The 93,906-nt window shown below is 66.9% G+C and carries 90 protein-coding genes, 1 tRNA gene and 1 pseudogene (1 of these 92 running past the window's edge); 19 read left to right on the plus strand and 73 right to left on the minus strand.

Features of this window, described 5'->3' with window-relative positions; translation table 11 throughout:
• From MMG85_RS02260 to MMG85_RS02340, 17 genes are all read right to left on the minus strand, one after another.
• Window positions 1-836, minus strand: partial view of a lipase gene (locus MMG85_RS02260; protein WP_241044493.1) — the 5' portion only. It extends 388 nt beyond the left edge of the window; the window shows 836 of its 1,224 coding nt (coding positions 1-836); its start codon is at window positions 834-836; the stop codon falls past the left edge of the window.
• 2 nt (window positions 837-838) lie between these two features.
• Window positions 839-1,483 carry a hypothetical protein gene (locus MMG85_RS02265; RefSeq protein WP_241044494.1) on the minus strand — a complete coding sequence of 215 codons (645 nt, stop codon included), beginning with the start codon at window positions 1,481-1,483 and terminating at the stop codon, window positions 839-841.
• A gap of 163 nt (window positions 1,484-1,646) precedes the next feature.
• Window positions 1,647-3,482 carry a peptidoglycan-binding protein gene (locus tag MMG85_RS02270; RefSeq protein WP_241044495.1) on the minus strand — a complete coding sequence of 612 codons (1,836 nt, stop codon included), beginning with the start codon at window positions 3,480-3,482 and terminating at the stop codon, window positions 1,647-1,649.
• A gap of 96 nt (window positions 3,483-3,578) precedes the next feature.
• Window positions 3,579-4,448, minus strand: coding sequence for a hypothetical protein (locus MMG85_RS02275; RefSeq protein ID WP_241044496.1), 870 nt, complete (start codon window positions 4,446-4,448; stop codon window positions 3,579-3,581).
• A 328-nt stretch (window positions 4,449-4,776) separates the two neighbouring features.
• Window positions 4,777-5,280, minus strand: a complete 504-nt coding sequence (locus MMG85_RS02280) for a DUF4189 domain-containing protein (protein ID WP_241044497.1) — start codon at window positions 5,278-5,280, stop codon at window positions 4,777-4,779.
• 1,469 nt (window positions 5,281-6,749) lie between these two features.
• Window positions 6,750-7,817: a type IV secretion system protein gene (locus MMG85_RS02285; protein WP_241044498.1), complete on the minus strand. Its 1,068-nt coding sequence runs from the start codon at window positions 7,815-7,817 to the stop codon at window positions 6,750-6,752.
• 66 nt (window positions 7,818-7,883) lie between these two features.
• A complete protein-coding gene (locus tag MMG85_RS02290) occupies window positions 7,884-8,654 on the minus strand; it encodes a type IV secretion system protein (protein ID WP_241044500.1) in 771 nt (256 codons plus the stop codon).
• Window positions 8,655-8,723: 69 nt separating this feature from the next.
• Window positions 8,724-11,198: a VirB4 family type IV secretion/conjugal transfer ATPase gene (locus MMG85_RS02295; protein WP_241044502.1), complete on the minus strand. Its 2,475-nt coding sequence runs from the start codon at window positions 11,196-11,198 to the stop codon at window positions 8,724-8,726.
• Between the two features lie 4 nt (window positions 11,199-11,202).
• Window positions 11,203-11,517: a VirB3 family type IV secretion system protein gene (locus MMG85_RS02300; RefSeq protein WP_055936952.1), complete on the minus strand. Its 315-nt coding sequence runs from the start codon at window positions 11,515-11,517 to the stop codon at window positions 11,203-11,205.
• Window positions 11,510-11,884, minus strand: a complete 375-nt coding sequence (locus MMG85_RS02305; RefSeq protein WP_241044503.1) for a TrbC/VirB2 family protein — start codon at window positions 11,882-11,884, stop codon at window positions 11,510-11,512. The genes MMG85_RS02300 and MMG85_RS02305 overlap by 8 nt, the downstream gene beginning before the upstream one ends.
• 74 nt (window positions 11,885-11,958) lie before the next feature.
• Window positions 11,959-12,765, minus strand: coding sequence for a lytic transglycosylase domain-containing protein (locus MMG85_RS02310; protein ID WP_241044504.1), 807 nt, complete (start codon window positions 12,763-12,765; stop codon window positions 11,959-11,961).
• Between the two features lie 77 nt (window positions 12,766-12,842).
• A complete protein-coding gene (gene virB11, locus MMG85_RS02315) occupies window positions 12,843-13,883 on the minus strand; it encodes a P-type DNA transfer ATPase VirB11 (protein ID WP_055936958.1) in 1,041 nt (346 codons plus the stop codon).
• A 13-nt stretch (window positions 13,884-13,896) separates the two neighbouring features.
• The gene (locus tag MMG85_RS18520) at window positions 13,897-14,586 is read right to left on the minus strand and encodes a TrbI/VirB10 family protein (RefSeq protein ID WP_345778830.1); all 690 of its coding nucleotides are present in this window, start codon (window positions 14,584-14,586) and stop codon (window positions 13,897-13,899) included.
• 512 nt (window positions 14,587-15,098) lie between these two features.
• Window positions 15,099-15,866, minus strand: a complete 768-nt coding sequence (locus MMG85_RS02325; RefSeq protein WP_241044506.1) for a TrbG/VirB9 family P-type conjugative transfer protein — start codon at window positions 15,864-15,866, stop codon at window positions 15,099-15,101.
• Window positions 15,863-16,789, minus strand: coding sequence for a type IV secretion system protein (locus MMG85_RS02330; protein WP_241044507.1), 927 nt, complete (start codon window positions 16,787-16,789; stop codon window positions 15,863-15,865). The genes MMG85_RS02325 and MMG85_RS02330 overlap by 4 nt, the downstream gene beginning before the upstream one ends.
• Window positions 16,790-16,805: 16 nt before the next feature.
• A complete protein-coding gene (locus MMG85_RS02335) occupies window positions 16,806-17,225 on the minus strand; it encodes a TcpQ domain-containing protein (protein ID WP_241044508.1) in 420 nt (139 codons plus the stop codon).
• Between the two features lie 453 nt (window positions 17,226-17,678).
• Window positions 17,679-17,897: a hypothetical protein gene (locus MMG85_RS02340; RefSeq protein WP_241044509.1), complete on the minus strand. Its 219-nt coding sequence runs from the start codon at window positions 17,895-17,897 to the stop codon at window positions 17,679-17,681.
• 18 nt (window positions 17,898-17,915) lie between these two features.
• Here MMG85_RS02340 and MMG85_RS02345 point away from each other — a divergent pair, with 18 nt between their 5' ends.
• The 5 genes and pseudogenes from MMG85_RS02345 to MMG85_RS02365 all read left to right on the plus strand — a co-directional run bounded on the left by MMG85_RS02345 (window position 17,916) and on the right by MMG85_RS02365 (window position 23,228).
• On the plus strand, window positions 17,916-18,506 hold the full coding sequence (locus MMG85_RS02345; protein WP_241044510.1) for a hypothetical protein: 591 nt from the start codon (window positions 17,916-17,918) through the stop codon (window positions 18,504-18,506).
• A gap of 44 nt (window positions 18,507-18,550) precedes the next feature.
• Window positions 18,551-20,239, plus strand: a pseudogene (locus MMG85_RS02350) (type IV secretory system conjugative DNA transfer family protein); the annotation flags it as partial.
• Window positions 20,240-20,364: 125 nt separating this feature from the next.
• Entirely contained in the window at window positions 20,365-21,324 is a 960-nt protein-coding gene (locus tag MMG85_RS02355) for a hypothetical protein (RefSeq protein WP_241044616.1), read from the plus strand.
• A 13-nt stretch (window positions 21,325-21,337) separates the two neighbouring features.
• Window positions 21,338-22,747, plus strand: coding sequence for a hypothetical protein (locus tag MMG85_RS02360; RefSeq protein WP_241044512.1), 1,410 nt, complete (start codon window positions 21,338-21,340; stop codon window positions 22,745-22,747).
• Window positions 22,748-22,853: 106 nt separating this feature from the next.
• Window positions 22,854-23,228: a zf-TFIIB domain-containing protein gene (locus MMG85_RS02365; RefSeq protein WP_277399696.1), complete on the plus strand. Its 375-nt coding sequence runs from the start codon at window positions 22,854-22,856 to the stop codon at window positions 23,226-23,228.
• A 102-nt stretch (window positions 23,229-23,330) separates the two neighbouring features.
• Here the strand turns inward: MMG85_RS02365 and MMG85_RS02370 are convergent, their stop codons facing one another.
• The 11 genes from MMG85_RS02370 to MMG85_RS02420 form a co-directional block, all read right to left on the minus strand.
• Window positions 23,331-24,050: an HAD-IB family phosphatase gene (locus MMG85_RS02370; protein WP_241044516.1), complete on the minus strand. Its 720-nt coding sequence runs from the start codon at window positions 24,048-24,050 to the stop codon at window positions 23,331-23,333.
• Window positions 24,047-24,841: an indole-3-glycerol phosphate synthase TrpC gene (trpC, locus tag MMG85_RS02375; protein WP_241044518.1), complete on the minus strand. Its 795-nt coding sequence runs from the start codon at window positions 24,839-24,841 to the stop codon at window positions 24,047-24,049. Before trpC ends, MMG85_RS02370 begins: the two co-directional genes overlap by 4 nt.
• A 160-nt stretch (window positions 24,842-25,001) precedes the next feature.
• Window positions 25,002-25,352, minus strand: coding sequence for an antibiotic biosynthesis monooxygenase (locus MMG85_RS02380; RefSeq protein ID WP_241044520.1), 351 nt, complete (start codon window positions 25,350-25,352; stop codon window positions 25,002-25,004).
• A gap of 1 nt (window position 25,353) precedes the next feature.
• On the minus strand, window positions 25,354-26,400 hold the full coding sequence (gene trpD / locus MMG85_RS02385; RefSeq protein ID WP_241044521.1) for an anthranilate phosphoribosyltransferase: 1,047 nt from the start codon (window positions 26,398-26,400) through the stop codon (window positions 25,354-25,356).
• A 65-nt stretch (window positions 26,401-26,465) separates the two neighbouring features.
• Complete coding sequence (locus tag MMG85_RS02390) at window positions 26,466-27,044, minus strand: aminodeoxychorismate/anthranilate synthase component II (RefSeq protein ID WP_055936984.1); 579 nt, start codon at window positions 27,042-27,044, stop codon at window positions 26,466-26,468.
• Between the two features lie 10 nt (window positions 27,045-27,054).
• Complete coding sequence (locus MMG85_RS02395; RefSeq protein ID WP_241044618.1) at window positions 27,055-27,834, minus strand: SIMPL domain-containing protein; 780 nt, start codon at window positions 27,832-27,834, stop codon at window positions 27,055-27,057.
• Window positions 27,835-27,963: 129 nt separating this feature from the next.
• Complete coding sequence (locus MMG85_RS02400; RefSeq protein ID WP_241044523.1) at window positions 27,964-29,046, minus strand: aminotransferase class I/II-fold pyridoxal phosphate-dependent enzyme; 1,083 nt, start codon at window positions 29,044-29,046, stop codon at window positions 27,964-27,966.
• A complete protein-coding gene (gene trpE, locus MMG85_RS02405) occupies window positions 29,046-30,518 on the minus strand; it encodes an anthranilate synthase component I (RefSeq protein WP_241044525.1) in 1,473 nt (490 codons plus the stop codon). Before trpE ends, MMG85_RS02400 begins: the two co-directional genes overlap by 1 nt.
• 289 nt (window positions 30,519-30,807) lie before the next feature.
• Window positions 30,808-31,740 carry a lipid kinase YegS gene (gene yegS / locus MMG85_RS02410; protein ID WP_241044528.1) on the minus strand — a complete coding sequence of 311 codons (933 nt, stop codon included), beginning with the start codon at window positions 31,738-31,740 and terminating at the stop codon, window positions 30,808-30,810.
• Between the two features lie 361 nt (window positions 31,741-32,101).
• Window positions 32,102-32,776, minus strand: coding sequence for a ribulose-phosphate 3-epimerase (gene rpe, locus MMG85_RS02415; protein ID WP_241044530.1), 675 nt, complete (start codon window positions 32,774-32,776; stop codon window positions 32,102-32,104).
• Between the two features lie 8 nt (window positions 32,777-32,784).
• Window positions 32,785-33,114, minus strand: a complete 330-nt coding sequence (locus MMG85_RS02420; protein WP_241044532.1) for a DnaJ domain-containing protein — start codon at window positions 33,112-33,114, stop codon at window positions 32,785-32,787.
• Between the two features lie 197 nt (window positions 33,115-33,311).
• Here MMG85_RS02420 and MMG85_RS02425 point away from each other — a divergent pair, with 197 nt between their 5' ends.
• Complete coding sequence (locus MMG85_RS02425) at window positions 33,312-34,238, plus strand: phosphoribosylaminoimidazolesuccinocarboxamide synthase (RefSeq protein ID WP_241044534.1); 927 nt, start codon at window positions 33,312-33,314, stop codon at window positions 34,236-34,238.
• A 31-nt stretch (window positions 34,239-34,269) separates the two neighbouring features.
• Here the strand turns inward: MMG85_RS02425 and MMG85_RS02430 are convergent, their stop codons facing one another.
• Window positions 34,270-35,190: an IS110 family transposase gene (locus MMG85_RS02430; protein ID WP_241044535.1), complete on the minus strand. Its 921-nt coding sequence runs from the start codon at window positions 35,188-35,190 to the stop codon at window positions 34,270-34,272.
• Between the two features lie 361 nt (window positions 35,191-35,551).
• On the opposite strand from MMG85_RS02430, the gene MMG85_RS02435 reads away from it, so the two are divergent.
• Window positions 35,552-36,031, plus strand: a complete 480-nt coding sequence (locus tag MMG85_RS02435) for an Mpo1-like protein (RefSeq protein WP_055937003.1) — start codon at window positions 35,552-35,554, stop codon at window positions 36,029-36,031.
• A gap of 78 nt (window positions 36,032-36,109) precedes the next feature.
• On the opposite strand, the gene MMG85_RS02440 is transcribed toward MMG85_RS02435, so the two are convergent.
• The 9 genes from MMG85_RS02440 to MMG85_RS02480 all read right to left on the minus strand — a co-directional run bounded on the left by MMG85_RS02440 (window position 36,110) and on the right by MMG85_RS02480 (window position 44,693).
• The gene (locus MMG85_RS02440) at window positions 36,110-36,967 is read right to left on the minus strand and encodes an NAD-dependent epimerase/dehydratase family protein (protein ID WP_241044536.1); all 858 of its coding nucleotides are present in this window, start codon (window positions 36,965-36,967) and stop codon (window positions 36,110-36,112) included.
• A 6-nt stretch (window positions 36,968-36,973) separates the two neighbouring features.
• A complete protein-coding gene (locus tag MMG85_RS02445; RefSeq protein WP_241044537.1) occupies window positions 36,974-37,345 on the minus strand; it encodes a Na+/H+ antiporter subunit G in 372 nt (123 codons plus the stop codon).
• Window positions 37,342-37,626 carry a K+/H+ antiporter subunit F gene (locus tag MMG85_RS02450; RefSeq protein WP_241044538.1) on the minus strand — a complete coding sequence of 95 codons (285 nt, stop codon included), beginning with the start codon at window positions 37,624-37,626 and terminating at the stop codon, window positions 37,342-37,344. The genes MMG85_RS02445 and MMG85_RS02450 overlap by 4 nt, the downstream gene beginning before the upstream one ends.
• Window positions 37,623-38,123, minus strand: coding sequence for a Na+/H+ antiporter subunit E (locus MMG85_RS02455; protein WP_241044539.1), 501 nt, complete (start codon window positions 38,121-38,123; stop codon window positions 37,623-37,625). The genes MMG85_RS02450 and MMG85_RS02455 overlap by 4 nt, the downstream gene beginning before the upstream one ends.
• Before the next feature lie 2 nt (window positions 38,124-38,125).
• Window positions 38,126-39,691 carry a monovalent cation/H+ antiporter subunit D gene (locus tag MMG85_RS02460; RefSeq protein ID WP_241044540.1) on the minus strand — a complete coding sequence of 522 codons (1,566 nt, stop codon included), beginning with the start codon at window positions 39,689-39,691 and terminating at the stop codon, window positions 38,126-38,128.
• A complete protein-coding gene (locus tag MMG85_RS02465; RefSeq protein ID WP_241044542.1) occupies window positions 39,688-40,110 on the minus strand; it encodes a Na+/H+ antiporter subunit C in 423 nt (140 codons plus the stop codon). Before MMG85_RS02465 ends, MMG85_RS02460 begins: the two co-directional genes overlap by 4 nt.
• Before the next feature lie 13 nt (window positions 40,111-40,123).
• A complete protein-coding gene (locus tag MMG85_RS02470) occupies window positions 40,124-42,955 on the minus strand; it encodes a monovalent cation/H+ antiporter subunit A (RefSeq protein ID WP_241044543.1) in 2,832 nt (943 codons plus the stop codon).
• 92 nt (window positions 42,956-43,047) lie between these two features.
• Window positions 43,048-43,998 carry a calcium/sodium antiporter gene (locus MMG85_RS02475; protein ID WP_241044545.1) on the minus strand — a complete coding sequence of 317 codons (951 nt, stop codon included), beginning with the start codon at window positions 43,996-43,998 and terminating at the stop codon, window positions 43,048-43,050.
• Window positions 43,999-44,072: 74 nt separating this feature from the next.
• Window positions 44,073-44,693, minus strand: a complete 621-nt coding sequence (locus MMG85_RS02480) for a lectin (protein WP_235578456.1) — start codon at window positions 44,691-44,693, stop codon at window positions 44,073-44,075.
• A 128-nt stretch (window positions 44,694-44,821) separates the two neighbouring features.
• Between MMG85_RS02480 and MMG85_RS02485 the strand changes: the two genes are divergently transcribed.
• The gene (locus MMG85_RS02485) at window positions 44,822-45,370 is read left to right on the plus strand and encodes a hypothetical protein (RefSeq protein WP_241044547.1); all 549 of its coding nucleotides are present in this window, start codon (window positions 44,822-44,824) and stop codon (window positions 45,368-45,370) included.
• A 7-nt stretch (window positions 45,371-45,377) separates the two neighbouring features.
• Here the strand turns inward: MMG85_RS02485 and hmgA are convergent, their stop codons facing one another.
• From hmgA to hppD, 3 genes are all read right to left on the minus strand, one after another.
• Complete coding sequence (hmgA, locus tag MMG85_RS02490) at window positions 45,378-46,688, minus strand: homogentisate 1,2-dioxygenase (protein ID WP_345778831.1); 1,311 nt, start codon at window positions 46,686-46,688, stop codon at window positions 45,378-45,380.
• Window positions 46,689-46,698: 10 nt separating this feature from the next.
• Complete coding sequence (locus MMG85_RS02495; RefSeq protein WP_241044550.1) at window positions 46,699-47,088, minus strand: endonuclease domain-containing protein; 390 nt, start codon at window positions 47,086-47,088, stop codon at window positions 46,699-46,701.
• 109 nt (window positions 47,089-47,197) lie between these two features.
• On the minus strand, window positions 47,198-48,295 hold the full coding sequence (gene hppD / locus MMG85_RS02500; RefSeq protein WP_241044551.1) for a 4-hydroxyphenylpyruvate dioxygenase: 1,098 nt from the start codon (window positions 48,293-48,295) through the stop codon (window positions 47,198-47,200).
• Between the two features lie 78 nt (window positions 48,296-48,373).
• Here hppD and MMG85_RS02505 point away from each other — a divergent pair, with 78 nt between their 5' ends.
• Window positions 48,374-48,847 (plus strand): MarR family transcriptional regulator, encoded by a 474-nt coding sequence (locus MMG85_RS02505; protein WP_241044552.1) that lies wholly within the window; start codon window positions 48,374-48,376, stop codon window positions 48,845-48,847.
• A 284-nt stretch (window positions 48,848-49,131) separates the two neighbouring features.
• On the opposite strand, the gene MMG85_RS02510 is transcribed toward MMG85_RS02505, so the two are convergent.
• From MMG85_RS02510 to MMG85_RS02520, 3 genes are all read right to left on the minus strand, one after another.
• Window positions 49,132-50,664 carry an oligopeptide:H+ symporter gene (locus MMG85_RS02510; RefSeq protein ID WP_241044553.1) on the minus strand — a complete coding sequence of 511 codons (1,533 nt, stop codon included), beginning with the start codon at window positions 50,662-50,664 and terminating at the stop codon, window positions 49,132-49,134.
• A 185-nt stretch (window positions 50,665-50,849) separates the two neighbouring features.
• Window positions 50,850-52,427 (minus strand): AbgT family transporter, encoded by a 1,578-nt coding sequence (locus MMG85_RS02515; RefSeq protein ID WP_241044554.1) that lies wholly within the window; start codon window positions 52,425-52,427, stop codon window positions 50,850-50,852.
• Window positions 52,428-52,549: 122 nt separating this feature from the next.
• Window positions 52,550-53,410, minus strand: a complete 861-nt coding sequence (locus tag MMG85_RS02520) for a tryptophan 2,3-dioxygenase family protein (RefSeq protein ID WP_241044555.1) — start codon at window positions 53,408-53,410, stop codon at window positions 52,550-52,552.
• Between the two features lie 238 nt (window positions 53,411-53,648).
• Between MMG85_RS02520 and MMG85_RS02525 the strand changes: the two genes are divergently transcribed.
• The 6 genes from MMG85_RS02525 (at window position 53,649) to MMG85_RS02550 (ending at window position 61,603) form a co-directional block, all read left to right on the plus strand.
• On the plus strand, window positions 53,649-56,864 hold the full coding sequence (locus MMG85_RS02525; protein ID WP_241044557.1) for a lamin tail domain-containing protein: 3,216 nt from the start codon (window positions 53,649-53,651) through the stop codon (window positions 56,862-56,864).
• Window positions 56,865-57,137: 273 nt separating this feature from the next.
• The gene (gene pdhA / locus MMG85_RS02530; protein ID WP_241044559.1) at window positions 57,138-58,223 is read left to right on the plus strand and encodes a pyruvate dehydrogenase (acetyl-transferring) E1 component subunit alpha; all 1,086 of its coding nucleotides are present in this window, start codon (window positions 57,138-57,140) and stop codon (window positions 58,221-58,223) included.
• A complete protein-coding gene (locus MMG85_RS02535) occupies window positions 58,220-59,275 on the plus strand; it encodes an alpha-ketoacid dehydrogenase subunit beta (RefSeq protein ID WP_241044560.1) in 1,056 nt (351 codons plus the stop codon). Before pdhA ends, MMG85_RS02535 begins: the two co-directional genes overlap by 4 nt.
• Window positions 59,275-59,649, plus strand: coding sequence for an SH3 domain-containing protein (locus MMG85_RS02540; protein ID WP_241044561.1), 375 nt, complete (start codon window positions 59,275-59,277; stop codon window positions 59,647-59,649). Before MMG85_RS02535 ends, MMG85_RS02540 begins: the two co-directional genes overlap by 1 nt.
• Window positions 59,646-61,082 (plus strand): dihydrolipoamide acetyltransferase family protein, encoded by a 1,437-nt coding sequence (locus MMG85_RS02545; RefSeq protein WP_241044562.1) that lies wholly within the window; start codon window positions 59,646-59,648, stop codon window positions 61,080-61,082. The genes MMG85_RS02540 and MMG85_RS02545 overlap by 4 nt, the downstream gene beginning before the upstream one ends.
• Before the next feature lie 134 nt (window positions 61,083-61,216).
• Window positions 61,217-61,603 carry a VOC family protein gene (locus tag MMG85_RS02550; protein WP_241044563.1) on the plus strand — a complete coding sequence of 129 codons (387 nt, stop codon included), beginning with the start codon at window positions 61,217-61,219 and terminating at the stop codon, window positions 61,601-61,603.
• 6 nt (window positions 61,604-61,609) lie between these two features.
• On the opposite strand, the gene MMG85_RS02555 is transcribed toward MMG85_RS02550, so the two are convergent.
• The 5 genes from MMG85_RS02555 to MMG85_RS02575 form a co-directional block, all read right to left on the minus strand.
• Window positions 61,610-62,044: a BLUF domain-containing protein gene (locus tag MMG85_RS02555; protein WP_082563087.1), complete on the minus strand. Its 435-nt coding sequence runs from the start codon at window positions 62,042-62,044 to the stop codon at window positions 61,610-61,612.
• 72 nt (window positions 62,045-62,116) lie between these two features.
• On the minus strand, window positions 62,117-63,763 hold the full coding sequence (locus MMG85_RS02560) for a M28 family metallopeptidase (RefSeq protein ID WP_241044564.1): 1,647 nt from the start codon (window positions 63,761-63,763) through the stop codon (window positions 62,117-62,119).
• A 195-nt stretch (window positions 63,764-63,958) separates the two neighbouring features.
• Entirely contained in the window at window positions 63,959-64,888 is a 930-nt protein-coding gene (locus MMG85_RS02565; RefSeq protein ID WP_241044565.1) for an MBL fold metallo-hydrolase, read from the minus strand.
• A gap of 100 nt (window positions 64,889-64,988) precedes the next feature.
• Complete coding sequence (locus tag MMG85_RS02570; RefSeq protein WP_241044566.1) at window positions 64,989-65,288, minus strand: hypothetical protein; 300 nt, start codon at window positions 65,286-65,288, stop codon at window positions 64,989-64,991.
• A 3-nt stretch (window positions 65,289-65,291) separates the two neighbouring features.
• On the minus strand, window positions 65,292-66,587 hold the full coding sequence (locus MMG85_RS02575) for a tryptophan--tRNA ligase (protein ID WP_241044568.1): 1,296 nt from the start codon (window positions 66,585-66,587) through the stop codon (window positions 65,292-65,294).
• A gap of 192 nt (window positions 66,588-66,779) precedes the next feature.
• On the opposite strand from MMG85_RS02575, the gene MMG85_RS02580 reads away from it, so the two are divergent.
• Window positions 66,780-67,586: a hypothetical protein gene (locus MMG85_RS02580; RefSeq protein WP_241044570.1), complete on the plus strand. Its 807-nt coding sequence runs from the start codon at window positions 66,780-66,782 to the stop codon at window positions 67,584-67,586.
• A gap of 63 nt (window positions 67,587-67,649) precedes the next feature.
• On the opposite strand, the gene MMG85_RS02585 is transcribed toward MMG85_RS02580, so the two are convergent.
• The 14 genes from MMG85_RS02585 to MMG85_RS02650 form a co-directional block, all read right to left on the minus strand.
• A complete protein-coding gene (locus tag MMG85_RS02585; protein ID WP_055937072.1) occupies window positions 67,650-67,871 on the minus strand; it encodes a CsbD family protein in 222 nt (73 codons plus the stop codon).
• A gap of 237 nt (window positions 67,872-68,108) precedes the next feature.
• On the minus strand, window positions 68,109-68,243 hold the full coding sequence (locus MMG85_RS02590) for an entericidin A/B family lipoprotein (protein WP_055937075.1): 135 nt from the start codon (window positions 68,241-68,243) through the stop codon (window positions 68,109-68,111).
• A gap of 196 nt (window positions 68,244-68,439) precedes the next feature.
• The gene (locus MMG85_RS02595; protein WP_055937078.1) at window positions 68,440-68,592 is read right to left on the minus strand and encodes an entericidin A/B family lipoprotein; all 153 of its coding nucleotides are present in this window, start codon (window positions 68,590-68,592) and stop codon (window positions 68,440-68,442) included.
• 150 nt (window positions 68,593-68,742) lie between these two features.
• Complete coding sequence (gene rocF, locus MMG85_RS02600; protein WP_241044572.1) at window positions 68,743-69,666, minus strand: arginase; 924 nt, start codon at window positions 69,664-69,666, stop codon at window positions 68,743-68,745.
• Between the two features lie 659 nt (window positions 69,667-70,325).
• Window positions 70,326-70,694, minus strand: coding sequence for a GFA family protein (locus MMG85_RS02605; protein ID WP_241044574.1), 369 nt, complete (start codon window positions 70,692-70,694; stop codon window positions 70,326-70,328).
• A 167-nt stretch (window positions 70,695-70,861) separates the two neighbouring features.
• Window positions 70,862-72,388, minus strand: coding sequence for a UvrD-helicase domain-containing protein (locus MMG85_RS02610; RefSeq protein WP_241044577.1), 1,527 nt, complete (start codon window positions 72,386-72,388; stop codon window positions 70,862-70,864).
• Window positions 72,385-74,064 carry an ATP-binding protein gene (locus MMG85_RS02615; RefSeq protein WP_241044579.1) on the minus strand — a complete coding sequence of 560 codons (1,680 nt, stop codon included), beginning with the start codon at window positions 74,062-74,064 and terminating at the stop codon, window positions 72,385-72,387. The genes MMG85_RS02610 and MMG85_RS02615 overlap by 4 nt, the downstream gene beginning before the upstream one ends.
• A 165-nt stretch (window positions 74,065-74,229) precedes the next feature.
• Complete coding sequence (locus MMG85_RS02620; RefSeq protein WP_241044580.1) at window positions 74,230-75,042, minus strand: restriction endonuclease; 813 nt, start codon at window positions 75,040-75,042, stop codon at window positions 74,230-74,232.
• Window positions 75,043-75,481: 439 nt separating this feature from the next.
• Window positions 75,482-75,557 (minus strand) — tRNA-Thr (locus MMG85_RS02625).
• 13 nt (window positions 75,558-75,570) lie between these two features.
• Window positions 75,571-76,230 carry an SPOR domain-containing protein gene (locus MMG85_RS02630; protein WP_241044582.1) on the minus strand — a complete coding sequence of 220 codons (660 nt, stop codon included), beginning with the start codon at window positions 76,228-76,230 and terminating at the stop codon, window positions 75,571-75,573.
• Window positions 76,231-76,249: 19 nt separating this feature from the next.
• Entirely contained in the window at window positions 76,250-76,999 is a 750-nt protein-coding gene (locus MMG85_RS02635; protein WP_241044584.1) for a type III pantothenate kinase, read from the minus strand.
• Complete coding sequence (gene birA / locus MMG85_RS02640; RefSeq protein ID WP_241044586.1) at window positions 76,996-77,964, minus strand: bifunctional biotin--[acetyl-CoA-carboxylase] ligase/biotin operon repressor BirA; 969 nt, start codon at window positions 77,962-77,964, stop codon at window positions 76,996-76,998. Before birA ends, MMG85_RS02635 begins: the two co-directional genes overlap by 4 nt.
• Window positions 77,961-78,587 carry a glycerol-3-phosphate 1-O-acyltransferase PlsY gene (gene plsY, locus MMG85_RS02645; RefSeq protein WP_241044588.1) on the minus strand — a complete coding sequence of 209 codons (627 nt, stop codon included), beginning with the start codon at window positions 78,585-78,587 and terminating at the stop codon, window positions 77,961-77,963. Before plsY ends, birA begins: the two co-directional genes overlap by 4 nt.
• A 30-nt stretch (window positions 78,588-78,617) precedes the next feature.
• Window positions 78,618-80,432 carry a DegV family protein gene (locus MMG85_RS02650; RefSeq protein WP_241044589.1) on the minus strand — a complete coding sequence of 605 codons (1,815 nt, stop codon included), beginning with the start codon at window positions 80,430-80,432 and terminating at the stop codon, window positions 78,618-78,620.
• A gap of 192 nt (window positions 80,433-80,624) precedes the next feature.
• On the opposite strand from MMG85_RS02650, the gene MMG85_RS02655 reads away from it, so the two are divergent.
• Window positions 80,625-80,948: a hypothetical protein gene (locus tag MMG85_RS02655; protein ID WP_241044591.1), complete on the plus strand. Its 324-nt coding sequence runs from the start codon at window positions 80,625-80,627 to the stop codon at window positions 80,946-80,948.
• 84 nt (window positions 80,949-81,032) lie between these two features.
• On the plus strand, window positions 81,033-81,728 hold the full coding sequence (locus MMG85_RS02660) for a M90 family metallopeptidase (protein WP_241044593.1): 696 nt from the start codon (window positions 81,033-81,035) through the stop codon (window positions 81,726-81,728).
• Window position 81,729: 1 nt separating this feature from the next.
• Here MMG85_RS02660 and MMG85_RS02665 read toward each other — a convergent pair whose 3' ends face one another.
• The 3 genes from MMG85_RS02665 to MMG85_RS02675 form a co-directional block, all read right to left on the minus strand.
• On the minus strand, window positions 81,730-83,184 hold the full coding sequence (locus tag MMG85_RS02665) for a sensor histidine kinase (RefSeq protein ID WP_082563091.1): 1,455 nt from the start codon (window positions 83,182-83,184) through the stop codon (window positions 81,730-81,732).
• 28 nt (window positions 83,185-83,212) lie between these two features.
• Entirely contained in the window at window positions 83,213-83,899 is a 687-nt protein-coding gene (locus tag MMG85_RS02670) for a response regulator transcription factor (RefSeq protein WP_055937106.1), read from the minus strand.
• Between the two features lie 76 nt (window positions 83,900-83,975).
• Window positions 83,976-84,221: a hypothetical protein gene (locus tag MMG85_RS02675; RefSeq protein WP_241044595.1), complete on the minus strand. Its 246-nt coding sequence runs from the start codon at window positions 84,219-84,221 to the stop codon at window positions 83,976-83,978.
• A 9-nt stretch (window positions 84,222-84,230) separates the two neighbouring features.
• Between MMG85_RS02675 and MMG85_RS02680 the strand changes: the two genes are divergently transcribed.
• Entirely contained in the window at window positions 84,231-84,413 is a 183-nt protein-coding gene (locus tag MMG85_RS02680; RefSeq protein WP_241044596.1) for a hypothetical protein, read from the plus strand.
• A 117-nt stretch (window positions 84,414-84,530) separates the two neighbouring features.
• On the opposite strand, the gene MMG85_RS02685 is transcribed toward MMG85_RS02680, so the two are convergent.
• The 7 genes from MMG85_RS02685 to MMG85_RS02715 all read right to left on the minus strand — a co-directional run bounded on the left by MMG85_RS02685 (window position 84,531) and on the right by MMG85_RS02715 (window position 92,860).
• Window positions 84,531-85,454: an arginine deiminase-related protein gene (locus MMG85_RS02685; RefSeq protein WP_241044597.1), complete on the minus strand. Its 924-nt coding sequence runs from the start codon at window positions 85,452-85,454 to the stop codon at window positions 84,531-84,533.
• Between the two features lie 2 nt (window positions 85,455-85,456).
• Window positions 85,457-86,455: a tRNA dihydrouridine(20/20a) synthase DusA gene (dusA, locus tag MMG85_RS02690; protein ID WP_241044599.1), complete on the minus strand. Its 999-nt coding sequence runs from the start codon at window positions 86,453-86,455 to the stop codon at window positions 85,457-85,459.
• Between the two features lie 166 nt (window positions 86,456-86,621).
• Entirely contained in the window at window positions 86,622-87,185 is a 564-nt protein-coding gene (locus tag MMG85_RS02695; RefSeq protein WP_241044601.1) for a hypothetical protein, read from the minus strand.
• Between the two features lie 15 nt (window positions 87,186-87,200).
• Window positions 87,201-88,592, minus strand: a complete 1,392-nt coding sequence (locus MMG85_RS02700) for a hypothetical protein (protein ID WP_241044602.1) — start codon at window positions 88,590-88,592, stop codon at window positions 87,201-87,203.
• A complete protein-coding gene (locus MMG85_RS02705) occupies window positions 88,558-89,217 on the minus strand; it encodes a lysozyme inhibitor LprI family protein (protein ID WP_241044603.1) in 660 nt (219 codons plus the stop codon). Before MMG85_RS02705 ends, MMG85_RS02700 begins: the two co-directional genes overlap by 35 nt.
• 278 nt (window positions 89,218-89,495) lie before the next feature.
• On the minus strand, window positions 89,496-90,221 hold the full coding sequence (locus tag MMG85_RS02710; protein ID WP_241044604.1) for a response regulator transcription factor: 726 nt from the start codon (window positions 90,219-90,221) through the stop codon (window positions 89,496-89,498).
• Window positions 90,218-92,860 carry a sensor histidine kinase KdpD gene (locus tag MMG85_RS02715; protein ID WP_241044605.1) on the minus strand — a complete coding sequence of 881 codons (2,643 nt, stop codon included), beginning with the start codon at window positions 92,858-92,860 and terminating at the stop codon, window positions 90,218-90,220. Before MMG85_RS02715 ends, MMG85_RS02710 begins: the two co-directional genes overlap by 4 nt.
• Window positions 92,861-93,906 lie beyond the last annotated feature (1,046 nt).

Consider the following 93,906-nt stretch of genomic DNA (forward strand, 5'->3'; position numbering starts at 1 on the left):
CCGCGGCGCAGATCGCCCACGTCGTCCCGATAGTCGGCGATGATGCCGCGATGCTCATCGGCGAGCCGCCGTGCCCGCGGGTCGTCCAGCGCCGAGCGGTCGGCGCGGCCCTCGTCATCGACCGGCAAGAAGTTGTGCATGCTGTGCGAGTCGGCAGACACCACCGACGCGGTCAACGGCATGTCCCGCTGGAGCAAGTCCCGCAGCATGTTGTCGTGATAACCGGTGCGGTGGAGGGTTTCGATCTCCTGCGCGGTGGCGTAGACACGCACCTCCCCGTAATGGGGACTGGCGGAGCTGACGGCGTCGACCGCCATCACGTGGTTGGTCACGCGGTCGCCACCCTCCGGAATGCGCCGGTCCAGGCTGGCCGCGCCATAGGCGTTGAAAGTCTGGCCGCGCAGGTCGAAGTGGTGCGCAGACACTTGGGCCAGCGTGCCGCCGAGGGAGTGCCCGGTCACGGTCACTTCGGGCGCCGTGCGACCTGGCTCGCGCCCCTGCCGTTCCGCGAACTCGACCGCACGACGGGTCAGTTCCACCGCATCGCCGGCCTGACTGTTGGTGCGCGCGAACACCATGCCGCCATCGGCAACCACGCCGTCGCGGAACGCCTCCCGCCCGAACTCGGTGCCGCGATGGGCCGCGACCACCGCGCCACTGGCCTCATGCTGGTAGATGGTGCCCTGGTAACCGGTGCGCGGATTGTCCACATGGTCGATCACGCGGTAACGCTCGCCGCCGATCATCACGTCCTTGTTGAGCAGGTCCTGCACCTGCCCGCCACGGTCGTAGCTGTGGTCCGCAAGGTAGGCATACTGCTGCGGGGTGAGTCCCATGGTCAGGCCACCCCGGCGGTCAATACGATGCCGAAGAACTCGTCACGTTGGTCGGCCGGCACCTTCTGAAGGTCCGGCTGGCCGTAGTCGCGGTAACTGTCCGTGCCCGGCTCGTGCGGATAGCGCGCCTTCCAGTAATGGATCGCCTTGGGCGTGCCCTGCGGAAGCTCGTCGCCATTGAGCTTGGCCACGAAACGGGTATCGCCCTCCGCACCCGGCGCACGCAGCTGCACCTGGGCTTGAACCAGCTGCCAGCGGCATACGCCGCGTCCGTGGTAATCCGCGTCCACCATGCCGTCGACATGGAACACGCCGGCGTACTCGCTGTCGGAGACGCGCTCCAGACGCAGCGGGATATCGTGCGTCGGCACCGGCGACGTATGTCCTCCCGGGTTGTCCTTCGGCGGCGGCAGACACTTGGGATTCACCACGTCGTACTGAGCCGCACCCGACACCACCTCCAGTGGTCCTGGGGCACCTTCTATGCGGAGCGTCAGTCGGTACGCCTGGCGAGGAGCGGGATTCTCTTTGAAGGACGGGGTGTTGGTCTGACTGTTCATGGCACCACTGCAGGCTGTGTGGGAAACAAGAAGGAGAATGAAGGCCGTGGTCAGCGCCTTGCTTCGCCCATTCGGTACGTGATCCATCTTCGTTCTCCTTGACTCGCATCGACGGCTGGCGCCGTCGTCGGGATTCCGGCTGCTGGGACGCTCGACAAAGGGACCGCGCTCCGCGCACGCGTTGACGATCGATGATCGCGCTGGACGAGAGGAGCGCCGGGCATCGACGCTGCCCGGCGCCCCGCGCGACTCAGCGGGCTGGACCCGTCGGGTCGCGGCCCGTGACGGACGGTTCGATGGTCGGCGCTTCCTTCCGCCATGATTCGCCTGCAGGCGTCTTGAGATAATCGTCCAGTGCCTGGCGCATGCCTCGGTCGTCGCCACCATGCATCGCCGCGAACATGCGATCCACGAACGAGCGCTGTGCGTCCTCGTTGCGTGCCTGCGGTACGGCGCCGGTCGCGGCCGGATCGCGTGCGCTGTCGCGCGTGGCCGCGACCAGGGCCTCGCGGGAGCGATCGCCATACTCGCCATCCACCTTCAGCCCGCGATCGGCCTGGAAGGCGCGCAGCGCGTGCTCGGTCTGAGGCCCGAACATGCCCGACGCCGTTTCCAGCGGCTTGCCATCGGCGCCCCGATACCCCAGCTGGTTGAGTTGCTGCTGCAACTCGCGCACCGGAGCGCCCGATGCGCCGTCCCGCAACACCTCGGGCGTTGCCGCGCGGGCCGGCACCGCCGCATCCCGCTCGGCAACGCGCAGATGGGGCATCGGATCGACCTGGCGGCCATCGCGCCACATCTCGAAGTGCAGGTGCGTGTCGCCCTGTGCCGGCGTGTTGCCGGTCCGCCCCATGGTGCCGATCTGCTGCCCGGCCTCCACGCGCTGGCCGTTGCGCACGCTGAATTCATCCAGATGGAAGTACTTGGTGAGCGACCCGTCGTCGTGCCGCACGTGCACCGTATTGCCTGCCGCGCCATTGTTCGGGCGCACCACCACCGTCCCGCCGGCCACCGCCACCACCGGATCGCCGACATCGCCCTGGATGTCGATGCCGCCATGCCGCCGGCCACCGCTGCGCGCCGTACCGAATTCGCCCCGGCCTTCGCGCGGCTTGTCGGCCTCGTTGATGTCGCGATTGCCCGGCGTCGGCCACGCCAGTCCGCCTTCGCGCGGCTGCGCTTCCCCAGGCTGGGCGAGGTTGCGCTCCTGTTCGGGCAACGCGAGCTGCTGCGCGATGGCGTCGCGCGTGCGCGCGTCGGCGCTGCCGGTGGCTTCCAGCTGATTCGCTGTCTGGAAAGCGCGGACGGCGTCCTGCGTCCTGCCGCCGTAGATGCCCGAGCGCGTCTCCAGCTCCGCGCCCTGGCCATCGCGAAACCCGAGCTGGTTCAGCGACGTCTGCAGGGCGCGCACCTCTTCGCCCCGCTCGCCGCTCTGCAGCACGCCATCGGCCAGCGGTGAAGTGCGCTCGCGCACGGCCCCATCGGGCTGGCTGGCCTGGATGCCGCGATCGGGAATGCTGATGGCGGCGTACTTGGTGTTCCAGTATTCGGAGAACGTGGTCGCCAACGCTCGATCGTCGAGTCCACGCAGTTCGTCAGCCGAATGGCCGGTCAGACGCTCGACATCGCGCGCACTGATGTTGTTGAGGATGTTGCGTCGCGTGTCGTCGCGGGTGAACTCGCCGTTGGCCATCGCGCTCTGGATGGATGCATAGCCTGCGGCACCCTGCTGGTGAGCGAGATACAGATCCAGACCGCTGGGGGTTTCCTGCCCGGAGAGGAAATCATGTCCGCTACGCGACTGTCGGCGGGCGATGTCTGCGAGATTGTCGCCATAGAGTTCAGCGGCGGCACGCGTGCTGGCCGCCGGATCGAACTCGCGCCCGGCGATGCCGTACTGCTCGGCCGTCCTCGGCATGAACTGGAAAAGTCCCTTCGCACCGCTAGGGTTGCTGGCATCGGGATTGAAGCGTCCACCGGTCTCGATGTACGCAAACCGCAGGAAATCCTCGCGGGGAATGCCGCTGGCCTGCGCCTGGCGTTCGATGATGTCGAGGATCTGGTCACGCGTGTACTCACTGGCCATCGTTGGCTCCTTTGCTGATGTACGCGACCCGTGGGTCGCAGGACGTCAACCGGGCCCCTCCATGGGCCTGATGCAAGTCGGTCAACTGGAAAAGGTTTACTGGCGGTAGTGCTCGCTCGCTTCGTCGAAGGTGTAGGTCACCGCATCGGCGGCCGTCATCTCGCGGACCTTGCCCGGAGACGCGATGGTGGTCCCCTTGGACGACACTTTCAGTCTGGGTAGACCCTCGCCGGCAGGCTCGAACGTCAGGCTGCCGGTACTGGCGACGCACGGCATCACCTGACTGTCGTCGCACGCAGCGCTGTTCTCCCTGCTGACGGGGACGCTTCCCACGTATCCCCATTGCCGGAAACGCAGCTTGTCGACGTTGTCGGGATCGAACAGGAACAGCGCAAACGACTGCACCTCCTCGCCATTCATGAAATCTCGCGTGGGAACAGCCAGCACGTAGCGACCATCGGCCGTTGCGTACCCTTGCGCCTTGCGTGACGTATCGACCTCGTCCGCGCGCCCCAATCGTCCGAACTCACCAACGTAGCCATCGGTATCCGGCTTCGACCACTCCACTTTGCCGTCCTTCTCGACGCGCGTGAACGTCGCTTGAGAGATGGCGACATGCTCAGGATCATCCATCATCCCGTTCTCGCCCTCTGGACCTTCGCCCTCGCTTTTGCTGCCGAAGCCAGCGAAATAATGCTTCCCGTTCAGATCGAACGCATGGCCGTACCAGTAGCTGACGGTGGCACCGCCGTCGACCCTGTAGCTGACTGCACCATCGCCGTCGCGCTGATAGATGAAATACAGCACGCTGTCCGCCGAGGGCGGTTTCAGCTCCGACATGTCTTCTTCCTTCTTTTCTGGGGGAACTTCCTGATTAGCGGTATCCGCGACGCGTGCGGTCTGCGTATCGCAACCGCCGCCGAGCAGCGCTATCGCGACCAGGAAAAAGTGGAGGACGTGCTTCATAGATTGCGACCTCGTATGCGATGCCTCGGCATCGGCGGCTGAATTGACCATACTCAAACCTTCACCATGTACGTGCCTGGCAGGAGCGCGGCAGCTTTATCTAGGAGCGAGCTTGTATGCGACATCCTACTTCGGAAGACACAGCGGCAACCGATCACCTACTCCTCGTGCGCATTGGCCACCGTAACTCGACTCCTATTGGTGCATCCTAACAAGCAACCAACTGTAGGGCTCCACTAGAACACGACGCACGATTTTTTCGCATAACCGTGGAACCCATGATGCGACCTAAAACAAGCAAGCCTGCCGGCGATGTCACCCATCCGTATCACTCGTAGATCAAGATGGGAGCCGTACAGTTCGTATAGTTCACTTGGCACGCCGTTCCTGCATTCTTGCTTGAGCAAACCTCAAGAGCCACCTTGGAAGCCTCCTCGATAGTCGCTCCGGTCTGATAGGCAACTATCGGCGACTTGAGGACTTCAACCACTTCAGCCACCGCCGCGCAACTGTTCTTGTAGGTGAAGATGAACTTGCATTCCGAGCCCCCCATGGATTTGCACTTTGCAACCGCTTCGCGGGTGGCATGCCTTCGACTGAACTGACCCGTCGAGGTGCCCACGTTCCCCGTGATCGCGTCGGCTGCCAAAGCTCCCCATGTCGCCTTCCAGCGCGTGTAGACCTTTCCTGCCGGAAGATCCCACCCGCCGCCTCCGCCTCCACCGGGGCCGCAGCGCGGATCGCCCGGGCCTACGCCCTGCGGACACGCGGTCTGCGCGTAAGAGGCCATCGAGAACACGAACAGGACTACAAAGACAGTTGTGCGCATCATGAATGATCCATCCTTAGCTGTACCGTTTATGTGTTGGATAAGAAGGAGCATTGCCATGCGATTGCGTAGGCGTCGATGACTGCTCGCCACTGCTTACAACGGCATAGCAACGCCGTGCCTACCGCCGTCATACAAGCTTCATTACGACTCTCACTCAGTCAAAGTAAGAAACAGGATCAGTGCACTTCGAATAGACGACCCGGCAACTCCCGTCGTGATTACAAGTACTTAACGCCACCCTTTCCGCTTCATCCGCAGTAGCGGCGCTCGCGTATGCAGGTCTCGCTCTTTCGCTACCCGGCCACGCCACCGCCGCACATTGATTTTTGTACGTGATCTTGATCACACAGTCCTTCCCGCCCCAACTCTGACATCGACGCAAAGCTTCCCGCTCCGCCTTTCTCTTCGAGAACTCGCCTGTTACTGCACCCAGCTCCCCAGTACTTGAGAGCGCTACTGCTCCCCACGTAAGTTTCCAGCGCATCCAATGCGTCTGTTGAGATGGTGCGACTGCATTTGCTCCTGCAGCTGTCCCGCAACGTGGATCACCGGGGCCTACGCCCTGCGGACACGCAGTCTGCGCGTAAGTGGCCATCGAGAACATTAGCAAGACGACAAAGACCGTCGCGGGCATCATGAATGATCCATGCTTAGCTGTACCGTCTATGCGTTGGATAAGAGAAGGAGCACTGCCAAGCGTTTGCGTAGGCGCCGGTGACTGCTCGCCAATGCTTACACCCGCATAGCTCGGCTGACACGGTGCGCCGGGCTTTTGCGACGACTGAAAAGCACTGTAAGGCGTCAACTTGCAAGCGCTCCCTCGTACAACATCGCGGCCATAGAAGGAGCTTTCACGATGAGTGTGGTCAGGATGAGTTCCAACCAGCCCAGCCGCACCGCTGTGTCGGCGACATTTTCGCTGCCGAGTAGGGACGACCGGCTACAACTCCCATTATCGATACTCCAACACGGGAGCTGTGCAGTTGGAGTAAACGATCTTGCACTTGTGACCATTGTTATCACGAGCACAAGCTTCAAGCACAGGCCTGCTTGCCTCCTCTACGCTGGGACCGCTCCCTTGAACTGAGGCGATCAGTTGGAGGTCCTCGACAGTCTCGGCAACCACGGCACATTGATTCTCATACGTCAGCGTGACTTTGCAATTTCTCCCACCCAAAGAGGCACATCTTGCCATCGCCGCCTTGCTAGCGGCTCGGCGACTGAGCTGACCCGTTGAAGTCCCAATCACAGACTGCGCCGCATCTGATGCAAATGCACCCCATGTCAGCTTCCAGCGCTGTGTCGGCGCCGACGGTGGAGGTGCGACCCACCCTCCACCACTTGGACCGCAAGCAGGGCTGCCTGGCGCCACACCCTGGGGGCAGGCTGTTTGCGCATTTGCTGCCGCCGCCCCGCCAAGCAGAAGAAAGAACAGTACTTCTTTTGACTTCATGGCAAACCTCACAGAGTCAGCCGATGGTATTTCTATGGCTATAAACGTTCGTTGGAGTCTGCTGGACAGAGCTATTCAGTGCCGGTGCCGGTGCCGGTGCCGGTGCCGGTGCCGACGCGTATGTTGAGTATCCCGGCTGACCCGGTGCACCGGGCTGTTGCGACGGCTGGAAAGCACTGTAAGGCGTGAACTGGCCGAGCGTTCCCTGGAACAGCATGGCAGCCATTGGCGGCGCACTGACGATGAGGGCGGTCAGGATGAGGCCCAAGCCTCCCTGCTGCATCGCCATGCTGGTAACGTCCTCGCCCCCGAATCCGAGCGTGCTCGTCACCCAGAATGCCATGCCTACCGCAATCACCATATCGAGCGCCAATGTGACCATGACAGTCAGCAACGCCATGGAGAACAGCGTGCCGATCCCGTACATCAACCATTTCTGAAAAAGGGGCTTTGTCTGCTCGAAAAGAAGACACAGGATGAAGACTGGCCCCATGGCTACCACCAGGCCTATGGCGACCTTGTTTAGCATCATCGCGACCGCAGCCATGATCGCAGGCGCGCCCAATCCGACACCTGTGAACATCAAGGCGCGATCCTTTCTTTTCTCGGTAACTACGTCGTAGTTACTGTCGACGGTATCGATGGCCGCCAGCGCAACCTGCATGATTGCGAGGGTCCTGTCGATGTCTTCGTAGGCCCCTCCGCCATCCGCATCCCCCGTCATCGTCTCGTTGACCGTTCGGGTGAGCCCATCCGTCAGGGTCTGATAGATCGGCCCCCATGAAACCGCCACGCCCAGTGCTATCCCAACGATGAACGTCGCACGCAACGAACTGACAACGAGCGCCATCATCGACTCACGGGATTGACCCGTAACGATTCGATAGCCTTGGATCATGATCCACAACGTGAGCAGTATCGTGCCAAGCCCGCCCAGCACGCGCATGACGCGTCTGCCCAAGTTTGGCAGGTACTCATTAATGAGTTCATCATCGATGAAGTCATTGATCTCATGAAAGAAGATCATGTTCGGGAGCGATGCATGGAGTGGAACTCCACTCAAGACCGCATCCATCATCGGCATCAAACTGCAATCCATCGTCGGTTATCCGGGCAGAGAGAGATCTGAGGGACCCTTAAACAGCATCACTCAGCGGTCGCGAGTCCGTGCCACTTCGAGCGCCGTCTTCAATGCGCCATATTGGACGACGCTATCGATCAGTCCAGCTCGTTTCCCCTTGAAGGCCGATTGTCCCAGCCAGACTTGCTCTGCGTTGAGCGATTTCAGGCTTGAATCGTAGGCGCCAAGAAGTGTCGAGGCATTCTGCATGTCAAGCTCCATGTAGGACTCGAGCTGCGCTATGTTCGCCTTCACCCTTTCCAAGGCGCCAGGCTGGTCAGCAGGCACTGCTGCCGCCTGACGTTTCAGTTCCTCCATCTGCTTGTCTCGCACATCAAGATTACTGAGCACCCTGACCATTACGTTGTAACGCCGGTTCTCGGTCTGGATGATCGATACACAGTTGATGAATTGCCGCGCGGCAACCTCCTTGATCTCCGATGGACCCGCACGAAGCTTCGCTCCGTCCCCACAGCGTTCGGCGACGTAGTCATTCAGGCCTCGCTCCACGAGTTGCTCCCTGTAACCTAGTGAGCCATTGAATGACGGACCGTTAACATACTTCTGCTCGAGTTCGCGAATCTGCGTACGGTACTGATCCATCTGACGCTGCAATTCCTGATGCATCTGCCGGTACTGCTCAACCCATGCGAATTTGTTGATGCCGATATGCGCGCCGTCGACTACGGGAACTCCTGAAGCATGCGTTCCGCTCCATGGCATGAGCAGAATCAGCGCCATCGCTGAAACTAGGCGACGCTTCGACGCGGTGGGACGCTTGGTTGAGCGGACATCGGACATAACCATCTCTCCTTTCATCGAGGGAGGTCACCGTGACCTCGCCTGTCGGCACATTTCGAAATTTGCCTTCTACGTGTAAACGCGCTTGCCTTTCCCGCTTTCTTCGTGGGGCGATCGAGATGGCCGCGCGCGACCCGAGCCCTTCCGCTCCTCTTGGAAGCGCGGTAGCCACTGCTCGGGCAGGAGGTCGGCCTTGTCGATACCGAGGCGCTCGGCCTCTTCGTCGACGATTCGATGCATGATCTCGATGTTGTCGGTGCTGGCCGAGATGACCGCCAGCGCGTCGTCCATGCCGCGCAGGTTGAGCTGGCACACGGTCGATGCGTGGCCCTGCTTGACCAGGAAGCAGCGCGAGCGCTCGTCCAGGCTCTTGATTACCTGGAACTCCGCGTCGGTCAGCTTCAGGCCCTCGATGTAGTCCTCGCGTGCGGCGTTAGGATTGGGTAACAGGATCAACGTGGCGGTCTGCTCGATCAACGCCGCCGAGATGTCGCTGGCCAGCGCGTCCTCCGGGCTCTGGGTGGCGAAGATGCCCAGGCCGTTCTGCTTGCGGATGGTCTTCTGCTTGTTCTTGGCGAAATCCTTGAGCGCGCCACCGCCGTCGAGGATCTTCCAGAACTCGTCCATCACGTAGATCAGCGGCCGGCCGTCGATCAGTTCCTCCAGCCGGTGCAACAGGTAATTGATCACCGGTACGCGGATCTCGGCGTTCTCGATGACGTCGGTGTAGTCGAAGCCGATGATGCTGGCCCGGCCCAGATCGATGGTGTCCACCGGGTTGTCGAAGACCCAGCCCAGCGCGTTGCCGGCGGTCCACTTGCGCAGGCGCGCATACAGGCCGTCGTCGCCCATGTTGGGCAGGCTCTTCTGGAAATTGGTCATCGACCGCAGGTGCATCGGCATGTCGAGCATGGATCCCACCGCACGGAAGATGTCCTCGTCCTCGCGCGCGGTGTAATGGGTCTTCGCCGCCAGCACCTTGATCAGCCCGGCGAGGAACTGCACGTTGCCGTCCGTGCGCTCGCACTGGAACGGGTTGAAGCCGGTGGGCTGCCCGTTCTCCAGCGCCAGGTAGTTGCCGCCGCAGGCGCGCACGAAGATCTCCGCGCCGCGGTCCTTGTCGAAGAAGAAGATGGTCGGTACCGGATCGAACTTCTGTACCTGGCTGAGCAGGAAGTTGATCAGCGCCGTCTTGCCGGTGCCGGACTTGCCGATCACCATGGTGTTGGCGATGGCCTTCTCGCCCAGCGAGTTCTCGGCCGGGTGCGTGGCGTGGAAGTTGAAGTAGTAGGGCTGGCCATTGGTGGTCTGCAGCACCGTGACGCTGTCGCCCCAGGGATTGTTGTCGCGCTTGCCGGTGGCGAAGTTGTGCAGCGGCGACAGGCCCAGGAAGTTCAGCGAGCTGACATTGGCCAGCCGTGTCCGGTAGCGCCAGTTCGCCGGCAGCTGGGAATAGAACGACGAGCAGACGGCCAGGTCTTCCTTGGCGGACACGAAGCCGGCGTTGGACAGCTCCGCCCTGGCCACCGCCACGTTCTGCGAAAGGCGCTGCTGATCTTCCGCGTACAGGGTCATGATGAAGTGGTACTCGCCCAGCACGAAGTTGCCCGAAGCGACTTGGTCCATGGCGCCGTCGAGCTCGACGATCTGGCTGACCGCCTTGTCGCCGGACGAAATCATCATGCCCTTGGTGCGGTCCAGCACCTTGAGCGCGTCCTGGCGGCCCATCGGACTGAACGAATGGGTGATGACGTACTCGAAGTCGAGGTACTTCAGTCCGTTGAGGATGCCGGGCCAGGTGCCGTCGGTGTATTCCTTGATGTTGAGGATGGCGCCGAAGTGGTTCTTTCCGTCCGGCGTGCTGACCACGAAGTCGCCGGTCTTGGACGAGAACATGTGCCGGCTCACCGCGAGGTAGTCGTAGAGCGGCGCGCGCAGCACCGGCACCGGCTCGGAGATCCGGTTGAGCACGAAGCCGAAGAACTCCAGCGTTTCGGAAAACACCCCGCCGGCGTCCGACTCGTACATCCCCAGCCGGACCGGCGCGTAGTCCTTCAGCACCGCTTCCACGTTGCCGGCCAGTTCCATCAGCTTGTCCACCGCCTGTTCCTGCTCGGCCTGCAGGCGGGGCACGTTGGCGGACTTCTCGACGAACTTCTTCCCCATCACGATGGGCCGGTAGATCATGGTCAGGTACAGCTCGTTCTGCATGATCTTCTGCGCGGTCAGCGCATCGAAGTACTCGTCCGACAGCGTCTGGTTGAAGGACTGGGCGAACCGCGCGCCGGAGCGGATCCGCCCGCGACGGCGCAGGTCGTGCACCCAGAACGCCACGTTGACGAAATCCGGCGCGCGCAGCGTCTGCAGCATGCGGTTGAAGCTGTTGTGGCGATGCTCAAGTTCCCATTCCTCGCGCCCGACGAAGGGCAGCCCGTCCAGCCGCCACGTCAGCAGGAAGTCGCCACCCGTCGTCTTGATCACGTGCGGCGACACGTGGGCGGACAGGGGAATGAACTCGGCGATGGACAGGTCGGGCGCGAGCATGGGGTCAGTCCGGAATCGAGTCGTCGAAGCGCTTGCGGTACGTATTGGGCGTGAAAACCCACATGCCTTCGTGATGGCGAAGGTTCCGGACGCGGGTCCGGAACTGCCACCGCAGCCCGAGCAGCCGGAAGATCATCTCGTCACGGCGCGCCATCTGCCGCATGATGAAGATGACCACCGGCAGCAGGGCCAGGAAGAACATGTTGAAGTAGAACGTGAGCAGCAGGCAGCCACCCGCCGCGATCGTGAAGGGCACGTACGGCACCCCCATGAACATCGGCGGGCGCGTGCACCCCCTGAATAGCACGTTCTTATGCATAGTTGACCAGCATCTGGACGACCATGCCGGTCGCGGACGTCGGGTTGTCGGGAATCAGCATCTTCGCGATCTGGGCCGCCGCACCGATCAGGAAGCCACCGATAAGCACCGGCGCCACGTCACCGACGCGCTTGTGGTTGAAGGCGATCTGGTAGCCGGCGAAGATGACGGCGATCGTGACGATCGCGATCGAGGCCACGTTCAGAAGACTGTTGATGTTGGTGAAGAACTTGGTAACGCTGGTCGTGGCACCCGACCCGTCCTGGGCGAACGCCAGTTCCGGAAACGCCAGTGCGGCGACGGCGATGGCCGCGATGGCCAGGGCGGTGAAGACCTGCTTTGCGTGGATGACGTGCGTGTTGTTCATGGTAGACCCCAAGTGGTGATTGCAACGGTGGTTGGCACTTTCGCGTGCCGTTGAGCCATCCCTGGCGGGTGCTGCTAGAAGACGAAAGCGTCATCCCTCCCGGATGTCTGCACGACCTGCGGCGCTTGCGGCGCCGAGGTGGTGTTCTGGTGATAAGCCTGCACCGTGACCGGCGCCTCGGCGGATGCCTGGGCGATGGCGGGCGTGACCACGGGCGCAGCGGGTGCCGGCATCGCGCGCACCGCTGCTGGCGCCGGCTGAACCTCGGCCGCCGCGAGACTGGCCGTGCGCTGCGCGCTGGCCCGTGCGGCCTTCGCCTCTTCGATACGGCGCGCCACGAGGGACGACGCTGCGCCGGTGGCCGCAGCGCGCACGGCCGAAGGACGCCGCTTGGCCGTGCCATACCGGTCGATCACCGGAATGGCCGCCGCCGTGTCGCTGCTGGCCTGCCGCTGCCAGGACGCGAACACCTTCTGGACGTAGCCATGCCGGTAACCGGTGGTGAAATTGCCGGAGTAATAGCAACTGAAGGCCTTGCCCCAGTCGCTGCCGGAACGCGAGTAGCACTCCGCCAGGATGCGCGAGCCCGCCTGCAGGTTAGGGCAGACAGCGAATGCCTTCTCGTAGCTGTCCAACCCCTGCCGTGCCAGGTTGTGGCGATTCACCTGCGCCAGCCCCAGCGAGAAGTTGTAGCCGCGCTCCTCCAGCATGCGCGCGGTAGACAGTGCTTCGGGCAGATTGCGCGGCTGCCGGGCAAGCCGCCCGCCCACCACACCGATCGCGTAGGGATTGAACGAGGACTCGACCTTCACGACGTGCTCCATCACCGTCGGCGGAACCGCCAGTCCGGTGCAGCCCATCAGTTCCATGCCGGGCAGCATCAGCAGATCCTCCCCGAACGAGGAGATGTGCGATGGCCCTGCGATGAGTACGTGAGGTTCATGTGTTTCTCTCCCTGTCAGGACGCGAGCGCGCGCGCGGGATCGAAATCTATGCCGGTGATGTAACGACGCCCCGCATGCGCCTTGATATGCACGACGATGTCGATGGTCATCTTCAGCAGCCGCTTGATGACTTCGAATTCCAGCCCCGCGCCTTCGGCTGAGGCCTTCACCATCAGCGCCAGCTGGTCCCAGGTCTGTGCCGTGCTGCCGGCATGGCAACTGGTGATGGAGCCGGGATGGCCGGAGGCGCAGTTGCGGATGAAATAGAACGACTCGTCGCCGCGCAGCTCGGCCAGGATGATGCGGTCCGGCTTCATGCGCAGGCAGGCTTCCATGCAGTTCTTCGCGGTGATGTTGCTGGCGCTCTGGCCGCCCTTGGAATACAGCAGGTGCACGACATTGGGCTGGCGGATGAACAGCTCGCGGGCATCCTCGATCGTCACCAGGCGCTCCTGGTCGGGGATGTGGTTGACCAGTGACTTCATGAAGGTGGTCTTGCCGCTGCCCGTTGCACCAGCCACCACGATGTTCTTGTGATAGTGCACCGCCTTGCGGAAGAACTCGGCGTAGTTGCGGCTGCGGCGCAGTTCCAGCAGCTCCTGGTCGTGGTCGCCGAGCACCTGCTGCTGCTCGAGGATCTCGTCGAAGAATCCATCCTGCTCGTACTGTTCCAGCGACTTGCTGAATTTCGCCGGCAGCCGGATGGTGATGGACACCTTGCCGGCATCGCAGGCCGGCGGGATCACGAACTGGGCGCGCTGGCCGGTGGGAAAGGTCAGCGAGACCATCGGGTCGATGTCGGTGATGCGCTGCCCGGTATTGCTCTCGTTGACCACCGAGGTGCAGAACTGCCGGGCGCGCTCGAAGGTGAGCGACGGCACGTCGGCCTTCAACCAGCCTTCGCGCGCCGTTTCGAGATAGAGCTCGCCCGGGCGGTTGATGCAGATCTCGGTGACCTCCGAGGAGTGCATGTGCTCGCCGATCCCGAGCACCTGGTACTGGTAGTCCAGGAACTCGTTGGAGACGCGGGCAAGGGGCTCGTTCTGCGTGTCCATGCCTGCCCGCCTGTCAGCGCATCACCGCGGAAAAGTCGACATCGCGTGCGACATAGACGTTGACGATGGTGCCCTGGTTGATCGTCACCGTCGGCGGCCGCGCCATGTTGCGATCCAGCGCCATGTTGGCCAGACGCTCCATGGTGCGTGCGGTATTGCTCTCGTAGGGATTCTGGTAGATGGCGCCATTGACGATGGCCGTCTCCTGCGGACCGTTCTTCGCACCTGCGTACTTGAACGCGTCGCTCAGCATGCTGATCAGCAGCGCCGAGGAGATGCGCTGGGCCCAGTGCGCGGAGTAGTGCCCCGGATTGCCGGCCGCTCCGAGCATGTCGGTGCCGGGGCTGCGCATGTTGACGTCCATGCCCGTGGGCGTGGTGATGCGGTCCCACACGATGGCGGCGCGCTCGCCGACGATGGCGTCGGAGGTGTAGCTGCCCATGACCTTCGAGCCCCGTGGCAGCAACAGCCGCTTGCCGTTGACCGAATAGACCGGCTCGGTCACCACGCAGGAGGTGTACCCCGGCACGTCGGTGATCACGCGCGATTCCAGCACGCAGCGGATGTAGGTGCCGCGCAGCAGCAGCGTGTTGGGGTTGTAGAGCGGCTTGGCGCTGGTCAGGCCCTCGTCTTTAGGAGGAGACGCTGCCTCAGGGGTCGTACCGGCCTGCATCATCAGGCGGGAGTACTCGTCTGGCGACATTACTCCAGGCATGGTCGAAGATTGCCCTGATCCTCCTGCCCCCATCCCTGACACATCCATGATCCGCCGCTCGCGCAACGTGGGCAGGTTCGATGTCGCGCCCCCCATTTCCGGAATCGCCAAACTGGTAGGAGGTGGCGGTGTATCGTCGATGACAGGCAAGGGAGGAAGACTTGGCTCCGCAACGACGGCTGGCTGCTCTGGCGGCAAGTCCGGCAAGTCCTTGGGCGCAGCTGGAATCACGACCTGTTCGCCGGGTGGCTTCCTGGCCGCCCCATCCTCAGGGTCTGATACCACGCTGTTGAATATCCAGAATGCAGTCAGCAACAAAAGCAGTACGATGCCGCCAAGGAAGATCAGCGCCTTGCGATTCAACCGCTGCACATCAGCAGACCGCAGGTAAGGCGCATTCGCGTCTAGATCCGGATCCGCCTGCGGACGCGATGTCTGATAAGGACTCCGCGGAGCCGCTTGCTCGGAACCCATTTCAGGATGATCGTGTGGCGTCTGGCTCATTGCTCCGGGCTCCTGCGCAAACCCACCACGTTGTCGCCGTGGCGGATGACCAAGTAGGGATAGGTGCCATGCACCACGATGGTGTCGTCCTGCACCGTCGAGTTGACGACGAATTCGTCCCCGTCCTCGCTATCCCGCGCGAACACCACCGGGAAGTTGCCGCTGGGGAAGCGCGTGCGGTCGCCCATGCGGATGTAGGTGAAGCGGCGGTCGTCGTAGACCGTCGCCGGCACCAGCCAGGTCGGGCCACGCTTGCGCTGGGCGTATTCGTAGTTGAAGTGGTACGCCCGCCCCGGCTCGACCTCGGTGCTCAGCTCGGACGCGACTTCCTGCGGTGCGCTGGCGGTGGCGCCGGCGAAACTGGTGTCGCCGGGATAGGCGAAGGTGATGCGGTACTGCACGCCGGCCGCACGCGCCTGGTCGAGCACGCGCCAGTCCGTGGCGACGACCTTCAGCTCGAAGATGTACGAGTGCGCGGCGGTGCGTACCAGCAGGTTGGTATCCACGTCGACATTGCGGGGCTTCAGGTAGAAGACGTTGCCGCGACGGCTGATGTCCCAGCCGCCACTGAAGCCGGTGCTGAAGTCCAGGATCTCCTCGTGCGGCGACAGCTCGATCTGGGTGGTGATGCCAAGGCCGGTGCGTACCGGATACACCTTGTCCGGCGCGTAGGTGTACTCCTCGATCACCTGCGCGAACGCAGGCAGTGTCATGAGCAGCAAGCCAAGGGCAGCCAAACGCAGCAGGGTGTCCTTCAACCTCATTGTTGCGGCACTCCAGGTCGAGTCTCTGTTTCCGATTGCTCCGCCGGCAGCGGCGCTGTCGATACTTCGTTGTCGCCGGGCACGCTCGCCGGCGCTGCTGCCGCTGCCGATGCGGGATCCACCGCCTGCGGTGCCGCCGGCGACGTTGCGGGACCCGGCGCGGCCGGCGGCGCGGGGAATTCGCGCTCCGGCAAGGCGGCCGCCGCGAAGTCGTCGTCCACGCGGTAGTTGGTCACGCGGAATCCGAGCGGATTGAGCAGCCGGTCCTCCTCGCCCAGGCGAAGGTCGGGGTTGTAGGTGAACTCCATCGTCGCGATCTTGCTGTCCAGCGCCTGCGAGCTGCCGCGTCCCTTGTCGTACACGCTGCGCTGGAAGCGCACGGTCGCGCCGGTCGGGCGCTGCCCACCCGTTCCCCCGATCAGCACGATGCTGAGGATGCGGACGCGGACCGCGCGACCGCCGCCATACAGGCGGAACGGCCGATCCGGATTGCTCTCGGAATGGAGCGCGGTATAGGCCGGCGCCACCGCAGGGCCGGCCATCGACAGCGTGGTGCGCCAGTTGCGCTGACCGATCAGGCCGGAGTCGTAGGACTCGCGGGCAAGGACGAACTGCGCCACGTTGCTCTTGTTGATGGCTTCCTCGGTGGTGACATCGCGGTCCTGGAAGTTGCCCGACAGGCGCGCCACGCTGGCGGTGCCGGTGTAGGGATCGGCCATGACCAGGTACGGCACCTTCTCCTTCAGCGGCAGGAAGAGGAAGTAGCCGCCCGCCAGGATCAGCGACATCACGATGGCCGACCACGCGACCAGCCAGGCGCGCCGTTCGCTCTTGCGCGCGCGCTCGGCCAGCGTCAGCTCGAAGCTCACGCCCTGCGCCACGGCGCGATCGATATCGGGGGAAGAGGTCTTTTTCCTGAACATGCGCGGGCCGTCGCCTTCAGTCGCCCAGCGGCGCGGTCGGCGCCACGTCCGCCGACGGCGGCAACGCCTGGCTCACGATGATCCGCGGGCGCTCGACGGACACCTGCACGCCCTGCTCCGCATACGCCGCCGAAAGCGCGGCGGCGGCATCCTCCAGGCTTCCCGTACGGATGTTCGCGATGGGCGCGTGCAGCGTGTAGTCGTTCGGGTGCAGGTACGCCAGCGTGAGCCGGGCGTCCTTGGCCCAGCGGCCCAGCATGGTCTTGAGCGTGCCGTCCGCGGGAGAGGCCTGGTAGATGTAGGCCTGCTGCAACGGAATGGCCTGCGGCGCTTCCGCGAACCGGTTCACCGGCCGCCAGCGCCCGTTGATATCGGCAGCCTGTGGCGTGGCGCATCCCGCGACCACCACCGGCACCATCACGACACACGACAACATCATCTTGCGAAGAACGACGTTCCGGATCACGAATCCACCTTTCTGCAATCGCCAGCAACACACGTCCGATGCGCATTCACGTTGGAATGCGTCACGGCACTGATGAATGTCAGCGGGTGGCAATGCACGCCTGCGCGCCGGGATCCACGACAATCCCGCGGCTATCGCCTCGCGCAGGCTACCTTCCTGCGCACTGCCCCCTGTATTCGCATCCATGCGTCAACGCTCCTTCGACTCTCGTGCGACCTTCAAGCTTTAACGCGCGTCGCACGTTCCATTCGCGTACTGCATCACGACAGTCGAGCCGAACATATCCACGCGCTTTTGCGGCGTCAACAGAAATGAAAAAGTAAACATGTGTACGTCGATCTTCAGCTACATCAAGAAACCTTGCGAAACCCTATAAAACAAGGGACTTGTTGCAATAGGATTAAATCGACACAGCAGGTTCGATCAGGAATGTGAAGGCGCGCGTGAAAACACGAACGACGTCACATCGAATGTGAAAGCAATCTTCACTGCGATGAACGAGGTTGCCTGCACACGTATGCGAGCGCGCGAAGAATCTTCGCTCTGTAGGAAATTTCCTACCCGACCATCCAAACCGATCGCCATCGCTTGAATGAAAAACATCTGTTGCATCATGCTGGTATGGAAGTGGCGATCACGCATGGCGTGACAAGGAGCGATATGGAACCGTCGAAGATGGAGGAGTTCGTCGCCAACGCGGCATTGCTGGCGGCGCACCTGACAGACCAGTGCAACAAGGCCGCCGCAACACAGCAGGCGGCAGCGGAGGAACTGCAGGCGTCGGCCATCGCGGTCGGCAAGACCATCGACGATGGCAAGCGCGAGATCGGTGAGCAGACACGTGGCGCCATCCACGACGCGCTGGCACAGGAGATACCCGCCGCCACCCACAGCATCGGCGAGACGGCAGCGCGATTACGCCAGGTCGCCGATCACCTGCAACAGGAGCAGGCGCGGCTCACGCAGCGCGCGCGCTTCCTAGGCTGGAAATCGCTGGGCGTGCTGTCCGTCGCCTGCCTGCTGCTGGTGGCAGGCAGCGGTTACGCGGCACGGCACAACCTGCAACGCGCGGCGCAGGCGAAGGTGGATGCGGAAGTGCTGGAAGCGCTGCAGCAGGTCACCATCACCTCCTGCAGCGGGCAGCCGTGCATCCGGCTGCAGGAGGGACTTCCCCGCTGGCAGAAGAACGACCAGTACGTACTGATCGATACGTCGGGCGAACAGGAAGCGCGCGGCAACAGCGGACGCTGAGATCGCGAGCATCGTCATGGAACAAGCGTCCGCGGGTGGCGGACATGGAAACAGGGGGCAACGTGGGCAGTACGCGCATTCTGATCATCCTGGCACTGGCGGCCCTGGCGGCCATCGGTGCGCTTTATCTCTCCGGCTATCTGGCCCTGCTGTTCCTGGGCCTGGATGGGGGCCTGGTCGGGCTGGGCACCTACGTCGACTACCTCAGGCACCTCGACCACCCCCGCGTGCAAGCGTACGCATGGCGCATCAAGACGGCGGGCGCGCTCGGCGGCGGCATCATGCTGCTGGTCTGGGCCGCACTGTCGGTGATGGTCTACAAGCTGCGCAGCTATCGGAACCTGCACGGGCGTGCGCGCTTCGCCGGCATGATCGACCTGGCCAACAAGGGCTTCCTCTCCAGCAAGGACACCGGCATCGTGGTCGGGCAGATGAACGGCAAGCTGCTGCGTCTGTCCGGGCAGCAGTTCGTGATCCTGGCGGCGCCCACGCGCTCGGGCAAGGGCGTGGGCGTGGTGATCCCCAACCTGCTCGACTACCGCGAATCCGCGGTGGTGCTGGACATCAAGCAGGAGAACTTCGATCTGACCTCGGGCTGGCGCCGATCGATCGGCCATGAGGTGTACCTGTTCAATCCGTTCGCCGAAGACCGACGCAGCCATCGCTGGAATCCGATGACCTACGTCTCGCAGGACCCGGCCTTCCGCGTCTCCGACCTGCAGAGCATCGCCGCCATGCTGTATCCGGACGGCGACGACAAGGACAAGTTCTGGATCAGCCAGGCGCGCAATGCCTTCCTCGCCTTCACGCTGTACCTGTTCGAGCGGCACGACCACGACCGCACCGCGGAACTGCCCACGCTGGGCGCCGTGCTGCGCCTGGCCTCGGGCGATGGCGGCGAGCTGAAGCCCTACCTGCAGAGACTGGTGGAAGCGCCCTTCCTCAGCGGACAGGCGCGCACGGCCTTCGCGGGCCTGCTGTCGCAGGCGGACGTGACCTTCGCGTCCATCATCGGCTCGTTCCGCGAGCCGCTGAATCCCTGGCTCAACCCGGTGCTGGATGCGGCCACCAGCGCCGACGATTTCAGGCTGGACGACGTGCGACGCAGACACATGACGCTCTATGTCGGCATCCAGCCGAACAAGCTGGCCGAGAGCCGGCTGATCGTGAACCTGTTCTTCAGCCAGCTGATCAACGTCAACACCAAGGTGCTGCCGCAGAACGACCCGACGCTGAAGCACCAGTGCCTGCTGCTGATGGACGAGTTCACCGCGATCGGCCGTGTCGACATCATCGCCAAGGCTGTGGCCTACATGGCCGGCTACAACCTGCGGCTGCTGCCGATCATCCAGTCGATGGCGCAGCTGGACGCGGTCTACGGCAAGGAACTATCGCGCACCATCATCACCAACCACGCGCTGCAGATCATCTACGCCCCGCGCGAGCAGCAGGACGCCAACGATTACTCGGAGATGCTGGGCTACACCACCATCAAGCGCCGCGCCCGCACGCGCTCGCACGGCCAGGGCCGCAACGTGTCCGACAACGAGGTGCTGGAGAAGCGCGCCCTGATGCTGCCGCAGGAGCTGAAGGCGATGGGGCCGGAAAAGGAGATCGTGCTGTACGAAGGCCTCGCCCACCCCATCCTGTGCCGCAAGGTGCGCTACTACAAGGACAGCTACTTCACCAAGCGGCTGATGCCTAAGGTCGAGGTCCAGCCGTTGTCACTTGAAGCATCGCACGCTCACAGGAATGACGTCAGCGTCCGTGTGGCCGGCGACGAACGCACCCGCGCATCGCTGTCGGCGGGATGACCTCTATCGCTTCGATGCATCACGAGGGAACGTACTTGAACATCATGGACGACAAGGACCCGGATCTGGGGCCGAGATTCCGCCACGATGCACTGCATGCGCTGCAACTGCTTCGCGACCTGGCCATCGTGAACGAGCGTACCTTACGCGAACTGGGGCCCCTGCCGCCCGGCGGCGCGCCGGCACCGGCCAAGCGCAAGCCCCGTCGCGCGCATCCACCCGCATCCCTTGCCGTCCAGGACGATGAAATGAACCCACTTCAGCGGATCATGACCACCTCAACGCTGGTGGCAGGCGCGTTGGCAGCCTGCGGCGAAGCCCACCCACCCGGGAAACTTGCGGAGCCTGCACCCGCGTCGGCAGCGACGGCCTCCGCGCCAACAGCACCCACACCGTCACCAACACCGACTCTCTCACCCCCCGAAACCGCATCTGCCGCACCCACGAAGCCCGTGGCTGACGAAGCCACCGTCGAGATCGAACGCGGCCCGCCCATTCCGTCGGCCACGCTCCGAAAGCAGGTATTGGCGCTGCTGGACAGCCTGCGGACGCTGGAAGACATGGAGCACCCGCATCTGGAGTCGATCTTCAGGATGCGCATGGTGAAGAACCCGAAAGTGCGCGATGGCTATGATTACTTCGGCATCACGACCGAGGGATGGACGTATTACGTAGAGACCATCCGCCTGCATGGACTGAGCGACCCGCCGACGATCACGATCGCGCTCGACAACGGTGTCGAACCATGGACCGACGAGAAGCCCACCTTCTGCACGATGGATTTCGAGGAACTCGCCAATGACATTGTCGCGTTGGGATACGAACGTGCAGCGACGCGCTCCACGTTCGGCAACAAGCCCTCCTGGGGGTTTGGCCGAGACGTTCCTGAGAACCGTACTGGTTTCGGTGTAGGGGTCTATCTCTACTACCTGGATGAGGGCACTGAAGCGGAACGGGCCTGCGCCAGTTGGCTGCGGATCTCGGGAGGTCCGCGAAATGACTAGGTTGCCTCCGCACTTGCAACGTCTGACCGATGGCCTTCCCGCGGACAAACGCGCAGATATAGAAGAAGCCATCGCTACCGCGCCTTATCTCCAGGAGCGGATGAGCCAAGCCATCGAGGCCGGGCGGCTCGAGCATATCCGCCTCACTCCACCCGGCGCGAACGAAGGCGGGCATTACGATAGCAGCGAGAAGGCGGTCTACGTCAGCATGGATACCTTCACGAGGCCAGATCTGCAGACGCGTCGGGATCGAATCGACGTCATCACCAGCACGCTGGGTCACGAAACAGGACATGCCTTGAACGCGGCGGAGTCGAGAAAGACGCTGCACTTTGTCGCCGCCCAGATCACGGAAGAGATACGCGCCGCCGGCCCCGGGGGCAGCGCCGATGTGACGCCCCACTTTTCTCTGTACCAACGCGCCGCCCGTCGCGACGAAGCGATCGCCGAGATTGAGGGTTGGAATGCGCTGGCCAGCCGCATCCAGTACACCAATGGCGGCGAAATCTCCCGCGAAGAAATGCTGAGACGGGCAGTTCCCACCACCGGATGCGTCTCGCGAGACAGCGCATACACCCTCCAGATCGCCCGCGGCATCGTCCTCGACCAGGACATGCACATGTCCAACACCCGCCTGCCCAAGGCTGGCGCCATCAATGTCGAACCGGTGGCGCAGTGCCACTTCGACCAATCCGCCAGGACGCTCGGTGCGCAGGGCAAGGCCGACTACCGCAACTATTACGGCGCCTATCTGATCGAACAGGTTGGCCAGGACACGGCACACTGGGTCCGACCGCCGACAATCAAACTCGACATGGCGCGGCTGGGGCTGGACCCGTCGCAACTGGAGAGCACCGACCTGAATCTTGGTGGGCGGAATCTCGGCCTGATCGATACCAGCGACGGCCAACGGCTCATCACCCTGCGTCACGGGGACAATGGCCGGAAGCAGAGTCCCGACAGCACCGCCGCGGCGCATGACCGGGACGTACGGGACGACGAGCGGATTTCCCGGCGCGCACGCTTCGGGGATGACACTGTCCTCCAAGGCGGCGAACCGGTAACCGCTTCCGCCACGCCGACCACACTCCGCGATCCGGCCCACCCGCAACACGCTCTCTACGACGCCCTGAAGCGGCATCTGCCCGACTACACCAGCGAAGCCCGCCTGTCGCAGTTCACCGATGCCTGCCACACGGCGGGCATCACGTCGCGCAGCCTGGCAACGATCCATGTCGAAGGCACACAGGCGCGCTTCTCAACGCGGGAAGGCTGGCCGCGTGTCGAGCTCGACCTGGACCAGGCGCCTGTCGCACGCACTACCGACCTGCCGCGTTGCGACATGCCTGCCGGGCCGCTGCCGGAGCGCGGCATGCCGGCGCACGCCGCGCCGCCTTCGCAGCTGCAGGGCCCCGCACACTGACCACGGGCCGCAGCGCGGCGGCGAACCCGAGGCGCCGCCCCCGTTGACCGGATCGCGGCGGCACCTTACAACAGGCGCCACGCTTCCCCATGTCGCAGGCTCCCGCATGCAATGCCCCAAGTGCCAAGGCACGATGGAACTGATCACGGTTCCGCAAGCCAATGTCCATCGCTGCACGCAGTGCAAGGGACTCTGGTTCGAAATGGTCGATCACGAGACCCTGAAGGATCGCGCGGAAGAGATCGATGTCGGCGACCCCACGCTGGGCGAGCGGTACAACCGGGTCGACCGGATCACCTGCCCGGCCTGCATCGGCAACCGCCCCTTGATCCGCATGGTCGATCCCTTGCAGCCGCATATCTGGTTCGAGAGCTGCAAGGGTTGCTACGGCCGCTTCTACGACGCGGGCGAATACCAGGATTTCGCGGAGATCGAACTCGCCGACCTGATCAAGGACTGGAACGCGCCGGAGCGGATCTGACGCACCCGGGGTGCGCTCCGGCGCACGCTCGCCGTTCCGCCGAATCAGCCTTGCAAAGCGTCTCGATCTTGGCCGGACGGCAGCGGCGGGCCAGAGCCCGCCCTACGCTGCGGTACCGCCGCGGTCCTTGCAGCCCCAGTTGAGGATCGGCGTGCCCGGCGGCAGCACGCGGCGGAACATCGCCACGCGTGCAGCCTTCGGGTTGACCACCACCGGTGCGCGCGCCGCCTTCAGCAGCGGCAGGTCGGCGCTGCTGTCCGAATACGCCACAGCCACTTCGCCGTAGCCGCGCTCGCGCAGCATGCGCATCTTCTCTTCGTTGTGGCAGTGGCGCGTGGCCACCACCGCGCCCAGGCGCGGGCCGACGGCGGTGCCGATGACCGGCACGTCCTCGTGCGCGACGAAACTGAGGATGGCGCGCGCGAGCTCCGGCGGTGCGCCGGTGGCCACCACCACGTTGTCGCCACGCGCACGGTGCTCACGGAACACCTCCAGCGCGTGCGGCAGCAACCGGTGCTGCACGTCATCGCGATGGCTGGCCACGTACTGGTCGATCAGCGCATCGAAGCTGCGCCGACCGTGCAGGCCGAACGTGCCGATCCAGATGTAGCCGGAAATCCCGCGCCGGCGGGTCGGCAGGAACGCCACCATCGGCCCCAGCACCACCGACGCAGCCGCCGCCACCGCCATGCGCAGCGGATTGCGCTGGATCAGCCACTTGACCAGATGGCCGCCGGAATCGCCGTCGTACAGGGTGTGGTCGAAATCGAAGACCACGACCGGCGCATCGGCGCGCGGCGTCGGATAGGGAGCGTCCGTCATGCGGCGAAGAATAGCTGACGCAGGGCTTCGCCGGGCTCTTCGGCACGCATGAAGGTCTCGCCCACCAGGAACGCGTTGATGCCCGCGTCGCGCATGATGGCGACATCCTCGGGCACCAGGATGCCGCTTTCGGTCACCAGCAGGCGGTCCTTCGGCACCGCCTCCTTCATGTCCAGCGTGGTCTGCAGCGATACCTCGAACGTGCGCAGGTTGCGGTTGTTGATGCCGACCAGCGGCACCGGTACCTGCAGGGCGCGCTCCAGTTCGTCGATGTCGTGCACTTCCACCAGCACGTCCATGCCCAGTTGCATGGCTAGACCGGACAGGTCGACCAGTTGCCCGTCGTCCAGCGCGGCCACGATCAGCAATATGCAGTCCGCGCCGAGCACGCGCGCTTCGTACACCTGGTACGGGTCGACAGTGAAGTCCTTGCGCAGCACCGGCAGCGTGCAGGCCTCGCGCGCCTGCTTGAGGTAGTCGTCCGCACCCTGGAAGAAGTCCACGTCGGTCAGCACCGACAGGCAGGCCGCGCCGCCGAATTCGTAGCTCACGGCGATGTCCGCGGGACGGAAATCGGGACGGATCACCCCCTTCGACGGACTGGCCTTCTTGACCTCGGCGATCACCGCCGGATCGCCCTGCGCGACCATCGCGTTCAGCGCATCGGCGAAGCCGCGTGTCGGCGGCGCGTCGGCGATGCGCGCGCGCAGGTCCGCCAGCGACACGCGGGCGCTGCGCTCGGCGATCTCGTCCGCCTTGCGGGCGAGGATGGTGTTGAGGATGTCGCTCATGTAGATCCTGGTTCGGTTCCCGTGCCGGCACAGGGCACGGCGCATTGTCGCATCCGCTCCCGTGCAGGAGGGGCTTCAGCCCCGGCAGGGCACGATTCCGGCGGCGATCGGGCACGCCCCCCCCGGCGCGTTGGCGAGGTCCGACCCGGTAAAGCCACTCCTACCCGCCGTTCGTGCGGTCCCAGCCGTAGGCCCGCTCGACCTTGGCCACGCGCAGCTCGAAATGGTCGTACCAGTCGCGCCGCCCCTGCTCGCGCGCGGCTGTGTGTTCGGCGTGCTGGCGCCAGGCGCGGATGGCGTCCTCGCTGTCCCAGTAAGCCACGGTGATGCCGAAGCCATCCGTTCCGCGCGTGGACTCCACGCCCAGGAACCCCGGCTGCTGCGCGGCGAGTTCGACCATGCGCTCGGCCATCGCACCGTAGCCGGCATCGTCATGCGCGTTGCGCTGCGACGAAAAGATCACCGCGTAGTACGGCGGCTTGGGGAGCGACGCGAATCCATCGCCTGCCATGTCATGCCCCTCTGTTCTGCCGGCCCAGCGCCTGCGTGGTGGCCACGAACTGCTGCAGCCGCTCCAGCGCCTTGCCGCTGGCGATGGCGTCGCGCGAGGCGGCGATGCCGTCCTCGATGCTGTCCGCCACGCCGGCCACGTACAGGGCGGCGCCGGCATTGAGCACCACGATCTCGCGTGCCGGCCCCGGCCGGTTGTCCAGCACGCCCAGCAGCATCGCCTTCGACTCGGCCGCATCGGCGACGCGCAGGTTGCGGCTTGCCGCCATTGCGATGCCGAAGTCTTCCGGATGCAGTTCGTACTCGCGCACCTGGCCATCGCGCAGCTCGCCGACCAGCGTGCCGGCGCCCAGCGACAGTTCGTCCATGCCGTCGCGGCCCCAGACCACCAGCGCACGCTCGGCGCCGAGCTCCTGCAGCACGCGCGCCTGGATGCCGACCAAGTCGGGATGGAACACCCCCATCAGGATGCTCGGGGCGCCGGCCGGATTGGTCAGCGGGCCGAGGATGTTGAAGATGGTGCGCACGCCCATCTCGCGGCGCACCGGCGCGACGACCTTCATCGCCGGGTGATGGACCGGTGCGAACATGAAGCCGATGCCGGCCTGTGCAATCGATTGCGCCACCTGCTCCGGCTGCAGTTCGATGTCCACGCCCAGCGCCTCCAGCACGTCGGCGCTTCCGGACTTCGACGACACGCTCCGGTTGCCGTGCTTGGCGATCCGCGCGCCGGCCGCCGCCGCGACGAACATCGAACAGGTGGAGATGTTGAAGGTGTGCGAGCCATCGCCGCCGGTGCCGACGATGTCGACCAGGTGGGTGCGGTCGGCGACCTCCACGGTGCGCGAGAACTCGCGCATCACGGTAGCGGCGCCGGCGATCTCGCCGACGGTTTCCTTCTTCACCCGCAGGCCGGTCAGGATGGCGGCGGTCATGGTCGGCGACACGTCGCCGCGCATGATCTGGCGCATCAGATCGACCATCTCGTCGTGGAAGATCTCGCGATGCTCGATGGTGCGTTGCAGGGCTTCTTGGGGGGTCAGTGGCATGGTGGCTCCATAGGGTGGGCCTTGGCCCACCGGCGTGGCGATGGCGGGCCAAGGCCCGCCCTACGTCATCGTTCGAGGAAATTCTTCAGCAGGGCGTGGCCATGCTCGGTCAGGATCGACTCGGGATGGAACTGCACGCCTTCCACCGGATACTCGCGGTGCCGCAGCCCCATGATCTCCTCGAAGCTGCCATCGTCGTTCTCGGTCCAGGCGGTGACTTCCAGCGCCGCCGGCAGGCTGCTGCGTTCGACCACCAGCGAGTGGTAGCGCGTGGCTTCGTAGGCATCCGGCAGGCCGGCGAACACGCCCTTGCCTTCGTGGCGGATGCGCGAGGTCTTGCCATGCATGATGCGACCGGCGCGGATGACGTTGCCGCCATAGGCTTGCCCCAGGCTCTGGTGACCGAGGCAGACACCGAGGATCGGCGTGCTGGCACCGAGCCGCTCGATGATCTCCAGCGACACGCCGGCTTCGTTTGGCGTGCAGGGACCGGGCGAAATGACGATGCGCTCGGGCGCGAGCTTCGCGATCTCGTCCACGGTCATCGCATCGTTGCGCACCACCTTCACCTCGGCCCCCAGCGATTGCAAATACTGCACGAGGTTGTAGGTGAAGCTGTCGTAGTTGTCGATCATCAACAGCATGGGACGGTACTCAGGGCGAAATCAGGAAAATGGCGTAGACGTTCTCGTTGAACGTGATCGTGCCGGTCTGCAGCGTCTCAGGAGCGACCCGCGTCCCCGTCACCTCGACCGTGGCTCCGATATCGGCCGTCGGTGCGGGCGGTGCGGGAGGCGTCACTCCGGCTTCGTCGCCAGGCGCCGGCCACATGCCCGCCTGGACGCCGTAGGCGAAACTCGGCGCAACGTCGGAGATGGTGTAGAGGCCGGTGATGCGGGTGCCGTAGGCGGATGCCAGGCCTTCCGCTGAGCGCCGCGACTGCTGCGCCGCTTCGCGCTTGAGCTCCGCGCGAAGGCCGGCAGCAGCGGCGTAACCGGAGCGGATGCCGGTGATCTGCAGCTCGGGACCGGATTCGACACCTGACAGCACGGCGCGCACATCCTCAAGCCGCGTGAACGTGGCGCGGACCCGCCGCACCACCTTGGTTCCCTTGAATACCTGCTTGCCCTCCTCGAACGCATGCTCCGGCGAAATCGACAGCGTCGAGGCGTGGATGCTGTCGGAGAGTGCACGGTTGGCCTTGAAGAGCGCGAGTACCGTGGCCACATTGCGCTCGACGCTTGCGCGCGCGTCACCCGGCGAGGGCATCGTGGACTGCACGAGGAAATCGAGGGTGAAGCGATCCGGCATGACCGTCCGCTCGGCCTGCCCCTTCACCAGCAGGTGCGGCTGCGAAGGCAGCGCGTTGACCTGCGACCAGGCCGGCGCGGACGCCAGCACGGAGAGCAATGCCAGCAGGAACCTGATCTTCATCGGGAGCGCCTCGGGAGAGCATGGAATAAGTGTCGCGCGCACAGCCTTCACCCCGGCACCTGACGACGGCAGGTACTGCGCGAGGCGTTGGGAGAACCTATCGTCGTTGTCCATCATCGACCGCATGGGTCAAGCTCCTCGCGCCAAACGCGAGGTCGCAGCATCAAGATGGAGCATTGAAACGATGCCGGCAAACGCCTCGATGGCCGACTCCGGTGTCGCCCACGACGTCACCAACCGGATCACGGTGGTGCCATCGCCGCGCCGCTCCCAGGTCTCGAACTCGACCCACTGCTGCAGCTGCGCCACGACCGCGTCCGGCAGCACCGGAAACAGCTGGTTGCTCGGCGAGTCGACCGCCAGCGGCACGCCGGCTTGCTGGAGGATGTCGCGCAGGCGCTGCGCCATGACGTTCGCATGCGTCGCCAGCACGAAGTACAGCCCGTCCTCGAACAGCGCCTCGAACTGCGCGCCGACCACCATGCCCTTGGCCAACATCGCACCGCGCTGCTTGATGACATGGCGGAAGTCCGTGCGCAGGGCCGGGTTGACGATGACCAGCGCCTCGCCCAGCAGCGCGCCGTTCTTGGTGCCGCCGATGTAGAACGCATCGGCCTGCCCGGCCAGCAGGGCCAGGTCGACGTCGTTGCCTTCCGTCGTCAACGCCGAGGCGAGGCGCGCGCCGTCGATGTAGAGCAGCAGGCCGCGATCACGGCAGAAGCCGCCCAGCGCCTGCAGTTCCGCCGCGCTGTAGACGGTGCCCCATTCGGTGGTGTTGGAGATGTAGACCAGCCGCGGCTTCACCATGTGCTCGCTGCGGTGGCCGTCGAGGCACGGCAGGATCAGATCGGGGCTCAGCTTGCCGTCCGCCGTGGCCACCGTCAGCACCTTGTGGCCCGAGGCTTCGATGGCGCCGGTCTCGTGCGTGGCGATGTGGCCGCTGGCCGGTGCGATCACCGCTTCGTGCGGGCGCAGGAAGGCGGCCAAGGCCACCAGGTTGGTCTGCGTGCCGCCGGCGAGGAAATGCACATCGGCATCGCGGCCGAGCCGGTCGCGGATCAGCGCGGCGGCGCGCTCACTGTGCACGTCCAGGCAGTAGCCGCGGTTGATCTCGGCGCTCGCCACGGCCAGCGCCTGCAGCAGGCGCGGATGCGCGCCCTCGCTGTAATCGTTGCGCAGGCTGATCTTCGCATTGGCGGCGGCGACCTCCATCACAAGCCCTTCGCCGCTTCGGCCACGGCGCGGAACAGTGCGCGGCCCTTGTTCATCGTCTCGTCCCATTCCTTCTCGGGGTCGGAGTCGTAGACGATGCCGGCGCCTGCCTGCACATGCAGGCGGCCGTCCTTGATGACGGCGGTGCGGATGGCGATGGCGGTGTCGGCGTCGCCGTGCCAGCCGATGTAGCCGATGCTGCCGGCATAGACGTTGCGCTTGATCGGTTCCAGCTCGCGGATCACTTCCAGCGCGCGGATCTTCGGCGCGCCGCTGACGGTGCCGGCCGGGAACGTCGCGCGCAACACGTCGGCATAACTCAGGCCCGGCAACAGCTTGCCGGTGACTTCGCTGACGATGTGCATGACGTGGCTGTAGCGCTCGATGACGAACTGTTCGCCCACCTGCACGGTGCCGGCTTCCGACACGCGGCCGGTGTCGTTGCGGCCCAGATCGATCAGCATCAGATGCTCGGCGCGCTCCTTGGGATCGGCCAGCAGTTCGGCTTCCAGCGCCAGGTCCTCATCGTGCGTCTTCCCGCGCGGCCGCGTGCCGGCGATCGGGCGCACGGTGACCTCGCCCTGCTCAAGCCGCACCAGGATTTCCGGCGACGAGCCCACCACCTGCACGTCGCCGACGTCCAGGAAATACATGTACGGCGAGGGATTCAGCGCGCGCAGCGCGCGATACACATCCACCGGCCGCGCATTGAACGGCACGCTCAGGCGCTGGCTCAGCACCACCTGGAAGATGTCGCCGGCGCGGATGTATTCCTTCGACTGCTCGACCGCCGCGATGAAGCCGTCGTGGGTGAAGCCGGAGACGAAGTGGCTCTCGTCCAGCACGTCGCGGGTGATCGGCGCGGGATACGAACCGGGCTGGCGCAGCTTGGTGGTCAGCACGTCCAGTCGCGCCTGCGCCTGTTCCCACGCTTCCGGTGCGCGCGGGTCGGCGTGGACGATCAGGTACAGGCGGCCCTTGAGGTTGTCGAAGACGGCCACTTCTTCCGACAGCATCAACAGGATGTCGGGGGTGTCGAGTTCGTCGGGCTTGTCGCCGCTCGCCAGTCGCGGCTCGATGTAGCCGATGCACTCGAAGCCGAACCAGCCGACGAGGCCACCGGTGAATCCCGGCAGGCCTTCGAGTTTCGGCACGGCATACGCGGCGCGCAGGGCTTCGACTTCGGCGAACGGATCGGCGACTTCGCGCGTTTCGACCAGTTGCCCGTGGTCGCGGATCTGCAGGGTGTGGCCGCGGAAGGTCGCCACGCGGCGCACCGGCAGGCCGATGATGGAATAGCGGCCGAAGCGTTCGCCGCCTTCCACCGACTCGAACAGGTAGGTATGCGGCGCGTCGGCGAGTTTCAGGTAGACCGAAAGCGGCGTGTCCAGGTCGGACAGCACTTCACGGACGACGGGGATGCGGTTGAAACCTTCAGCAGCGTACTGCTGGAACTGGGCGTGCGAGATCAAGCGGGCTTTCCTTCCGGGACACGGTGGCGGTACGGGCGACGGCTACGGGCCACCATCGCCAGCCAGGGCGTGCGGAATCTTTGGAAAGCGGGAGCGCGGGATGGGACACGGGGCTACTTTACCCGAGGCATCGACCCGCCGGCCACTGGGGGAAGCACGAATCAGTGCCGTCGTCACCGCAAAGGCGGGGGCCCAGTGGCTTCATGTCGTTGAAAGCCAAGGCGTTGGGTTCCCGCCTGACCAGACGTGCGTCTGTTGAAAGCCGCGGGAATGACGAGCCAGCGCTTTCCTAAGGTTGCAGACGCAACGGACAGCCTGCAGGCAGATGCATGCGCACGCGGCCGGGGACGCACTCGATGCGGAAACGCCGCGACTGCACCGGCTCGCCGTCCAGGTTGAGGGTCAACGGCTGGTCGGCCTCCAGTTCCACCCACGGCAGGCGGGTGCGGGTGGCGACGCGGTCCAGCGCCGCATGCTTGCCTTCCTTGACCAGCGTGCCGAGGGTGGCGGCGACTTCGCCGGACAGTTCCGGGACGATGGTCAGGTCCAGCAAGCCGTCATCGACCAGCGCATCCGGACACAGCGCCTGCCCACCGCCGGCCTGGCGCCCGTTGCCGATGCCCAGGGCAATGAAGTCGCCTTGCCAATCGAAATCGGGGCCGTGCAGGCGCGCGGTCATCGGCTCGATGCGTCCGAGGCGGGCGACGCCGGTGATCAGGTAGGCCAGGCCGCCGAGCATCTTCTTCAGGCCCTCGTCGGTTTCCACCGTCACCTCGGTACCGAAACCGCCGCTGGCCAGGTTGGCGCACCAGTGCGTGCCGTCTGCCGCATCGATACGCAGCAGGTCGAGCGGCACGGCCGCGACCTCTCGGACGAGCTGCAGCGCGGGTAGCGCCTCATCCGGAATACCGGCGGCGGTAGCGAAGTCGTTGGCCGTGCCCAGCGGCACCAGCCCGAGCGATGGCAGCGCGTCGGCGGTCTCGCCGCGATGGGCGAGTGTCGTGGCCACCTCGCTCAGGGTGCCGTCGCCACCGGCGGCGATGACGGTCGCCACGCCGTCGGCGATGGCCTCGGCGACGTAGCGGTCTGCATCGCCGTCCTCCCACGTCACCCGCACGTCCAGTGCGATGCCGTCCCCGCGCATGGCCTGCACGGCCTTGCGCATGTCATCGTCGCCGGCGGATTTTCCGTTGAGGATCAGGCGCCAGCGGGGGGAGGTCATGGGCGATTCCTTGATGGACGCGCGAGCATAGCGGCCTTTCTGTAGGAGCGACGTGAGTCGCGACCACACGCTGTGAGCGAAACAGAACCTATCGACCCCAGAACACCTGGAACGGATGGCGTGCGGTCGCGACTCACGTCGCTCCTACAGCGGCCGACGCCATCGTCATCTTCCGGTCACAGACCACGCGTAGCGTGGAAGGCCATAGCAGGGACGATGGGCGGAGGCAGGATCAGCCTCCAATTCTTCCGGGGCGGTGGCGAAAGCCATCGCCCTTTTCCATGGCCGCAGAGCGGAGCCTGCTTCGCTGGCGCGACCTGTGCGCCCGGAGATAGCCGGGCAAGCCCGGCGCCACGCAGGATCAGCCGCGCGCTTCCGCCACGGCTTGGCGCATGCGATCGATTACGTCCCTGTAGTCCGGCGCATTGAAGATCGCCGAGCCGGCGACGAACGCATCCGCACCCGCCGCGGCGATCTGGCCGATGTTGTCGGCCTTCACGCCGCCGTCGATTTCCAGGCGGATGTCCTTGCCGGTCTTGTCGATCATCGCGCGCACCGCGCGCAACTTGTCCAGCGCCGACGGGATGAAGGCCTGCCCGCCGAAGCCCGGGTTCACCGACATCAGCAGCACCAGGTCCAGTTCCGGCAGCACCCAGTCCAGCACTTCGACCGGCGTGCCGGGATTGAGCACCAGGCCGGCCTTGCAGCCCAGCGACTTGATCAGCTGGATCGTGCGGTGCACGTGCTTCGAGGCTTCCGGATGGAAGCTGATGATGCTGGCGCCGGCTTCGGCGAAGTCCGGCACGATGCGGTCCACCGGCTCCACCATCAGGTGCACGTCGATCGGTGCAGTGACGCCGTGCTTGCGCAACGCGCTGCACACCAGCGGGCCGATGGTGAGATTGGGCACGTAGTGGTTGTCCATCACGTCGAAGTGCACCCAGTCGGCGCCGGCCTTCAGCACGTTGTCGACTTCCTCGCCCAGGCGGGCGAAATCGGCGGACAGGATGGACGGGGCGATGATGCAGTTCGACATGGAGGGGCTCACTTGCGCTTGCGCAGGGTCTTGATGCGGTCGTAGGCGCCGTTGATCTCGCGCGCCTTCTGTTCGGCCTGGTCGCGCAGGTCTTCCGCGGCACCGGCCATCTTGTCGGGGTGGTACTGCGAGATCAGCCGGCGGTAGGCCTGGTCGATCTCGGCGTCGCTGGCATCGCTGGTCAGGTCGAGCACGCGGTACGGGTTGTCGCGGCTGAGCTTGAACCAGTCCTGGTCGAAGGCGTGGCCGATGATCAGGCCCACCAGGCCTCCCAGCGGATGGCGCATCAGCAGCCAACCGGCCACGAATCCCAGCAGTTTTCCGTACCAGCGCTTCATTCGGCCCGCCTTCTCCGGCAATCGCGGCATTTTACGGCACACGGCGGCCCCAAGCGCCGTACACTACGCGGCCCGGTACGGTACCCGGCCCCGCAGCAGCGGGTGGAGGCCACCCCGGGACGCGGGCGCACGGCCAGCCGCACGCCCCCACGACGCTGTACGCCTCGCTGGTTTCCGGAACTCCCCAAGGAGTGTTTGTGCCCACGACGTTGCTCCAATCCGATCTGCCCGGCCTCACCCTGCGCCACCGCGGCAAGGTCCGCGACGTGTTCGACCTGCCCCGCGACCGCCTGCCCGCCGATGCGCCCGAGGGCGATTGCCTGCTGATGGTGGCCACCGACCGCCTGTCCGCATTCGACGTGGTGCTGCCCGACCCGATTCCCGGCAAGGGCGAGATGCTCTGCCAGATCTCCAATTTCTGGTTCGCCAAGACCGCACACCTGATGCCCAACCACCTGACCGGCATCGATGTCGCGTCGGTGCTGCCGGCCGGCGTGGACGCCGCGCTGTACGCCAAGCGTGCGGTGGTGACGAAGAAGCTCAAGCCGGTGCCGGTGGAAGCCATCGCCCGCGGCTACCTGATCGGCAGCGGCTGGAAGGACTACCAGCGCACCGGCAAGGTCAGCGGCATCGAACTGCCCGACGGCCTGCGCCAGGCCGAGAAGCTGGCCGAGCCGATCTTCACCCCGTCGACGAAAGCCGCCGTGGGCGATCACGACGAGAACATCGACTTCGACGCCATGGTGAAGACCGTCGGTGCCGAACTGGCCGAACGCGTGCGCGACGCCACCCTGCGCATCTACCGCTTCGCCGCCGATTTCGCCGCCGAGCGCGGCATCCTGCTGGCGGACACCAAGTTCGAGTTCGGCACCGATGAAGACGGCCGTCTCTACATCATGGACGAGATGCTGACGCCGGACTCCTCGCGCTACTGGCCCGCGGACCAGTACGAGGTCGGCACCAGTCCGCCGAGCTACGACAAGCAGTTCGTGCGCGACTACCTGGAGACGCTGGACTGGAACAAGACCGTCCCCGGCCCGTCGCTGCCGGCCGAGGTCATCGAACGCACGCGCGCGAAGTACGCCGAGGCGCTGCAGAAACTGGCCGGCATCGTCGTCGACTGACCGCACACGGCGTTGTAGGAGCAACTGTCTTTTAGCTGGCTCGCCACTCGGTCTGTTCGCGGACCATGGCGTTGAGGCGGATGAGTAGCACGCGCATGCAGGCGGTAATGGCGACTTTGGCGGCCTTTCCCTGCTGGCGTAGTCGCTGGTAACGTGCCTTGAAGTCGGCTTGCTTGCGGATCACTGACCAGCACGCCATGTACAGGACACGGCGGATCGCGGCGCGTCCGCCGCGGATACGGCGTTTGCCGGCGTGTTGTCCGCTGTCCACGTTGTAGGGAGCCAGCCCGGCCAATGCAGCGATTTGGCGGCGATCCAGACGCCCCAGTTCAGGCAGGTAAGCCATCAGGCTGGCGGCGGTGACCTGGCCGATGCCGGCGATCGCCCGCAGCTTCCGGCTCAGCTGATCGTCGAGTTGTTGCTGGGCATGGACGATGGCCTTGTCCAAGTCGTGGATGCGCAGGCGCAGCTGGCCGATGTGAGCGGCAAGGTCGTCACGGACCAAGGGCGTGCACGCTCGGGGCAGGCGGCGGCGCTCGTCGTCACGCTGCTGGACCAGTTGTTCGCGGCGCTGGACCAGCTCACGCAAGGCTTCGCGCTCGGGCTCTGGTGCCACACCAGGGGCGCAGACCAGTTCGGCCATGCGCGCGAGCAGGGCCGCGTCGATGGGGTCGGTCTTGGCGGTTTTGCCCAAGGCGGTGGCAAAGGCACGGGCGCGACGTGGGTTGATCCGGGTGACCGGAACATCGGCGCTGACCAGGGCCCGCATCACGGCGCGTTCGTAGCCGCCCGTGGCTTCCAGCAGCACATTGCCAACGGTCTGCCCCTTGAGCATGGCGCACAGGCCGGCATGCCCTTCGCCAGTGTTGGGCACAGAAAGAAACTGCCGGGTCGGCAGTAAATGGACGGCCAGGGTGGCCTTGGAGACGTCGATACCAATCCAGAGGGTCATGGAAGCTCGTAAACTGTGGGACAGGAGAGAGCCCCCTCGTTCCTGCCCACGCTTGTGAAGTTCGAGCTCAGGCTCGTTCAACTGTTCGGGCTATGGAGCGAGGTCGATGTGCGGCGGCCCTGGCTCCTACACGTGCTCGAACACAGCGGCCTGTCGGCCTGCCGCACATCGCTCTCCACCCCAACTCTAGGGGTAATTGCAGACACAAGCGGGCCATGCCCGCGATGCTTCTGCGCGCTGTGGTCGAAGAGCATCGCGGGCATGGCCCGCTCCTACGACGTTGCGACGGCCGGCCCGGCACCCCCTGCCGGGCTGGGGTATGCTCCATACCCTGCCGCATTGCCATCCTCGGGAGGGATGAATGAACGCGACCGCGCAACGTCCGGTGGACCGATGGTTCGCCAGCTATTCCGGTGATCACGTCAACGAGACCAACCAGCTGATCCATGTCTTCGCCGTGCCGGCGATCCTGTGGACGGTGGTGGCGCTGCTCTGGTGCATTCCGGTGTTCGGCACCTGGGTGAAGTCCGGCGCGTGGGCGGCGATCGCGATGTTCGGCGCGTGGATGTACTACTACAAACTGTCGCGCCCGCTGGGCTTCGGCATGCTGGCGATCTTCATCGCCATGGCATGGCTGACGCGCTGGCTGGAGTCGCTGCTGGGCCTGCAGAACCTGCTCTATCTCGCCATCGCGGTCTTCGTGCTGGCCTGGATCGCGCAGTTCGTCGGCCACAAGATCGAAGGCAAGAAGCCCAGCTTCCTGACCGACCTCACCTACCTGCTGATCGGCCCGGTGTGGGTGCTCAGCAAGTTCTACCGGAAGATGGGCTGGCGGTATTGAGCAGGGGCGAGCCTGCTCCGCGGATGCCGTGCGTGGCATCGCCCTGACGCCGCGAAGAGCAGCGGAGCAAGCTCCGCTCTACGCACCCGCCGCGCGCTTGTCGACGATGAAAGTCCGCGGCGCGTAACCGAAGTCGTTGCGCGCCGGCGCGGCATCGAACACCAGGTCCTCTCGCATGCGCGCCACGGCATCGTCGGTGAGTCCACGCATCACGCCCGCCGCGCGGGCCAGCGACAACGCTGCCCTGAACACCGGCATCGGCACCTGCCATAGCTTCACCGGCGGATCGAGCGCGGCCAGCGTACGCGCCACCATCTCGCGGTAGTCCATGGTTTCTCCGCCGGGCAGCGCGTAGGCCTGTCCGTGCGTGGCGGGCGCATCCACCACGGCGAGCGCGGCGTCGGCGAGATCATCGACATGCACCGGCTGGCGTTTTCCGTCCGCACCACGCGGCAGCACGAAGAAGCGCATCCGCCGCGCCATCGCCGCGATCCGCGCCAGCGTCTGGTCGCGGCCGGCGCCGTAGACCAGGGTCGGGCGCAGCAACGTGGCCGCCGCGCCCTTGGATGCCGCGGTCTCGAAGACGAGCTGCTCGGCGGCCTGCAGGCGGGCGACGATCGCGCGTTCGTACGCGTCGCCCGACGCCTGCTTGGTATCGAGGCTGGTGGAACCGAACGCGACCACGCGTGGCATGGCGACCTGCCCGCGCGCATACCACTGCGCGAACCCGTCCAGCGGCCCGGTGCTGAAGACCACATCGACGGCGTCAGGCAAGCCCGCGATGCCGGCAAACTCGCCCGTCAGCCAGCGTACGTTCGACGACGGCGCGCGCGGCGTGCGCGATACCGCGAACACCTGCCACGCCGACGCCGACAGCCGCGCCAGCAGCGCCTCGCCGATCTGCCCACTGGCACCGAACACAAGGGCGGTACGCATCGCGGATCAGGCGCCCGGGCCGGCGTCTTCGTCGACCGCATCGACGGGCTGCGTCGGCTCGCCCCCGGGCATCGGCGGCCGCTCGGCCATGTGCAGCGACAACGCCGCCTTCGCCATCAGGTGCGCGCTGATCGGTGCGGTGATGAACAGGAAAGCGGTGATCAGCAGTTCGCGCGGCTGCGGATCGGTACCGCCCAGGGCGTGGTAACCGACCGAGGCCACCAGCATGCAGCCCACGCCGAGCGTACTGGCCTTGGTGGGGCCGTGCAGGCGCTTGAAGAACTCCGACAGCTTGAGCAGGCTGAAGGAGCCGACCAGGACGAAGAAGCTGCCCACCGCCAGCAGCAGCACCAGCAGGATGGCGAACACCCAGCTCATTCGACGATGTCCCGGCGCAGCACGTACTTGCTCAGCACGACCGTGCCGACGAAGCCCAGCATGGCGATGATCAGCGCCGCCTCGAAGTAGACCGCCGTGCCCAGGTACATGCCGAACAGCACCAGCAGCGCGATCGCCGACACGAACAGGGTGTCCAGCGCCAGGATGCGGTCGGGCACGCTGGGGCCGCGCACCAGCCGGACCAGCGCCAGCAGCATCGCCAGGCCCACCACGTGCATCGCGCCGACGATGGCGTACATCACCAGTTCCGTGGGTGTCATGGGAAGATCTCCATCAGCGGCGCCTCGTAGCGCGTCTTGATCTGCCGGATCACCGCGTCGGCGTCGTCCAGGTTCAGCACGTGCACCAGCAGGTGGCGGCGATCGTCCGACAGCGCCGACGACACCGTGCCCGGGGTCAGCGTGATGATGCTGGTCAGCGCGGCGATGCCGTGGATGTTGTCGATGTCCAGCGGCACCCAGATGAAGCCGGGATGGATCTTCCGTTCCGGACCCAGCACCTGCAGCGCCACGGTGACATTGGCCTGCACGATATCCAGCAGCAGCACGCCCAGCATGCGCGGCACGCTGCGAAGGCGGCCGATGCTGGCGAACTCGCGGTCCAGCCGCGCCGCGAACGGCGGAATCAGCAGCGCCAGCAGCAGCGCCAACGCCACGTGGCCGGCGCTGACGTCGTCGTTCATCAGCAGCCAGAAGCAGAACACCGTCGCGCTCAGCGGCAGCGACGGCAACCAGCGCTTGCGCCATGTCGCGGCCATGCTCAGGGCTCCCTCAGGATCGGCGCGGCGGTGCGCACGTGTTCGACATAATCACCCGGCGACTGCAGCTGCGCCGCGGTGGCGCGCATGTAGTCCAGCACCGGCGCGGCGGCCAGCACCAGCGCCACGCCGTAGGCGAGCAGCAGGACGATGGCCATCGTTTCAAGCGGGCGCGAAGGCGCGGACACCAGGTCCTGCTCCGGCGTATAGGCCTCCAGCTGGCGCACGCCCGCGTCCGGCCATGGCTCGACACGCCAGAACAGCCGCGTGCCCGCGCGCGCCAGCCCGACCAGCATCAGGAAACTCGTGCCCAGCACCAGCGCCCAGATCCACAGCGTGCGCGGGCCGGCCGGCACGGCCTCCAGCAGCAGCAGCTTGCCGATGAAGCCCGACAGCGGCGGCAGGCCCGCCAGCGAAACCGCGGCGACCAGGAACAGCAGGCCGGGCACGGTCTTGTCCGGCAGTGCGGCGATCAGGTCCTTGCGGTCGCTCGCGCGGCCGCGGCGGCGACGGATCAGGTCGGCGAGCAGGAACAGTGCGGCGCCGGCGAAACTGCTGTGCACCAGGTAATACAGCCCCGCGCCGATCGTGCCGGTGGTGTGCAGCGAGAAGGCGACGAACAGCGTCGCCGCCGAGCCGAGCACCAGGTACGCCGCCAGTGCGCGCAGCCGGATCGCCGCCAGCACGCCCAGCGACGCCAGCACCAGCGTTACCGCGCCCAGCACCAGCAAGGCAGGCCAGGCGAAGCCGTCCAGCGGACCCGACGCACCAAAGCTCAGCGTGCCCAGCCGCAGCACCGCGTACAGGCCCACCTTGGTCATGATGGCGAACAGGCCGGCGACCGCTGCCGGCGCATGCGTATAGGTCTCGGGCAACCAGAAGTACATGGGCAACAACGCAGCCTTCGCGCAGAACACTACGAACAGCAGGCCCGCCGCCGCCTGCACCAGCGCCACGTCGCCCGGCGGCAGCTGCGCCACCCGCACCGACAGTTCGGCCATGTTGAGCGAGCCGAGCAGGCCGTACAGCAGGCCGAGCGCCACCAGGAACAGCGTGGATGCGGCGATGTTGAAGGTGACGTAATGCAGGCCTGCGCGCATCCGTTCGCCGCGCCCGCCGCTGAGCAGCAGGCCGTACGAGGAGATCAGCAGCACCTCGAAGAAGACGAACAGGTTGAAGATGTCGCCGGTGAGGAACGCGCCGTTCAAGCCCATCAGCTGGAACTGGAAGAACGCATGGAAGTGCGGAGCGCGGCGGTCCCAGCCGGCGCACGCATGCAGCAGGCAGGCGGCCGCCAGCAGCAGCCCGACCAGCAGCATCAGCGCCGACAGGCGATCGACCATCAGCACGATGCCCAGCCGCGCCGGCCAGTCGCCGAGCAGGTAGACCGAGACCTCGCCGGCTCCCGCCGACGCCACCAGCACGCCGACCACGGCCAGCATCGCGGCCAGCGAGGCCCACGCGACGATGCGCTGCGGCAGCATGCCGAAGCGGCGGTGCTCGAAGAACAGCACGATCGCGGCGGCGAACAGCGGGATCAGGATCGGCAGCGCCGGCAGGTGGTTCATGCGCGCGGCTCCGCCTCGTCGGCCTTGGCGGCATCGCGGGCTTCTTCATGCCGGCGCTGTTCGCTGGCCAGGAACTCGCGCTCGGCCTTGCTGCCGTCGACATGGTCGCTGTCGTTGTCGCCGCGGCTGCGGATCGACAGCACGACCGTCACCGCCGTCATGGCGAAGGCGATCACGATGGCGGTCAGCACCAGCGCCTGCGGCAGCGGGTCGGTGTAGTGGGCCAGCGTCGGCGCCACGCCGTCGCGCAGCACCGCCGGCTTGCCCGGCACCAGCCGGCCACCGCTGAAGATCAGCAGGTTGGTCGCGTACGAAAGCAGGGTCAGCCCGAGGATGACGTCGAAGCTGCGCGCGCGCAGCAGCAGGTACACCCCGGCCGCGGTGAGGATGCCGATCGCGCTTGCCATCGCCAGTTCCATCAGGACATCTCCCTCAACGCAGCTCTCCCGTGCGGGTGGAACGCTCACCCGGTTCCATCACCCCCAGGTGCGACACGCGCGTGCGCGAGGGCCGGATGGTGCCCATCATCGACAGGATCAGCATGGCGCCACCGAACACCACCAGGTACACGCCCGTATCGAAGCCGATGGCGCTGGCCAGCGGCACCGTACCGATCACCGGCAGGTGCAGGTCGAGATGGCCGCTGGTGAGGAACGGTACGCCGAAGCCCATCGACGCCACCCCGCTCAGGCCGGCGATGATCAATCCCACGCCGATGCAGCGCACGTAGTCGAAGCCGAAGCGCGACTCCACCGACGCCGCGCCCTGGATCACGTACTGCACCAGCAGCGGCACCGCCAGCACCAGGCCGGCGATGAAGCCACCGCCCGGCGCGTTGTGCCCGCGCAGGAACAGGAAGACGGAAACCGTCAGCGTCAGCGGGAACATGATCTGCGCCAGGTCGGCCGGCACCGGCAGTTTGACCGGCGGGCCCGACATGATCTTCTCCGGCGCCATGCGTGCGCGTCGCAGCAGCGCGTGCACGATCAGCGCCGCGATGCCGAACACGGTGATCTCGCCGAACGTATCGAAGCCGCGGAAGTCCACCAGGATCACGTTGACCACGTTGGCGCCATAGGCTTCGGGCAACGAACGCGCCAGCAGCTCGCCACTGATGGTGTCGGCAGGCCGCGTCATCATCTGGTAGGCCAGCAGGCCCACGCCGGTGCCCGCGGCCAGCGCCACGACGATGTCGCGCAGGCGGCGGCGCGGCGTGCGCTCCGGTGGCGAGCGCGGCGGCAGGTAGTGCAGGCCCAGCAGCAACAGCACCAGGCTGACCATTTCCACCATCAGCTGGGTCAGTGCCAGGTCCGGTGCGGACAGGAACACGAACGCCAGGCTGACCATCAGGCCGGCGCCGCCCAGCACCACGACCGCCAGCAGGCGCTGCCGGTACAGCCGGATCGTCCACACCGCGCACACCACCAGCACCAGCCACAGCAACCAGCCCAGCAGCGGCATCGGCTGCGGCGCGCGCCACTGCAGCGGCGAGGCATCGCCGGCGACGAAGGGCGCCGCGCCGGCGACCAATGCCGCCAACACCAGGAACAGCAGGCTGCGCTGCAGGCTGCCGTTGGCGATGCGGCGGGTGAAGCGGCCGGCCAGCGCATACAGCGCCTCCATGTTCCAGCGGAACACGTGGCGGCCCAGCGAACGGCGCACGTTCGCATGCAGGCCGAACAGCCGGCGCAACCCGAAGTACAGCACGATGCCGCCGGCGATCCCGGCCAGGCTCATCAGCAGCGGCGTGTTGATGCCATGCCACACCGACAGGCTGTACGCCGGCATCGCGTCGCCGAGGATGGCACCGGCGCCCGCATGCAGGACCGGCGCGACCGTCCACGCCGGGAACATGCCCACCGCGACGCACAGCACCACCAGCACTTCCACCGGGATCTTCATCCAGCGCGGCGGTTCATGCGGCGCCACGCCGCCGACATAAGGATCGTCGCCGAAGAAGGTCTCGTAGACGAACCGCAGGCTGTAGGCCACGCCGAAGATGCCGTACAGCAGCGCCGCCACCGCGATCGCATCGCGCATGGCGCGGTGCCCGGGGATATCGATCGCCTCGGCGAAGAACATCTCCTTCGACAGGAAACCGTTGAGCAACGGAATGCCCGCCATCGCCAGCGAGGCGACGATGGCCAGCGCACTGGTCATCGGCAGATAGCGCCGCAGGTTGCCGAGCCGCCGCATGTCGCGCGTGCCGGTCTCGTGGTCGATGATGCCCGCCGCCATGAACAGCGATGCCTTGAACGTGGCGTGGTTGAGGATATGGAACACGCCTGCGACCACCGCCATCGGCGTGGAGATGCCGAACAGCAGCGTGATGAGCCCCAGGTGCGAGATGGTGGAATACGCCAGCAAGCCCTTCAGGTCGTGCTGGAAGATCGCGAACCACGCGCCGACCAGCAGCGTCATCGCGCCCACGCTGGTGACCACGTAGAAGAACAGGTCGGTGCCCGCCAGCGCCGGATGCAGCCGCGCCAGCAGGAACACGCCGGCCTTCACCATCGTCGCCGAATGCAGGTAGGCCGACACCGGCGTGGGGGCAGCCATCGCGTGCGGCAGCCAGAAGTGCAGCGGGAACTGCGCGCTCTTGGTGAACACGCCGGCCAGCACCAGCATCAACGCCCACGGATACAGCGTACTCGCGCGTATCAGGTCGCCCGAGGCCAGCACCACGTCAAGGTCGTAGCTGCCGACGATGCGCCCGATCAGCAGCACGCCGCCCAGCAGCGCAAGGCCGCCCGCGCCGGTGATCGCCAGCGCCATGCGCGCGCCTTCGCGTGCATCCTGGCGATGCGACCAGAAGCCGATCAACAGGAACGAGCTGATGCTGGTCAGTTCCCAGAACACCACCAGCAGCAACAGGTTGCCCGCCAGCACCACGCCGAGCATCGAGCCCATGAACAGCAGCAGGTAGGCAAAGAAGCGTGGTGCGCTGTCCTTCGCGCTGAGGTAGTAGTGCGCGTACATCACCACCAGGGCGCCGATCGCCAGCACCAGGCCGGCGAACATCCAGGCCAGCCCGTCGAGCCGCAGGGTGAAGGCCAGGCCGATCTGCGGGATCCAGGCGTGGTCGGCGCGCAGGTTCCAGCCCTGCAGCACGCTGGGCGTCATCCAGGCCAGCAGCACCAGGCCCAGCAGCGGCGCCAGGCCCGCCAGCCACGCGGTCGCGCCGCGCGGAAGGCCGCGCGCCAGCGCCACCACCAGCGCCAGCACGAACGGCAGCGCCAGCAGGATTTCAAGAAAAGGAATCATCAACCGCCTTGCCTTGCAGGGAATGCGTCATTCGCGAGCAATCGCCCCGAGTTTAACAAACCCGTTCACATACGCCTGACCCGCCGTTCAGTTCAGGCGAGCAATGCGATCTCGAGGATCACCCAGCCAATGAAGGCCGCCAGCAGGATGCCGCCTTCCACTCGGCTGATGCGCAGGTCGCCGCGCAGCATCGGATACAGCACCAGCACGAAGGCGATGGCCGCCGGCAGTTCCAGCCGCACGAAGGACGCCGGCAGCGCCAGCGGACGGAACGCCGCCATGCCGCCGACCACCACCAGCAGGTTGAACAGGCTGGAACCGATGACGTGTCCGGCCACCATGTCGCCCTGCCCGCGTCGCGCCGCCATCGCCGCGGCGGCGATTTCCGGCAGCGCCGTGCCGATCGCCACCGGCAGCAGGCCGGTCAACAGCGGCGACAGGCCCCAGTGCGCGCCGATCACCGGGGCGCCCTGCACCACGAACCGCGCGCCGTAATACAGCAGCGCCGCCGCCACGACGAAGCGCAGCAGGTTCATCCACAGCACGGTGTGCGTGGTCGCGAAGGCTTCGACCTCGGCGCGTACGCCCGCGTCCTCGCGGGGCGCGCGCGCCAGCAGGAACGCCAGCGCCGCCACGAAACCCAGCAACAGCGCGCCGCCTTCGACGCGGCCGACCACGCCGTCCAGGCCGAACACGATCAGCGCCAGCGAGGCCAGCGCCAGCAGCACCAGCAACGGGGACAGCACGCGCATGCGCACCAGCACCGGTGCGACCAGCGCCGCCACGCCCAGCGTGAGGCCGAGGTTGACGACGTTGCTGCCCACCGCGTTGCCGAGCGCCAGCTCCTGCGAGCCCACCCACACCGCCCGCGCATTGACGGCCAGTTCCGGCAGCGAGGTGCCGAACGCGATCAGCAGCAGGCCGGCCACGAACGGCGACGCGCCGAGGCGCTGGGCCAGACCCGAGGCGCCCTTGACGATGGAATCGCCGCCGAGCGCCAGCAGCACCAGCCCCAGCACGAAGTATCCCCAGGCCTCCGTCATCGCCGCCCCCTTCCCGTGTGGTGTGCGGCGATTCTATGCCCGGCCCGCCGGTGCGGCCAGCCGGGCGGCCGAGATCAAGAGCAGCCTTCCACGTACGCGACCTGCGGCGACAGGCCCACGCGCCATGCGGTGACCTTGCCGTTGGCATCGGCCTCGAAGATCAGCTGGGTCGGTGCCACGTCGCCGGCGTCCATCGCCAGGTACTGGCCACCCTGCGTGTACTTGTGCGGCGACGCCTTCAACGCGCCGCCATAGAGCTTCTGCAGTTCGTCGACACTCATGCCGACCTTGCCGCCACCCGGCGCGGTCTCCTTGTCGGTGCCGACGTCGTAACGGACGAACTTGCCCTCTTCCATCATGAAGGCGAAGTCGGCGGGCCGGGTGATCCACTTCGGCCACAGGTAATGGCAGGTGGTGCCTTCCATCGGCGCGCCGTTGAGCTCGCCACCCCAGGCCGCACGCGCTTCCTCGATCGTGCTGCCCAGTTTCATGTCGCCGTAGCCCAGGAAACTGGCCTGGCTCACCGGCCCGGCCGGTGCGGCCGTGTCGTCCACCGCGGGCGTGGGCGCCGGCGCTTCCGCCATCGGCGTGCTGGTCGCGGTGGTCTGCGGCTCCACCGCCGGCGCGCGGGCTTCCTCGCGCTGGCATGCGGACAACAGCGTGACGACCATCACGATCGGCAACATCGACTTCATCGGCTCTCTCCATTGCACAAAGCTGAATCCTAGCGTTGGCGCGTTAAGTCGCCGCGATGAAGCCCGCTCTGTCATCCGCACTTCATCGCCCGCGACTAGCCTGCGCGCGATCTTCCGGCATCTCCCGCATGCATCCGTCCAAGACCGATCTCGCCCGCCAGACACTGCAGGCCCACACGGGTGCGCTCGGCATGCGCGAGCGGCGCGCGCTGATCCTCTGCGACGGACAACGCGACCTGGCGGAACTGGTGCAGCTGCTGGGACAGGATGCACCGCTGCTGATCCAGCGCCTGGTGAGCGAGGGCTACCTGAGCATCGCCGGTGCGGCGCGTCAGCCGGCAACGCCGCCTGCGGTCGAACACGCGCCCACGCCCGCGCCTGCACCGGCGACGACCGGACCGCGACGCTCGCTCGTCGCCGCCAAGGTCTACCTGTCCGGCATGCTGGAACTGCAGCGCGATGACGGTGCGCGCCACCATCGCGAGCGCCTGCTGGCGAGACTGGACGATGACGCGATGCTGGAAGCGCTGGGCGACGCGTTGCGGTTCCTCGAAGCGCGCATGGCGACAACGCTCGCCGGCCGCATCCGCGACCGCTTGATGGAGGCCTTGCCGCACGAGGCGGCGCAGCGCCTGCAGGATCTGCTCGATGCGCAGACGGAGCGCGCCCTGCCCTGAGCCCGGCTCAGCCCTTCGGTGCGAAGTGCTTCCGCAGGCCCGCCCAGCAGGCCTGGTAATCGTGCTGGCGATGCGCGGCTTCGACCGCCTGCCGCGTCGGCCGGATCACCGCCCGCGTCTCGAACATGAAGGCCATGGTGCCGGTGATGACATCGGGCTTGGTCAGGTCGGCGTTGGATGCCTTCTCGAACGTCGCCGCATCCGGGCCATGCCCGGTCATGCAGTTGTGCAGCGACGCACCGCCCGGCGCGAAGCCCTCGGCCTTGGCGTCGTATACGCCGTGGATCAGACCCATGAACTCGCTGGCGATGTTGCGGTGGAACCACGGTGGCCGGAACGTGTCCTGCGCCACCAGCCAGCGCGGCGGGAAGATCACGAAATCCATGTTGCCCACGCCCGGCGTGTCGCTCGGCGAGGTCAGCACCAGGAAGATCGACGGATCGGGATGATCGAAGCTGATCGAGCCGATGGTGTTGAAGCGGCGCAGGTCATAGCGGTACGGCGCGTAGTTGCCGTGCCAGCCCACCACATCCAGCGGCGAGTGGCCGATGTCGGCGCGCCACAGGTGGCCCTGGAACTTGGCGATCAACTCGAATCCGCCCTCGACATCTTCGTACGCCGCCACCGGCGTCTCGAAATCGCGCGGATTGGCCAGCCCGTTAGAGCCGATCGGCCCCAGGTCGGGCAGGCGCAACGCGGCGCCGAAGTTCTCGCAGACATAACCGCGCGCTTCGCCATCGGGCAATTCAACGAGGAAACGCACGCCACGCGGGATCACCGCGATCTGCTGCGGCTCGACGTCGATCACGCCGAACTCGGTGGCGATGCGCAGGCTGCCCTGCTGCGGCACGATCAGCAGCTCGCCATCGGCGTCGTAGAAGTAACGGCCCTGCATCGAGCGGTTGGCGGCATACAGATGGATGCCGACGCCATGCTGGCCCTCGGGACCGCCGTTGCCCGCCATCGTGTACAGGCCATCGACGAAATCCGTCGGCGTCTCCGGCATGGGCAACGGCGACCAGCGCATCTGGTCCGGCGACACCGGACCCGCGCTGAAGTCGCTGTGCAGCCGGTGCTGCGCATACGGTGCGAACGGACCGTGCATCGCCGCCGGGCGGATGCGGTACAGCCAGCTGCGACGGTTCTCCGCACGCGGCGCGGTGAACGCGGTGCCGCTCAATTGCTCGGCATACAACCCGTGCGCGACCCGCTGCGGCGAATTGCGGCCTTCCGGCAGCGTGCCGGGGATCGCCTCGCTGGCGAAGTGGTTGCCGAAGCCGGGCTGGTAGTTGTTGGCGCTGTTCGCATTCATGCTCATCGTGTCCCGATCAAAGCCCCTCTCCCGGCGGGAGAGGGGTTGGGGAGAGGGCCGGTCGCGAGGCGAAATCCCAGATCGCCGTGACCACCGCCTCCACCTCCCTCAGCACATCGTTGTCCCAGAACCGGACGACCCGCCATCCCTGGGACTGCAAGTATCGCGTTCTTGCGGCATCCGCGGCAGGCGAATGCTGCGAACCATCCAGTTCCACCACCAAACCCGCCTCGACGCAGCAGAAATCGACGATGTAGGGCGGAACGGGATGCTGGCGCCGGAATTTCATGCCCTCCAGGCGTCCTGCCCGCAGGTACTGCCACAGCCGGCGTTCGGCATCGGTCATGCCCCTGCGCAACTGCTTGGCATGATCGAGCGTGTGGGTCGGCAAGCGTGGCTTGCTCATGCGGGACCTCCTGTCCTGGCTGATCCGCTTTCCTGAATCGGCAAGTGACAAGGCTTCGCCGTCCCTCTCCCCAACCCCTCTCCCGAAGGGAGAGGGGCTCGAAGAGACCTTACAGCACCCCGCGCTTCATCTGGTCGCGTTCGATGCTCTCGAACAGTGCCTGGAAGTTGCCTTCGCCGAAGCCTTCGTTGCCCTTGCGCTGGATGATCTCGAAGAAGATCGGGCCCAGCGCGTTCTGGGTGAAGATCTGCAGCAGCTTGCGCTGCTTGGTCTCCACGTCGGCGTCGATCAGGATCTTGTTGCGCGCCAGGCGCGCGACGTCTTCGCCGTGGTCCGGGATGCGCTGGTCGATCACGTCGAAGTAGGTGTCCGGCGTGTCGAGGAACGCCACGCCCGCTTCGCGCATGCGCTCGACGGTGGTGTAGATGTTGTCGGTGAAGCAGGCGATGTGCTGGATGCCCTCGCCCTTGTAGGCATCGAGGTACTCGTTGATCTGGCTCTTCGGATCGCTGGACTCGTTGAGCGGGATGCGCACCATGCCGTCCGGCGCAGTCATCGCCTTCGACAGCAGGCCGGTCTTGGCGCCCTTGATGTCGAAGTAGCGGATCTCGCGGAAGTTGAACAGCCGCTCGTAGTAGTCCGCCCACTTGGCCATGTTGCCGTGGTAGAGGTTGTGGGTCAGATGGTCGATGAAAGTCAGGCCGAAGCCCTTCGGCATCAGGTCGACGCCCGGCAGGTATTCGTAGTCCGGGTCGTGGATGGTGCCCTGGTCGTCATAGCGGTCGACGATGTAGAGCATGCAGTCGCCGATGCCCTTGATGACGGGCGCGGCGACGGCCTTGGTCAGCTCGTCGGCGGCGTCGAAGGATTCGGCCCCGTTCTTCAGTGCCTGCACGCGCGCCCACTCGGCCAGCTTCTTCACCCGGATCGCGAAGCCGCAGGCGCTGGGGCCATGCTCGGCGGCGAAGCGCGCGGCGAAGGAGTCCGGATCCTCGTTGATGAGGAAGGTGCAGTCGCCCTGGCGGTAGGTGCTGATGGCGCGCGTCTTGTGCCGCGCGACCTGCACGAAGCCCAGCTTGCGGAAGTAGTCGTGCAGGTGGTGCGCCTGGCCCTCGGGGGCGGCGAACTCGACGAATTCGAAGCCATCGATGCCCATCGGGTTGTCGAACGTCGTGGGCTGGATGCCAGAATTGGGTTGTGCGGTCATGGGGCGCCTCGCTAGGCTTGCCGGGATTTATCCCATTCTATAGTTTCAGCTGAAACCAACAACAAGTAGCAGCGCAGCATGAGCCAGCCAGCCAGCCCCGCCATCCACGCCGATTTCGACCTCGACCGCCTGTTCTCCTACCGGTTGAGCGTGCTGTCCAACCGGATCAGCAGCGCGATTTCGCGCGAATACCACCGCCGTTTCGGCCTGGCCATCACCGAATGGCGGGTCATGGCGGTGCTGGGGCGCTTCCCCGGCCTGTCGGCCGGCGAGGTGGCCGGCCGCACCGCGATGGACAAGGTGGCGGTCAGCCGGGCGGTGGCCCGCCTGCTGGAACGGGCGCTGATCCAGCGCGAGATCCACGGCGACGACCGCCGCCGCTCGGTGCTGGCGCTGACCGACGAAGGCTTCCGGGTCTACGACGAAGTCGCACCGATGGTCATCGAGTACCACCAGCGCATGCTGGAACCGCTGAGCGACGACGAGCGCGCCATGCTCGACCAGCTGATCGACAAGCTGGCGGGTGAAGGCGTGAGGCGCATCGAGGGCTGAAGGACATGCATCTGTAGCGCCGAGCTTGCTCGGCTGCGCGATGCATAAGAGCTTCCACGGCAGCGGAGCAAGCTCCGCTCTACGAAAAACGGCGGCCGTTGGCCGCCGTTCTTCTCTGGATCCCCGCTTTCGCGGGGATGACGCATTGGCAAAGGCGCGCCCGTCGGGCGCGCGTCACCCTGCACGAAAAACGGCGGCCGTTGGCCGCCGTTCTTCTCTGGATCCCCGCTTTCGCGGGGATGACGCATTGGCAAAGGCGCGCCCTGTGGGCGCGCGCCAATGCGTCACTTCACGCCGTGCATCAGTCGCTGGATCAGCGGGGCGATGATGAACAGCAGGACGCCCGAACCGACCAGCGCCCAGAAGCCGAAGGTGTAACCCGCGTGCGCGGACTGCACGGTCATGCCGCCTTCGCCACTGACTTTGCCCGCGAAGATGCCGGCCATGTTGTTGCCGATGGCGATCGACAGGAACCAGCAGCCCATCGCCATGCCGGCCAGGCGCGACGGCGCCAGCTTGGTCGTCATCGACAGGCCGATCGGCGACAGGCACAGCTCGCCGACCGACTGGATGACGTACACCATGAACAGCGTCCAGAACGGGATCTTGCCGTTGGCGTCCACCATGCCCGACAGCGCCATCATCAGCAGCAGGAACGCCAGGCCGTTGAAGATCAGGCCCAGGCCGAACTTGCGCGGGATGATCGGGTTGTTCTTGCCCATCTTCACCCACAGCCAGGCCAGTACCGGTGCGAGCGCGATGATCGCCACCGAGTTGACCGACTGGAACCACGACACCGGGAAATCATTGGTGCCGGCGAACATCTGGAAGAAGCCTTCCATGCCGATGTCGCGGTCGACGATGCGGTCGGCCAGGAAGTTGAACGAACTGCCCGCCTGCTCGAAGAACATCCAGAACAGCACGTTGAACACGAAGATCACCAGCATCGCCACGACCTTGTCGCGCGCCACCTTGCCCTCGCGCAGGCCCTCGACCACCAGCATCACCGCCGGGATCACGAACAGCGCCATCAGGATGGCCTGCAGCAGGTTGGCGTCGATCGTCAGCAGCGCGTAGAACATCGGGATGCCGATCACCGCGCCGAACAGCACCACCAGGCTGACGTTGCGCAGGCCGGTCTGGTGTTCCGCCGGCAGGCCGATGCCTTCCAGCTGACGGCGGCCGAACCAGAACCACACCAGGCTCAGCAGCATGCCGACGCCGGCAGCGATGAACACCACCTTGTAGGCCGGCATGTCTTCGATGCCGAACACCTTCTTCGCCAGGTACTGGGTGACGATCGGCGCCAGCAGCGCACCGATGTTGATGCCCATGTAGAAGATGGTGAAGCCGGAGTCGCGGCGCGCATCACCCTGGGCATACAGCTTGCCCACCATAGTGGAGATGATCGGCTTGAACAGGCCGTTGCCCACGATGATCGTGGCCAGACCCAGCTTGAACATCGCCTCGCTCGGCAGCGCCAGCAGGAACAGGCCTGCCGACATGAACACCGCGCCCAGCAGGATGGAGCGCTGGAAGCCGATCAGCTTGTCGGCCACGTAGCCGCCGAAGATGGCACCGGCATAGACCAGCGCCAGGTAGGCACCGTACAGCTCACTGGCGGGTTTCTCGCCGGAGGCGTCGCCGCCGTGGAACTGCGCCACGATGTACAGCACCATCGCCCAGCGGATGCCGTAGAACGCGAAGCGCTCCCAGAATTCCGACATGAAGAGCATCCACAGCGGACGCGGATGTCCCAGGACCTGCTTGAATTCCGGTATCCGTTCCGGCGTTGGTGACGCGACGGCTCCGCTCATGCGGGCTCCCCCTTCTAAAGTGATTCAGGACTTCAACGGTCCGTGCCAGCGGCACGGGACGCGCGAGGATTACCGACGCGGACCGCGGGCGTCAAACCTGCCGGGAGCGCCGCACACACGCCGCTCCCGCTGTTCAGCGAGCTAAGTGGTTGCAAGCGAAAGGATTTGTGGCCCCGGCCACGGCCTCAGCCGGGCACGTACTCGTAGCTCGCGCCCACGCCCAGCGGCAGCCCCAGCGCCCAGTAGCCCAGCAGGAACAGCGTCCACGTGCCCAGCAGGGCCAGCGAGTACGGCAGCATCATCGCGATCAGCGTGCCGATGCCCGTGCCGGTGACATAGCGCCGGCAGTAGACGACGATCAGCGGGAAGTACGGCATCAGCGGCGTGATGATGTTGGTCGTCGAATCGCCCACCCGGTAGGCGGCCTGGGTCAGGTCGGGCGACACGCCCAGCTGCATCAGCATGGGCACCAGGATCGGGCCGATCAGCCCCCACTTGGCCGACGCCGAACCGATCAACAAGTTCACCGAACCGGTGAGCAGGATGATGCCGGCCAGCGTGATGCCCATCGGCAGTCCGAGCGAGCGCAGCAGGTCCGCGCCTTCCACCGCCACCAGCGCGCCCAGGTTGGAATTGCCGAACGCGGCGATGAACTGCGCGCAGAAGAACGCCATGACGATGTAGTAGCCCATCCCGTTCATCGCCTTGGCCATGCCCTGCACGATGTCGCGGTGCGTCTTCACGGTGCCCGCGGCATAGCCGTAGACGATGCCCGGCAGCAGGAAGAATACGAAGATCAGCGCGACGATGGACTGCATCAGCGGCGCGGCGGGCGCCAGCAGCGGATGCGTCTGCGGCGGCACCTGCTCGGCGGCGGCGCGCCACGGCGAATCGTCGCCGGACAGGCTCCACGCGAACAGCGCAGCCGCCACCGCCATGGCCGCCAGCGCCCACGCCAGGCCGCGGTTCTCCGCGCGCGCCACCGCTTCCATCTGCGGCAGCCCGGCCGGGTCGCCGTCGACCGGCGTGCCGCGCAGGCGCGGCTCGATCACGCGGTCGGTGAGGAACCAGCCCACCCCCACGATCAGCAGCGTGGACGCGGTGGTGAAGTAGAAATTGTTGAGCGGATTGATCTCCAGGGTCGGCGCGACCACCTGCGCGGCGGTCTGGGTCAGGCCCGCGAGCATCGGATCGAGCGACGAGGGAATGCCCACCGTGGCCGAGAAGCCGCCCGATACGCCGGCGAACGCGGCCGCGATGCCGGCCAGCGGGTGCCGACCCGCCGCATAGAAGATCACCGCGCCCAGCGGGATCACCAGCACGTAGCCCGCGTCCACCGCCACGTGGCTGAGGATGCCGACCAGGATCAGCATGGGCGTCAGCAGCATGCGCGGCGTCACCGACAGGATCTTGCGCAGCACCGCGTTGATGAAGCCGGTGTGCTCGGCCACACCCAGGCCCAGCATGGCCACCAGTACCACGCCCAGCGGCGGGAAGTTGACGAAGGTCTTCACCAGCCCGGCCATGAAGCCGGTCAGCGAGGTGCCGGCCAACTGGTTGACGATCTGGATGGGTTGACCGGAACGCGGATCGATGGCGCTGAACGACACCCCCGACAACCACCACGACACCAGCCACACCACCACCATCAGGATCAGGAACAGCGCCGCCGGGTCCGGTAGCCGGTTGCCCGTGCGTTCGATCAGGTCGAGCAGGCGGGTGGTGAGGGAACGGGGGGCGGCGTCCTGGGTAGCGGGGGTCATCGTCGGGAGCGGTCCTGCGGATAGGGTCCGCCGCATGCTACCAGTCCCGCTTTCCGCGCTGCCTCAGCGGGGGCCGGCATGGCGTGCGGGGCGAGGTTCCGCGCCCACCCGGCCGCCCTCGCTCAGCGGCCGGGCCCGATAGACGTGCGGACGTCGAACAGCTCCGGGAAGAACGTCAGTTCCAGCGCCTGCTTCAGGAACCCCACGCCGCTGGAGCCGCCGGTGCCGCGCTTGAAGCCGATGATCCGCATCACCGTGCGCATGTGGCGGAAGCGCCACAGCTGGAACTGGCTTTCCAGGTCCACCAGGTCCTCGCACAGCGCGTATTCGCGCCAGTAACGGTCGGTGTCCTCGTAGATCGCCTCGAACACCGGCAGCAGCGCGGCGTCGGCCGCGTGCGCCTGGCGCCAGTCGCGCTGCACGTGCTGGGTGGGGATGGCGTGGCCCCAGCGCGCGAGATAGATCAGGAACTCGTCGTACAGGCTGGGCGCGTCCAGCGCGGACGCCAGCCCGGCATGGCCTTCCGGATCGTGCGCGAACACCTTCAGCATCGCGGCATTCTTGTTGCCCAGCAGGAACTCGATGGTGCGGTACTGCAGCGACTGGAAGCCGGACGACGGCCCCAGCAGGTCGCGGAAGCCCATGTATTCGGAGGGGGTGAGCGTCTCCAGCACCGACCACTGCTCGGTCAGCTGCCGCAGCACCTGCTTGCTGCGCGCCAGCACCTTGCGGCATTGCCAGACCTGGTCGCGCTGAAGGAAGCCGATGGCCGCGCCCAGCTCGTGGATCATCAGCTTCATCCACAGCTCCGAGACCTGGTGCTGCACGATGAACAGCATCTCGTCGTGGTGCTGCGGGTCCGACACCGGGTGCTGCGCCGACAGCAGCCGGTCCAGCTGCAGGTAGCCGCCATAGCTCAGGCGGCCGGACAGGTCGGTGTGGATGCCTGCTTCCAGCGGGCGTTCGTTCTTCTCTACGGCCATCCGTCGATCAACCGGGTCGCCACGGGCGCAGCGGGGGCGCCAGCGTAACCGATGCGGGCGGGCGACCCCGGCAAGGCGACGGAAAACCGCCACGCATGTCACGCCCATGCAATGCGCGTACCACAGGCTTGGGCTACATTGCGTCGGCCGGGGGCGGATCCGCTTCCGACGGGGGCGGCGTCCAATCCACTGAGGGAGATTCCGTAACATGGAAATGCCACGGGGCCGCCTTGCGGCCGTGTTCGCGTCTTTCGCCTTGCTGTTCGCCGCCTCGTCGGCGCAGGCACAGGTGGTCATCAGCCAGGTCTACGGTGGCGGCGGCAACAGCGGCGCCACGCTGAAGAACGACTTCATCGAACTGCGCAACAACGGCCCCACCGCGGTGGACCTGACCGGCTGGAGCGTGCAGTACACCTCCTCCGGCGGCACCACCTGGAACGGCCGCACCAACCTCAGCGGCAGCATTCCGGCCGGCGGCTTCTACCTGGTGCAGCAGGCGCAGGGCGCCGGCGGCACGGTGGACCTGCCCACGCCTGACGCGGTGGGCACCATCGCCATGTCCGGCACCGCCGGCAAGGTGGCGCTGAGCCGGAGCACCACGGCGCTGACCAGCGCCTGCCCGACCACCGACGCCAACGTGGCCGACTTCGTCGGCTTCGGCAGCGCGGCAACCTGCTTCGAAGGCAGCGCGCCGACTGGCACGCTCAGCAACACCACCGCCGCCCTGCGTGGCGGCGATGGCAGCATCGATACCAACAACAACGGCGCCGACTTCGCGGTCGGCGCGCCCAACCCGCGTAACAGCGGCGCCGAGCCGCCGGAACCGCCGGACCCGCCGCTGGCGTTGACCATCGCGCAGATCCAGGGCACCGGCCTGCTGTCGCCGCACAACGGCAAGCGGGTAGTCACCGAGGGCATCGTCACCGCGCTCAAGTTCAACAACGGCTTCTTCCTGCAGGCCGCCAACGATGACGGCGACCCGGCCACCTCCGACGCCGTGTTCGTCTTCACCAGCAGCGCGCCGCCGGCCTCCGCCGCGGTGGGCAACCGCGTGCGGGTGACCGGTACGGTGGAGGAGTTCACCCCGTCGTCCAACCCGCACCAGCTGGCGATCACCGAGATCGTCACGCCGACGGTCGAGGCGCTGGAAACCGGCGTGGCCCTGCCCGCCGCGATCGAACTGACCGCCGCCGAGCTGTCCCCCGACGCCCTGCCCGGCACGCTGGAGCGGTTGGAAGGCATGCGAGTGAGCGTGGCGCAGTCGGTGGTCATCGCCCCCTCGGGCGGCAGCCTGGACGAGAACGACGCGCTGGCCTTCAGCGACGGCGTATTCCACGTCACTCTGCCCGGCGTGGCGCGGCCGTTCCGCGAGGCCGGCATCGGCGCGATGGACGCCATCACCCTGCCTGCCGGCAAGAACCCGCCGCGCTTCGACACCAACCAGGAACGCCTGATGGTGCGCAGCCGCGGCCAGGTCGGCGCTCAGCCGCTGTCGGTCGACACCGGCGCCGAGGTCGCGGGCCTGCTGGGCGTGCTGGACTACTTCGCCGGCACCTGGGCGCTGCTGCCCGACGTGGCCACGCCGCCTGCCGTCACCGGCGGCCGCCTGCCGGAAGCCGTCAACGATGCGAGCTACGACGAAGTCACCGTCGGCAGCTTCAACCTGCTGCGCCTGTTCGACGAGGTCAACGACAGCAACGGCGCGGTGACGTTGACGCCGGAAGCGCTGGACAAGCGCCTGGCCAAGGCGGCGCTGGCGATCTGCGACTACCTGAAGGCGCCGGACATCCTGGGCGCGGTGGAAGTGGAGAACGTCCGCGTGCTGCAGCTGCTGTCCGAACGTATCGACGCCACCTGCGCCGCGCGCCCGGGCTATGTGCCGTACCTGCAGCCGGGCAACGACGTCGGCGGCATCAACGTCGGCTTCCTGGTCAGTTCGCGCCTGACCGCCGACGGCGTGGCCCGCGTCGAGGTGCTGGACGTGGCGCAGTTCGGCAAGGAGACCACCATCGCCAACCCGAACGGCACCACCAGCCTGCTCAACGACCGTCCGCCGCTGCGCCTGCGCGCCCGCGTGCATCAGGATGCCGCCTCGAGCTATCCGCTGACGGTGATCGTCAACCACCTGCGGTCGCTCAACGACATCAACGACACCCTGCCGGGCAGCAGCGGCTGGGCCACCGGCGGCGAGCGCGTGCGGGTCAAGCGCGGCGCGCAGGCGATCTACCTGGCCCAGCTGGTGGAAGAGATGCAGCAGGCCAACCCGGACGAGAAGATCGTGCTGGTCGGCGACTTCAACGCCTTCGAGTTCAACGATGGCTATGTCGACGTATTGGGCATCATCAAGGGCGAAGCGGCACCGGAAGACCAGGTGCTGACGTACATGCCCAGCCCGCTGACCGTGCCGCTGGTGGACGGATCGCAGCTGATCGCCGATCCGGCCCATCGCTACTCGTACGTGTTCGAGGGCAATGCGCAGACGCTGGACCACGTGCTGGTCAACGAGTCGCTGGTGATGGACGCCGGCCTGCGCGTGGACCACGCCCGCATCAACGCGGACTTCGGCACGGACAACTTCGGCGATGCCTCGCTGGCGATCCGTTCGTCCGACCACGATCCGGTGCGCCTGAGCATCCGCGTGCCGAGCTTCGCCCGCGCCGACCTGTCGGCCACGGTGTCGGCCGACCGCAGCAGCGCCAGCGTCGGCGAGACCGTGCGCTACACCGCCACCGTGCGCAACGCCGGTCCCGGCGCGGCGTCGCCGGCGGCGTTCGCCTTCGTGTTCTCGGCCGAACTGTCGCCGTCGCTGGCCACGCTGCCGGCGGGCTGGAGCTGCGACGCGGCCGAGGTCACCGCCGGCACCACCCGCGTGGCCTGCACCACGCCGTCGCTGGCGGTGGGCGCTGACGCCACGTTCGCGATCGACGCCCTCGTCCCCGCCAGCGCAGCCGGCACCACGCTCGGCCTGGGCGTGTCGGCCAACTCGACCGTGCTCGACCCGGCCAACGGCGACAACACCGCCGCGGTCTCGGTGGCCGTGGCCGCACTGCCGCAGACCCGCGCCGACCTGTCGGTGCAGCTGCTCGGCGCCGCCCTGCCGCTGCGTCGCGGGACCATCGCCACGCTGTTGGTGCCGGTGCGCAACGCCGGTCCCGACCAGGCCGAGCAGGTCACGGTGCGGCTGACCAGCAATGTCGACGCGCGGTACGCCGCCGTCGCCGCGCCCAGCGGCTGGACCTGCACGCGCGTGCAGGACACCACCGAAGGCGCCGCCGCCGACTGCAGCCGTCGCGGCGCCATGCCGCGCGGCGTGCAGACGCTGGCGTTCGCACTGGTGGTGCCGGGCAAGCCCAAGCGCGGTACGGAGCTGGAGTTCGGAGCCACCGTCAGCAGCACCACGACGGACCCGAACCCCGCCAACAACCACGATCGGCTGGTCCAGCGCATCCGCTGAACTTGCGCGCCATCGTGGGGTCGACAGGGGCGCGGGCAACCGCGCCCCTTGTCGTTTGCGCAGCCCGCGACGCGCATCACCCCGTGGCCGGCTCACCAGGCTGCAGACTGACACCGAACGACAGCGGGGCAAGCGCCTGTTTCCGCACCGTTTTCCGTGCCAGGCCGGCCGCCATCCACCCCCGTCTTGTTGCATTGCACGACAGCTGTGCGGCGCCCTGCTCCTAAAATTACATTTGAAACCAATTCCGCCACTGACGAGAACACCGTCCAGATGAGCATCGCCGCAAGCTTCGAGATCGAATACCTCCAGTACCTGGGCCCCGACGGCGCCCTGGTGCGCAACGACCTGCCCGAGGCCGGGCGCGACATCGCCCGCCTGCGCGAGCTGTTCAAGCAGATGCTGCTGGTGCGCACCTTCGACACCAAGGCCATCGCCCTGCAGCGCACCGGCAAGCTGGGCACCTACGCCAGCTGCCTGGGCCACGAGGCCACGCACGTCGGCATCGGCGCGTCGATGCGCACCGGCGATGTCTACGCGCCCAGCTACCGCGAGTACGGCGCCATGTTCATGCGCGGGGTGAAGCCGCGCGACGTGCTCATGTACTGGGGTGGCGACGAGCGCGGCAGCGACTACGACCGCGCCAGCGACGCCCGCAACGACTTCCCGTTCTGCGTGCCGATCTCCACGCAATGCCTGCACGCGGCCGGCGCGGCGCTGTCGTTCAAGCTGCGCAAGCAGCCGCACATCGCGGTGGCGACCTGCGGCGACGGTGGTTCGTCGAAGACCGACTTCTACGCCGCGCTGAACTCCGCCGGCGCCTACGAGCTGCCGCTGTTGCTCGGCGTGATCAACAACGGCTGGGCCATCTCGGTACCGCGCAGCGCGCAGACCGGTGCGCAGACGCTGGCGCAGAAGGGCCTGGCCGGCGGCCTGCACTGCCTGCAGGTGGACGGCAACGACCTGATCGCCGTGCTCGAAGGCATGCGCCGCGCCAGCGAGCGCGCCCGCAAGGGCCAGGGCGGCACGGTGATCGAGTTCGTCACCTATCGCCTGTCCGACCACACCACCGCCGACGACGCCCGCCGCTACCGCGACGACGCCGAAGTGAAGGCCGGCTGGGAACGCGAACCGATGACCCGCCTGCGTACCTGGCTGACCGCACAGGGCGCCTGGAACGAAGCCGACGAAGCCGCGTGGAAGCAGGAATGCGGCGCGCGCGTGGACGAAGAGGTCAACGCCTACCTCAACACGCCGGTGCAACCGGTCGAGGCGATGTTCGACTACCTGTACGCCGATCCGCCGCCCGAACTGCTGCAGCAACGCGCCGCCGCCATCGCCGCGGAGAACCGCCCATGAGCACCGTCATGAAGCCCGAGAACAAGACTGTGGGAGCGACGTCAGTGGCGAAACCGGACACCGTGGCGACCCCGACCGCCATCACCCTGATCGAAGCCATCACCCAGGCGCTGGCCTGGGAGATCGCCCACGACGAGTCCGTGCTGGTGCTCGGCGAAGACGTGGGCGTGAACGGCGGCGTGTTCCGCGCCACCGCCGGCCTGCAGCAGAAGTTCGGCCCCGAACGCGTGCTGGATACGCCGCTGGACGAGACCACCATCGCCGGCCTGACCATCGGCCTGGCCGCACAGGGCATGAAGCCGGTCGCCGAAGCGCAGTTCGACGGCTTCGTCTACCCGATGGTCGACCACATCATCTGCCACGCCGCCCGCCTGCGCACCCGCACGCGCGGTCGCCTGCACTGTCCGATGGTGCTGCGCGTGCCATGGGGCGGCGGCATCCGCGCGCCGGAGCACCACAGCGAGGCCAACGAGGCCATCTTCACCAACGTGCCCGGCCTGCGCGTGGTCATGCCGTCCTCGCCGCAGCGCGCCTACGGCCTGCTGCTGGCCGCGATCCGCGATCCGGACCCGGTCATCTACATGGAGCCCAAGCGCATCTACCGCCAGTACAAGGAAGTGGTCGCCGACGACGGCGAAGCACTGCCGCTGGACGTGTGCTTCGTGCTGCGCGACGGCACCGACGTGACCCTGGTGACCTGGGGCGCGCAGGTGAAGGAAGCGCTGGAGGCCGCCGATGCGCTGGCCGGTGAAGGCATCAGCGCCGAAGTCATCGACGTGGCCACGCTGCGCCCGCTCGACTTCGACACCATCGCCGAATCGGTGGCGAAGACCGGCCGCTGCGTGATCGTGCACGAGGCACCGCGCACCGCCGGTTTCGGCGCCGAGATCGGCGCGCGCCTGGCCGAGCACTCGATGTACGACCTGCTGGCCCCGGTCGAACGCGTCACCGGCTACGACACCCACATCCCGTTGTTCCGCCTGGAAATGAAGTACCTGCCCAGCGTCGACAAGATCGTCGCCGCGGCCAAGCGGGCGATGGCGAACGGCTGATGCGGGCACGCGTCCTCCGCGACTACCGCACGCAGTACGCGAACCCCATCCGGTTCGCGCACGGCGACGTGGTCGCGCTCGGCGCACGCGACACCGAGTGGCCGGCCTTCGCCTGGACCACCACCGCCGACGGCAACGCCGGCTGGGCGCCGGTGGACTGGCTGCAACCGCGGGACGACGGCCACGCCGTCGCGCTGCGCGGCTATTCCGCGCAGGAACTGGACGCGCAGGCCGGCGACACCGTCGCGCTGCAGTACGAACTGGGTGACTGGTGGTGGTGCACGCACGCCGATGGCCGCAGCGGCTGGCTGCCTGCGCGCGACCTGGACCCGATCAACCACAACGAAACGACTTCCGAAGAGACATCCGCATGAGCGAGAGCAAGACCTTCCACCTGCCCGACCTGGGCGAGGGCCTCCCGGACGCCACCATCGTCGAGTGGTTCGTCAAGGAAGGCGACGTCATCCGGCTGGACGAACCGCTGGTGTCGATGGAGACCGCGAAGGCCGTGGTCGAGGTTCCCTCGCCCGTCTCCGGCAAGGTGCTGAAGCTGGCCGGCGCGGCCGGCGACATCGTCGTCACCGGCAGCATGCTGGCGATGTTCGAGCCGGATGCCAGCCTGCCGCAACGCGCCGAAGGCCAGGACACCGGCCACCACCATGGCCCGCCGAAGCCTGCTGCTGTGGGAGCGACGTCAGTCGCGAATCCGACACCCGATGCAGCCCCCGTCGCGACTGACGTCGCTCCCACAGAAACCGAGACCGACGCCGATGCCGACGCCGGCACCGTGGTCGGCGCCATGCAGTCGTCCAATGCGGTGCACACCGAACAGGCGATCGCCGTCGGCGGCGTCAAGGCCATGCCGGCCGTGCGCGCGATGGCGAAGAAGCTGGGCGTGGATCTGTCGCGCGTGCGCGCCAGCGGCGCCGATGGCGCGGTGACCATGCAGGACGTGAAGCAGGCCGCCGCCGATGGCAGCGCGATGCTCCCCTCTCCCGTCGGGAGAGGGGCTGGGGGTGAGGGTTCGCAGCATCCGGTGGCACGCGCTCGCCCCGAACCCTCCACCACCACACCGGCACCTTCTGCCGAGGGGCGAAGGGGAGACCAGCGCACCGCGCTGTCCGCCAGCGGCAAGCCGATGCGCACGCAGCCGCCGGGCGTGTCGGTTAGCGGCCAGCCCGAGCAGCTCAAGGGCGTGCGCCGCAACATGGCGCGCGTGATGGCCGATGCGCATGCCAAGGTCGTGCCGACCACGCTCAGCGACGACGCCGACATTCATGCCTGGACACCCGGCAACGACATGACCGGCCGCCTGGTCCGCGCCATCGTCCGCGCCTGCAAGGCCGTGCCGGCGATGAACGCGTGGTTCGATGGCGACAAGCTGACCCGCACGCTGCACCCGCAGGTGGACATCGGCATCGCCGTGGATACCGATGACGGCCTGTTCGTGCCCGCGCTGCGCAATGCCGACCTGCTGGACGCCGGTAGCGTGCGCGAGAGCATCAATCGCCTGCGCACGCAGGTGGAAGACCGCAGCATTCCGCCGTCGGAACTGACCGGCTACACGATCTCGCTGAGCAACTTCGGCATGTTCGCCGGCCGCTACGCCACGCCCGTGGTGGTGCCGCCGTGCGTGGCCATCGTCGCCGCCGGTCGCGCGCGCCACCAGGTCACGCCGGTGATGGGCGGCTTCGAGTCGCACAAGGTCATCCCGCTGTCGGTGACGTTCGACCACCGCGCCTGCACCGGCGGCGAAGCGGCGCGCTTCCTGAAGGCGATGATCGACGACCTGGCCCTGCCCGGCTGACCTCTACGCGCGGATGTCGGGTCCATCTCCCTTGTAGGAGCGCCCCATGGGCGCGATGCTTTCGCCGCTCAGTGTAAAAAGCATCGCGCCCGTGGGGCGCTCCTACGGACGCACCACGACGACGGAGACTTCGCATGACCCACCGCAGCCGTCTTGCCGGTTTCATCATCGACAGCCAGGTCGACGACCTGCCTGCCGCGTCGGCGTTCTGGAGTGCCGCGCTGGGGCTGAAGGTCACCCATCCCGATGACGGCGGCGTGGGGCTCTACGACAAGTTCGAGCCCGGTCCGGGCGGGCTGCATATCGAAGTGCAGAAGGTGAAGCACGAGGCGCGCGTGCATCTGGACATCGAGACCGACGACATCGACGCCGAAGTCGCGCGACTGGAAGCACTCGGCGCCAGGCGCGTGCAGCACGTGCACAACCGCTGGTGGGTGATGGAAGCGCCGACCGGGCACCGCTTCTGCGTGGTGCCGATGGACGAGGGCAGCACGCGCGGCGCGCCGAACCGCTGGCCCTGACGCGCCTCAGCGCGCGAGCACCGCTTCTTCCTTCCAGAACGCCAGCAGGCGCGCCAGGCCGGGGGACGCGGCCGACTCGTCCTCCAGCCACGGCACCTCGCGCTGCCATTGCGACTGGCTGAGCTGCTGCACCAGCGTCTGCGGCGCATGCGCAAAGCCCATGTGCCAGCGCTGGAACAGGCGCTTCTCCACCCGGCCCTGCTCCAGGATCTCCAGCTGGTGATGCTGGCTGGCGCGGGTGATGCGCGCGTAGATCTGCTCCACGTCGGCGCGCGTGCCTTCCAGGTACTGCACGAAACGCAGTCCTCCGTACAGCAGCGCACCCGTCACGTCGGCGAGTTCATTCGCCACGCGCGCGTCCAGCAGCAACTGGTCGAGATCGTGGACATCCAGCGGATGCGTGGCCTGGCTTCGATAGACCAGCGCGTGAAGAGGAGCCACAGACATTCCGGTGCCGCGAAAGGACGCGCAGCATAGCGTGCCGAATCACATGAACGGCGTGCGCCAGCGCCGCTATTTCCGTTCAGTCTCGCTGCGTTCGCGTTCGGCCTTGAATTCTGAACCGTTCAGCCAGCGCGGCCATGCGCGACTGTCGGCGATCTCGCGGCCCAGCGCATACAGCAGCTCCACATCCTGGGCCTGCCCGCGTGCGTCCCATGCGGTCGTCCACGCATCGCACGGCTGGTGGTAGCAACGGGCGAAGTAGGCATCGCGCAGCGCCTTGCCGCTCTCGACACCGCCGTCGATGCGATCCAGTCCTGCGCCCACGGTGATCGCGGGAACGCCGGCGCGCGCGAACGCGAAATGATCGGCGCGATAGAAGAAGCCGGCTTCCAGGTTGGGATCCGGCGAATACGCGCGGCCATGCGCCTCTGCCACGCGCTTCAGGTCGCCCTCCAGCGACACGCGGCCATTGCCCCACGAGGCGATGTCGCGGTTCGGGCCGTCGGGGCTGAGCATCTCGATGTTCAGCACCGCCGCCGTCTTCTCCAGCGGCGCCACCGGGTTGGCGGCGTAGTAGGTCGCACCCTGCAGGCCCTTTTCCTCGGCGGTCAGCGCCATGAACAGGAGAGTCCGCTGCGGCCGTGGACCGGCGGCGAACACGCGCGCCAGTTCGATCACCGCCGCGACACCGGTCGCGTTGTCGATGGCGCCATGGCGGACGGCATCGCCGCTCGCGTCGGGTTCGCCGATACCGAACGCGTCCCAGTGCGCGGAATAGATGACGGTCTCGTCCGGACGCTGCGCGCCCTGCAGCTTGCCGATGACGTTGCGGGTGACCACCTGGTCGCGCTTCAGCGCGAACGCGGCGGACATCGTGGCATCGCCGAGCGCCACGGGTGCGAACGCGGCCGTCTGCGCGCGACGCTTTTCCGCCTCGAAATCCAGCCCTGCACGCTCGAACAGCGACACCGCCAGGTCGCGCTGCATCCAGCCGCGCAGCCGCGTGTGGTACTGCGCAGCGTCATCGCGCGGAATGTCGAACACCGGCGACAGGCCCGATGCGCGTACGGTCGCCCATCCATAGGCCGCCGGCGCGGTCTCATGCACGATCAGCACGCCCGCCGCGCCCTGCCGCGCCAGTTCTTCGTACTTGTAGGTCCAGCGACCGTAGTAGGTCACCGCGCGGCCATCGAAGGCGCCAGCCGCCGCCGTCTCGAAATCCGGATCGTTCACCAAGACCACGGCGACCTTGCCTTTCAGGTCGGCGCCCTTGTAATCGTCCCAGCCGCGCTCGGGCGCGCTGATGCCGTAACCGACGAAGACCAGCGGCGCATCGACGATGTCGACGCGTTCGATCGGACTCAGGCTCTGCAGGACGACGTCATCGCCATTGGCCAGCGCCTGCAACGCACCACCCACCTTCACCGCCGCCGACACTTCGCCGTCCACCTGCGCGCGCACCAATGCGACGTCCTGCGTCCATGCGCCGTTGCGGCCGCCGGGCTGCACGCCCGCCTTTTCCAACTCGCCCACCACGTAGGCGATCGTCTTCTCCTCGCCGGGCGTCGCCGGTGCGCGTCCCTCGAATTCATCGGAGGCCAGCACGCGCACGTGGCGCGACAGGTTGTCGGCGCTGATGCCGCCGCCGGGGATGTCGGTGGCGAGGGCCGGCATCGCGCACAAAGACAACAACAGGAGCGGAAGCGAAGATTTCATGGACATGGCCTTGCCTGGAAACACGGGAAGTCTATGCGATGCGCCGCTGTAGGAGCGACGTCAGTCGCGACCATGAACTGTCGGCGTCGGGGCTGCTCCCTGCATGCACGGAGTCATCGCATGCTCCCGCAGGAACAGGATTGGCCACCCATGCGGTCGCGACTGACGTCGCTCCTACAGAAGAGAAGCAGCGCCTCACGGCCGCCCGCGATCCAGCCACACGGCCAGGCCCTGCGCGTTCAACTCGATGTCCATGGCGAGGATGCGCAGCACGTCCTCGTCCGCCAGCGGCACCTGCAGGGCATGCGCGCGTTCGAGGTACAGGGCGGAGAGGCCGGCGGTGAGGCAGCGGTGGCGGTCCGCGCGCCCGTCGCAGGCCTCGGCGATCGCCACCATCGCATCGATCTGTTCGTACAGCGCCTGCGCCAGCCGCGGCACGTCGCCGACGCGGCCGTAATGCGTCAGGTACATGCCGTCGGGTTCGTACGCGACCATGCGCGCGATGCTGGACTTCAACGCCACCGGCTCGAACTGCACCGGCGTGGTGGTCGGCAGGATGAAGGCACCCTGCGGTCCATCCAGTTCGCGGTAGGACAGGCCGAAGGTGTCGCCGGTGAACCAGCAGCGGCTGCGGGCGTCCCAGATGCAATGGTGGTGCCGGGCGTGGCCGGGCGTATCGATGAACTGCAGCGTGCGCCCCGACAGCATCAGCGTCTCGCCGTCCTCGACGATGCGCACGCGTGCTTTCGGTACCGGCTGGACGGTGCCGTAGCTGCGCTGGATCTCTTCTTCGCCATAGACCGCGGTGGCGCCTTCGACCAGCTTCGCCGGGTAGATCAAATGTGGCGCCGCGCGCGGATGCGCGACCAGCGTGGCATTCGGCAGGTGCTGCAGCAGCAGGCCCGCGCCGCCGGCATGGTCGAGGTGCACGTGGGTGACGATCAGGAAATCGACGTCCTCCGGTGCCAGTCCCGCCTGCTGCAGCGCCGCCAGCAGGTGCGGCACGGAGTGGTTGGTGCCGCAGTCGATGAAGGCGCCGCGCCCTTCCTCGACGACGAGATAGGCGGCGTCGAAATGATCGCGATGGAACGCGGTGTCGATGGTGTGGATGCCGTGGAGGCTCATCCGCAGGCCTGTGTGGGGACGGATGACCCGATTCTAGTCCCCGCGCCGCGAACGCACGACCCGCCTTTGGTGGAACGCACCTGCGCGCCCGGGCACGGAATCAGCCGCGCGACAGCCACCAGCCACGCAATGGCACCGCCAGGGTCAGCACGAACAGGAATGCGCCATACGCCACCAGCGTGGCCAGCACCTGCTTCCAGATCGCCCCGGTGCCGACCTCCGCCGCCCCCAGTCCGTAGCCCCACTGCATGCCGACGAAGCTCAGCACGAACGCCACTGCCAGCACCATCAGGTCGAATCCCTGCCGGCGCGCACTGCGCGGCTGGCGCGGAAACAGCCAGTACAGCGAGCCGAGCAGCAGGAACCACGGCAGGAACAGGATCACCGCCAGATACGGCATGGCTCAGGCCTCCGCCGCGCGCAACGCGGCCAGCGCCGCCAGCACGTCCGCCACCGGCACCTGCAGCACGATCTCCGGCGTTTCCATCGCATCGGCCTGCTCGGCCTGCTTCAGCACGGCGATCAGCTTGCCGGCGTCCTTCGGCGAGTCGAACCCGTTGCTCTGCACCAGCACGTTGCCGTCGGCATCGGCCAGCTTGAAGTAGAAGCGTCCATCGGTGTCGCGGTACTGCTTGAACGCCGGCAGCGCGGCCTTCGATGCCGTGGCCTTGGCTTCCACCGCGGGCTGCTGCGACAGGTCGCGCAGGCCCACGGCGTGGCGCAGTTCGGCCAGCAACGGCGTGGCGTAGCGCTCGCGCAGGCGGCGGGCGCCATCGCGCAGGATGGCTTCGATGTCGGCCGGCTTCGCCATCAAGGCTTCGTACTTCTCGCGCAGCGGGGCGATTTCCGCGTCGATCCGCTCGAACAGCTGCTGCTTGGCGTCGCCCCAGCCGATGCCGTCGGCGAACGCCTGCGCAAACGCCCGCGTCTCCTCCGCGCTGCCGAACGCCTGGTAGAGCTGGAACAGCGCCGAGCCTTCGGTGTCCTTCGGCTCACCCGGGCCGCGCGAGTCGGTCAGGATGGAGAACACCAGCTTCTTCAACTCGTCCCGCGGCACGAACAGCGGAATCGTGTTGTTGTAGCTCTTGCTCATCTTGCGGCCGTCCAGGCCCGGCAGCGTGGCCACGTTGTCGTCGATCAGCGCTTCCGGCAGGGTGAAATACTCCTTGCCGTACACGTGGTTGAAGCGCTGGCCGAAGTCGCGCGCCATCTCGATGTGCTGGATCTGGTCGCGACCCACCGGCACCTGGTGCGCATTGAAGATCAGGATGTCGGCGGCCATCAGCACCGGGTACATGAAGAGGCCGGCGCTGACGCCGGTATCCGGGTCCTCGCCGTCGGCGTTGTTCTTGTCCACCGCCGCCTTGTAGGCATGCGCGCGGTTGAGGATGCCCTTGCCCGCCACGCAGGTCAGGAACCAGGTCAGCTCGGTGATCTCCGGCACGTCGCTCTGGCGGTAGAACCACACCTTGTCCGGCTCCAGGCCGCAGGCCAGCCACGTGGCGGCGATCTCCAGCGTGGAGCGCTGAGTGCGCGCCGGGTCCTGCGCCTTGATCAGGCTGTGCAGGTCGGCCAGGAAGTAGAAGCTCTCCGTGTCCGCCGCACGGCTGGCGGCCACCGCGGGGCGCACGGCGCCCACGTAGTTGCCCAGGTGCGGAGTGCCCGAGGTGGTGATGCCGGTAAGGACGCGGGTGGTCATGTGCAAATCGGGGGAATGCGGGAAAGCGGCCAGTTTACCGGCTGGGGACGGGCGATGCCGGCGGCGCGCCTGCGACACGGGGTCGCAGCCGGCGCCCTGCTGGCGGCTTAACCGGTCGCGCCGTCGCGAACGCGACCAACCCCGTTGCCACTGCCGGCCCGTTCCCAGCATCGTCCCCACTGGAGAACGGACATGCTGCCTCGCATCCTCGCTTCCCTTGCCACGCTGGCGCTGCTGGTCGCATGCGCGCCCGCCCACGCCAGCCCCCTGGTCGATGTCAGCGTGATCGACCGCGACACCGGCGAATCGCTGGCCCGCTATCCGCATCGCGGCGATCTCTGGGTCGCCGGCACCCCCGGCCACCGCTACAGCGTGCGTCTGGCCAACACCACCGGCGAGCGCGTGCTGGTCGTGCTGTCGGTCGACGGCATCAACGCCGTCACCGGCCAGACCGCCGACCCCTCGCAGGCCGGTTATGTGCTGGAGCCGTGGCAGACCACCGAGATCAGCGGCTGGCGCAAGTCGATGCGGGAGGTGGCGCAGTTCGTGTTCACCGACCTCGGCGACAGCTACGCCGCGCGCACGGGGCGTCCACGCCATGTCGGCGTGATCGGCGTGGCCGCCTTCCGCGAGGCGCGCACGTACCGCTATCCGAACTACACGCCGCCGCCGATCGCGCGCGGCACGATGGAGAAGCGGATGGAAGCCGAAGCCGCCGCGCCCGCGGCATCGGCGCGCAGCATCGTCGCCGATGATTCGGCACGCCAGCAGAGCATCGGCACCGGCCATGGCGGACGCGAGTGGGCGCCGACCTCACGCACCGGCTTCGACCGTGCGACCCGCCAGCCGGAGCAGGTCAGCGAACTGCGCTACGACGAACACCGCCGCCTCGTGGCGATGGGCATCCTGCCGCGTCGTCACCACGGCCCGATCCGCCGCGATGACACGCCGCGTGCGTTTCCCGGCGGCTTCGTGGCCGACCCGCCGCGCTATCGCTGAGCGCAGCATGGAAAACGGGCCGCCCGAGGGCGGCCCGTCCTGTTTGTTCCCGCCAGCGCGGCGTCAGTGCTTGAAGGTCTTGTCCGAGCGCAGCGTGCGCTGGAAATCCTCGACTTCGGTATGCGCGCGGTCGCGGTCGTAGCCATAGCGCTCCTGCAGGCGGCCTTCCAGGTATTCGGCGTTGCCCTGCGCGACCTTGAAGTCGTCGTCGGTCAGATCACCCCACTTGGCCTGGATCTTGCCCTTCAGCTGCTTCCAGTTGCCGGCGATGATGTCCTGATTCATGGTGATGCCTCGCTTGATTGAGCGGCAGGGGGCGCCGCGGGGACAGCATCGCAAGGCCGGCGTTGCCATCCGATCAACCGCGCGTCAACGCACCATTACGACGGGCCGACGCATTCAGTGGCATGACGGTCCGTTCGCGCCGATGAATACGCAAGGCGCACGCCGACGGACCGGCCGCAACGAAAACGGGCCGCAAGGCGGCCCGTCGGGAATCATCGAAGTCGCGGGCGTTGACGCTTACTTGCCCGACGAATCCTCGACCTTTTCGCCCACCTTCTGCACGTCCTTGCCGAACCCCTTGACGGTGTTGCAGCCGGACAGCACGGCGATGGAGAACAGGGACAACATCAGCAACGCAGCGACACGCTTCATAAGCGACTCCTGTGGACGGTATTGGCGGACTGGAGCGGCGCATCCCGGAGGGCCGGGCCTCGCCGCACCACCCGCGCAGTGTCATTCAAGCACGCTGGCTGGCGGCTGACCATCCGGGGCCGGAAACGGAAAGGGGCCGGTTTCCCGGCCCCCGTGTCGGCCACCCCGGAGGGCGCCCGCCATCAGACAACGTGCATCAGCACTTGCCGTCCTTGCAGTCCTGGGCCTTGTCCTCGACCTTCTCGCCGACCTTCTGCACGTCCTTGCCGGCACCGGCCATGGTGTTGCAGCCCGACAGGACCGCCATCGAGAACATCGCCGTCAGCAGCAGCATCATTGCACGCTTCATGTGTCATCTCCTGGGTGGATAGGGGTGCCGCCAGCGGGTGCGTCCCACCGTGTGGCGGCGTGTGCGTGCACCTTCGACGCCGGCGCGTATAGGCCGCGTGAAGCACCCCTCCGGCGATTCAGCCGCAGTTTGCCCCGCGCGACCGATCCGTCAGTCGCGCATCAGGGTCGACTTGCCGAACAGGCTTTCCACCAGGTCCACGGTCAGCTTGGCGGTGCGGTTGCGGCGATCCAGCACCGGGTTCAGTTCGACGATGTCCAGCGAGCCCATCAGGCCGGTGTCGGCGATCATCTCCATCACCAGCTGCGCCTCGCGGTAGTTGGGGCCGCCGGGCACCGTGGTGCCCACGCCGGGCGCGATGCTGGGGTCCAGGAAGTCCACGTCGAAGCTGACGTGCAGGTGGGTGTCGGCGTCCATGCCTTCCAGCGCCGCTTCCATCGTGCGCTTCATGCCCACCTCGTCGATGTAGCGCATGTCGTACACATCGACCTGGTGGTCCTTGATCAGCTTCTTCTCCTCCGGGTCGACGGAGCGGATGCCGATCTGCCGCACCATCGACGGGGTGATGGCCGGGGAATCGCCGCCCAGCCGGGTCAGTGCGTCCGGACCGATCCCGCACAGGCAGGCCACCGGCATGCCGTGGATGTTGCCCGACGGGGTGACCTCGCTGGTGTTGAAGTCCGAATGCGCGTCCAGCCACAGGATGCGCAGCTTCTTGCCGGTCTGGCGGCAGTGCCGGGCCACGGCGGTGATCGAGCCCATCGCCAGGCAATGGTCGCCGCCCAGCATGATCGGCAGCCGCGCGCGCGCCAGTTCGGCGGCGGTGGCCTCCATCACGGCGCGGTTCCACGCGACCACCTCGTCCAGATGCCGGTAACCGCTGACCGGGCCGGTCCAGGGGTTGGCCGGTCCCTGCACGTTGCCGGTGTCGATCACGTCCACGCCGCGCGCCGCCAGCGCTTCGCCCAGCCCCGCGATGCGCAGCGCATCCGGCCCCATGCGGGCGCCGCGATGGCCGGCACCGACGTCGGTGGGCACGCCGATCAGGGACACGGGAGGGAAGACTCGACTCATGGGTACGTCCTGCGGAAACAGGCGCACAGTCTATGCGGTCGGGGATGACGGGGCTGTGGCATCGCAGCACGCGGCCGCGCTGACAGGCGCTTGTCCGACCGGCCCCGCGGAAGCATCTTCATGATTTCGTTGTGAAACGGCCGCGCCACCCGATCACCCAAGGCGCCGCCCCGGCATCCCCCGTAGGCTGGGATGCAGCGCAGCGGAATCCCGGCACCCCGGCACCCCGGCATCCCGGCATCCCGACCGCCAGACCCACCGATCCCACCTTGCGCCACCGAGCCCCGCCGCACCTTGTCGGCACCTCATCGACCCTTTTTCATCCATCGCCGGATGTTTTCGGGTCAACGTTGACCCCTAGTGTGAGAAGAACGGATGTTTTTCGGTCAACGCCGGATGTTTTTCGCCCGTCGCCGGACCTTTATGTGAGAAGAGCGACCCTTTTTGATCCAACGTCGGATGTTTTCCGGCCAACGTTGGCCCCTACTGTGAGAAGAACGGATGTTTTTCGGCCAACGCCGGGTGTTTTTCGCCCGTCGCCGGATCTTTGTGTGAGAAGAGCGCCTTCGCGGGCGTCGCCTGCGGCGCATCGGTTCCGCTACGCCGCCACCGAGGCGGGTGATGGAGCGAGACGTCGGGTGAGGCGCGATCCGCCCGGATCAGGATGAGACCAGCGTCTGCGCGGCGCCGTTGCTCTTGCCGATCTCGCCGATCTGCGTGAGGTCGATCCCGTCGATGCAGGCGAGGTTGTAGCCGTACTCGGTGGGCACGCTGCGGCGCTGATGATGGGTGTAGATGCCGCACACGCTGCAGAACCAGTGTTTGGCGATCCTGGTGTTCCACTGGTAGAGGCTCAGCTTGTCCTCGCCGCGGGTGATGCGCAGGCGATCGAGGGTGACGCCGGCCATGATCGCGCCACGGCGGCCGCACATGGAGCAGTTGCAGCGACGGATGTTCTGGTGGCCATCGATGAGATCGACTTCGAATTCGACGGCCTTGCAGTGGCAGGTGCCTTTTACGGTGGGCATGCAATGCGGCTTGCAGTGATGGGGTGCCGGCATGATGCCAGTCATGGACGGAGTCAGGCCTGACCTCCCCCATGCCTGATGGCATCGATGCCGGGGTTCACGTCACTCACCCCAACTGACGGTGATGGCTGCTCTCGGCCAAGAGCGGTCAGCAGACCACGGTATGTTCAAGTCTCAAACAACGGACTTGTATTCGTATCAGGAATAACCAAGGTAAGTGATCGCTTTGCCCTGCTGATCGCCACATACAGCTTGCACTTGGCATACGAAGTCGCCGAGAACTGAGTGCGGTCACATGCCATGACCATGACATGGTCGCACTCCAGTCCCTTGGCTTTATGGATGCTGCTCAGCGTCCTCGATGGCGGTGACGGACGCGAGTACGACCTCCGTCGCGCAATTTCCGCGAATCCTTCTTCCGCGTCCGCGAATACACCCAGCCGAATCGCATCTCCGAGCTCTACCCGATGGTCAATCTTGACGTCCGAAAAACCGTCCCCTCCGGCCTTGACCAGATCCCGAATCAACCCAATTGCATCTGACACACCCTTGGGAGAGGGGTTTCCCAGGATCAGTCGTGCAATAGCTTGAATGTTGGCAGGCTTCCCCGTTGTCTTGCGGATGCAACCTTCCCTTATCTCTTGTAGCAGGCGGTCGCCGTGGCTTCTCTGCGTGAATCCGACGGACGCGGTGGAAACGAACTCGATCAGCCCTTGGGCCAGGCCTTCTGCATTGCCGTGCTTCTCCCGCAAGACGGCAACGAGCCCGGCCAAGGCATCGCGCGAATGCCCTTCCCAGATCGGGATCTTGCGCATCCAGAAGCCACGGAGTGCGCTGACCAGGTCATTCTGAGATGCAAGAATCATCAACTGATCCATCCTGTTGACCAATTGATCGATGGGTCTTCGCTGATCCTTTGAGAGGCTATAGCCACCATGCTGCCTTGCAACATTGTTGGCGCGCAGGATGGTCAGCGAATCTGGTAGCGACCGAGCGAGATCTATGGGTTTGTTCGCCTTCATACTTTCACGCGCCGAGCGAATCCACTCCCCGAGTTCGGCGCATCCCGTTTGCCAGCGATGCGGGGTGTCCAGGACGTCACAGGCCGCAGCCTGCTTCAACGCCTCCCAACGCGCCTGGTCGGCCTTAGTTTCTGCTGCGGTTCTTCCGCCGTAGATCCGCTGTAGCGGATCGCCGAAAATCCGGAGCATGGCGCCGCCCCGATGCAGCGACATGACCACTTCATGCTGGTCGGCGCTCGAATCCTGATGTTCATCGCAGACGATCACCTGATAGCGCGTGGCGAGTGCCTTCGCCACCATGGGATGAGCGCCGAGGAATGCGGCGACCTTCGCCGCCATGATGGAGAATCCGCTGCCGTTGTCTCGCCATGCCCACGAAGACAGGTCCGGCGGCAGGCCCAACGCCTGATGATAGGCAGTCGAGATCTGCATGATCAGCGCATCGATGGTCTTGATCTCAACCCTACTGCCGGCGCCTTTCGTTCTTTCAGCGAAAACCGAACAGGCCGCATGGGTATGCGTAAGGATAAGGAGCCGGCCGTCACCAAGGGTAGTCATGGCGTCCCGCGCGTAGCGGGCGCCCTGATAGGTCTTCCCGCAACCGGCCGCCGCTTCGACGAGTACCAGTGGTTGATCGGAACGGAGCAGCGCAGCTACGGCCTCGTCGCTCATAGTGTGAGTATGTCTTTCGTCGGGAGGCCCGCCGCGACCAGGATTGCGTTGAGCAACGGGAGCACCTGCGGACTGACTGCATCCCATGCACCGAGGGCGACCATGCTCTGCGCAAGTTCACGTCCGCCGTCTTCGGACTTGAACCAGTGTCGAGAGTGCTTCTTCCACACCTTCTCGTCGCCGACCGGCGCCCCTTCCTTGTCGCCGACGGCGGCTGCGACGATAAGCTGGCGCAGCGTCTTTCCCTGATCCGCTAAGGCTTCCTCAATGGATGCCAACTGCTTGTCCTGGATGCCGAGCCGGTCCGCAATGGTTCGCAAGCGATCGCCGTCGAGTGCTCCTTCCGCACCCTTCAGCAGCTCGGGCAGCTTGTCGTCCGCTATCGCCGCGATCACATGTTGCTCCGTGCATCCGTCCTGCCATTGGTGCAGCCTGTCGCCCAACTCCTGCTTTAATGCCTGCCAACGGCCAGGATCGGTGCCTTCATTGTCCGCCAGCCCGGCAAACAGGAGACCGGAGGCGGACAGTGTCTCCAGCAAGTCGAGGGTCGCGGAGTTCCCTTGACCGTCGCAGACGCGCACGCCATGGTCCAGCGGAGCGCAACCGAAGGCTTTTTCCAGAAGAAACTGCAGAAACCCGACTTCGGTCGGACCTTCCGCGATAACGGCTACCTTGGCGAGGAAGGTTTCGGGATCTCGGCGCTGCTGAGGAGCGATCTTGTCACGCGGCAGCGCACCGACCTTGCCGATGCCATCCATGTACCACAGCTGCGCCTTCTCGCTGCAGGCGATGGCTACCGGACTATGCGTGGTAATGAATGCCTGACCCTCTTCACCCGCGATGATGCCGAGGAGCTTGCGCAATCGATAGGGCTCCAGACCTCGTTCGATCTCGTCGACCAACGTGATGCTCACTTCCTTCTCGGCAGCGGAAGCAATTTCGAGGGCGACCATTCGCCTTGTGCCGGCGCCCCAGTTGGCGAGCGGCAGGTTGACCTCGTGCTTCTTCGCCAGCAAGCCGATCAGCGCTCCGATAGAAAGTCCCTGGCTCGTGGTCAGACCGAGCTTCAGGTCATGCGGCAGGGCGGAACCGACCAGGCGCTTGTCCAACTCGCTGATCGCGTTCTTGCCCGCTTCGTTCAGTAAAGCTTCGAGGTCCAGTTCTGAAATTCGCTTTCCGATCCGTGCGCGAAGCGCGCCATCGGCGATCAGCCGATCCAGTCCAGAGCCATAGACCAGTCGAAGGTCACGATCGTTGCGCTCGTCCGCGCTAAGCCGTACAACACCGATCTTCCGGCGCATGCTGACGGAGAAATGATCCGCTTCGTCGTTGGGCTGAACTATCTCCCATACGAGTTCGAGCTCGGCGGTTCCCCGAACACGTACCCGATACACGGGGTCGTCGGCATCGGGCAAGTCTTCACCTTCTTCCTTGGCTGGCGGTTGAACCGCGTCCGTCCCGTTCCAGGTCCACGGCCAAGAAAAACTCTTCTGTGTATTGATCCCGGAAGCCTCGGAAAGCGAGAGCACTGCCTCGATGAAGAATTCTTGCGAGCTGTCCCGTTGCCAGTAGTCCGACTCCGACACCGTGGTTGCGTTCGTTGGGCTGAGCAGCAGCGCGATGGCTTCGAGAATTGTCGTCTTCCCAACATCCCCGCCGCCGAGAATGATGTTCATGCCGAACGCGGGTCGCCATTCGAGCTTCTCTATTCCTCGAAATCGCGACACGCTTAGTCTTCGGATTATCGCAGTACTTCCCATATCAACGTCCCCTACGCTCCTGTGCAGAGAATATGGCACTGGAACCCCTTCAGATGTCTGCTTTGGATCGGTAGCCGAAATCTACCTAGTACCTCTGCACACAGGAAACATAGAGCATCCCCAAAAGGTTTCCGCCGTCCGCGAGTTGTTCCGTCGCACCATCACCGCCTCGCACTTCGGACAACTCGGCACTGCGGAATCGCTCGCTACATCGCCACTCAACACAGGCTCGATTCTTGGCGGGACCGATATGGGGGCAGCGCCTTTGGCCTGCACCTCCCGAATCATCCCCAACAACGCCGCCCCATCGATCAGTTCGATCGGCTTGCCCTCGGCAAACTTCGCCGCGTCCGCCGTGAATCCCCCCAGCGCCGCGATGCGCACCGCATCCGCGCGGTGATGCGCCAGCAGGCCGTACATCTCGCGCACCACGTTGACCGGCACCTTTTCGCGTCGCCACTGTTTGCACTGCACCAGCGTGCGCTTGCCCTCGCGGCGCAGGACCAGGTCGATGCCGCCGTCGGCACCGCCCAAGCCCGTCTCCTCCACCGTATAACCGCGACGACGGAACGCCTCGCCGACCAGCCGCTCGAAATCGCGCCAGCCCAGCGCCGCAATGCTCTCCAGACCCGTGCGCGACTCCAGCAGGCGCCGCCTGCGCCGCGCCGCCAGGAACGACACCAACGCCGCAAGCGCGCACAGCCCGAGGAACACCCACGCCAGCGGCATGAAGGGATGGGTATCGCGGAACGCCGTGCCCAGCGCATCGGCGCGCGCGAACAGCAACGGAATGCCATGCGCGATGGCGAGATACCCGCACACGCCCACGCCCAGCCCGACCGGCCACGGCAGCGCCGCAATGGCATCGAAGAATGTCGTACGACCACGTCCCATGTGGCTTCCCCATTCACCCCGAAGCGGACCATAACGCGATCCGCGGGCGAAACGCAGGCGGTGCCGCACCGTTCGTCGGCCGCCAGGGCGTGAGTGCCGATTGAGGTGGCGCGCACGAGGTCATGCTCCGGGGAGCGAGGTCCATGCCGACGGTGGCGCAGCGGCACGCAGCTCTGTGGCGCGGCGTCGCCACCACGCGGGACCACCATCGAGGGAAGACTCTTTTCCTGCCCACAGATCGCGGCACGCCGCGTCCCGCTCGCCGGTTCCTCCTTCAGGCAGACCTGGGGATACACCCCTGTCGGCCGCCGCTTCTCCCTGCCATCAAGGCGGCACTTCAGCTGCACACCTATGGACCATGACCCACAAAAAAGCCCGCATGTCTGCGGGCTTGCCGTGGATCTTGTACTTGCATGGACGCCATCGCACGCCTGGAAGATGGTGCCGCTTATCCGAATCGAACGGATGACCTACCGCTTACAAGGCGGTTGCTCTACCAGCTGAGCTAAAGCGGCGCGGGGCGCAATTCTAGCGCAGCGCGGTGCATTCGAGCGGCTGCGGCGCGCTGCTGGACGCCGCGCGCGCGATCGCGACCGGATCGATGCCGTCGGCGACCCCCGCATCCAGCCACCACAGGCCCGGACCGGCGCGGCCCACCGGCTGCAGTTGCGCGCCGAAGCCGGCCGCCTGCAGCTGCGCGAGACGCCGCTCCGCCGCCTCGCGACTGCGATAGCGCCCCAGCGCGATGCTGTTCGCCTGGTCGCCCTGGCGCACGACCAGGAAATCATCGAAGCCAGCGGCCCCGATCCGCGCCGCCACCGCCTGCGCGTCCTCCAGCGACGCGGCCGGCGGGATCACCACCTGGTACCCGCTGGCGCTGATGCCCGGCACCTCGCGCAGGCGGGCCTGCCGCAACTGGCCTGCGACAGCGGCCTGCGCCCGCGTGGCGGCGGTCTCACTGGTGTACGGCCCCAGGCTGAAGCAGAGGGCGACCGGCGCGGGCGACGCGACCGGCGCCGAAACGGAGGGCGTGGTGGCCTGCGCCGGCTCGTCCACCAGTTGCAGGCGGGCGACGCCCGCGGGCAGGTCCGGTCCCGGCGCGGGCACCGGCGCAGGACGGGTCAGCCACCAGGCGGCGGTGCCGAGGTTCAACACCACCAACAGGACGATCAGGGCACGGATCAGCATGCGGCGATTCTAGCCGCGCTCACGCCTCGGCACCGAGCCGCGCCCAGACCGCCAGCCCTTCGAGCACCAGTGCCGGCGCCCGCTCGCCTTCGCCCAGTCGCGATGCCAGCGCCGCCGCACCGCCACCATGCAGCAGCAGCGACGGACGCTGCCCCAGCGCTTCCTGCGCCTGCTGCAGGCTGCGTTCGATCAGGCCCAGCGCCGCGCCGTCGCAGCCGGATGCCAGCGCGTCGACCGTATCGGCGGCGAACTCGACATACTCGCCTCCCTGCGCAGGCAGCTGCGCGGCGGCCGCGTGCAGGGCATCCCGCATCAGCTGCGGCGAGGGCGCGATGCGCCCGCCGTGGTGGCGCCCCGCCGTATCCAGCAGGTCGACGGTCACCGCCGTGCCCACGCCGACCACCAGCCACGGCGCCGTGCCGCGTCGGCGCGCCGCCAGCAAGGCCAGGAAGCGATCCACGCCGAGCCGCGCGGGGTCTGCGTAGGCGATGCGCACACCGGCCAGCGCGGATTGCGTGCGGGCGAAGGAGATGGCGCCGAAGCGCGTGGTCAGCCATTCGACGACCGACGCCGTGCGGATTGGCGACGCCACGCTGGCCACGACGGCCGTGCAGTTCTCGCGGGTCGCGTTGGCCGGCATCGCCTGGTCGAGCGAGGCGACGAGCCCGTCGTCGTACGCGAACGCATGCATATCGCCCAGCGTGCCGTCCGCACGCAGCGGCGCGCACTTCACCCGCGAATTGCCCAGATCGAAGACCCACTGCGTCATGTCGCCCTCACGCTCACCTCGCCCGCATGCACCAGCCGCATGGCCTGCCCCACCCTCACCCGCAACGCACCGTCCTCGCCGATGCCCTCGGCCACGCCGTGCTCATCGCCCTGCGGACCATGCACGGTGACGGTGCGTCCCGCCAGCACATCCAGCGTGGCGTACCGGGCCAGGAAAGGCGCAAGCCCTTCCCGGTCGAACTGCTCCAGCGCCGGCAACAGCGCATCCAGCAGCTGCGCCGCGAGTGCGTTGCGCGATGGCATGCCCTCGCCAAGCCCGGCCAGATCGATCCACGCCTGATCGATGCTCGCGGCGACGGCGGCCGGCATGCGCACGTTCACGCCGATGCCGATCACCGCACGCACCGGGCCGCCGTGTTCGCCACCGCCTTCCACCAGGATGCCGCCCAGCTTGCGCCCGCGCACGAGCAGATCGTTGGGCCACTTCACGCCTACCTCGGTGTAACCGGCCTGGCGCAGCGCGTCGGCGACCGCCACGCCGACCACCAGGCTCAGCCCGCCCAACCGGGCGAGCCCACCGGAGAACTGCCGCGACAGCGACAGGTAAAGATTCGATGCGATCGGTGACGCCCATTGACGTCCACGCCGGCCGCGGCCGCCGGTCTGCTGCTCGGCGAGCAAGGCATCGACGCCATGCTCAGGCGCTTTCCGGCGGAGCAGTTCGCTGTTGGTGGAATCCAGCGACCATGCCACGTCGAGCGACGACAGCGCGTTGGCCGTCGTGGCCTGCAAGTGCGCACGGATGCGCCCGGCCTCCAGCAACTCGACCGGGTCGGCGAGTGCGTAGCCGCGCCCGGCCTGCGCTTCGATGCGCAGGCCCCCTTCGCGCAGGGCCTCGATGCGCTTCCACATCGCCGCACGCGTCAGTCCCGCCTCGTCCGCCAGCGCATGTCCGGACACCGGGCCGTCGATCAACCGCTGCAACAGGGCGCGCTCGCCGGTCATGCGCGCCGGCGCCAGACGCGCACGCGCTCGAAGCGCGACTCGCTGCCGTCGCGCAGACGCCGCACATTGACCCGATGGGTGAACAGCACCAGCAGCGCCGCGGCGATGGCGAACAGCTGGGTGGCACGATCCATGTGCAGCCACCACGCCAGCGGTATCAGGCAGGCGGTGGCGATGATCGAGGCCAGGCCGACGTAACCCGTCGCCACCAGCACGCCGACCCACACGGCGAACAGCGGCAGCAACGCCATCGGCCACAGCACCGCCAGGCCGCCCAGCAGCGTGCCCACGCCCTTGCCGCCGCGGAAGCCGTGCCAGAGCGGCCACACATGCCCCATCGCCGCCACGAACGCCGCCAGCAATCCCAACGCGCGTGGCGACAGCGGGCCGTCCAGCGGCGCGAACCGCAGCGCCAGCCAGGCCGCCAGCGCGCCCTTGCCGATATCGACCAGCACCACGCCCAGCGCGAACTTCGCGCCTTGCGTACGGAAGGCATTGGTGCCGCCGGCATTGCCGCTGCCCTGCGTGCGGATATCGACACCGCGCAGGCGGCCAAGCACGAGGCTGCCCGACACGGAACCGATCAGGTAGGCGAACAGCAGGAGCAGGCAGGCGGTAAGCATGCCGCCATTATGGGCCACGCTCCCGCGCGGTCAGGGCTCGGGCGCCGGTTGTACCGCCACGATCAGCGCACCCGGCCCCGCATGCGCGCCGATGGCCGCACCGGTTTCCACCAGGCGGTCCTCGCTGATCTGCAAGCGCGTGCGCAACGCCGCCAACAGCCGCTCGGCACCGGCGCGGTCATCGCAGTGGCCGACGATCAGCCGCCAGCGCTGACCGGCCGGCAACTGGCGCGCCACGCGACGCGCGAAGGCTTCGGGTGCCTGTGCGCGGGTCAGCAATAGGCCGGCGACCACCATGCGGCCGTCCACGCTCATCTTCGCCATCGGCGTCAATGCGCTGAGCCGCGCGATCGGCGCCGCCCAGCGCGGGATGCGGCCGCCGCGCACCGCGTGGGAGATGTCGGGCGCGATGGCCCACATCCGCGTCAGCGGACGCAGGCGCTCCAGTTCGGCCACCACGCTCGCGTCGTCCTGCCCCTGCGCCGCCAGCTCCGCGGCACGCCACACCAGCAGCGCCTGCCCGCAGGCCGCATTGACCGTATCGAAGACACGCACGCGCCGCTCCGGATCGCGCGCCGCCGCGTGTTCGCCGGACTGCAGCGTGCCCGACAGCGCACGCGACAGGCCCACGTAGAGCACGCGGGCATGGTGCGCGAGCGACAGCTCGAACTGGCGGCGGAAATCGCCCGGCGGCGGCTGGCTGGTGCGCGGGAGTTGATGCGAGGCGGCCATGCGCCGGTAGAACTCGGCGGTCGACAGCCCGATCTTGTCCAGGTACTCGCGGCCATCCAGATCCACGCGCGCCGGCACCACGCCGATGGCGTACCGCTCGGCGATGTCGTCCGGCAGATCGGCGGCGCTGTCGGTGACCACCACCCACGGCTGCGGTGCGGCGGCGACCGCCTGCTGGCGGATCATGTCGTCGGCCTTCATCGCCTCCACCCGTCCCTGCTGCGCGCAGGCGTCGAACAGCGCCTGCGGCGAGCCGGTGTGCGCATGCACGCGCAGCCGCGAGCTGCCGCCGGCGATGACGATGGAATCCGCCCCTCCCGCTTCGAGCGCCGCGCGCAGGCGGTCGCGGTCCAGTCCTTCGCCGAGCAGCAGGCACTCGGTACACCAGCGACGCGCCGGATCGATCACGTGATCGTGCACCGGCAGCGCGCCCGCGTCGTTGGCCGCGACCGGCGCACCGGCGCGCACGCGCACGGCCCGCGGACCGCCTTCGACAAACTCGGCGATGCCTTCCAGCAGGTCGACGAAGCCCTGCGCACCGGCATCCACCACGCCGGCCTTCTGCAGCAGCGCCATCTGCCGCGGCGTGTCCGCCAGGGCGCGCCGGGCGCGGACCAGCGCCCGGGTGAACCCGCTGCGCGTGTCGGGCTGCGCACTGTCGGCCGCCGCGTCCAGCTCATCGGCGAAGGCGGTGATGACGCTCAGGATGGTGCCTTCGACCGGCTGCGCCAGCGCCTGCCGCGCGCTCAGCGCTCCCTGCCGCACCGCCGCGGCCAGCGAGCGGACATCCAGTTCGGGCAGGGTGCGCACGCGCTCGGCCACGCCGTGGAGGAACTGCGCCAGGATGGCGCCGGAGTTGCCGCGCGCGCCGTCGATGGCGTCGTTGCCGACCCGGCTGAGCAGGTCGCCGGCATGCTGGCTGGGCTGGCTCAACGCGCCGTTGAGCACGCTGCCCAGCGTCGAGGCGAGGTTGTTGCCGGTATCGCCGTCGGCCACCGGGAACACGTTGATGCGGTTCAATCCATCGCGCGCGGCGATGACCCGGCGCGCGCCGGCGATCAGCGCCCGGCGCAGGGCGGGGGCGGTCAGTGGACGGTCGGAAGGCGTTGGCATGGCGCGAGTCTGCCGCAAGCGCGGGCGCTTGCCTGTTGCGACGCAGCAGCCCGGCGGCGGTTTTCCTCGATCCGTCGCCACGGGCCGGCATTTCGTCGCACGGGGCGGGCGGATTCATGCCGGCCGGCACCAATCCGGCTATAGTCGGCGGCGTCATCTGGCCGCTGTAACCGACCGACAGGAGTCCTTCCGATGCTTCGCGCCAGCCTTGCCCTGCTGCTCCTGATCGCCTCGGCGGCCGTGTTCGCCCAGAACGGGCGCGGCATCGCCAACGGCAACACCGGTACCTGCCAGGACGTCGCCGACCGCGCGGTCGCCGAGCGTCCCGTCGATGCCGTGCCGACCGCAGCCGACGCCCGCCGCGCACGCGCCACCGCCATGCGCAGCAAGTACGGCGCGCCGGCGTCCCTGACCTCGCCCGCCACCACCCGTGGCGGTGGCGACGACGACGACACCCCGTTGCCGCGCAGCCGCGGCTCGAAGTGGCACAGCTTCCTGCCGGGCATGTTCCGCTGACGCGGGCGGCGGTATCCGGTGATTGGACTCCTGCGCCGCCTGCGGCGCCCTTCCCCGTCGATTGAAGACACCCTCTGGCAGCACGTGCGTGCCGCGACCCCCTGGGTGGCGGCGCTGGACGATGCGCGCGCCGACCGCCTGCGTGCGCTGACCGCGCGCTTCCTGCACCAGAAGACCATCACCCCGCTGGCCGGACTGAGCCTGGACGAGGGCCAGCGCGCGCAACTGGCGGCGCTGTGCTGCCTGCCGCTGCTGGAATTCGGCGAAGGCGGACTGCGCGGCTGGTCGCAGCTGATCGTCTACCCGGATGCCTTCCGCGTGCAGCGCACGCATACCGATGCGGCCGGCGTGTTGCACGAGTGGGAAGACGACCTGGCGGGCGAGGCCTGGGACCAGGGACCGTTGATCCTGTCATGGGCCGACGTGCAGGCCGACATCGCCGAACCCGACGCCGGCTTCTGCGTGGCCGTGCACGAGATGGCGCACAAGCTGGACGTGCTGGACGGCGAGCTCGACGGTACGCCGCCGTTGCCGGATGCCTGGCATGGCCGCTGGGCACGCGACTTCCAGCGCGCCTACGACGACTTCCGCATGCAGGTCGACCTGGGCCGCGACACCGCCATCGACCCTTATGCGGCGGAAGCGCCGGAGGAATTCTTCGCCGTGGTCACCGAGTACCACTTCTCCGCGCCCGATGTGCTGGCCGAGGCCATGCCGGAGGTGGCGGCGCACCTGCAGCGCTTCTACGGCCCGTCGCCGATGGCGGTCGCGCGCGCCTGAGTCAGAGGCCGGGCGGCAGGCGCACTTCGAAACGTGCGCCGCCCAGTTCTTCCGAACGCCGTACCTGCAGCTCGCCGCGATAGTCGCGGATCAGGTCCTGCACGATCGACAGGCCGATGCCGTGGCCCTGCACGCGCTCGTCGCCGCGCACGCCACGCTGGAGCACCTTGGCCACGTCGTCCTCGGCGATGCCGGGACCATCGTCGTCCACCGCGATGAACACGCCCGGCCGCCGCTGCGGCGCCGTCGCGCCCACCCTCACCGTCAGCAGCACGCGCGAGCGCGCCCACTTGAACGCATTCTCCAGCAGGTTGCCGATCAACTCCTGCAGGTCGCCGGTCTCGCCATGGAACCGCGCGCGCGGATCGATCTCGAACTCGCAGATCACACCCTTCGTCGCGTACACCTTTTCGAGACCGCGCACGATCTCTTCGGCATGCGGCTCGATTTCCACCGCAGCGGAGAACAGCTTGTGCCCGCTCGATGCCGCCCGCGCCAGCTGGTACGACACCAGGTTGTTCATGCGCTTGAGCTGCACGTCCAGTTCCTCGCGCAACGCCTGTGGATCGCCGCCGCCGCTGTCCAGCTGCGTGCGCAGCACCGCGATGGGTGTCTTCAGGCTGTGGGCCAGGTCGGCCAGCGTGTTGCGCTGGCGCTCCAGATTCTCGCGCTCGCTCTCGATGAAGGCGTTGATGCTGTCGGTCAGCGGCTCGAGTTCGCGCGGGTGGCGCTCGGTCATGCCCGACAGCTCACCGCGCTGCACGCGGCTGAGTTCGAAGATCACCCGCTGCAGCGGGCGCAGGCTCCAGCGCAGCACCAGCATCTGCAACAGCAGCAGGATCACGCCGGCACCGCCCAGATAGACCCACAGCGAACCACGGAACACGCGGATCTGCGCACTCAGCGCCTGCGCGTCCTCGAAGATGTAGATGCTGTAGGGAATCTCGGGATGCTGGTGGGTCGCCGGCCAGGCGTACCCCACGCCATAGCGGTAGGCCTGGCTGTCGCTGCCGTCGGCGCGCCGGATCGGCAGCGGCCCCTCGAACGACTCCTCCAGCGCGCCCAGCATGCGCGGGACCGGCAGCTCGGGGCCCAGCGTGGAGTTGGACCCCCACGGCGGCACGCCCTGCAGCACCACCTGCGCGTAGATGCCGCTGTCGGGCATGTCGAAGCGCGGATCGGGCGTGTTGTAGGGCGGGATCAGCGTGCCGTTGCGCCCGAACTCCACCTTGTCGGTGTAGTACAGCGCATAGCTCTTCAGGCGTTGCCGCAGGTTGTCCTCGGCGGTATCGACGAAGGCGCGGTCGAGCGCATAGCCGGCCAGGGCGAGGAAGGCGAGCAGCGCCAGGCTGGCCGCCAGCAACTGGCGTGCGCGCAACGAGCGCGGCCGCCAGCCGTCGAACCGGTCACGGCCGACGGGGGCGGCAGGTGCGGCGCCGGAGGGTGGCGCAGGCATCAAGTGCAGGCGATGCCGGCGCGGGGCATCAGCCTTCGCCGCTGCGCGGGATGGCGAAGCGGTAGCCGCGACCGCGCACGGTCTCGATCGGCTTCAACTCGCCGTCCGGATCCAGCTTCTTGCGCAGGCGGCCGATGAAGACTTCCAGCACGTTGGAGTCGCGGTCGAAGTCCTGCTGGTAGATGTGCTCGGTCAGGTCGGCCTTCGAGACCAGCTCGCCGGCGTGCATCATCAAGTACTCCAGCACCTTGTACTCGTAGCTGGTGAGGTCGACGTTGCTGCCGTTGACGCTGACGGTCTGCGCGGCCAGGTCGAGCGCCACCGGACCGCATTCCAGCGTCGGCTTGCTCCAGCCGGCCGCGCGGCGCAGCAGCGCGTTGACGCGCGCCAGCAGCTCTTCCACGTGGAACGGCTTGACCAGGTAATCGTCGGCGCCCTGCTTCAGGCCCTCGACCTTGTCCTGCCAGCTGGAACGCGCGGTCAGGATCAACACCGGGAACTTCTTGCCTTCGTCGCGCAGGGCCTTGATCAGCTCCATGCCCGACATCTTGGGCAGGCCGAGATCGATGATGCCCACGTCGAACGGCACTTCGCGACCCATGTACAGGCCTTCCTCGCCATCCTGGGCCGCGTCCACCGCAAAGCCTTCGCGCTTGAGGCGCGCGGCAAGGGTTTCACGCAGGGGGGCTTCGTCTTCGACCAGCAGGATACGCATGGACTCTCCTTGGGAATGCGGCGCGGCATCGGACCGCGCGGGACGTGCTCTGTTGAGCCTTGGATTCTACGTAAGACTACGGGCGCGGGGGGTTATCGCCGCGTGCAGACTGCGGCGGCGGCGCGATGTCGCGGCGCGGACGCACGGGCGAGCCGAAGTCGCGGCGCGACGGGCCCATGTCGTCCTGCGTCTGCGTGCGCACGCGGCCCCGCTCATCGATGTACTTGACGCGTGTGACATCGCGTCCGTCGTACTGCATGCGTTCGACGCTCAGCACCTGGTTGCCCGATTCGCTGCGCACGCGGCGCACCGAATCCGACATGGAGCTGCGATGGCCACGATCGTCACTGCGCGGCGCGCCGCGTTCGCGGGGCGGCGCATCGCCGCGGCCGCCCTCATCCTGCGCCTGCACCCCAGGGGTGCCGGCGAGGGCAGCGAAGACCGCGAGGGCAACGGCGGCAAGAGTGGGGGCACGAAAACGCATAACGGAATCGTAACGGAACTGGGTTCTTGAAACTGAACGGAACCCGAAACCGCCTCTGGAGAATGGAAGTGAAGTCTTGGACCCGGGCAGTGAATCGGTTCTGAATTTATCCACAGGTCGACGCGCCGCATTCAGCCAGCTGAATGGTCAGAAAACCTCGGCCACACAACACCTTAGCGAGCCCCCGCCCGCCTCGATCGCGTCCAGCGCCACGCTGTGCACCGCCAGACCCATCGCCTCCAGCCGGGCGGTCGTGACCGGCCGCAGGGCCTCGTGGGCGCGCCGGCTCATCCACACCTTGCCGGGCGCCAGCGCGATGGCGTTGCCGGCGAAGGCCGCCTGCTCGGCGTCGGTCAGCTCGACCACACCGCCCGGGTACAGCGCCTCCAGCGCCGGGATCAGCGCCGGCGCATCCACGCCGCCCGGATGGACCAGCGCCGCGCGACCTGCCAGCACCGCCAGCAGGACGTTGGTGTGGTATTCGCCCGGGGCCAGGTCGAACAGCAACGTGGCGCGCAGGCCGAAGGCCTCGTGCATCCGCGCCGCACCCGCCTCGTCGCAGCGCTCGGACAGGCCGCAGAAACCGATGCCGCGGGCGCGGTCGATCACCAGCGCACCGGTCAGCTCGCAGGGATGGGGCTGGGTGGACAGGTCGACTTCGGCATAGCCCAGCGTGTCGCGGAAGAAACGGCGGATGTCCGACCGCTCCGCTTCCCGCTGGCGCACTTCATGCCGCATCCGTGCGACGATCAGGCGCGCCTCGCCGTCGACACGCGTGGTGGCGAAGACGTTGTTGGGAAACACCGCATCCGGCGTTGCTTCGTCGCCGGGAAAGCACACCACCGGCACGTCCTGCGCCAGCGCGCGGTGCAGCGCATGGTGCTCGCGCAGCGCCCTGCCGGCGTCGAACGCGACGGCATCGGCCATGTAGCGGTTGTCCTGCGCCGACTGCTCGGCCCGCACGAAGCCGTCCGGCGACACCAGGAACGCCGCCCGCGCCGTCGCCGGGCCGAAATCCGACGCCAGCGTGCGCGCACGCGCGACGAAGGCGGCGACGTCGCGCGTGATCATGCTCAGGCCGCCGGCCGCAGTTCGCGCACGGTCGCGGCGAGCGCCTGCTCGACCAGCGACCAGTCCGCGCCGGGCTTGTGCGCGCCCTCGCTGAGGATCTGGCGGAACGCCCGCCCGCCGGGCTGCGCATGGAACAGGCCCAGCACGTGCCGGGTCAGGTGCTTCAGCGCCACGCCCTCGGCGAGTTGCGCCTCCACGTAGGGCCGCCACGCGCGCAGCAGGTCGGCGCGCGGGCGCATCTGCCCGCCGAACAGCGCGACCTGCATTTCATGCAATACGTACGGTTCGTGGTACGCCGCGCGACCGATCATCACGCCATCGGTGTGTTGCAGGTGCTCTTGCACCTGCACCGTGGTGGTGATGCCGCCGTTGATGGCCACCGTCAGCTCGGGCCGCTCGCGCTTGAGCCGATACGCCCAGTCGTAGCGCAGTGGCGGAATCTCGCGGTTCTCCTTCGGCGACAGGCCCTGCAGCCACGCCTTGCGCGCATGCACGAAGAACGTGTGGCAGCCGGTGCCAGCGACGGTGTCGATAAAGGCGCGGAACAGGTCGTAATCCTCCTGCTCGTCCACGCCGAGACGGCATTTCACCGTCACCGGGATGTCAACGGCCTCGATCATCGCCGCCACGCAGTCGGACACCAGCGCCGGCTCCTTCATGAGGCACGCACCGAAGCGCCCCGCCTGCACGCGATCGGACGGGCAGCCGACGTTGAGGTTCACCTCGTCGTAGCCCCATTCCTGCGCGATACGCGCGGCCTGCGCCAGATGCGCCGGCTCGCTGCCGCCGAGCTGCACGGCGACGGGGTGCTCAACGGCATCGAAGCCCAGCAACCGGTCGCGGTCGCCATGGATCACCGCCTGCGCATGCACCATCTCGGTGTACAGCCGCGCGTTGGGCGCCAGCAGCCGGTGGAACACACGGCAGTAGGTATCCGTCCAGTCCATCATCGGGGCGACCGAGAGGCGGAGGGCTTCGTGGGGAATGCGGGGGGACCTCATGCCGTCATTGTACCTTGGGGCTACTTTGAGCCTCCGAGCGGACCACCCCCAGGGACCGCGGTTGGGGTGAACGAAGTGAAGTCCAACACCATATGCATCGGGCACCCCGATGTTGGGCATCGCAGGCTCAGCCCAACCTATTGCGCTGAAGGGACAGGTCAACAGGTCAGTCTCTGGGCCTCACCGGCCTGTACTTCCCGCCGATCGGTTCCGCCTTGAGGTCGACATTGGCGCAAATCCTCTTCTCACCACAGGGCACGAAATCAGCCTGATTGACCGCCTCTACCCATGTCAGCTCCGCCCTCGCGCCCGCTGACTTGTCGTTCCAGTAGGTTCCCCAGGCGGCGATGCCAACGAACGCCAGTACCGTACACATCGTCAGGCCGCCGATGCCTGTCACCATCCACTTGCGCCGTTCGGCGTTGAATGCTTCCCGCTCGGCCTGCAACTGCAGCGCGACGCGTGCAATCGACTTCGCATCAGCGTCCAGCAACGCATGGACAGGCGCGATGGCCCGATCCAACGAGTGCCTCACGTCATTTGCTACCTGATTCTTGACGCCGTCAGCCACCGTGCTCGCCAAGCCCTGCCCTTGCGAGAGCATCGCGTTTGCGCTGCCTTCCAGCGAAGCGGCACCCCGCTCCATCCTGGCTGACGCGGCCTCGGCACGATCAGCGAAGTGCTTCATCACCAGCCCCAGCTTTGCCAACTTTTCTTCGTCTTGCTCCATGTCTCGCTCCCTCCATCACATCGACAATACGGGACCCGTGGACGTTGGCCGTTGCTCCGCGGCGTCCCGCTCGCCGGCCTGGGGTTGCACTTCCGTGCGACGCGTCTCGGCCTGCCACTGCGCTGCTGCGGCCGCGATCTCGCGCTGAAACTGCAGCCCGGCCGGGCTACGGCCGTACTCCGTCAATGACGCATCCATTGCCTTCTCATCCTTGTTGACCGCTGCGTCGTATAGACGGTCGAGCAACGTAGTGGGCGAGTCTTGCACCTGCACTTGATCGGGGTGCCGCACACCGTCAGGCACCTGGGGGAGAAAGCGCAGTCCTTCCGTGTGGTCGGGCATGTCCACCGCACGGCCTTCCCGGCGCTGCATCGGGATTCCGTTCCGATCCCAGCCTTCCCGGGTCATGACAAAGATGTCTGCGGCAGGGCTGGTGACGGTCAGCTCCCGGGCGCGGCTCAACGTGATCGAGGACATTTCCTGCACGGCATTCGGCCGCGCCGCACGAATCCTGGCGTCCCTCGCTGGCTCATGGTTGTCCACGTGTTCAAGGATCGTGCGTCCTGCGGCAGGGCTGCGCAGCATCGCATCGAGCAGTTGCACATCAGGGCTGTTGTTGAAGCTCTCGTACAGTGACGGGTTGCCACGCTCATGAACCTCGCGGCGCCATGCCTGGGCCAGCCTCCCCTCACCGAGTTCCAGGGCGTTCATCAGTTGAGCTCCCGCGATGGCATTGTCCCGCCCCGTCACGATCGCGTGACGCGCGCTGGCGCTCAACCCACGGATACCCTCTCCTCCAATCCAGTCGCGTGTCGCCTCCGCGCTCAGTTCATTGCTCTCCAGATGGTCGATCAGCCGTTCCCCGCGCCTCTCGTTCTGGTTGTAAAGCTTCATTGACTGGGCAACGATTTCTGTTGCTTCTGCGGGATCTGTCCGGCGCAGATCGCGCAGCCATTCGATGCGGGAGAGGGGCTCACCGACGTTCTGCCACTTCTTGTCGATCTGCTCCTGATTCAGAGAGCTCACCAGCTCACGGCCCAGGTCAGAGCGCAGATAGTCGTTCAGGCGCGACTGTTCTTCCACACTCAACGCATTGCCTGACTGGCCGCGGGTCTGCAGCCGTCGGGTGAGATCCGTCACTTCCGCAGGCGAGAAGTGCCTGTCCGGGCTGGCCCATGCCTGGTAGCCGGATATCAGGTCGTGCACCTTCTCGCCACGCCCCGGCTGGCCAAAGTCCCACTGCACGATGCCGACGCTCCAGCCGGAGTTTCCGCTGCTGTGTGTCAGGCTCAGTGCAGGGTAAGTGCCGATCTCGGATGCGCGTCCGACGGCGTTGTAGGCGATCGCATCGAACGTCGTGCGGTCCAGCGGGTCATAAGTCCGGGGTTCTTGATTTCTGTTCGTCATTGGCGGCTCCCTCCGCAAACAGGTTGGACATCACCTCATCAATTTCCTTGATGCGCGCCTCGGTCATGAGGGCGCGGCACACTTCGATCAGCCCGGGAAGGTCCGGACGCGACATGCCTTCAAGCATGGGCGTCAGCCCGCAGTGCGCGTCCCGATACGCTCGCCAGGCGCTGTCAGCGGCTGCATAGGCGCCTTCCGCATCCTTCAAGTAGCCAGGCTGTTCGTGCTCGTAGGAGCCATACGCAGTGCGCATGGCCTGCAGCAGGGCTTCGCCTGCCTTCTTGAGCCGTACCTCTGTCCGGTGCATGCGGGCATAAGGCGCGCAGCTGTAGAGTCGCGCCGCTTCGCACTCGGCCAGTGTGGCTTCGTCATAGCGGGCGTAGCACGACTCCTTGTCCGCTAGCGCTAGCGCATCACAGTCCTTCACCACCGACATGCCTTCCGCGGTGGTCGCGATGATGGAAGCAGCGGTTGACGTCGGGGATAGCGTCCCAGCATGTCCGTCATCAACCACGTGTACCGGAGTGGCCGAAGCAGCGGGAATAGTCGCCTTGTACTTTGCCGCCTCAGGCGAAGGCACTGAAGCACACCCCGGTCCTGTTGCCAGAAGCAGCGCGCTTGCCATGAAAATTCTTCGCGATCCACCCAACATCATCCTTGTCCTCGCGTCGCTGGGGCTGACCCATGGTGTTGCGACATCGCGGGCGGGTCAACCGTCGCGCGCTTTGGAGGTGGCTGCACATGTGCGATCCGGCCTTCACGGACCGAACCCATCCATTGGTTGGGGGTGGATTTTCTCGGCTAGCCCCGCACTTCCTCATCGGGCCGACAGACAAGCTCGCCGTGACGCACGGAATGTGAGTCCGTACTTGAATTGCCGCCGGGACGTCAGGTTCCCCTACGTCAGCTCCCCCCCACAAACCTCAACCCCACCCCCGGCTCCGTCGCGATATACCGCGGCGCCGTCGCATCATCGCCGAGCTTCTGCCGCAACTTGCCCACCAGGATGCGCAGGTAATGCGTGTCGTGCTGGTGGTCGGGGCCCCAGAGTTCGCGCAGCAGTTGCGGTTGGGTGACCACGCGGCCAGGGTGTTGCAGCAGCAAGGCGAGCAGGGCGAATTCCTTGCGGCTCAAGGCCACGGCCTCGCCTGCCAGGGTTACTTCGCGGCGGCCGAGGTCGACGTGCAGGTGGCCGTCGTCGAACAGGGGCATGGCCGCGTCGCTGGCGGCGATGCGCGTGCGCAGCAGGCCGCGGACGCGTGCCATCAGTTCCTGCACGCCGAACGGCTTGGTGACGTAATCGTTGGCACCGCCGTCCAGTGCCGCGACTTTCTCCGCCTCGCCATCGCGCACGGTCAGCATGATCACCGGCACCTGCGACCACTGCCGCAGTTCGCGCAGCACCTCGTGGCCATCCAGATCGGGCAGGCCGATGTCCAGCACCACCAGGTCGGCCCCCTGCGCGGCCAGGTCGGCCAGACCCGCGTGGCCGCTATCGGCCAACGCCACCACATACCCCTGCGCGCGCAGGCTGATGTCGAGGAAGCGCCGGATCTGCGGCTCGTCGTCGATCACCAGGATGCGCGCCGGCGGTGCGGACGTGGCGGGCGGTGGCGCGCTGTAGGTCAAGCCGGTGCCTGTGGCGTGGGAGTGAGCAGCGGCAGGGTAATCCGGATCACCGTACCGCGGCCATCCGGCCCGGGCAGCGCCTGCACGCTGCCGCCGTGCGCGCCCACCATGCCCTGGCAGATCGCCAGGCCCAGCCCGGTACCGTGGCGACCGCGGTCGCCGCGCTCCACGCTGTAGAACATGTCGAAGATGCGGCTGCGCTCGTCTTCCGGAATGCCCGGCCCGCGATCACGCACGTCGATGCGCAGCGCGCCGTCGACGAGCTTCGCTTCCACCTGCACCGGTTCGCCGGGCGGGGAGAACTTGCCCGCGTTCTCCAGCACGTTGAACACCGCCTGCTCGATCAGCGCCGGATGTACCCAGATCGTCGGCACGTCGGGCGCGACCGTGATCTGCACGCGCACCTCCGGCTGGTAGCGCTGCAGGCGCGACACCGCCGAGCCCAGCAGTTCGTCCACCCCGATCCAGTCGCGGTTGAGGGTCAGACCGCTGTGGCCCAGGCGGGTCATGTCGAGCAGGTTCTGGATGTAGCGGTCCAGCCGCTCGCCTTCCTGCTGGATGGTGTCGAGCAGGCTGCGGCGATCGTCGCCGCCCATCGCATCCCAGTAACTGGCCAGGCTGCTGGCGGAGCCGATCATCGAGGCCAGCGGCGAGCGCAGGTCGTGCGAGACCGACGACAGCAACGCCGAGCGCAGGCGCTCGGTCTCGCCGCCGACGCGCGCATCCTCCAGTTCGGCGACCAAGCGCGTGCGCAGCACCGCCTGCGCGATGTCCTCGGCCATCGCCTCGGCCAGCCGCCGCTGTTCCGGCAGCAGCCGGGACGACGCATCGAAGCGCAGCCCCAGCACGCCCAGCGTGCTGCCCTCGCCGCGCAACGGCAGGAACCAGCGGCCCGCGCCGGCCAGCGTGTCGGTATGGCGACCGGTCGCCTGCCCGTGCTGCTGCGCCCAGTCGGCGGCGGCGCGCTCGATGTCGGGCAGCAGGGCATCCGCCGGTTCCTCGCGTCCCTGCACGCGCAGCCATGCATCGACGGACAGCGCGCGCTCCAGCGCCTTGCGCCCGGCGGCCAGCACCTGCCCCAGGTCGGCGGCCGCGGCGAGTTCGCGGCCCAGCGCCTGCAGCGCCGTGGCGTGCACGTTGGCCGCGCGCAGCGCCACCACCTGCATGCGCAGGCGCGAGGCCAGCCGTCCCGCCACCAGTGCCGCCACCAGGAACAGGAACACCGTGGTCACGCCCTGGCGCGCGCCGATGTTGAAGGTGAAGCGCGGCTCGATGAAGAAGAAGTTGTAGGCCAGGAAGCTCAGCAGCGCGGCCACCACCGCGGCGGACATCCGCGTGCGCGCCGCCACCAGCACCACCGCCACGATGAACACCATCGACAGGTCTTCCAGCCCCACCCAGCTCTCGGCCAGCCACGCCACGCCCACCGCCAGCAGCGAGGCCAGCGCGGCGAAGCCGACATCGCTGCGCGACCACCCGCCGCGTGTCTCGCCGCTCATGCGGCGCGCGCGGGCGCGCGCTTCCGGCGTGCTGATGATGACCAACTCGTAGTGCGCGCCGCGCTGCAGGATCTGCTGGGTCAGCGTGCGGTTGAACATGCGTGCCACCGGCCGCTCGCGCGTGCGCCCCAGCACCAGCGTCGAGGCGCCGTTCTGCGCGGCATGGTCGAGCAGCGCGTCGGCGATGCGGGTGCCGCGCAGGACCTCCGCCTCGGCTCCCAGCCGCCGCGCCAGTGCGAACGCCTGGTCGATCTCGCGCTGGCGGGCGGCATCGGCGCTGTCGGACTGCACCGTCACCACGCTCCACGGCGCGTCACGCCGCTCGGCGATGCGACGCGCGGCGCGCACCAGATACTCCGACGATCCCAGCCCGTCGATGGCGACCAGCACGCGCCGGCGCAGCGGCAGGCCCGGCAGGCCGCGCGCGGCCTGGTCCTCGCGCAGGTCGCTGTCCACGCGGTCGGCGGCGGTCTGCATGGCCAGTTCGCGCAACGCGATCAGGTTCGACGGCGAGAAGAACGCCTGCAGCGCCTGCGATGCCTGTTCCGGCAGGTACACCTTGCCCTGGTGCAGCCGCTCGATCAGCTCGCGTGGCGGCAGGTCGACCAGCACGATGTCGCGCAGGCGGTCGAACACGGCGTCCGGCACGGTCTCACTGACCCGCACGCCGGTGATCCGGTGGACCACGTCGTTGAGGCTTTCCAGATGCTGGATGTTGATCGTCGTATGCACGTCGATGCCGGCATCGAGCAGTTCGATCACATCCTGCCAGCGCCGCTCGTGGCGGCTGCCGGGCGCATTGCGGTGGGCCAGTTCGTCGACCAGCGCGATCTGCGGGCGACGCGCCAGCAGCGCGTCCAGGTCCATCTCGTCCAGCCAGCGGCCGTGGTACTCCATCCGCCGGCGCGGCAGGATCTCCAGCCCGTCGGTCAGCGCGGCGGTCTCGCCCCGCCCGTGCGTCTCGACGATCCCGACGACGACGTCCTTTCCCTGCCGGCGCAGTTCGCGGGCCCGCGACAGCATGGTGTAGGTCTTGCCCACGCCGGGTGCGGCGCCCAGGAAGATGGTCAACCGCCCGCCCTGCTCGCGTTGCAGGTGGTCGATCAGGGCGTCGGCCTGGCGGTCGCGGGGGTCGGTCATCGGACTATTCTGCCTGTTGTCATGTCACGTCGAACGGTGGCGGATCGCGGTAGCGCGGCGCCTGCTGCCTGGCGCGGGGCGGCGAGCGGCGGCGGCGAGGCGGAAAGCTTCGATGGCGGACCGAAAAGCCTCGTGGGCAAGGCTTGCTGCTTCTGCTGCGAGGCTTTTTGCTTCGGCCGCGAGGCTCTCCGCTTCGGCCGCCAGGACATGTTCCTTGTCATCTCACCGAAAAGCCTCGCGCAGGCACCTTTCTGGTGCGAAGTCAGAAGAAGAAAGCCTCGTCGTCTCACCTTCGAGCCTCGTGCGCGAGGCTTTTTGCTTTGCCGTCTCACCTTTGCACCTTGCGAGAGAGGCTTTTTGCTTCGTCGTCTCACCTTTGAGTCTTGCGCGCGAGGCTTTTTGCTTCGCAGTCTCACCTTTGAGCCTTGAGCGCGAGACTTTTTGCTTCGTCGTCTCACCTTTGAGCTTCGTGCACGAGGCGTTCTGCTTCGACTGCGACCCTTTGTGGTTCGGCCGTGGGGTGTTCTCTTTCGACACCCGCCCGTTTTGCGCCACAACACTCGACACATCGTTCACTGACGAGCATCGCGGCGCCGTCTGCCCCTCACCCGCCTTCGGCACCCTCTCCCCGCAGGCGGGGAGAGGGGTACTGCATTTCCACATCGCGGGGAAACACCCTTCTCCCCGCCTGCGGGGAGAAGGTGCCCGGCGGGCGGATGAGGGGCAAGCGGAGAGGCATCGCTGTCTGATCACGCAACCTCTCCACATGCGCACACGCCGTTTGCCGACACTCGATACGCCTTGCACCTGCCGGGATCGCGGCGCCGTCTGCCCCTCACCCGCCTTCGGCACCCTTATCTCTTGGCGATCTGCCAGATTAGATGCCGAGAGCCGGCGTGGTCGAGCGTCACACCTTGGGTGCTACGACCGCGGGAGAGCAAGCTCGCCACGCCGGAATCTCCCTGCACACGCCCGAACAGTTGCTCGAGTAGGCGCTCGTAACGATAAGGCTGGGCCGCATGGGAGGACTCTCGACCCTGGCAGCT

The organism is Pseudoxanthomonas sp. LH2527 (assembly GCF_022539275.1).
Lineage (GTDB): Bacteria > Pseudomonadota > Gammaproteobacteria > Xanthomonadales > Xanthomonadaceae > Pseudoxanthomonas_A.

What these genes read in the sequence shown, in the direction of transcription:
- MMG85_RS02270 (WP_241044495.1), bottom strand. Translation starts at nt 3,482, where the DNA reads ATGGCCAGTGAGTACACGCGTGACCAGATCCTCGACATCATCGAACGC.
- MMG85_RS02380 (WP_241044520.1), bottom strand. Translation starts at nt 25,352, where the DNA reads ATGGCAGGCGATGGATTCGCGTCGCTCCCCAAGCCGCCGTACTACGCG.
- MMG85_RS02620 (WP_241044580.1), bottom strand. Translation starts at nt 75,042, where the DNA reads ATGGGACGTGGTCGTACGACATTCTTCGATGCCATTGCGGCGCTGCCG.
- rpe (WP_241044530.1), bottom strand. Translation starts at nt 32,776, where the DNA reads ATGTCGAACTGCATCATCGCCCCGTCCATCCTGTCCGCCGATTTCGCC.
- virB11 (WP_055936958.1), bottom strand. Translation starts at nt 13,883, where the DNA reads ATGGACACGCAGAACGAGCCCCTTGCCCGCGTCTCCAACGAGTTCCTG.
- hmgA (WP_345778831.1), bottom strand. Translation starts at nt 46,688, where the DNA reads ATGAGCATGAATGCGAACAGCGCCAACAACTACCAGCCCGGCTTCGGC.
- MMG85_RS02450 (WP_241044538.1), bottom strand. Translation starts at nt 37,626, where the DNA reads ATGACACCCACGGAACTGGTGATGTACGCCATCGTCGGCGCGATGCAC.
- MMG85_RS02455 (WP_241044539.1), bottom strand. Translation starts at nt 38,123, where the DNA reads ATGGCCGCGACATGGCGCAAGCGCTGGTTGCCGTCGCTGCCGCTGAGC.
- MMG85_RS02495 (WP_241044550.1), bottom strand. Translation starts at nt 47,088, where the DNA reads ATGAGCAAGCCACGCTTGCCGACCCACACGCTCGATCATGCCAAGCAG.
- MMG85_RS02570 (WP_241044566.1), bottom strand. Translation starts at nt 65,288, where the DNA reads ATGCCGTATCTGGCGGTGATCCTGTTCCTGCCGTGGTTCCTGCTGCTC.
- rocF (WP_241044572.1), bottom strand. Translation starts at nt 69,666, where the DNA reads ATGAGTCGAGTCTTCCCTCCCGTGTCCCTGATCGGCGTGCCCACCGAC.
- MMG85_RS02300 (WP_055936952.1), bottom strand. Translation starts at nt 11,517, where the DNA reads ATGCATAAGAACGTGCTATTCAGGGGGTGCACGCGCCCGCCGATGTTC.
- MMG85_RS02675 (WP_241044595.1), bottom strand. Translation starts at nt 84,221, where the DNA reads ATGTCGGATTCGGTGCGCCGCGTGCGCAGCGAATCGGGCAACCAGGTG.
- hppD (WP_241044551.1), bottom strand. Translation starts at nt 48,295, where the DNA reads ATGACCGCACAACCCAATTCTGGCATCCAGCCCACGACGTTCGACAAC.
- MMG85_RS02610 (WP_241044577.1), bottom strand. Translation starts at nt 72,388, where the DNA reads ATGAGCGACGAGGCCGTAGCTGCGCTGCTCCGTTCCGATCAACCACTG.
- MMG85_RS02545 (WP_241044562.1), top strand. Translation starts at nt 59,646, where the DNA reads ATGAGCGAGAGCAAGACCTTCCACCTGCCCGACCTGGGCGAGGGCCTC.
- trpC (WP_241044518.1), bottom strand. Translation starts at nt 24,841, where the DNA reads ATGAGCGACATCCTCAACACCATCCTCGCCCGCAAGGCGGACGAGATC.
- plsY (WP_241044588.1), bottom strand. Translation starts at nt 78,587, where the DNA reads ATGCTTACCGCCTGCCTGCTCCTGCTGTTCGCCTACCTGATCGGTTCC.
- MMG85_RS02440 (WP_241044536.1), bottom strand. Translation starts at nt 36,967, where the DNA reads ATGCGTACCGCCCTTGTGTTCGGTGCCAGTGGGCAGATCGGCGAGGCG.
- MMG85_RS02590 (WP_055937075.1), bottom strand. Translation starts at nt 68,243, where the DNA reads ATGAAGCGTGTCGCTGCGTTGCTGATGTTGTCCCTGTTCTCCATCGCC.
- MMG85_RS02395 (WP_241044618.1), bottom strand. Translation starts at nt 27,834, where the DNA reads ATGAAGATCAGGTTCCTGCTGGCATTGCTCTCCGTGCTGGCGTCCGCG.
- MMG85_RS02540 (WP_241044561.1), top strand. Translation starts at nt 59,275, where the DNA reads ATGCGGGCACGCGTCCTCCGCGACTACCGCACGCAGTACGCGAACCCC.
- MMG85_RS02595 (WP_055937078.1), bottom strand. Translation starts at nt 68,592, where the DNA reads ATGAAGCGTGCAATGATGCTGCTGCTGACGGCGATGTTCTCGATGGCG.
- MMG85_RS02465 (WP_241044542.1), bottom strand. Translation starts at nt 40,110, where the DNA reads ATGGAACTGGCGATGGCAAGCGCGATCGGCATCCTCACCGCGGCCGGG.
- MMG85_RS02330 (WP_241044507.1), bottom strand. Translation starts at nt 16,789, where the DNA reads ATGTTCAGGAAAAAGACCTCTTCCCCCGATATCGATCGCGCCGTGGCG.
- MMG85_RS02280 (WP_241044497.1), bottom strand. Translation starts at nt 5,280, where the DNA reads ATGATGCGCACAACTGTCTTTGTAGTCCTGTTCGTGTTCTCGATGGCC.
- MMG85_RS02715 (WP_241044605.1), bottom strand. Translation starts at nt 92,860, where the DNA reads ATGACCGACCCCCGCGACCGCCAGGCCGACGCCCTGATCGACCACCTG.
- MMG85_RS02630 (WP_241044582.1), bottom strand. Translation starts at nt 76,230, where the DNA reads ATGCTGATCCGTGCCCTGATCGTCCTGTTGGTGGTGTTGAACCTCGGC.
- MMG85_RS02520 (WP_241044555.1), bottom strand. Translation starts at nt 53,410, where the DNA reads ATGGCCGTAGAGAAGAACGAACGCCCGCTGGAAGCAGGCATCCACACC.
- MMG85_RS02290 (WP_241044500.1), bottom strand. Translation starts at nt 8,654, where the DNA reads ATGTCCGATGTCCGCTCAACCAAGCGTCCCACCGCGTCGAAGCGTCGC.
- MMG85_RS02430 (WP_241044535.1), bottom strand. Translation starts at nt 35,190, where the DNA reads ATGACCCTCTGGATTGGTATCGACGTCTCCAAGGCCACCCTGGCCGTC.
- MMG85_RS02635 (WP_241044584.1), bottom strand. Translation starts at nt 76,999, where the DNA reads ATGACGCAGTGGGTCTTCGATCTGGGCAATTCGCGGGTGAAGTGCGCG.
- MMG85_RS02460 (WP_241044540.1), bottom strand. Translation starts at nt 39,691, where the DNA reads ATGAACCACCTGCCGGCGCTGCCGATCCTGATCCCGCTGTTCGCCGCC.
- MMG85_RS02295 (WP_241044502.1), bottom strand. Translation starts at nt 11,198, where the DNA reads ATGCTCGCGCCCGACCTGTCCATCGCCGAGTTCATTCCCCTGTCCGCC.
- MMG85_RS02345 (WP_241044510.1), top strand. Translation starts at nt 17,916, where the DNA reads ATGGAACCGTCGAAGATGGAGGAGTTCGTCGCCAACGCGGCATTGCTG.
- MMG85_RS02650 (WP_241044589.1), bottom strand. Translation starts at nt 80,432, where the DNA reads ATGCCAACGCCTTCCGACCGTCCACTGACCGCCCCCGCCCTGCGCCGG.
- MMG85_RS02310 (WP_241044504.1), bottom strand. Translation starts at nt 12,765, where the DNA reads ATGCTGCCCGGCATGGAACTGATGGGCTGCACCGGACTGGCGGTTCCG.
- MMG85_RS02285 (WP_241044498.1), bottom strand. Translation starts at nt 7,817, where the DNA reads ATGCCGATGATGGATGCGGTCTTGAGTGGAGTTCCACTCCATGCATCG.
- MMG85_RS02435 (WP_055937003.1), top strand. Translation starts at nt 35,552, where the DNA reads ATGAACGCGACCGCGCAACGTCCGGTGGACCGATGGTTCGCCAGCTAT.
- MMG85_RS02575 (WP_241044568.1), bottom strand. Translation starts at nt 66,587, where the DNA reads ATGACCACCCGCGTCCTTACCGGCATCACCACCTCGGGCACTCCGCAC.
- MMG85_RS02705 (WP_241044603.1), bottom strand. Translation starts at nt 89,217, where the DNA reads ATGGCAAGCGCGCTGCTTCTGGCAACAGGACCGGGGTGTGCTTCAGTG.
- MMG85_RS18520 (WP_345778830.1), bottom strand. Translation starts at nt 14,586, where the DNA reads ATGTCGCCAGACGAGTACTCCCGCCTGATGATGCAGGCCGGTACGACC.
- MMG85_RS02340 (WP_241044509.1), bottom strand. Translation starts at nt 17,897, where the DNA reads ATGCGTGATCGCCACTTCCATACCAGCATGATGCAACAGATGTTTTTC.
- MMG85_RS02335 (WP_241044508.1), bottom strand. Translation starts at nt 17,225, where the DNA reads ATGTTGTCGTGTGTCGTGATGGTGCCGGTGGTGGTCGCGGGATGCGCC.
- MMG85_RS02305 (WP_241044503.1), bottom strand. Translation starts at nt 11,884, where the DNA reads ATGAACAACACGCACGTCATCCACGCAAAGCAGGTCTTCACCGCCCTG.
- MMG85_RS02685 (WP_241044597.1), bottom strand. Translation starts at nt 85,454, where the DNA reads ATGATCACGCGCGACGTCGCCGCCTTCGTCGCGCGTGCGCGCACGCTG.
- MMG85_RS02355 (WP_241044616.1), top strand. Translation starts at nt 20,365, where the DNA reads ATGGACGACAAGGACCCGGATCTGGGGCCGAGATTCCGCCACGATGCA.
- MMG85_RS02470 (WP_241044543.1), bottom strand. Translation starts at nt 42,955, where the DNA reads ATGATTCCTTTTCTTGAAATCCTGCTGGCGCTGCCGTTCGTGCTGGCG.
- MMG85_RS02535 (WP_241044560.1), top strand. Translation starts at nt 58,220, where the DNA reads ATGAGCACCGTCATGAAGCCCGAGAACAAGACTGTGGGAGCGACGTCA.
- MMG85_RS02365 (WP_277399696.1), top strand. Translation starts at nt 22,854, where the DNA reads ATGCAATGCCCCAAGTGCCAAGGCACGATGGAACTGATCACGGTTCCG.
- MMG85_RS02510 (WP_241044553.1), bottom strand. Translation starts at nt 50,664, where the DNA reads ATGAGCGGAGCCGTCGCGTCACCAACGCCGGAACGGATACCGGAATTC.
- MMG85_RS02420 (WP_241044532.1), bottom strand. Translation starts at nt 33,114, where the DNA reads ATGAAGCGCTGGTACGGAAAACTGCTGGGATTCGTGGCCGGTTGGCTG.
- MMG85_RS02275 (WP_241044496.1), bottom strand. Translation starts at nt 4,448, where the DNA reads ATGAAGCACGTCCTCCACTTTTTCCTGGTCGCGATAGCGCTGCTCGGC.
- MMG85_RS02265 (WP_241044494.1), bottom strand. Translation starts at nt 1,483, where the DNA reads ATGGATCACGTACCGAATGGGCGAAGCAAGGCGCTGACCACGGCCTTC.
- MMG85_RS02515 (WP_241044554.1), bottom strand. Translation starts at nt 52,427, where the DNA reads ATGACCCCCGCTACCCAGGACGCCGCCCCCCGTTCCCTCACCACCCGC.
- MMG85_RS02565 (WP_241044565.1), bottom strand. Translation starts at nt 64,888, where the DNA reads ATGAGCCTCCACGGCATCCACACCATCGACACCGCGTTCCATCGCGAT.
- MMG85_RS02390 (WP_055936984.1), bottom strand. Translation starts at nt 27,044, where the DNA reads ATGCTGTTGATGATCGACAACTACGACAGCTTCACCTACAACCTCGTG.
- MMG85_RS02665 (WP_082563091.1), bottom strand. Translation starts at nt 83,184, where the DNA reads ATGCCTGCGCCACCCTCCGGCGCCGCACCTGCCGCCCCCGTCGGCCGT.
- MMG85_RS02695 (WP_241044601.1), bottom strand. Translation starts at nt 87,185, where the DNA reads ATGGAGCAAGACGAAGAAAAGTTGGCAAAGCTGGGGCTGGTGATGAAG.
- MMG85_RS02485 (WP_241044547.1), top strand. Translation starts at nt 44,822, where the DNA reads ATGCATCCGTCCAAGACCGATCTCGCCCGCCAGACACTGCAGGCCCAC.
- MMG85_RS02505 (WP_241044552.1), top strand. Translation starts at nt 48,374, where the DNA reads ATGAGCCAGCCAGCCAGCCCCGCCATCCACGCCGATTTCGACCTCGAC.
- dusA (WP_241044599.1), bottom strand. Translation starts at nt 86,455, where the DNA reads ATGAGGTCCCCCCGCATTCCCCACGAAGCCCTCCGCCTCTCGGTCGCC.
- yegS (WP_241044528.1), bottom strand. Translation starts at nt 31,740, where the DNA reads ATGACCTCCCCCCGCTGGCGCCTGATCCTCAACGGAAAATCCGCCGGC.
- MMG85_RS02680 (WP_241044596.1), top strand. Translation starts at nt 84,231, where the DNA reads ATGGCCACGATCGTCACTGCGCGGCGCGCCGCGTTCGCGGGGCGGCGC.
- pdhA (WP_241044559.1), top strand. Translation starts at nt 57,138, where the DNA reads ATGAGCATCGCCGCAAGCTTCGAGATCGAATACCTCCAGTACCTGGGC.
- MMG85_RS02400 (WP_241044523.1), bottom strand. Translation starts at nt 29,046, where the DNA reads ATGGAGGTCGCCGCCGCCAATGCGAAGATCAGCCTGCGCAACGATTAC.
- birA (WP_241044586.1), bottom strand. Translation starts at nt 77,964, where the DNA reads ATGACCGGCGAGCGCGCCCTGTTGCAGCGGTTGATCGACGGCCCGGTG.
- MMG85_RS02580 (WP_241044570.1), top strand. Translation starts at nt 66,780, where the DNA reads ATGCTGCCTCGCATCCTCGCTTCCCTTGCCACGCTGGCGCTGCTGGTC.
- MMG85_RS02585 (WP_055937072.1), bottom strand. Translation starts at nt 67,871, where the DNA reads ATGAATCAGGACATCATCGCCGGCAACTGGAAGCAGCTGAAGGGCAAG.
- MMG85_RS02475 (WP_241044545.1), bottom strand. Translation starts at nt 43,998, where the DNA reads ATGACGGAGGCCTGGGGATACTTCGTGCTGGGGCTGGTGCTGCTGGCG.
- MMG85_RS02445 (WP_241044537.1), bottom strand. Translation starts at nt 37,345, where the DNA reads ATGAGCTGGGTGTTCGCCATCCTGCTGGTGCTGCTGCTGGCGGTGGGC.
- MMG85_RS02700 (WP_241044602.1), bottom strand. Translation starts at nt 88,592, where the DNA reads ATGACGAACAGAAATCAAGAACCCCGGACTTATGACCCGCTGGACCGC.
- MMG85_RS02605 (WP_241044574.1), bottom strand. Translation starts at nt 70,694, where the DNA reads ATGCCCACCGTAAAAGGCACCTGCCACTGCAAGGCCGTCGAATTCGAA.
- MMG85_RS02615 (WP_241044579.1), bottom strand. Translation starts at nt 74,064, where the DNA reads ATGAACATCATTCTCGGCGGCGGGGATGTTGGGAAGACGACAATTCTC.
- MMG85_RS02655 (WP_241044591.1), top strand. Translation starts at nt 80,625, where the DNA reads ATGCTTCGCGCCAGCCTTGCCCTGCTGCTCCTGATCGCCTCGGCGGCC.
- MMG85_RS02550 (WP_241044563.1), top strand. Translation starts at nt 61,217, where the DNA reads ATGACCCACCGCAGCCGTCTTGCCGGTTTCATCATCGACAGCCAGGTC.
- MMG85_RS02480 (WP_235578456.1), bottom strand. Translation starts at nt 44,693, where the DNA reads ATGAAGTCGATGTTGCCGATCGTGATGGTCGTCACGCTGTTGTCCGCA.
- MMG85_RS02325 (WP_241044506.1), bottom strand. Translation starts at nt 15,866, where the DNA reads ATGAGGTTGAAGGACACCCTGCTGCGTTTGGCTGCCCTTGGCTTGCTG.
- trpD (WP_241044521.1), bottom strand. Translation starts at nt 26,400, where the DNA reads ATGCCACTGACCCCCCAAGAAGCCCTGCAACGCACCATCGAGCATCGC.
- MMG85_RS02560 (WP_241044564.1), bottom strand. Translation starts at nt 63,763, where the DNA reads ATGAAATCTTCGCTTCCGCTCCTGTTGTTGTCTTTGTGCGCGATGCCG.
- MMG85_RS02670 (WP_055937106.1), bottom strand. Translation starts at nt 83,899, where the DNA reads ATGCGTATCCTGCTGGTCGAAGACGAAGCCCCCCTGCGTGAAACCCTT.
- MMG85_RS02370 (WP_241044516.1), bottom strand. Translation starts at nt 24,050, where the DNA reads ATGACGGACGCTCCCTATCCGACGCCGCGCGCCGATGCGCCGGTCGTG.